The organism is Ruegeria sp. THAF33 (assembly GCF_009363615.1).
GTDB lineage: Bacteria > Pseudomonadota > Alphaproteobacteria > Rhodobacterales > Rhodobacteraceae > Ruegeria.
In genome coordinates, this window is record NZ_CP045385.1 from 518,031 (window position 1) to 633,373 (window position 115,343).

The 115,343-nt window shown below is 58.8% G+C and carries 100 protein-coding genes and 1 riboswitch (2 of these 101 cut by a window edge); of the genes, 54 read left to right on the forward strand and 46 right to left on the reverse strand.

What is annotated here, in order from left to right; translation table 11 throughout:
- Nucleotides 1–150, forward strand: partial view of a hypothetical protein gene (locus FIU92_RS19560; RefSeq protein WP_152460390.1) — the 3' portion only. Its footprint begins 108 nt before the window's first position; the window shows 150 of its 258 coding nt (coding positions 109–258); its start codon lies beyond the left edge, outside the window; its stop codon occupies nt 148–150.
- Between the two features lie 69 nt (nt 151–219).
- Here FIU92_RS19560 and FIU92_RS19565 read toward each other — a convergent pair whose 3' ends face one another.
- On the reverse strand, nt 220–1,002 hold the full coding sequence (locus tag FIU92_RS19565; protein WP_152460391.1) for a DeoR/GlpR family DNA-binding transcription regulator: 783 nt from the start codon (nt 1,000–1,002) through the stop codon (nt 220–222).
- Between the two features lie 150 nt (nt 1,003–1,152).
- Between FIU92_RS19565 and FIU92_RS19570 the strand changes: the two genes are divergently transcribed.
- The 7 genes from FIU92_RS19570 to FIU92_RS19600 all read left to right on the forward strand — a co-directional run bounded on the left by FIU92_RS19570 (nt 1,153) and on the right by FIU92_RS19600 (nt 13,222).
- The gene (locus tag FIU92_RS19570) at nt 1,153–3,576 is read left to right on the forward strand and encodes an FAD-dependent oxidoreductase (RefSeq protein WP_152460392.1); all 2,424 of its coding nucleotides are present in this window, start codon (nt 1,153–1,155) and stop codon (nt 3,574–3,576) included.
- A gap of 11 nt (nt 3,577–3,587) precedes the next feature.
- Nucleotides 3,588–4,520 (forward strand): choline/ethanolamine kinase family protein, encoded by a 933-nt coding sequence (locus tag FIU92_RS19575; RefSeq protein ID WP_152460393.1) that lies wholly within the window; start codon nt 3,588–3,590, stop codon nt 4,518–4,520.
- A 537-nt stretch (nt 4,521–5,057) separates the two neighbouring features.
- A complete protein-coding gene (locus FIU92_RS19580; protein ID WP_152460394.1) occupies nt 5,058–8,258 on the forward strand; it encodes an adenylate/guanylate cyclase domain-containing protein in 3,201 nt (1,066 codons plus the stop codon).
- Between the two features lie 52 nt (nt 8,259–8,310).
- Nucleotides 8,311–9,192: an encapsulin gene (locus tag FIU92_RS19585; RefSeq protein WP_152460395.1), complete on the forward strand. Its 882-nt coding sequence runs from the start codon at nt 8,311–8,313 to the stop codon at nt 9,190–9,192.
- 14 nt (nt 9,193–9,206) lie between these two features.
- Nucleotides 9,207–10,031: a DUF3237 domain-containing protein gene (locus FIU92_RS19590; protein ID WP_172978543.1), complete on the forward strand. Its 825-nt coding sequence runs from the start codon at nt 9,207–9,209 to the stop codon at nt 10,029–10,031.
- Nucleotides 10,024–12,147: an FAD-dependent oxidoreductase gene (locus tag FIU92_RS19595; protein WP_152460397.1), complete on the forward strand. Its 2,124-nt coding sequence runs from the start codon at nt 10,024–10,026 to the stop codon at nt 12,145–12,147. The genes FIU92_RS19590 and FIU92_RS19595 overlap by 8 nt, the downstream gene beginning before the upstream one ends.
- Before the next feature lie 4 nt (nt 12,148–12,151).
- Nucleotides 12,152–13,222, forward strand: a complete 1,071-nt coding sequence (locus FIU92_RS19600) for a polyprenyl synthetase family protein (RefSeq protein ID WP_216601173.1) — start codon at nt 12,152–12,154, stop codon at nt 13,220–13,222.
- On the opposite strand, the gene FIU92_RS19605 is transcribed toward FIU92_RS19600, so the two are convergent.
- From FIU92_RS19605 to FIU92_RS19620, 4 genes are all read right to left on the reverse strand, one after another.
- A complete protein-coding gene (locus tag FIU92_RS19605) occupies nt 13,213–13,683 on the reverse strand; it encodes a hypothetical protein (RefSeq protein WP_152460398.1) in 471 nt (156 codons plus the stop codon). The two genes, FIU92_RS19600 and FIU92_RS19605, sit on opposite strands and share 10 nt — an antisense overlap.
- A gap of 72 nt (nt 13,684–13,755) precedes the next feature.
- Nucleotides 13,756–14,535 (reverse strand): carnitinyl-CoA dehydratase, encoded by a 780-nt coding sequence (locus tag FIU92_RS19610; protein WP_152460399.1) that lies wholly within the window; start codon nt 14,533–14,535, stop codon nt 13,756–13,758.
- 3 nt (nt 14,536–14,538) lie between these two features.
- Nucleotides 14,539–16,554 carry an acetate--CoA ligase family protein gene (locus tag FIU92_RS19615; RefSeq protein ID WP_152460400.1) on the reverse strand — a complete coding sequence of 672 codons (2,016 nt, stop codon included), beginning with the start codon at nt 16,552–16,554 and terminating at the stop codon, nt 14,539–14,541.
- 2 nt (nt 16,555–16,556) lie between these two features.
- A complete protein-coding gene (locus tag FIU92_RS19620; protein ID WP_152460401.1) occupies nt 16,557–17,717 on the reverse strand; it encodes an acyl-CoA dehydrogenase family protein in 1,161 nt (386 codons plus the stop codon).
- A 158-nt stretch (nt 17,718–17,875) separates the two neighbouring features.
- On the opposite strand from FIU92_RS19620, the gene FIU92_RS19625 reads away from it, so the two are divergent.
- A complete protein-coding gene (locus tag FIU92_RS19625; RefSeq protein ID WP_371419766.1) occupies nt 17,876–18,745 on the forward strand; it encodes a GlxA family transcriptional regulator in 870 nt (289 codons plus the stop codon).
- 54 nt (nt 18,746–18,799) lie between these two features.
- On the opposite strand, the gene FIU92_RS19630 is transcribed toward FIU92_RS19625, so the two are convergent.
- Nucleotides 18,800–19,402: a helix-turn-helix domain-containing protein gene (locus tag FIU92_RS19630; protein WP_152460402.1), complete on the reverse strand. Its 603-nt coding sequence runs from the start codon at nt 19,400–19,402 to the stop codon at nt 18,800–18,802.
- 147 nt (nt 19,403–19,549) lie between these two features.
- Between FIU92_RS19630 and glyA (FIU92_RS19635) the strand changes: the two genes are divergently transcribed.
- The 9 genes from glyA (FIU92_RS19635) to FIU92_RS19675 all read left to right on the forward strand — a co-directional run bounded on the left by glyA (FIU92_RS19635) (nt 19,550) and on the right by FIU92_RS19675 (nt 30,691).
- On the forward strand, nt 19,550–20,803 hold the full coding sequence (gene glyA / locus FIU92_RS19635; protein ID WP_152460403.1) for a serine hydroxymethyltransferase: 1,254 nt from the start codon (nt 19,550–19,552) through the stop codon (nt 20,801–20,803).
- Between the two features lie 11 nt (nt 20,804–20,814).
- Nucleotides 20,815–22,197 carry a dihydrolipoyl dehydrogenase gene (lpdA, locus tag FIU92_RS19640; protein ID WP_152460404.1) on the forward strand — a complete coding sequence of 461 codons (1,383 nt, stop codon included), beginning with the start codon at nt 20,815–20,817 and terminating at the stop codon, nt 22,195–22,197.
- A 14-nt stretch (nt 22,198–22,211) separates the two neighbouring features.
- On the forward strand, nt 22,212–23,156 hold the full coding sequence (gene lipA / locus FIU92_RS19645) for a lipoyl synthase (RefSeq protein ID WP_152460405.1): 945 nt from the start codon (nt 22,212–22,214) through the stop codon (nt 23,154–23,156).
- A 25-nt stretch (nt 23,157–23,181) separates the two neighbouring features.
- Nucleotides 23,182–24,555, forward strand: coding sequence for a sodium:alanine symporter family protein (locus tag FIU92_RS19650; protein WP_152460406.1), 1,374 nt, complete (start codon nt 23,182–23,184; stop codon nt 24,553–24,555).
- A 78-nt stretch (nt 24,556–24,633) separates the two neighbouring features.
- Nucleotides 24,634–25,056 (forward strand): universal stress protein, encoded by a 423-nt coding sequence (locus tag FIU92_RS19655; protein ID WP_152460407.1) that lies wholly within the window; start codon nt 24,634–24,636, stop codon nt 25,054–25,056.
- Nucleotides 25,057–25,072: 16 nt separating this feature from the next.
- A complete protein-coding gene (gene gcvT, locus FIU92_RS19660) occupies nt 25,073–26,167 on the forward strand; it encodes a glycine cleavage system aminomethyltransferase GcvT (protein ID WP_152460408.1) in 1,095 nt (364 codons plus the stop codon).
- A gap of 17 nt (nt 26,168–26,184) precedes the next feature.
- Nucleotides 26,185–26,550: a glycine cleavage system protein GcvH gene (gcvH, locus tag FIU92_RS19665; RefSeq protein WP_152459336.1), complete on the forward strand. Its 366-nt coding sequence runs from the start codon at nt 26,185–26,187 to the stop codon at nt 26,548–26,550.
- A 179-nt stretch (nt 26,551–26,729) separates the two neighbouring features.
- Nucleotides 26,730–29,585 (forward strand): aminomethyl-transferring glycine dehydrogenase, encoded by a 2,856-nt coding sequence (gcvP, locus tag FIU92_RS19670; protein WP_152459335.1) that lies wholly within the window; start codon nt 26,730–26,732, stop codon nt 29,583–29,585.
- Nucleotides 29,586–29,689: 104 nt separating this feature from the next.
- A complete protein-coding gene (locus tag FIU92_RS19675) occupies nt 29,690–30,691 on the forward strand; it encodes a helix-turn-helix domain-containing protein (RefSeq protein WP_152460409.1) in 1,002 nt (333 codons plus the stop codon).
- 69 nt (nt 30,692–30,760) lie between these two features.
- Here the strand turns inward: FIU92_RS19675 and FIU92_RS19680 are convergent, their stop codons facing one another.
- From FIU92_RS19680 to FIU92_RS19705, 6 genes are all read right to left on the reverse strand, one after another.
- Nucleotides 30,761–31,738 carry a CoA ester lyase gene (locus FIU92_RS19680; RefSeq protein WP_152460410.1) on the reverse strand — a complete coding sequence of 326 codons (978 nt, stop codon included), beginning with the start codon at nt 31,736–31,738 and terminating at the stop codon, nt 30,761–30,763.
- Nucleotides 31,739–31,756: 18 nt separating this feature from the next.
- A complete protein-coding gene (glyA, locus tag FIU92_RS19685; protein WP_152460411.1) occupies nt 31,757–33,052 on the reverse strand; it encodes a serine hydroxymethyltransferase in 1,296 nt (431 codons plus the stop codon).
- Between the two features lie 78 nt (nt 33,053–33,130).
- The gene (locus tag FIU92_RS19690) at nt 33,131–34,102 is read right to left on the reverse strand and encodes a D-glycerate dehydrogenase (protein WP_152460412.1); all 972 of its coding nucleotides are present in this window, start codon (nt 34,100–34,102) and stop codon (nt 33,131–33,133) included.
- Nucleotides 34,102–34,989 carry a succinate--CoA ligase subunit alpha gene (gene sucD / locus FIU92_RS19695; protein WP_152460413.1) on the reverse strand — a complete coding sequence of 296 codons (888 nt, stop codon included), beginning with the start codon at nt 34,987–34,989 and terminating at the stop codon, nt 34,102–34,104. The genes FIU92_RS19690 and sucD overlap by 1 nt, the downstream gene beginning before the upstream one ends.
- Nucleotides 34,989–36,185, reverse strand: coding sequence for a malate--CoA ligase subunit beta (locus FIU92_RS19700; RefSeq protein ID WP_152460414.1), 1,197 nt, complete (start codon nt 36,183–36,185; stop codon nt 34,989–34,991). Before FIU92_RS19700 ends, sucD begins: the two co-directional genes overlap by 1 nt.
- A gap of 15 nt (nt 36,186–36,200) precedes the next feature.
- Nucleotides 36,201–37,442, reverse strand: coding sequence for an aminotransferase class V-fold PLP-dependent enzyme (locus tag FIU92_RS19705; RefSeq protein ID WP_152460415.1), 1,242 nt, complete (start codon nt 37,440–37,442; stop codon nt 36,201–36,203).
- 220 nt (nt 37,443–37,662) lie between these two features.
- Here FIU92_RS19705 and FIU92_RS19710 point away from each other — a divergent pair, with 220 nt between their 5' ends.
- The 5 genes from FIU92_RS19710 to FIU92_RS19730 all read left to right on the forward strand — a co-directional run bounded on the left by FIU92_RS19710 (nt 37,663) and on the right by FIU92_RS19730 (nt 44,330).
- Nucleotides 37,663–38,292, forward strand: a complete 630-nt coding sequence (locus FIU92_RS19710) for a response regulator transcription factor (protein ID WP_224859546.1) — start codon at nt 37,663–37,665, stop codon at nt 38,290–38,292.
- Nucleotides 38,293–38,314: 22 nt separating this feature from the next.
- Nucleotides 38,315–39,160 (forward strand): Rossmann-like and DUF2520 domain-containing protein, encoded by an 846-nt coding sequence (locus FIU92_RS19715; protein ID WP_152460416.1) that lies wholly within the window; start codon nt 38,315–38,317, stop codon nt 39,158–39,160.
- Between the two features lie 176 nt (nt 39,161–39,336).
- The gene (locus tag FIU92_RS19720) at nt 39,337–43,050 is read left to right on the forward strand and encodes a hypothetical protein (RefSeq protein WP_152460417.1); all 3,714 of its coding nucleotides are present in this window, start codon (nt 39,337–39,339) and stop codon (nt 43,048–43,050) included.
- Nucleotides 43,043–44,041 (forward strand): hypothetical protein, encoded by a 999-nt coding sequence (locus FIU92_RS19725; protein ID WP_152460418.1) that lies wholly within the window; start codon nt 43,043–43,045, stop codon nt 44,039–44,041. Before FIU92_RS19720 ends, FIU92_RS19725 begins: the two co-directional genes overlap by 8 nt.
- A 76-nt stretch (nt 44,042–44,117) precedes the next feature.
- Entirely contained in the window at nt 44,118–44,330 is a 213-nt protein-coding gene (locus tag FIU92_RS19730) for a hypothetical protein (protein WP_152460419.1), read from the forward strand.
- A gap of 104 nt (nt 44,331–44,434) precedes the next feature.
- Here FIU92_RS19730 and FIU92_RS19735 read toward each other — a convergent pair whose 3' ends face one another.
- The 6 genes from FIU92_RS19735 to FIU92_RS19760 all read right to left on the reverse strand — a co-directional run bounded on the left by FIU92_RS19735 (nt 44,435) and on the right by FIU92_RS19760 (nt 49,413).
- Nucleotides 44,435–45,085, reverse strand: a complete 651-nt coding sequence (locus FIU92_RS19735) for an energy-coupling factor ABC transporter ATP-binding protein (RefSeq protein ID WP_152460420.1) — start codon at nt 45,083–45,085, stop codon at nt 44,435–44,437.
- Nucleotides 45,082–45,861, reverse strand: a complete 780-nt coding sequence (cbiQ, locus tag FIU92_RS19740) for a cobalt ECF transporter T component CbiQ (RefSeq protein WP_152460421.1) — start codon at nt 45,859–45,861, stop codon at nt 45,082–45,084. The genes FIU92_RS19735 and cbiQ overlap by 4 nt, the downstream gene beginning before the upstream one ends.
- Nucleotides 45,861–46,436: a cobalt ABC transporter permease gene (locus FIU92_RS19745; protein WP_152460422.1), complete on the reverse strand. Its 576-nt coding sequence runs from the start codon at nt 46,434–46,436 to the stop codon at nt 45,861–45,863. Before FIU92_RS19745 ends, cbiQ begins: the two co-directional genes overlap by 1 nt.
- The gene (gene cbiM / locus FIU92_RS19750) at nt 46,433–47,044 is read right to left on the reverse strand and encodes a cobalt transporter CbiM (protein WP_152460423.1); all 612 of its coding nucleotides are present in this window, start codon (nt 47,042–47,044) and stop codon (nt 46,433–46,435) included. The genes FIU92_RS19745 and cbiM overlap by 4 nt, the downstream gene beginning before the upstream one ends.
- A 6-nt stretch (nt 47,045–47,050) precedes the next feature.
- On the reverse strand, nt 47,051–47,836 hold the full coding sequence (locus FIU92_RS19755) for a DUF4198 domain-containing protein (RefSeq protein ID WP_152460424.1): 786 nt from the start codon (nt 47,834–47,836) through the stop codon (nt 47,051–47,053).
- Between the two features lie 131 nt (nt 47,837–47,967).
- Nucleotides 47,968–48,167, reverse strand: a riboswitch (cobalamin riboswitch).
- A 121-nt stretch (nt 48,168–48,288) separates the two neighbouring features.
- Nucleotides 48,289–49,413, reverse strand: a complete 1,125-nt coding sequence (locus tag FIU92_RS19760) for an ROK family transcriptional regulator (protein ID WP_152460641.1) — start codon at nt 49,411–49,413, stop codon at nt 48,289–48,291.
- A gap of 301 nt (nt 49,414–49,714) precedes the next feature.
- On the opposite strand from FIU92_RS19760, the gene FIU92_RS19765 reads away from it, so the two are divergent.
- From FIU92_RS19765 to FIU92_RS19780, 4 genes are all read left to right on the forward strand, one after another.
- A complete protein-coding gene (locus FIU92_RS19765; protein WP_254705414.1) occupies nt 49,715–50,686 on the forward strand; it encodes a sugar ABC transporter substrate-binding protein in 972 nt (323 codons plus the stop codon).
- Nucleotides 50,687–50,794: 108 nt separating this feature from the next.
- Nucleotides 50,795–51,868, forward strand: coding sequence for an ABC transporter permease (locus tag FIU92_RS19770; protein ID WP_152460426.1), 1,074 nt, complete (start codon nt 50,795–50,797; stop codon nt 51,866–51,868).
- Nucleotides 51,868–52,644 (forward strand): ATP-binding cassette domain-containing protein, encoded by a 777-nt coding sequence (locus tag FIU92_RS19775; RefSeq protein ID WP_152460427.1) that lies wholly within the window; start codon nt 51,868–51,870, stop codon nt 52,642–52,644. Before FIU92_RS19770 ends, FIU92_RS19775 begins: the two co-directional genes overlap by 1 nt.
- Complete coding sequence (locus tag FIU92_RS19780) at nt 52,641–53,279, forward strand: hypothetical protein (protein ID WP_254705386.1); 639 nt, start codon at nt 52,641–52,643, stop codon at nt 53,277–53,279. The genes FIU92_RS19775 and FIU92_RS19780 overlap by 4 nt, the downstream gene beginning before the upstream one ends.
- 46 nt (nt 53,280–53,325) lie before the next feature.
- On the opposite strand, the gene FIU92_RS19785 is transcribed toward FIU92_RS19780, so the two are convergent.
- Nucleotides 53,326–54,042, reverse strand: a complete 717-nt coding sequence (locus tag FIU92_RS19785) for an aspartate/glutamate racemase family protein (RefSeq protein WP_152460428.1) — start codon at nt 54,040–54,042, stop codon at nt 53,326–53,328.
- Entirely contained in the window at nt 54,039–54,743 is a 705-nt protein-coding gene (locus tag FIU92_RS19790; protein ID WP_152460429.1) for a GntR family transcriptional regulator, read from the reverse strand. The genes FIU92_RS19785 and FIU92_RS19790 overlap by 4 nt, the downstream gene beginning before the upstream one ends.
- Before the next feature lie 112 nt (nt 54,744–54,855).
- On the opposite strand from FIU92_RS19790, the gene FIU92_RS19795 reads away from it, so the two are divergent.
- Nucleotides 54,856–56,550, forward strand: coding sequence for a thiamine pyrophosphate-binding protein (locus FIU92_RS19795; RefSeq protein WP_152460430.1), 1,695 nt, complete (start codon nt 54,856–54,858; stop codon nt 56,548–56,550).
- Here the strand turns inward: FIU92_RS19795 and FIU92_RS19800 are convergent.
- Nucleotides 56,511–57,431, reverse strand: coding sequence for a LysR family transcriptional regulator (locus FIU92_RS19800; RefSeq protein ID WP_152460431.1), 921 nt, complete (start codon nt 57,429–57,431; stop codon nt 56,511–56,513). The two genes, FIU92_RS19795 and FIU92_RS19800, sit on opposite strands and share 40 nt — an antisense overlap.
- Nucleotides 57,432–57,529: 98 nt before the next feature.
- On the opposite strand from FIU92_RS19800, the gene FIU92_RS19805 reads away from it, so the two are divergent.
- From FIU92_RS19805 to FIU92_RS19855, 11 genes are all read left to right on the forward strand, one after another.
- Nucleotides 57,530–58,663 carry an enolase C-terminal domain-like protein gene (locus FIU92_RS19805; RefSeq protein ID WP_152460432.1) on the forward strand — a complete coding sequence of 378 codons (1,134 nt, stop codon included), beginning with the start codon at nt 57,530–57,532 and terminating at the stop codon, nt 58,661–58,663.
- Nucleotides 58,660–59,910: an FAD-binding oxidoreductase gene (locus FIU92_RS19810; RefSeq protein ID WP_152460433.1), complete on the forward strand. Its 1,251-nt coding sequence runs from the start codon at nt 58,660–58,662 to the stop codon at nt 59,908–59,910. The genes FIU92_RS19805 and FIU92_RS19810 overlap by 4 nt, the downstream gene beginning before the upstream one ends.
- 52 nt (nt 59,911–59,962) lie before the next feature.
- A complete protein-coding gene (locus tag FIU92_RS19815; RefSeq protein WP_152460434.1) occupies nt 59,963–60,940 on the forward strand; it encodes a TRAP transporter substrate-binding protein in 978 nt (325 codons plus the stop codon).
- A 69-nt stretch (nt 60,941–61,009) separates the two neighbouring features.
- Nucleotides 61,010–61,543: a TRAP transporter small permease gene (locus FIU92_RS19820; RefSeq protein WP_152460435.1), complete on the forward strand. Its 534-nt coding sequence runs from the start codon at nt 61,010–61,012 to the stop codon at nt 61,541–61,543.
- A 4-nt stretch (nt 61,544–61,547) separates the two neighbouring features.
- Complete coding sequence (locus FIU92_RS19825; protein WP_152460436.1) at nt 61,548–62,861, forward strand: TRAP transporter large permease; 1,314 nt, start codon at nt 61,548–61,550, stop codon at nt 62,859–62,861.
- A 7-nt stretch (nt 62,862–62,868) separates the two neighbouring features.
- Entirely contained in the window at nt 62,869–63,801 is a 933-nt protein-coding gene (locus FIU92_RS19830) for a hypothetical protein (RefSeq protein ID WP_152460437.1), read from the forward strand.
- Between the two features lie 186 nt (nt 63,802–63,987).
- Nucleotides 63,988–64,419 (forward strand): DUF2141 domain-containing protein, encoded by a 432-nt coding sequence (locus tag FIU92_RS19835; RefSeq protein ID WP_152460438.1) that lies wholly within the window; start codon nt 63,988–63,990, stop codon nt 64,417–64,419.
- A 1-nt stretch (nt 64,420) separates the two neighbouring features.
- The gene (locus FIU92_RS19840; protein WP_152460439.1) at nt 64,421–65,014 is read left to right on the forward strand and encodes a TetR/AcrR family transcriptional regulator; all 594 of its coding nucleotides are present in this window, start codon (nt 64,421–64,423) and stop codon (nt 65,012–65,014) included.
- Nucleotides 65,011–65,262 (forward strand): hypothetical protein, encoded by a 252-nt coding sequence (locus tag FIU92_RS19845; protein ID WP_152460440.1) that lies wholly within the window; start codon nt 65,011–65,013, stop codon nt 65,260–65,262. The genes FIU92_RS19840 and FIU92_RS19845 overlap by 4 nt, the downstream gene beginning before the upstream one ends.
- Nucleotides 65,263–65,294: 32 nt before the next feature.
- The gene (locus FIU92_RS19850; protein WP_254705387.1) at nt 65,295–66,440 is read left to right on the forward strand and encodes an aromatic ring-hydroxylating dioxygenase subunit alpha; all 1,146 of its coding nucleotides are present in this window, start codon (nt 65,295–65,297) and stop codon (nt 66,438–66,440) included.
- Nucleotides 66,437–67,513: a 2Fe-2S iron-sulfur cluster-binding protein gene (locus tag FIU92_RS19855; protein WP_216646598.1), complete on the forward strand. Its 1,077-nt coding sequence runs from the start codon at nt 66,437–66,439 to the stop codon at nt 67,511–67,513. The genes FIU92_RS19850 and FIU92_RS19855 overlap by 4 nt, the downstream gene beginning before the upstream one ends.
- Before the next feature lie 63 nt (nt 67,514–67,576).
- On the opposite strand, the gene FIU92_RS19860 is transcribed toward FIU92_RS19855, so the two are convergent.
- The 9 genes from FIU92_RS19860 to FIU92_RS19900 form a co-directional block, all read right to left on the reverse strand.
- The gene (locus tag FIU92_RS19860; RefSeq protein WP_152460443.1) at nt 67,577–67,948 is read right to left on the reverse strand and encodes a cupin domain-containing protein; all 372 of its coding nucleotides are present in this window, start codon (nt 67,946–67,948) and stop codon (nt 67,577–67,579) included.
- Nucleotides 67,949–68,038: 90 nt separating this feature from the next.
- Nucleotides 68,039–69,076 (reverse strand): YeiH family protein, encoded by a 1,038-nt coding sequence (locus FIU92_RS19865; RefSeq protein ID WP_152460444.1) that lies wholly within the window; start codon nt 69,074–69,076, stop codon nt 68,039–68,041.
- A gap of 89 nt (nt 69,077–69,165) precedes the next feature.
- Complete coding sequence (gene xsc / locus FIU92_RS19870; RefSeq protein WP_152460445.1) at nt 69,166–70,944, reverse strand: sulfoacetaldehyde acetyltransferase; 1,779 nt, start codon at nt 70,942–70,944, stop codon at nt 69,166–69,168.
- A 44-nt stretch (nt 70,945–70,988) separates the two neighbouring features.
- Nucleotides 70,989–72,392, reverse strand: a complete 1,404-nt coding sequence (locus tag FIU92_RS19875) for an FAD-binding oxidoreductase (RefSeq protein WP_152460446.1) — start codon at nt 72,390–72,392, stop codon at nt 70,989–70,991.
- A 37-nt stretch (nt 72,393–72,429) separates the two neighbouring features.
- On the reverse strand, nt 72,430–72,816 hold the full coding sequence (locus FIU92_RS19880; protein ID WP_152460447.1) for a nuclear transport factor 2 family protein: 387 nt from the start codon (nt 72,814–72,816) through the stop codon (nt 72,430–72,432).
- Between the two features lie 26 nt (nt 72,817–72,842).
- Nucleotides 72,843–73,337, reverse strand: coding sequence for a universal stress protein (locus FIU92_RS19885; protein ID WP_152460448.1), 495 nt, complete (start codon nt 73,335–73,337; stop codon nt 72,843–72,845).
- 17 nt (nt 73,338–73,354) lie between these two features.
- Entirely contained in the window at nt 73,355–74,695 is a 1,341-nt protein-coding gene (locus FIU92_RS19890; protein ID WP_152460449.1) for a TRAP transporter large permease, read from the reverse strand.
- A 17-nt stretch (nt 74,696–74,712) separates the two neighbouring features.
- Nucleotides 74,713–75,249, reverse strand: a complete 537-nt coding sequence (locus tag FIU92_RS19895; protein WP_152460450.1) for a TRAP transporter small permease — start codon at nt 75,247–75,249, stop codon at nt 74,713–74,715.
- 67 nt (nt 75,250–75,316) lie between these two features.
- Nucleotides 75,317–76,333, reverse strand: a complete 1,017-nt coding sequence (locus FIU92_RS19900; RefSeq protein WP_152460451.1) for a TRAP transporter substrate-binding protein — start codon at nt 76,331–76,333, stop codon at nt 75,317–75,319.
- A 157-nt stretch (nt 76,334–76,490) separates the two neighbouring features.
- Between FIU92_RS19900 and FIU92_RS19905 the strand changes: the two genes are divergently transcribed.
- Entirely contained in the window at nt 76,491–77,417 is a 927-nt protein-coding gene (locus FIU92_RS19905; protein ID WP_152460452.1) for a LysR family transcriptional regulator, read from the forward strand.
- An 80-nt stretch (nt 77,418–77,497) separates the two neighbouring features.
- On the opposite strand, the gene FIU92_RS19910 is transcribed toward FIU92_RS19905, so the two are convergent.
- Nucleotides 77,498–77,842: a RidA family protein gene (locus FIU92_RS19910; RefSeq protein WP_152460453.1), complete on the reverse strand. Its 345-nt coding sequence runs from the start codon at nt 77,840–77,842 to the stop codon at nt 77,498–77,500.
- A 425-nt stretch (nt 77,843–78,267) separates the two neighbouring features.
- Between FIU92_RS19910 and FIU92_RS19915 the strand changes: the two genes are divergently transcribed.
- Entirely contained in the window at nt 78,268–78,480 is a 213-nt protein-coding gene (locus FIU92_RS19915; protein WP_152460454.1) for a hypothetical protein, read from the forward strand.
- Nucleotides 78,481–78,611: 131 nt separating this feature from the next.
- Here the strand turns inward: FIU92_RS19915 and FIU92_RS19920 are convergent, their stop codons facing one another.
- Nucleotides 78,612–79,073, reverse strand: a complete 462-nt coding sequence (locus FIU92_RS19920; RefSeq protein ID WP_152460455.1) for an Lrp/AsnC family transcriptional regulator — start codon at nt 79,071–79,073, stop codon at nt 78,612–78,614.
- 109 nt (nt 79,074–79,182) lie between these two features.
- Here FIU92_RS19920 and FIU92_RS19925 point away from each other — a divergent pair, with 109 nt between their 5' ends.
- From FIU92_RS19925 to FIU92_RS19935, 3 genes are all read left to right on the forward strand, one after another.
- Nucleotides 79,183–80,325, forward strand: a complete 1,143-nt coding sequence (locus FIU92_RS19925; protein ID WP_152460456.1) for an amidohydrolase — start codon at nt 79,183–79,185, stop codon at nt 80,323–80,325.
- Between the two features lie 14 nt (nt 80,326–80,339).
- Nucleotides 80,340–81,512, forward strand: coding sequence for a diaminopropionate ammonia-lyase (locus FIU92_RS19930; RefSeq protein WP_152460457.1), 1,173 nt, complete (start codon nt 80,340–80,342; stop codon nt 81,510–81,512).
- A gap of 178 nt (nt 81,513–81,690) precedes the next feature.
- Nucleotides 81,691–82,959: an MFS transporter gene (locus tag FIU92_RS19935; RefSeq protein WP_152460458.1), complete on the forward strand. Its 1,269-nt coding sequence runs from the start codon at nt 81,691–81,693 to the stop codon at nt 82,957–82,959.
- A 6-nt stretch (nt 82,960–82,965) separates the two neighbouring features.
- Here FIU92_RS19935 and FIU92_RS19940 read toward each other — a convergent pair whose 3' ends face one another.
- From FIU92_RS19940 to FIU92_RS19950, 3 genes are read right to left on the reverse strand one after another with little or no spacing between them, the layout of a single operon-like run.
- A complete protein-coding gene (locus tag FIU92_RS19940; protein WP_152460459.1) occupies nt 82,966–83,925 on the reverse strand; it encodes a U32 family peptidase in 960 nt (319 codons plus the stop codon).
- Between the two features lie 4 nt (nt 83,926–83,929).
- Entirely contained in the window at nt 83,930–84,907 is a 978-nt protein-coding gene (locus tag FIU92_RS19945; protein ID WP_152460643.1) for a peptidase U32 family protein, read from the reverse strand.
- Nucleotides 84,907–85,449, reverse strand: coding sequence for an SCP2 domain-containing protein (locus FIU92_RS19950; RefSeq protein ID WP_254705388.1), 543 nt, complete (start codon nt 85,447–85,449; stop codon nt 84,907–84,909). The genes FIU92_RS19945 and FIU92_RS19950 overlap by 1 nt, the downstream gene beginning before the upstream one ends.
- A 137-nt stretch (nt 85,450–85,586) precedes the next feature.
- On the opposite strand from FIU92_RS19950, the gene FIU92_RS19955 reads away from it, so the two are divergent.
- Both FIU92_RS19955 and FIU92_RS19960 read left to right on the forward strand, forming a co-directional pair.
- Nucleotides 85,587–87,095 carry a UbiD family decarboxylase gene (locus FIU92_RS19955; RefSeq protein ID WP_152460461.1) on the forward strand — a complete coding sequence of 503 codons (1,509 nt, stop codon included), beginning with the start codon at nt 85,587–85,589 and terminating at the stop codon, nt 87,093–87,095.
- Nucleotides 87,092–87,709: a UbiX family flavin prenyltransferase gene (locus tag FIU92_RS19960; RefSeq protein WP_152460462.1), complete on the forward strand. Its 618-nt coding sequence runs from the start codon at nt 87,092–87,094 to the stop codon at nt 87,707–87,709. Before FIU92_RS19955 ends, FIU92_RS19960 begins: the two co-directional genes overlap by 4 nt.
- A 61-nt stretch (nt 87,710–87,770) precedes the next feature.
- On the opposite strand, the gene FIU92_RS19965 is transcribed toward FIU92_RS19960, so the two are convergent.
- From FIU92_RS19965 to FIU92_RS19975, 3 genes are all read right to left on the reverse strand, one after another.
- Entirely contained in the window at nt 87,771–90,188 is a 2,418-nt protein-coding gene (locus FIU92_RS19965) for an FAD-dependent oxidoreductase (RefSeq protein ID WP_152460463.1), read from the reverse strand.
- A 28-nt stretch (nt 90,189–90,216) separates the two neighbouring features.
- Nucleotides 90,217–91,467, reverse strand: a complete 1,251-nt coding sequence (locus FIU92_RS19970; RefSeq protein ID WP_152460464.1) for an aminotransferase class V-fold PLP-dependent enzyme — start codon at nt 91,465–91,467, stop codon at nt 90,217–90,219.
- A 240-nt stretch (nt 91,468–91,707) separates the two neighbouring features.
- Entirely contained in the window at nt 91,708–94,182 is a 2,475-nt protein-coding gene (locus FIU92_RS19975) for a CoA transferase (RefSeq protein WP_152460465.1), read from the reverse strand.
- A gap of 640 nt (nt 94,183–94,822) precedes the next feature.
- On the opposite strand from FIU92_RS19975, the gene FIU92_RS19980 reads away from it, so the two are divergent.
- The 6 genes from FIU92_RS19980 to FIU92_RS20005 all read left to right on the forward strand — a co-directional run bounded on the left by FIU92_RS19980 (nt 94,823) and on the right by FIU92_RS20005 (nt 103,445).
- Entirely contained in the window at nt 94,823–95,929 is a 1,107-nt protein-coding gene (locus FIU92_RS19980) for a saccharopine dehydrogenase family protein (RefSeq protein WP_152460466.1), read from the forward strand.
- Between the two features lie 3 nt (nt 95,930–95,932).
- Nucleotides 95,933–97,444 (forward strand): aldehyde dehydrogenase family protein, encoded by a 1,512-nt coding sequence (locus FIU92_RS19985; RefSeq protein ID WP_254705389.1) that lies wholly within the window; start codon nt 95,933–95,935, stop codon nt 97,442–97,444.
- 274 nt (nt 97,445–97,718) lie between these two features.
- Nucleotides 97,719–97,976 (forward strand): hypothetical protein, encoded by a 258-nt coding sequence (locus FIU92_RS19990; protein ID WP_152460468.1) that lies wholly within the window; start codon nt 97,719–97,721, stop codon nt 97,974–97,976.
- A 7-nt stretch (nt 97,977–97,983) separates the two neighbouring features.
- Nucleotides 97,984–98,877 (forward strand): cyanophycinase, encoded by an 894-nt coding sequence (locus FIU92_RS19995; RefSeq protein ID WP_152460469.1) that lies wholly within the window; start codon nt 97,984–97,986, stop codon nt 98,875–98,877.
- A 15-nt stretch (nt 98,878–98,892) separates the two neighbouring features.
- Nucleotides 98,893–101,694, forward strand: coding sequence for a cyanophycin synthetase (gene cphA / locus FIU92_RS20000; RefSeq protein WP_152460470.1), 2,802 nt, complete (start codon nt 98,893–98,895; stop codon nt 101,692–101,694).
- Nucleotides 101,695–101,708: 14 nt separating this feature from the next.
- On the forward strand, nt 101,709–103,445 hold the full coding sequence (locus FIU92_RS20005) for a Mur ligase family protein (RefSeq protein WP_152460471.1): 1,737 nt from the start codon (nt 101,709–101,711) through the stop codon (nt 103,443–103,445).
- 305 nt (nt 103,446–103,750) lie between these two features.
- On the opposite strand, the gene FIU92_RS20010 is transcribed toward FIU92_RS20005, so the two are convergent.
- The 4 genes from FIU92_RS20010 to FIU92_RS20025 form a co-directional block, all read right to left on the reverse strand.
- Nucleotides 103,751–104,530 carry an IclR family transcriptional regulator gene (locus tag FIU92_RS20010; RefSeq protein WP_152460472.1) on the reverse strand — a complete coding sequence of 260 codons (780 nt, stop codon included), beginning with the start codon at nt 104,528–104,530 and terminating at the stop codon, nt 103,751–103,753.
- An 11-nt stretch (nt 104,531–104,541) separates the two neighbouring features.
- Nucleotides 104,542–105,900, reverse strand: coding sequence for a TRAP transporter large permease (locus FIU92_RS20015; protein WP_152460473.1), 1,359 nt, complete (start codon nt 105,898–105,900; stop codon nt 104,542–104,544).
- On the reverse strand, nt 105,900–106,565 hold the full coding sequence (locus FIU92_RS20020; protein ID WP_152460474.1) for a TRAP transporter small permease: 666 nt from the start codon (nt 106,563–106,565) through the stop codon (nt 105,900–105,902). The genes FIU92_RS20015 and FIU92_RS20020 overlap by 1 nt, the downstream gene beginning before the upstream one ends.
- Nucleotides 106,566–106,629: 64 nt before the next feature.
- Nucleotides 106,630–107,868 carry a TRAP transporter substrate-binding protein gene (locus FIU92_RS20025; RefSeq protein ID WP_152460475.1) on the reverse strand — a complete coding sequence of 413 codons (1,239 nt, stop codon included), beginning with the start codon at nt 107,866–107,868 and terminating at the stop codon, nt 106,630–106,632.
- Between the two features lie 109 nt (nt 107,869–107,977).
- Between FIU92_RS20025 and FIU92_RS20030 the strand changes: the two genes are divergently transcribed.
- Nucleotides 107,978–109,573: a GMC family oxidoreductase gene (locus FIU92_RS20030; RefSeq protein ID WP_152460476.1), complete on the forward strand. Its 1,596-nt coding sequence runs from the start codon at nt 107,978–107,980 to the stop codon at nt 109,571–109,573.
- 92 nt (nt 109,574–109,665) lie between these two features.
- On the opposite strand, the gene FIU92_RS20035 is transcribed toward FIU92_RS20030, so the two are convergent.
- The gene (locus FIU92_RS20035; protein WP_152460477.1) at nt 109,666–110,907 is read right to left on the reverse strand and encodes an acyl-CoA dehydrogenase family protein; all 1,242 of its coding nucleotides are present in this window, start codon (nt 110,905–110,907) and stop codon (nt 109,666–109,668) included.
- Between the two features lie 11 nt (nt 110,908–110,918).
- Complete coding sequence (locus FIU92_RS20040; RefSeq protein ID WP_152460478.1) at nt 110,919–111,953, reverse strand: phosphotransferase family protein; 1,035 nt, start codon at nt 111,951–111,953, stop codon at nt 110,919–110,921.
- A 73-nt stretch (nt 111,954–112,026) separates the two neighbouring features.
- Between FIU92_RS20040 and FIU92_RS20045 the strand changes: the two genes are divergently transcribed.
- Complete coding sequence (locus tag FIU92_RS20045; RefSeq protein WP_172978546.1) at nt 112,027–112,992, forward strand: LysR family transcriptional regulator; 966 nt, start codon at nt 112,027–112,029, stop codon at nt 112,990–112,992.
- Between the two features lie 81 nt (nt 112,993–113,073).
- On the opposite strand, the gene FIU92_RS20050 is transcribed toward FIU92_RS20045, so the two are convergent.
- Complete coding sequence (locus FIU92_RS20050; RefSeq protein ID WP_254705390.1) at nt 113,074–114,369, reverse strand: glycoside hydrolase family 99-like domain-containing protein; 1,296 nt, start codon at nt 114,367–114,369, stop codon at nt 113,074–113,076.
- Between the two features lie 129 nt (nt 114,370–114,498).
- Nucleotides 114,499–115,343, reverse strand: partial view of a glycoside hydrolase family 99-like domain-containing protein gene (locus tag FIU92_RS20055; protein WP_152460481.1) — the 3' portion only. The gene runs 421 nt beyond the window's last position; 845 of the gene's 1,266 nt are visible here — the last part of the coding sequence; its start codon lies off the right edge, out of view; the stop codon is at nt 114,499–114,501.

The following is a 115,343-nucleotide window of genomic DNA, read 5'->3' on the forward strand; positions in this document are numbered from 1 at the left end:
GGCGGCGCAGTCGGTGTATTCGAGACGTTGGTTTTCGCAGGCTTCCGGTTTGCGCATGTAGAGCCACTGGAACTGATCATCGCTATTGTGGTCGGCGTCTGTGCAGGCAGCCTCGGCACTGCCATTCGCATCAAGGGCGCAACAGCCTGAAACACGGCCGGTTTCACCGTTTCGGTGGAACCGGCTAGTTACGTCGGACCGAGCAGTGTCGTCACCAAGTCAATGACTGTTTTCATGTGATTTCACGCCCGCGATCACCAATTCCGCATCTCCGGGCAAGGATCGAAAGGCTGCGGGCAATTTGCGATCGGTGATGAGCACGTCTTTTTCGGTCAACCCGGGCAGGCGCAACGCCGGGCTGGTCTGGGCCTCGTTGAATTTTGTGGAATCAACCGCCATGAAGGTCTGGTCAGCAATATCAGACATCGCCCGGGCCATATCAGCTTCGCATTGATCATAGACCATGAAGCCCTTGCTGGGATGCACCAGTGACGCCGACAATATGGCCGTCCGAGCCGAGAACCCTGCAATGACGTCATAGGCGGCCCGGTCGAAAGCGGCGCCGTCGTGGTTGCGCAACTGCGTCCCCGCCATGAAGACCCTGTTGCCCTCTTCCATCGACAACGTGGCGGCGATGAAGGCCGAGTTTGTCACCACCGTGAGGTTTTTGCGCGTGCGAAGTGCCTGAGCAATGAAGCCCGAGGTCGAACCCGTGTCGATGGCTATGGCCGAACCGTCCGGTATCCGCGCCGCAACGGCGTCGGCTATCGCGACTTTGGCGGCTCGGTTCTGCGCCATGCGGGCCAGAAACGGAGGATCCAGCACATTTTGAGTGCTGACCAATGCACCATGCACCTTGGACAGGCTGCCCTTGGCGACCATCGGCTTCACGATTCGCCTTACGGTCTGGTCCGACACGTTGAGAATGCGCGCCAGCTCAATGACCGAAATTCGCCCATGCAGGTTTACCGTGCTGAGAATGTCTTGCTCGTATTTCGACATGAAGCGCCGTGATATTTGTTGATTTCATCAGGTTACTTGCAAGGTTGACGCTGTTCAAGCGACTTTTTTCAACACGTTTCAAACATTTTTGTTGCTTTTTGTTGCTTTGCGACTTTTGATGACGACATGTTATTTGAAATGGGTGGACGCATGACAACGCATTCGGTCAGACATCTCGTCATCGGCGGGGGCATCATAGGATGCTCCATTGCGTATCACCTCGCACGGTCCGGTGAGACGGATGTTGTTCTTCTGGAAAGGGCGTCCCTGACCGAGGGGGCCACCTGGCATGCGGCGGGGCTTGTCGGGCAGTTGCGCTCATCGCGCAACACGACGCGGATGCTGAAACGGTCCGTGGCGCTGTATGATCGTCTGGCCGAAGAAACCGGGATGAAATTCGACTGGAAGAAAGTCGGAAGCCTGCGCCTGGCGGCAAGCAAAGAGCGGCTTCTGGAAGCAAAGCGCCTGGCGACAATGGCCCGCAGCTTTGATCTGGAGATGGAAATAATCTCGGCCGCCGAAGCCAAGGCGCTTTTCCCCTATGTCGACGCGAAAGGGTTAGAGGGCGCGGCTTTTATCCCGTCGGACGGTCATGTCGATCCCGCAGGCTTGTGTCAGGCAATCGCATCCGGCGCCCGGATGCACGGTGCCCGGATCCGCCAATCCGTAGAGGTCACCGATTTTGAGATCCATAACGATCGCATCACCAAAGTGATGACATCGGAAGGGGATTATGAAGCGGACACCGTCGTTCTGGCCGCCGGAATGTGGAGCCGCGAACTGGCCGCGAAACTCGGGGTCGTTGTCCCAGCCTGCGCTGTCGAGCATCAATACATCGTAACTGAACCCCTGCCCGACCCCGATCTTGTAAAACGCTTGCCAACCCTGCGGGATCCCGAGCGGCTGGTGTATTACAAACCGGATGCAGGCGGGAGGCTTGTGATCGGCGGGTACGAGGACAACACGCTGCCATTCGGCGACAGGGGTATTCCGGGCGCGTTTGTCCGGCAGCTTTTGCCGGACAACCTGGAGCGGTTTGCCCCCCTTGCCGAACTGGCAGGTCAGGTTACGCCGGTCGTCAACACGGTTGGAATCCGGCAGGTGATCAACGGCCCCATCCCGTATTCCGCGGATGGCGATTTTGTCATGGGATGGGCGCCCGAGCTGCGAAACCTGATGCTGGCGACCGGATTTCTGTACGGCATCGCGGCAGGTGGTGGCGCAGGAGAGATGATCGCCGAGTGGATTGTCGAAGGCCGCCCGAGCCTTGATCTGTGGCCTCTGGACGTGCGCCGGTTCAGTCCGCATCACGCCACGCGCGCCTTCATGTATCCTCGCGCGGTCGAGCATTACGCGCATCACTACAAGATGCGATATCCGGGGCAGGAGGCGGAAACGGCCAGAAACCTGCGCCTGTCGCCCCTGCATGAGCGGCTGAAACAACATGGCGCGGTGTTCGGGTCAAAAAATGGCTGGGAGCGACCGCTCTGGTTCGCTCCGGCCGGTGTAGAGCCGGTGGATCAGTTGGATTTCCTGTCTCCGGGTTGGAAAACCTATGCCGAACAGGAACATAAGGCCGCGCGCGACGGGGTCGTTCTGATCGATCAAACCAGTTTCTCAAAGTTCGAACTGATCGGCCCCGGCGCACTGGAAGCCCTTCAAAACCTTGCCGTTTCAAATATGGACAAACCGGATGGCACGGTGATCTACACCCAATTGTGCAATGATCGCGGGGGCGTTGAAGCCGATATCACCGTCACCCGATTGGGGCGGGACCATTTTTACATCGTCACCGGGTCCGGATTCGGCGTGCATGACGCGGATTGGATCCGACGTCACCTGCCCCGCGATGGGCGCGCGCAGCTGATCGAAATGACGTCGGCACGCGCCGTCATCAACATTTGCGGCCCCAAGGCACGGGATGTGATGCAGGCCATCGCGGAAGAAGACGTCTCGAACCATGCGTTTCCCTTTGCAACGGCCCGAGAGATCACCTTGGGAACGGCAAAGGTTCGCGCGATCCGCATAGGTTACATCGGAGAGCTGGGATGGGAGTTACATATCCCGACCGAGTTCGCCCTGCATGTCTATGACTTGCTTTGGCAGGCCGGTCAGAGCCATGGCATCCGCGACATCGGCTACCGCACGATCGAGTCCTTGCGGCTGGAAAAAGGCTATCTTTACTGGAGCGCCGACATCACCCCCGACTATTCGCCAATCGAAGCGGGCCTTGGCGCGCGGGTCCATCTGAAATCCAAACAGGGCTTCATCGGGCGACCGGTGCTGGAGGCGCAGAAAGCGACCGGCCCCGAGCGGCAGCTCTGCACGTTCATCACCGATGAGCGGCTGCCGATCACCGGAGGGGAGACCATATTGCATTCCGGCAAAACAGTCTCGCTGGCGTGCAGTGGTGGCTATGGGTTTACCGTCGGCAAGACCATCCTCTACGGTTATCTGCCTGCGGGATTGGCTGGTGGATCAGAATTCGAAGTGGAGGTGTTCGGAGAGCGTCACCCTATCCAGCGTGTGGACGGGCCGCTTTACGACCCGGCAAACAGCCGTTTGAAAGCCTGAGGGAGAGAGCGATGCAGAATGAACCAACAAATGAGATTATTCAGGCCCTTCGCAACGTGGCGGGGTTCGAAACCCTTGCTGAGGCGGACATTCACACCCAGCGGCTGGGCGGGTTGACCAATCTGGTTTACCGCGTCGAAGGTGGGCCAAGGACGGTGATCGTGCGCATCCCCGGCGAGGGCACCGAAGCCTATATCGACCGCGTGGTTGAAATCCACAACGCGCAGGTGGCGGCAAAAGCCGGGGTCGGCCCCGAAGTTCTGTGGGCAGACGCGTCATCCGGCGTGATGATCAGTGATTGCGTTCCCGACATCGTCACGATGACACCTGAGATGTTTGCGACGCGCCCCGGGTCTGCCGCCCGAGCGGGAAAGGCGCTGAGGCAGCTTCACGATGCCCCCGAGCCGTTCAAGTTTCGATTCGAGCTGTTTTCGATGATCAACGACTACATGAAGGTACTTGCAGACAAAAACGCGACCCTGCCGGACGGATACGCGGACGTCGTGGCCGAGGCGGCCCCGATCCGAGAGGTGCTGCGGGACAAACCCGGAGCATTGGTCCCGAGCCATTGCGACCCTCTGTGCGAGAATTTTCTGGATGACGGCCAGCGCATGTGGCTCGTGGACTACGAGTATTCAGGCATGAACGATGCCCTTTGGGATCTGGGTGATCTGTCGGTCGAAGCCGGGCTGACCGACGAACAGGAGCTGGAAATGTTGACCGCCTATTTCGACGGCCCGCCGAGCGAGGCTCAGATCGGGCGCATGGTGATCTATAAAGCCATGTGCGACCTGCTGTGGACGCTGTGGGGATTGATCCAGCATGCGGATGAAAACCCCGCCGAAGATTTCTGGGCCTATGCCACGAACCGGTTCGAGCGGTGCAAGTCCCTGATGCTGGCCCCGTCCTTTGCGGCCCATGTAAAAGCCGTGGCCGAGGAATAGGGTTTCATCCACAGCCAGATCCGCCCTGGATACCGGATGATTCCTGACTTTTCTCAGATCTTTGAGCCGCTTTTCCTGATACCTGTATCCCAATGAAGAACGGGCGGGCAAAACACGGGATGCGCCTGGAGCTTAGATGTTTCCATTCGAAGCACGTTCGGGCGTCGGCTTCTTGCTGGTGCTCGGGTTGAGTCTGCCTTTCTGCCCGGTATCTCATGTCGGCCACGGCACTTTTGCACGTCTGTCAGCCTTGACGTGACGTCAGCGGCAGACCGGCATATTCGGTCGTTCTGTCGCCCTAAAGCCTTGCCAATTAAGTCAACTTGAGACTTGAACCTTATGATTTTTCAGGAAAAGCGCGTGACGTCGTGGTAATTTAGACGTATATCGACCAATCAATGTAACAAGTTAACAGTGCTGCCAGTTCCTGCTATGGATTCAGTATGAATTCCTCTCTAATTTTGGATTATACATATTCATTATGTATATGTATTAAGGGGAAAACAGGGGGACAGTTATGGAAGGAGTCGCAAGACAATGACGCGAGTCCTTGAGGCATCACCGCGCATTTCAAAAGTCCTTCATCTGGCAGATCTGAATGACTATGCCACTCTGTTTCAGAGAGAGGGCGTTGACGATGACATTCTGGACGAATTGACTGATCCGGAACTGCGTGATCTCGGGTTGACGGTTGGTGAAAGGAAGCGCTTTCGAAAGGCGCAGGCCAGGCTGAAATCGCAGGAAGCGTCGAAGCGGCCCGAAGTCCAGTCCAAGGCCGAGCGTCGGCAACTGACTTTGGTTTTCTGCGATCTTGTGGGGTCGACACGGCTGGCTCAGCGATATGATCCGGAAGACCTGATGCAGATCATGAACCTGTATCTGGATGCGGCGATAGGTACCTTGAAACAACACGGCTGCCATCTGGCCTATCGGCAGGGCGATGGCATCATGGTGTATTTCGGATACCCGAAGGCCATGGAAGATGATGCCGAACGGGCCGTACGAGCCGTATTGGAGACCATCGAGGCCGTTCAGAACCTTGAAAACGAGTTTGGAGAAAAGCTCGACCTGCGCGCAGGCATTGCGACCGGAATGGTTGTCGTGGGCGTTGTTTCTTCGAAAAGCCTGGGGTCCCAGGACTTTCTGGTGGGTGAAACGGCGAATCTTGCATCCCGCCTGCAGGGGCTGGCCGAACCGGGTGAAGTGATCATTTCTTCAGAGACCTGGAGGCTGACCCAGGGTGCCTTTGAATTCGAACCACGTGGCAGCCACGAGCTGAAAGGCTTTGACAATCAGCGCAAAGTGTATCGCGTGGTGTCGGAAATCATGTCCACCAGCCGGTTCGACGCGCGGGTGGGTCAATCTGCGGTCGATCTTGTCGCCCGGCATGATGATCTTTCCACCCTGACCCGGCTTTGGAACGAAGCGCAGGAAGGCTCGGGCCGGCTGGCGCTTGTCGGGGGGGCTGCGGGAATCGGCAAGTCGAGGCTGATCAAGTCACTGTCTGAAACAATCGGGGTCAAACCCTTTACATTGCAGTGCATCCCGCACCTGACCAGTCTTCCGCTGCACCCGATTGTCGGAGAATTGAGGCGCGTTTCGGGCGACAAATCAAATGAAAGTATCCGGGCGGCGATTTCGGACTTCGTGCAATCGGCCTCTCGGCTGAGTGACGCGGACTTGCCCGTTCTTCTGGATCTGGCGGGTATCGAGACCGGCGCCCCGTCAGAATCCGACCCGTTGAAGAAGGCGCGCAAATCCCTTGACGTGATGCTGCGCAGTCTGGGCAGCCTGTGTGACAGGCGCGGCACGTTGTTGTTGGTGGTCGAAGACGTTCATTGGGCCGATGCGACCACGTTGGATGTACTGGATGCTCTTGCATCCGCCTTGAGCAACTTTCCGGTACTGGTGGTTCTGTCCCACCGACCTGAATACGAACCTCCGGAACATTTGGAAAGCCGAGCCGCGCGCATTGATCTGTCTCCGCTTGGCACTACCGAGGCATCCGAACTGGTCCGGCGCGTGGCCGAGCCGTACAGCCTGCCTGTTATCCTGATCAGGCAGATCATCGAGAAGGCGGATGGCGTGCCGCTGTATATCGAAGAAATGACCAAGGCGGTTCTGGACCAGCTGCCCCAGGATGCCCCGATCAACGCCGAGGTTCTGGATGCGCTGAGCGTCCCGGCCACCCTTCAGGACTCGCTGATGTCGCGTCTTGACCGGATGGAACATGCCAAACCAGTCGCCCAGCTCGGATCGGTCATCGGGCGCAGTTTCACCGCTCAGATGATCCACGCGGTGGCGCATGAAGACATGGATGTGGAAAGCGCCCTCATGCAGCTTATGGCGGCTGGCGTCGTGCTGATCACCAGCGATTCAGGGTCGGCCACATACACGTTCAACCACGCGCTGGTTCAGGATACGGCCTATAATTCCTTGCTGCGGGAAGACCGGCAGAAGGTTCATCTGAAAATCGCCCAAGCACTGCTGGACGGTCACAATGCATTCGGAACCCCGGCCCCCGATACCGTCGCGCATCACTGCGATCTTGGCGGATTGAAGGATGAAGCCGTCGCCAATTGGGTCACGGCAGGTGAAGTGGCGTTGTCCCGACTGGCGAACCTGCCCGCGATCTCCGCTTTCCGGGCCGCCCTGCGCAACATCGGAACCATGAAGGCCAACGCGGATCGCGACGGTTTCGAGCTTCGGGTTCAGATGAACATTCTGCCCGCCTATATGGCGATCTACGGGTGGTCGTCCGATCAGGTCGGCGAAACTGCCGCCCGGGCGATGGAACTGGCCCAGTCTTTGGGCGACGGCGAGACGCTTTTTGCCGCAACCTTCTGCCGTTGGACCCATTTCTTTGTTGCCGGTCAGATGAACCGAGCGATGGAAATGGGACAGGCGCTGGACATGATGGCCGGCATGTCCGAAGACCCCGTCGCCAATGTGCTGGCGGCACGGGCGCTGAGCTTTACTCATTACTTCCGCGGGGAATTTGCGGAATGCGAACAACAGCTGGAGCGCGCATTCGCCCTGATCACACCCGAGCTGGATATGGCCATGATGCCCATGACCCAGTCTTCCACGGCCGCGTCATTGCTGGCCATTCAGGGATGCCTGCTGTGGCAGCAAGGAAAGTTCGAAAAAGCCGAGGCCGCGCGTCTGGAATCCATCGAGGTCAGCAGGGCGCTGAACCACGCACCCAACCTTGTCTACGTGATGGGCGCTTGCAGCATGTTCCTGCCCTATGCGGGGGAATGGGACCGGCTTGATGTAACGATGAAAGAAGCCAGAAAAGTCGCGGATGAGGAAGGGTTTCTTTACCTTCACGCGATGCAGGACATCTATATGGGCCTCGCGCAGGCCGGAAAGGGCGACATCGCAGGTGTTCCGGAACGCATCGAGACATGCATGAACCTGATTTCCAAATCTGGTGGAAACTTTACTTTTCCTCAGAATCAGATTGTTCTGTCTGAGTTGATGATTGATCACGGAGATGTTGACCAGGCTTTGGACCGGCTCGAAACCGTTTGCATTCCCGGCTGGGAGCGCGGCGAGACGTTGAACAAACCTGAATATCACCGTGTGCGGGCAAAGGCTTTTGCCGCAAAGGGGGACCTGGACGCTGCAATCAGCGAGGCGGAAAAAGCGCTTTCGCTTGCGCGGGATTGCCGTGGAGTTGTTCAGGAGCAGCGGGCCCGCGATCTGCTGGGCAGATTGAAAGAAGAAAAATGAACAAGATTGACTGCCCCGCCAAATTGGGCAGCAGCACCGAGAGGGATTTGCAATGACCGATGCATTGGGTTGGAATGAAGATCAGTGGAGCGCCGTGAGAAAGGCCGTCCATGATGAGGCGCTTCGCGCCCGGGTGGCCGCCAGTTTCCTGCCCCTGTACGGACCGCTGCCCGCTGACACGCAATCCGTCCCGCTGAACAAGCTGGATCTGGTTGACAACTCATCCGGTGCATCCAAGCAACGTCTTGACGTGAACGATTATGATACGCTGCGCCTTACCACCGTATCGGTGAACGTGTACCTGAAAGGTGCACAGGTGGCTGATCCGGAACTGACGGCGGCTCAGATCATGTTCCGCCGAGCGGCCGCCGTTGTGGCACGGGTAGAGGACGACATCATTTTCAATGGTCAACCCGGCACCGGACAGGCCCCCAAACACGCAGGCGGCGCGCCCGACTCATTGCCGCAGATCTATACGATCAGCGGCGGTGGCAAATATCCGGGATTGCTTGAAGCGGGCGAAGACAAACCCAAATCTGCGTCCAAAAAGAACTATAGCGGAACCGATGTTTTCGAGGCCGTCGTCGAGGGCATCAGCGCGCTGGAAACGCATGGCTATCTGGGCCCCTATGCCTGTGTGATGGGCAACGGTCTGTTCCGGGCGGTCACGACCCCGCTGCCGAATTCGATGGTGCTGCCACGTGACAGCATTCTCCCGTTCCTGGACGGGCCGTTGCTGCGTTCCAGTACCCTGCCCCCGGACAAGGCAGTGCTTGTGTCCCTGCTGGGTGCACCGATTGAAATCGTCGTGCCCTCGGATATCGCCGTGAAGTATCTGCAAACCTCTGCCGAGGGCGAGCACGTCTTCCGCGTGCAGCAGAAGTTCCATCTCAGGATCAAGGAAGCTAAGGCCGTCCGCACCATAACCTGTTGACCGGAGATCGGGTCGTGCGCGAGTTTTCAGATCGGGGCGTGACGCTGCGTTGGTCCGAGGTGATCAACGCAGACGGTCTCAGTCGAGTGTTGGTGGAAGCCGGTCCATCCGTGTCGTCGCATGACACGCTACGTCTGATCTGTTCGGAAGATGGCGGCCCCGAGCGTGCCATTCGCGGGTGGCCCTTGTTGCGGGACCCACAAACCGGGTTTCAACAATTCGCAGCCGTTCTGCCGTCAGTCAAACAGGAAAAAACCTTGTCCTGGCGCCCGGTGCTGACGTCGGGAGGGCGCGAGTTTGACCCCGGGCCCGAAAAAGCAGTTCAACCTGCCGCACCGGAGCCGGCAAAAACCGCAGTGGCGCCGCCGGTACTGGAACATGTCGCCAAATTTGTAGTGCCGTTCGAAAGCAGCTTTCACCCCTCGGGCGAGACACCGGACGGGATTTGGCTGCATTTCGCCATCAAAGAAGGGGGCACCGTCGAAGGCCCGCATCTGAAAGGGGTGATCGAACCGATCGGAGGAGACTGGATGCGCGTGCGGCCCGATGGTGTGGGGCTGCTTCATGCAAAGGCACTTATAAGACCGTCCATCGGACAAGCTCCGATCCTGTTCGAAGATACGGGTGTGTGTGACTTCGGCCCGGACGGATATGCGGCATTGTCCAAAGGCAATCTGCCCGCTTCGGCTCCGGTACGGCTTGCACCGCGTTACCTGACCTCGAATCCGCATTACAGGTGGATGAATCGGGTGCAGGGCTTTGGCATTGGCGAAGCCAGCCTGTCAGACATAACACTGCGCTTTGACGTCTATTCCGCGAAAGGAATTTCCGATGCCTGACAAGGTTGTCATTCTTGGGGGAGGCGTGGCTGGCATGAGCGCCGCGCACGAACTGATTGAACGCGGGTTCGAGGTAGAAGTCCACGAACGCCAGCTGATCCCCGGCGGCAAGGCCCGCAGCATTCCCGTGATGAAGGGTGAAGGGGATCATGGCTCGAAAGCGAAACACATCAAGGCGCTGGAAAAATGGGCCGAGATGGATGGGGCCAATTATCCGCCCGGCGTGAAACGCCCCTGGCTGCCCGGTGAACATGGGTTCAGGTTCTTTCCGAACTTTTATCGGCATATCACCGACACGATGGCCCGAACGCCGTATTACGACAAGGGCACATGCTTTGAAAATCTTGTCCCGACCACGCAAGTTCTGGTCAGCCAGTTTGACAAGCCCGGCATCATTGTCCCGGAACGGTTCCCCCGCACGCTCAAGGATGTTGCGGATGCCTTCAAGACCATTGCCTTCGCGCTTTCGCCGAGGGACCAGATCGCGTATGAGGATGTCGAACATTTTGTCGCCTGCATGTGGCGGATCGCGACGTCCTGCAAGGAACGCCGGTTTGACGAATATGAACGGATCGGTTGGTGGGATTTCATCGGCGCGCAGGACCGTTCGGAAGCCTATCAGAAGTTCCTTGCCATCGGCCTGACCCGTTCGTTGGTGGCCGCCAAGGCCACGACGGCAAGCACGAAGACAGTGGGGGACATTGCGGTTCAGCTTCAGCTGGGTATCGCCACGCCCGAACCCCACTGCAACAGGCTGCTGAACGGGCCCACCAATCTTGTCTGGATTCAACCGTGGCTGGATTATCTGACAAGCAAGGGGGTCGTGTACAATTTTGACTCCAAAGTCACCGGAATCGAGTGCCGGAACGGCAAGATCGTCGGCGCAACAGTCGAACAGGATGGCGAAGAAAAGCAGGTCACGGGGGATTGGTTCATCAGCGCCATGCCGATTGAACGCATGGCACCGCTTGTGACCCCGGAAATGATGGCGGTTGACCCCGCACTTGCCAAATTGCCTTTGCTGGCCGATGACGTGCAATGGATGAACGGCATTCAGTTCTATCTGACCAAGGATGTCGCGCTGACCCATGGCCACGTCATTTTCATCGACAGCCCATGGGCTTTGACGGCTGTGTCGCAAAAACAGTTCTGGCCGGGGATCAACTTCGAAAACTGGGCCGAAGGAAAGACCAAAGGCCTGCTGTCAATCGATATCTCCGAATGGGACAAGCCGGGGCTGAACGGAAAAACCGCGCGCGATTGCAGCCGGGAAGAGATCGCAAAAGAGGTTTGGGAACAGCTCAAGCGCAGCATCAACGTGGATGGCCAAACCATTCTGCGGGACGAGGATATGCATTACTGGTTCCTCGATCCTGATATCGTTCAAGACCCGAACGACCCCAAGCGTCAAAGCAATGTCGAACCCTTGTTGGTCAACCGTATCAACAGCTGGCGCTTGCGCCCGGATGCGGCCACGCTCATCCCGAATTTCTTCCTGGCATCGGATTACGTCCGCACTTTTACCGACCTTGCCACGATGGAAGGGGCGAACGAGGCCGCGCGTCGGGCCGTCAACGCCATTCTTCAACGCAGTGGATCGGATGCCGAGCCCTGCCAGATCTGGGACCTGCATGAACCCGACATCCTGAAACCGCTGCGCGCCTATGATTACGCCCGCTATCAGGCTGGCCTTCCGTGGGACAATCGGTTCGCGGTTGCGGTCGAAGCCGCGCTGAAAATGGGTCAGGACACGGCAGGAGTTGATCGTGGCGGTGATGGCCCTCTTGCCGCCATAGGGAAACCGGCGGCGGAATACTCAAAACCCGGCGGCATCACCGAGGAGCCAGCCATTGCTGAAGCGCTTCGAATGATCTGCCCCCCGAAAGAGCTGTTCGACCTCATCGCGAATTACGAGCCAACCGCGGATCTGCCGATCCCGGGGGATGAGCTGGCGGAAGATGTCGCGTATGATCTGGGTCGGGACAGTGGTCAATCAGGTGCCTTGTCCAGGGCGTTGCCAATTTCTGACGAACCGCTTTCTGCGTTTGGCGGCGGTCCGGAACGATCCGGCGCGCGGGAAGACAAAAGTCGCGTGATCATCACCCAGAAGGGCTGAGCCTGTGAAATCCGGAACCGCGCATTTGGATCCTGCGGCGAAACAGGATTTTCTAAAAACCCTGACCTTCTACGGGGATCAGGCGCGCGAAACGCTTTTGGGCCTGTTGCCGACGGGTGAGCCTCAGGCCTATCTGTATGGTCCGATGCGCGATTACATCGAAACCTCGGGCAAGGGCCTGAGGCCCGCCCTGCTGTTGGCGACATGCGAAGCCTTCGGCGGAAACAGCGAGAATGCAAGGGTCTCGGCCGCGGTTCTAGAGCTGCTGCACAACGCTTTTCTGATCCACGACGACATCGAAGATCAAAGCGATTTCCGGCGCGGGCGCGAATGTATGCACAAGCGGCTTGGGGTACCCCTGGCGATCAATACCGGCGACGGGATGCAATCGCTTGCCCTGCGTCTGCTGCGTCAGAACCTGGGTCCGTTGGGCCCGGAAACCGGTATGCGCGTGGTGGATGAGTTCGACCATCTGTTGCAGCAATCCATCGAAGGTCAGGCGCTGGAGCTTGGCTGGATCCGCGACAACCGTTTGAACGTCGATGCATCAGATTATCTGAGGATGTGTCTGAAAAAGACCTGCTGGTACAGTTTCATTCACCCGATGCGCATCGGGGCCCTGATTGCGCGGCCACATGATGTCGCGTCCGGCGCGCTGAATCTGGATGATTTCAACGCCTTCGGCTTTTTCCTAGGTGCAGCGTTTCAGATTCAGGACGACGTCTTGAATCTCGTCGGCTCACAGGACAGTTACGGCAAGGAAATCGGCGGCGACATCTATGAAGGCAAACGCACGCTGATGCTGGGCCAGCTTGGCCTGAAGGCGGAAGAGCCTGAACAGGCACGGTTGGCCGAGATGTTGTCAAACCCGCGCGATGCCCGGTCAACGCAAGATGTCGCCTGGGTGCTGGAGCGCATGAGCCATTACGGCAGCATCCGCTATGCGCAGGACGCGGCAAATGATCTGCTGGCCGCGGCCCGGAATGAGTTCGCGCGGGTGTTCGCGGGCACAGAAGACGGGCCGCGCGCGTTTCTGGGACAGTTCATGGACTATCTGGTGACCCGTCAGGTCTGAGCGCCCGCCACCTCGAAAATCACCACAACCGAGGTCTGGTCCGTTCCGGTACAGGCGATCCGACCGTGATATTCACCGGGTTCGGAGAGGTCGGGTATAGTCACCGCAACAGCAACATCCGTTGCTTCCCCCGGTTCAAGCTGGATTTGTGGCGGGATCACACTGATGCGGTTGGCCGGCAGAATGTCGCCGTTCGGATTGGTCAGATCGCCCGGTTCGAACTGCATCTGAACAGGGGCCGCGCCTTCCGGTGCTTCAAAGGACAGCAGAATGGTGGCGGTGCTGCCGGGATGGCAGGATTTGCGACACCTGAACGGACCGTCCAGATGTTGCCGCGGGCCCCGCTCTGTTTCGAGCACGCGGCGCGCAATATCGGAAATCGGTTGATCGTCGAGCTGCGGCGCAATCGGGCTGACCGCCCGAGATGCACTAACATATGGTTTTCGTTCGAAATACGGCATGCCTAACTGTGCACGTGCCGTGCGGATCAGTAAATGGTAAATTCACGCTCTGCGATCACGGGAAACGTCTGCCTATTTCCCTTTCCAGACCGGGTCTCTTTTCTCGGCAAAGGCGCGCGCGCCTTCCAGCTGATCTTCGCTGGCATAGAGAACGTCCACGGTTCTGAGCTGACGCTTGGTGATGCGGTTCATGGCATCCTGAAACTTGGCATCTTCGGCATCGCGTACGATTTCCTTGATCGCGGCATAAACCAGGGGCGGTCCCGAGGCCAACAACCGGGCCAGTTCCCAGGCGCGGTCCATCAGTTGATCCGAGGTGACGATCTCGTTCACCAACCCCCAGCGATTGGCTTCCTCGGCGTCGAACCAACGGCCCGTAAGCAGCAACTCCATCGCGATGTGGTAAGGGATGCGCTTGGGCAGTTTGACGCTGGCCGCATCCGCGACAGTCCCCGAGCGGATTTCCGGCAGGGCGAACGTGGCGTGATCGGCGGCAAGGATCATGTCGGCTGACAGGGCCAACTCCAGCCCGCCGCCACAGGCGATGCCGTTGATGGCCGCGATCACGGGCTTGTTCAGGTCGCGCAGCTCTTGCAAGCCGCCGAACCCTCCGACGCCATAATCCCCGTCTACCGCATCCCCGTCGGCCGCTGCTTTCAGGTCCCAGCCCGGGCAAAAGAACTTCTCTCCGCCGCCCGTCAGAATGGCCACGCGCAGCTCTGGATCGTCACGAAACGCGGCGAACACCTCACCCATCCTGCGGCTGGTGACAAGATCGATGGCGTTGGCCTTGGGCCGGTCCAGCGTCACCTCAAGGATCGCTCCGTCGCGGCGGGTTTTGATCGGGTCCATATCTCAGGCCTTTCTTATCAGAGCATCCACGGCAACGGCCTTGTCCGGCGTGCACAGGAGCGGGTTAATCTCGACCTCGCCAAGCGTGTCGGCATTTTGCATGACATAGGCCTGAACGGCCTCGACTGCGGCGATGATTGCATCCATATCAGCCGCCCGTTGGCCGCGAAAGCCTGCCAAAAGCGGGGCAATTTTCAATTTGCCAAGCGCGGCACGGATGTCCTCGGGCGTGCTTGGCACCAGCACTGACGCCGTGTCGCGCAGGATTTCGGTCAGCACGCCCCCCGCCCCCAATGTCAGGACAAACCCATGCGCCGGGTCACGGACGACACCGACCAGCAATTCAGCAACGGTTCCGGTGATCATCTCTTCGATCAGGATGCTATCTGTGCCAATTTCGGCTGCGACATCGGCTACATCCTCGGCCTTGATGCCCAGCCGAACTGCGCCGAGTTCGGATTTATGCGCAAGCCCAACACCTTTCACGGCAAAGGGGGCTTCCATGTCCTGCGCGGCCGAATGGGCCTCTGCCGGGCCGCAAACCGTGTGGCTTTTCGGAACTTGCAGGCCGCATTCGGCCAGCGCCCGTTTCGATTCGCCTTCGGTCAGGGTTTGGGTCGCCTCAGCCGTTCCAGGCAACCAGACAGGATGCGCGGACGGGGGCGAAATCTGACCCGCGGCGCGCGTGGCCGCCAGTGCTTCGCGCAATCCCATGAATGGAACGACACCACCGGCCATCAGCTCTTGCGCGACGTCTTCAGGCAGAAGTTCAGGCAGCGTCGCAACAATCGCAAACCGGGCGCCGGTTTCAGCACGCACTTTCAACGCAGCTCGGGTCGCGCAACTCCAGTCGGTCGGATCCGTCGTCGGATAGTCGACGATCGAGAACGTCAGGTCGATGTCGTCACCCGTCATGCCTGACCAGGCCTGTGCCATCGCCTCTTCGTCGCGCCAGATATACGTGTGATAATCCAGCGGGTTGTTCAACGCGACCATAGGGCCAAGCGCGTCACGCAAGCGCGCCCTTTTGTCATCGCTCAACTGCGGAAAACTCAGGCCCGTACCAACCGCCATATCCGCGATCAGGCTCGCCTCACCCCCTGAACAACTGATCGAAGCGATGCGGCCACCCGGCAGCGGCCCATAGCAATGCAACAGTTTCAGCGTCTCAAGAAAATCGGGCAACGCGGACAGACGCGGAATGCCCAGCCGGTCCAGAAGGGCCTGCGCGCCCGCATCGCTGCCCGCAAGCGACGCAGTGTGCGAGACCGTCGCGGCCTGTGCCTGCTCCGACGCACCCACTTTCAGGGCGACCAGCGGGATGCCCTTTGAATAGGCCTTGGCGGCCAGCGCTTCCCATTCCCGGATGTCCTTGAACCCTTCGATATGCAGACCCACGGCGGTGACGCGCGGATCATCGATCAAGGCCGAGGCGATTTCGGCCTGGCTGGTCTGGGCCATGTTTCCGCAGGCCATCATGTAGGCAATAGGCAACCCACGTTTCTGCATGGTCAGGTTGATCGAGATGTTCGAGCTTTGCGTCAGGATCGCCACGCCCTTGTCCACAGGGGTGGCCCCGTGCTGGTCCGGCCACAACAGCGCCCCATCCAGCGCGTTGATGAAGCCATAGCAGTTCGGGCCAAGAATGGGCGTGTCACCGGCTGCGGCAATCAGTTGATCCTGCAAGTCCCCGCCGGTTTCATCTTCGGCAACGGCCTCGGAAAAGCCCGATGCAAAGCACACCGCCCCACCTGCGCCCATACTGGACAGGACACGAACGGCCTCGATGGTGGCGTGGCGGTTGATACCGATGAAAACCGCATCCGGGGCTGCGGGCAGGTCCTCGATGTGGCCGAAAACCCTGTGACCCGCAATTTCCGACGCTTTGGGATGCACCGGCCAGATTTGACCGGCATAGCCCATGCGTTCGGATTGCAGAACAACCTGCTGACACCACGCGCCGCCGCCGATGACGGCGATGGTTTTCGGGCGCAGCAGCCGGGTCAGGTTTTTGTTCATGGTCAGGCGCCCAAGGGACGTAGAAGATCGCGGCTGATGATGTGGCGCTGAATTTCGCTGGTGCCGTCCCAGATGCGCTCGACCCGGGCATCACGCCAGAACCGTTCGATCGGGAAATCGTCCATCAAACCCATACCCCCGAAGATCTGAAGTGTGGTATCCGTCACCCGCGCCAGCGTTTCCGAGGCATAGAGCTTGGCCGAGGCAATCTCGCGGTTCGATGGCAGGTTTTGATCCAGACGCCACGCGGCCGCGAGTGTCAGCCAATCGGCGGCGTCGATCTCGGTGATCATGTCGGCGATCTGGAAACCGACGCCCTGAAACTTGCCGATGGGCTGGCCGAACTGTTTGCGCTCGGCCGCATAGTTCAGCGCATAGTCAAAGCAGCGCCGCGCGCGACCGACCGAGAACGCCGCAACCGTCAGGCGGGTTGCGTAAAGCCATTCGTTCATCACGGCAAAACCGCCATCAACCTCGCCCAGGACCTGTGCGTCAGGCAGACGGCAGTTGTCGAAATACAGGATATAGTTCTTGTAGCCCTTGTGGCTGACCGAGTTGTAGCCCTCGCGCACTTCAAAGCCCGGAGTACCGCGATCCACCAGAAAAGTGGTGATGCGTTTCTTCGGGCCCTTGGGGGTTTCGTCCACGCCGGTCGCGATGAAGACGATGAAGAAATCCGCATGTTCCGCGCCCGAGATGAAATGTTTCGATCCGTTGACAACCCAGTCGCCGCCATCGCGCACCGCCTGGCATTTCATACCACGCACATCCGAACCCGCATCCGGTTCGGTCATCGCCAGAGCGTCCATCTTGTCGCCACGTACGGCAGGCAGAAGATACCGTTCGCGCTGCTCGTCGTTGCAGGCCATCAGGATGTTCTGCGGGCGCCCAAAGAAATGCGTCAGCGCCATTGACCCGCGGCCAAGCTCGCGCTCGACCAAGGTGAAATCCAGATGAGACAGACCTGCACCGCCGACTTCCTCGGGGAAGTTGCAGGCATAAAAGCCCAGATCGATACATTTCTGCTTGATCTGCTCACCCAGCTCAGGAGGCACGGTTCCCGAGCGCTCGACCGCGTCTTCATGCGGGTAGATTTCGTTTTCAACAAAGCTGCGGACCGTCGAGACGATCATGTCCTGTTCTTCTGTCAGACCAAACTGCATGGCGCGTGTTCCCTGGATCAGTGGTTGACCAACCAAACGCCATCGCCCATGGTCTCGGCATGCAGAGTTGATATCAAATCATGCCAATTTCGAAAATTTTGACGCGACACTACAACATCCTGCTCTTCAACGGGTTTTCGAACCATTGCCTTGCAAATATGGTCGAACCGCTCAGGGCTGCGAACAACCTGTCGAGGCAGATTTTGTATTCATGGCGTTTCTGTTCCATTGACGGAGACCCCGTGCAAAGTTCCAGCGGCCTTGTCGTTACACCGAATGGTCCAATCTCTGACCAGCAAGGCGACGTTCTGGTGGTCATGCCGTCTTATGGATATCGCAAGCTGGACACGCGATCGACCACACGCATCGTGCTGGCTGCGGCCCGAAAACACCGGCAAGTGGCAGGGTTGGATACCGGCAGCTGGCTGCTGGCCCGGGCCGGTTTGCTGGATGAGCACCGGGCAACCATTCACTGGGACGAACTTTCCCGGTTCGAAGAAAGCTTTCCGGCCGTGGATGCGGTGCAGGAACGTTTTGTCATCGATGGCAACAGGCTGACCTGTTCCGGGGCGATGGCCGCGTTCGATCTGGCCTCGGCCATTATCCGCAGGGATCACGGCCCTCTTCTGTCCATGGAAGTCGGGCATCTTCTGATGAGCCGAAATGGGCAGGATCATTACCCTTTGCCTCTCAAGTCCGAAGACACTTTGGTCAATCGCGCTCTGGCTGTCATGCAGGCGAACATTGAAACACCGCTTTCGATCAGGGAACTGGCCCGCAAGATCGGGTGTTCGCAAAAGCGGATCGAAATGCGCGTTCAGGCGGAGCTCAAGACCACGCCGCAGGCGCTTTACCGCCGAATGAGACTGAACCTTGCACGCAATCTGGCAGAAGATACCGAGCAGTCCATCGCCGAAATCGCCGGTCGATGCGGATATGAAAACGCCAGCGCCATGACGCGGGCATTCAAGGCAGAATTCGGCCAGACACCCACTGCGTTTCGCCACCGTAGCCTGCCAGACGGCTGAAAGGGGTACGCATGGCGATGCCCGCTTTCCTGGAAAACCAAAGAACCCTGGGTGCTATTCCAGCGAAACCCACAGCACCTTGGCGTCTTCTTCGCTGGTCGAAATACACCCATGCCCCATTCCGCTATCATAATAAAGCGAGTCACCGGCCTTCATTGGCAAAGGGCGGTAATGTTCAGAAACGAAGATGAGTTCACCGCTGAGCACATACATGAATTCTTCTCCGGAATGTCGGATCCACGTCTCGAACTCCGACAGGTCCCGCGCCTTGATTGTCGCGATATAGGGCAGCATTCGCTTGCTGGTCAGTTCGGGGCAAAGCAGTTCATGCAGGTAAGTGGGCGTATCCTTGAATTCTCCCTCGCCCTTCGGAGTGAAATCACGGCGGCCTGAAATGCCGGATTGACCCGACTGAAGAAACAACTGCGGGGTGCTCATATCCAGGGCCTGTGTCAGACGCCGTACAATGTCAAAGCTTGGCTTCGTCTGGTTGTTTTCGATCTTGGACAGCGTCGAGCGCCCGATACCCGCAGCGCGGCCGGCTTCTTCCAGAGTCCACCCTTTCGCGCGCCGCGCATCGCGGATGGAGCGGCCCAGAGCCTCTCCTTCATCCTGAAATTCCTGTCCGGAAACATCATTTCGGCTTTCGTCGCCCATTGAATTCCCCCTGTTTTATCAAAGGTTACATGCCTCCCAATATATACGCAACTTCTTGAATAAGAGATTTTTGTTGCCTAAGGCGCATTATTTCCCTTATAGGAAACAAAGTTTCGCACTGAGGATTCGGGGCAAAAGGAGGAGACTATGTTCAAAACGTCGCTGATTGAGGCAGATCCCGTCATTGCTGCGTCCATCTCACGCGAGCGTGAACGCCAGGCGGAACAGATCGAGTTGATCGCCTCGGAGAACATTGTCTCGAAGGCCGTGATCGAAGCGCAGGGTTCGGTCTTGACCAACAAATATGCCGAAGGCTATCCGGGCCGCCGCTATTATGGCGGCTGCGAATATGTCGATGAGGTCGAAGTCGAGGCGATCGAACGCCTCAAGAAGCTGTTTGGCTGTGAATATGCCAACGTTCAGCCCCATTCCGGCGCACAGGCCAACGGGGCCGTCAAGCTGGCGTTGCTGAACCCGGGCGATACCATTCTTGGCATGTCGCTGGACGCAGGTGGCCATCTGACCCACGGTGCGAAACCGGCGCAGTCCGGCAAATGGTTCCGGCCCGTGCAGTACGGCCTGACCGATGCAGGGCTGATCGATTATGATCAGGTCGCCGAATTGGCGCGGGCGGAAAAGCCCAGGCTGATCATCGCAGGTGCGTCTGCCTACTCACAAAAGATCGACTTTGCCAGATTCCGTGAAATCGCGGAAGAGGTTGGCGCATGGCTGCTGGCCGATATGGCTCATATTGCCGGATTGGTGGCGACCGGCCTGCACCCCTCGCCTGTAGGACACGCACATGTCGTGACCTCGACCACGCACAAGACGCTGCGCGGCCCTCGTGGCGGCATCATCCTGACCAATGACGAGGCGCTGGCGAAAAAGATCAACTCGGCCGTATTCCCAGGCCTGCAGGGTGGCCCGCTGATGCACGTCATCGCAGGCAAGGCGGTGGCCTTTGGCGAGGCACTGAAACCCGAATTCAAGGAATACATGCAGTGCGTCGTTGACAGCGCATCGACCTTGGCCAGCGTCATGATGGCGCGCGGATGTGACATCGTTTCCGGCGGCACCCAGAACCACCTGATGCTGGTCGATCTGCGCCCGATCGGCGTAACCGGCAAGGACGCCGAGGCGGCGCTCGAACGGGCCGGCTTTACCTGCAACAAGAACAGCGTTCCCGGAGATCCGGAAAAACCCACCATCACCAGCGGCATCCGTCTGGGCACCGCCGCCGGGTGCAGCCGTGGCTTTGGCCCGGAAGAGTTCAGGCAGATCGGCCATCTGATCGGTGATGTTCTGGAGGCGCTCGCGAAGTCTCCTGACGGTGACGAAACCGTCGAAAAGGAAACCCGCAAACAGGTTCGCGCTCTTTGCGCAAGCTACCCGATCTACTGAGAGTGCGCGAAATGAATACCTATGACCTCATCGTTATCGGGGGCGGACCGGGCGGCTATGTTGCCGCGATCCGCGCGGCTCAGCTGGGGCTGAATGTGGCCTGTGTCGAAGGGCGCGGCGCACTGGGCGGCACCTGTCTGAACGTGGGGTGCATCCCCTCCAAAGCGTTGCTGACCTCCTCGGCCAAATATGCCGAGCTTGCACATCTCTCCTCCCATGGCATTGCGGTCGAGGGGGCCAGCATCGACGTCAGTGCGATGATGGGGCGCAAGGACAAGATCGTCGGTGATCTGACCAAGGGCATCGCGTTCCTGTTCAAGAAGAACGGCGTCGATCTGATCGAAGGCTGGGCCAACATCCCGGCCACTGGTCAGGTCAAGGTCGGCGACAGCGTATACGAAGCAAAGAACATCCTGATCGCGACCGGATCCGAGCCGACCTCACTGCCGGGGATCGAGATTGATGAGCAGGATGTGCTCAGTTCGACCGGCGCAATCGCGTTGCAGAGCGTGCCGGACCATCTGGTGGTGATCGGTGCCGGTGTCATCGGTCTGGAACTTGGGCAGGTCTGGGCGCGTCTGGGTGCCAAGGTCACCGTGGTCGAATATCTGGATCGCGTATTGCCCGGCATCGACGGCGAGATCGCCAAGCTGGCGCAGCGGGCGCTGTCCAAACGCGGCTTGAAGTTCCAACTGGGTCGCGCCCTCAAATCGGTTGAGAAATCCGCGGCTAGTCTGACCCTGACCGTAGACCGCGTCGGCAAGGACAAGCAAGAAGTGGTCGAAGCCGACAAGGTTCTGATTGCTGTGGGCCGCCGCCCGGTGACGCGCGGGCTTGGGCTGGAAGAGCTGGGCGTGGCCGTAAACCCGCGTGGCTTCATCGAAGTCGACAGCTCGTTCCAGACGTCGGTGCCCGGGATCTATGCCATTGGTGACTGTGTTCCCGGCCCGATGCTGGCACACAAGGCCGAAGAGGACGGCGTTGCCTGTGTCGAGATGCTGGCCGGCGAAGCCGGTCATGTCGATTACAACACCGTGCCGGGTGTGGTCTACACCGATCCCGAAGTGGCCTCGGTTGGTCAGACCGAAGAGGCCCTGAAAGACGCGGGCGTCGAATATGTTGTCGGCAAGTTTGCCTTCATGGCCAATTCGCGGGCGCGTTCGACGGGTGAAACAGATGGCGCGGTCAAGGTTCTGGCCGGTTCTGATGGCAAGATCCTCGGAGCCCATATCTGCGGTGCCCATGGCGGCGATCTGATCGCCGAGCTGGTACTGGCCATGACCAAAAGCGCGACCGTCGCCGAGGTTGCAGCAACCTGTCATGCGCACCCGGCGATGGGCGAGGCGGTCAAGGAAGCCTGCCTCGATGCCATGGGCCGCGCAATCCACGCGTAAGTGAGGACAGCCAGATGACCATCCAGCTTCGACCACGTCACCCGGAAAAGGCCAAGAAGGCCGACAGTGTCATCCCGCGCAAACCGAAATGGATTCGCAAGAAGAAGATCGAAAACGCCGCGTATTACGAAACCCGGCGTCTGATGCGGGATCACGATCTGGCAACGGTCTGCGAAGAAGCGGCCTGCCCCAATATCGGCGAATGTTGGTCCAAGCGGCACGCAACCATGATGATCATGGGCGAGATCTGCACGCGGGGCTGTTCGTTCTGCAATGTGGCCACCGGCCGTCCCGATGCGCTGGACGCGTTCGAACCCGGCCGGGTTGCGGCGGCGGTCAAGAAACTGGGCCTGCGCCATGTGGTCATCACCTCGGTGGATCGCGATGATCTGGCCGATGGCGGGGCCGAGCATATCGCCCGGACCATCCGCGCCGTACGCCATCAGAACCCCGGCACAACGGTCGAGGTCCTGACCCCCGACTTCCTGGGCAAGGGCGACGCCGCAAAAATCGTCTTTGACGCAGCACCGGACGTGTTCAACCACAACCTGGAAACCGTTCCGCACCTGTATCCGACGGTTCGCCCCGGCGCGCGCTATTATGCCTCGCTGCGGCTGCTGGACGATGCCAAGCGCGCCAACCCCGAGATTTTCACCAAGTCGGGTCTGATGGTCGGGCTGGGTGAAACTCTGAACGACGTGCGTCAGGTGATGGACGACCTGCGCGCGGCCAATGTCGATTTTCTGACGGTCGGGCAGTATCTGCAACCGACACCGAAACATCATCCGATTGACCGGTTCTGGTCACCCGAGGAGTTCGCCCAACTGGAGCAGATCGCGCGCTCCAAGGGCTTTTTGCACGTGTCAGCCACGCCGCTGACCCGTTCGTCGTTCCATGCCGACGAAGATTTCACTGCCCTCAAGCAGGCCCGCCAGCGGGCCATCGCGACCGGGGCATAAACCAAACGCAAATGGGAGGGAAACCATGGAAGCGTTAAATTCAATCGTAGGGGCCATCAATGGCGTCGTGTGGGGGCCGATGATGCTGGTCCTCATCCTCGGCGTTGGCTTCTTCCTGCAGGTCGGGCTGAAATTCATGCCGATCCTGCGCATCGGCACGGGCTTCAGCCTGTTGTTCAAAGGCCGTGAAGGTCAGGGCGAAGGGCAGATCAGCCCGTTCAACGCGCTGATGACCTCGCTGTCGGCGACCATCGGTACAGGTAACATCGCCGGTGTGGCCACTGCTGTCTTCCTGGGCGGTCCAGGCGCCTTGTTCTGGATGTGGATGACCGCCCTGGTGGGCATGGCCACCAAATATGCCGAAGCCGTCTGCGCAGTGAAATATCGCGAAAAAGACGAGCTGGGTAACTATGTCGGCGGCCCGATGTACTACATCAAGAACGGTCTTGGTGCGAAATGGGCCTGGCTGGGCGTGGCTTTTGCCCTGTTCGGCGCGGTTGCTGCCTTCGGCATCGGCAACGGTGTGCAAGCCAACGGTGTTGCTCAGGTGCTGGAAGCCAATTTTGGCCTGAACACCTCGGTCACTGGCGTTGTTCTGATGGTTCTGACCGCAGCCGTTATCCTGGGTGGTATCACCCGCATCGGTGCGGTTGCTGGTAAGCTGGTCCCCTTCATGGCCGTTGCCTATATCATCGCGGGCCTGCTGGTTCTTCTCATCAACATCGGCAACATCGGACATGCGCTGTCGCTGGTCTTTACCTATGCGTTTACCCCGTCCGCCGCCGAAGGTGGTTTCGCAGGTGCAGCCGTCTGGGCCGCCATCCGCTTCGGTGTGGCACGTGGTGTGTTCTCGAACGAGGCCGGTCTGGGTTCGGCCCCGATCGCGCACGCCGCTGCCGAGACCAAAGGTCCCGTCAACCAGGGTCTGATCGCGATGCTGGGTACGTTCATCGATACCATCATCGTCTGCTCGATCACCGGTCTGGCCATCATCGCTTCGGGGGCATGGACATCGGGTGAATCCGGTGCGGCGCTGACCAGCCACGCGTTCGAATTGTCGCTGCCGGGTATCGGCGGGTATCTGATCGCCATCGCTCTGTCGATCTTTGCCTTCACCACCATCCTCGGCTGGTCGTTCTACGGCGAGAAATGTGTCGAGTTCCTGCTGGGTGTGAAATCCCTGATGCCCTACCGCGTTCTGTGGATCGTGATGATCTATTTCGGCGCAACCGCGGATCTGGGCTTCATCTGGCTGTTGGCCGATACGCTGAACGCCATGATGGCCATCCCGAACCTGATCGCCCTGGCGCTGCTGAGCCCGATCGTCTTCAAACTGACGAAAGAGTTCTTCGCCTCGGGCGGCAAGTCCGAAGAGCCGGGCGGCACACCTGCCAAATAAGCTCGGCCCGACCAAAACGGGGGGCCATCCCGGCCCCCCGCCTTTGAAACCGAATTCAATATCTCGAGGAGAGACGTGATGGCCACGAAAATCCTGCTGCCCATTGATCACACCGACGACCGCTCGTGGAAGCTGGCCCTGCCGACCGCCTTGGAACAGGCAAAATTCTACGGTGCCGAACTGCATGCGGTTGCCGTCATCCCCGAGATCATCCAGCTGCCAAACCTGCCCGCCAACTATGGTGCCGGCGCAAAGGACCACGTGCGGGGTGCGGTTCAGGCGATTCTGGATCATGCCAAGGCTTCCGACGTGCCGGTCCATGTCGAAGAAGGCAGTGTTTACCGCGAAATCCTGAAGCTTGCCTACAAGGAAGGCTTTGATCTGATCGTCATGGCATCGACCAAGGGCGATTTCCCGAACTATGAGATTGGCCCGAACCTGGCCCGTGTCGTGCGCAATGCGCATTGCACCGTCATGGTCGTCCGCGACCAGTCCCGCTGATTGAAAGGTTGAAGAAATGACCACACCGAAGCGCACGCCGTTGTATGACCTTCACGTCGAGCTTGGCGGCAAGATGGTTGATTTTGCGGGTTGGGAGATGCCTGTTCAGTATCCTTTGGGGATCATGGGGGAGCATAAGCAGTGCCGGGAGAAGGCGGCGGTGTTTGATGTGTCTCACATGGGTCAGGTGATCCTGCGCGGTGAGAATGTGGGTGAGAAGCTGGAAGCTTTGTGCCCGCAGGCCTATGCGACGCTGAAGGAAGGCAAGGCGCGTTACGGGTTCTTCACCAATGCCGAAGGCGGGATCATGGATGATCTGATCGTGTCGAATGCGGGGGATCACTATTTTGTGGTGGTGAACGCGGCGCTGCGCCATCAGGACATTCCGCATATGAAAGCGAACCTTGACGGCGTCGACGTGACCGAGATCTTCGACCGTGCGCTGGTTGCGGTCCAAGGTCCTGCGGCGGAAAACGTGGTGGGGGAACTCTGCCCTGCCGCCCGCGACCTGAAGTTCATGGAAACCACCGTGGCCGATATCAACGGTGTCGAGTGCCGCATCTCGCGGCTGGGCTATACCGGCGAGGACGGGTACGAGATCTCGATCCCCGAGGACAAGGCGATCGAGATCACACAGGCCTTCCTGGCGCATGAGGATTGCGAGGCCGCCGGTCTGGGCGCGCGCGACAGCCTGCGGCTTGAGGCGGGGCTGTGCCTTTATGGCAATGACATCGACCAGAGCACCTCGCCGATTGAGGCCTCGTTGGCCTGGGCGATCCAGAAGCGCCGCAAGGAAGAAGGTGGTTTTCCGGGTGCGGAGCGTATCCAGCGCGAACTGGCCGAGGGCGCATCGCGCAAGCTGGTGGGCATCAAGCCCGACGGCCGCGCGCCGGCGCGTCAGGGCGTGGAAGTGCAATGCCTTGAGGGCAACAGCATCGGTCAGATCACCTCGGGCAGCTTTGGCCCGACGGTGGGTGGCCCGATCGCGATGGGCTATGTGTCCGCGGGCCATGGCGCGCCGGGCGAGAAGGTGAACCTGATCATCCGGGGCAAGGCGCAACCGGCGCAGATCGTGGCGCTGCCCTTCGTCAAACAGAATTACAAGCGTTGAAGTCAGGAGAGAGAGACATGGCAACCTATTATTCCGAAGAGCATGAATGGCTGAGCGTCGAAGGCGACACCGCCACGCTGGGCATCACCAAACACGCGGCTGAACAGCTGGGTGAGGTGGTCTTCGTCGAGCAGCAGGAAGCGGGCGACGAGTTCGAGAAAGACGGCGAGATCGGTGTGATCGAATCCGTCAAGGCGGCCTCGGAACTCTATGCACCGGTCGATGGTGAGATCGTCGAGGTGAACGAGGCGCTGGCCGACAATCCCGGCGCGCTGAACGAAGACCCCGAGGGCGAGGCCTGGATCTACAAGATCAAGATCAGTGACGCGTCGCAGCTCGAGGATCTGATGGACGAAGCCGGATACAAGGCCTTCATCGGGTAAACCCGGCGGCGGGTCCTTGCGCGGATCCACCTCTTCATCTTTCACTCGGAGCCGCTGATTTGGGGCTCCGCCCGTTCGGGCCTGAAACTGTCCCCCGGACAGTTTCCAAGACGGCCCTTACCCCCGCCGGAGGCTCCCGCAGCCTCCGCCGGCCCTGACCTATCCATGGGAGCGCTGCAATGGCCTTCAAACTGACCGACTACGAAGCCTATGATTTTGCCAACCGCCGCCATATCGGTCCCAGCCCGACCGAGATGCGCGACATGCTCAAGGTGATCGGCTTCAAGACGCTGGACGAGCTGATCGACGCCACCGTCCCACCGGCGATCCGGCAGAAACAGCCGCTGGACTGGGGTCCGGCGATGACGGAACGCGATGCGCTTTTCCACATGAAACAGGTGGCGGGGAAGAACAAGGTTCTGACCTCGCTGATCGGTCAGGGCTATTACGGCACCACCACGCCTGCGCCGATCCTGCGCAACATCCTGGAAAACCCGGCCTGGTACACCGCCTACACGCCGTACCAGCCCGAGATCAGCCAGGGCCGGCTTGAGGCGCTGTTGAACTTCCAGACCATGGTCAGCGACCTGACCGGGCTCGATGTGGCCAACGCCTCGCTGCTGGACGAGGCGACCGCGGCGGCCGAGGCGATGGCGATGGCCAAGCGCGGCGGCCGGTCCAAGGCCAACAACGCGGCCTTCTTCGTCGACAAGAACTGCCACCCGCAGACCATCGCGGTGATCAAGACCCGGGCCGAGCCTCTGGGCATCGACGTGCAGGTCGCCGACCCGGATCAGCTGGACGCGGGCGCGGTATTCGGCGCGATCTTCCAGTATCCGGGCACCTATGGCCATGTGCGCGACTTCACCGCCGAGATCGCGGCGCTGCATGAACACAAGGCCATCGCCATCGTCGCCGCCGACATCCTGTCGCTGGCGCTGCTGAAGTCACCGGGCGAGATGGGCGCGGACATTGCCATCGGCTCGACCCAGCGCTTTGGCGTGCCGATGGGCTATGGCGGCCCGCACGCCGCCTACATGGCCACCACCGACAAGCTGAAGCGATCCATGCCGGGCCGGATCATCGGTGTGTCCATCGACAGCCGCGGCAACAAGGCCTACCGCCTGTCGTTGCAGACCCGCGAGCAGCACATCCGCCGCGAGAAGGCGAACTCGAACGTCTGCACCGCGCAGGCGCTGCTGGCGGTGATTGCCTCGATGTATGCGGTCTATCACGGCCCCGACGGCATCAAGGCGATCGCGCAATCGGTGCACCGCAAGACCTCGCGTCTGGCTGCCGGTCTGGAAGAGGCGGGCTTCTCGGTCGAACCCGAGGTGTTCTTCGACACCATCACGGTCGAGGTCGGCCACCTGCAGAAGACGGTGATGGAGGCCGCCGTGGCGCGCGGCGTCAACCTGCGCAAGGTGGGCGAGACCCGCGTCGGCATCAGCCTGGACGAACAGACCCGCCCCGAGACGATCGAGGCGGTCTGGGGCGCCTTCGGCATCGACCGCAAGGATGACAGCTCGAACAAGCAATACCGCCTGCCGGATTATGCGCTGCGTGAAAGCGCCTATCTGACCCACCCGATCTTCCACCAGAACCGGGCCGAGGCCGAGATCACCCGCTATATGCGTCGTCTGGCCGACCGCGACCTGGCGCTGGACCGGGCGATGATCCCGCTGGGATCGTGCACCATGAAGCTGAACGCCACGATCGAGATGATCCCGGTCACCTGGCCCGAGTTCAGCAACCTGCACCCGTTTGTTCCGCAGGATCAGGCGCAGGGCTATCACGAGATGATCGCCGATCTGAACGACAAGCTGTGCCAGATCACCGGCTATGACGCGATCAGCCAACAGCCCAACTCGGGCGCGCAGGGCGAATATGCGGGCCTCTTGACCATCCGCAACTATCACTTTGCGCGCGGCGAAGGGCACCGCAATGTCTGCCTGATCCCGACCTCGGCCCATGGCACCAACCCGGCCTCGGCGCAGATGGTGGGCTGGCAGGTCGTGCCGGTGCAGGCGGATGAGAACGGCAATATCGATGTCGCCGACTTCCGCGCCAAAGCGGAAAAGCACTCCGATCATCTGGCCGCCTGCATGATCACCTACCCGTCGACCCATGGCGTGTTCGAGACCACCGTGCAGGAGGTCTGCCAGATCACCCATGATCACGGCGGTCAGGTCTATATCGACGGCGCCAACATGAACGCCATGGTGGGCCTGTCGCGCCCCGGCGATATCGGCGGCGATGTCAGCCACCTGAACCTGCACAAGACCTTCTGCATCCCGCATGGCGGCGGTGGTCCCGGCATGGGTCCGATCGGCGTCAAGGCGCATCTGGCCGAGCACCTGCCCGGGCACCCGGAATACGGCACCGCCGTGGGTCCGGTCTCGGCGGCGCCCTTCGGCTCGCCCTCGATCCTGCCCGTGTCCTGGGCCTATGTGCTGCTGATGGGCGGCGCGGGTCTGACCCAGGCGACCAAGGTGGCGATCCTGAACGCCAACTACATCGCGGCGCGGCTCAAGGATGCCTATCCGATCCTCTACACCTCGGAAACGGGGCGTGTGGCGCATGAATGCATCCTCGACACCCGGCCGCTGGACGCCGAGGCGCATGTCACCGTCGATGACGTGGCCAAGCGCCTGATCGATTCAGGCTTCCACGCGCCGACGATGAGCTGGCCGGTGGCCGGAACCCTGATGGTGGAGCCGACCGAGTCCGAGCCCATGGCCGAGCTGGATCGTTTCTGCGATGCCATGCTGTCGATCCGGGCGGAAGCACAGGACATCATCGATGGCAAGATCGACGCGGAAAACAACCCGCTGAAAAACGCCCCCCACACGGTGCGCGATCTGGTCGGCGACTGGGACCGCCCCTACACCCGCGAACAAGCCTGCTTCCCGCCGGGTTCCATGGGCGTCGACAAATACTGGTCCCCCGTCAACCGCGTCGACAACGCATATGGCGACAGAAACCTCGTCTGCACATGCCCCCCAATGGACGCATACGAAGACGCCGCGGAATAGGGAACCGGGCGTAGCAATCCGCGGTTTGCTCTGGCGGATTGAAATCCGAAAATGAGGGCAGCGTCCAGCGAGGCGCTGCCTCTCGTCAATTCGATGGAGGAACAATGAAACACTATGTCCTCGCAAATGATCGCGCCGACCTGGCAAAGACCGGGCCGGAGGTGCCCGAAAGAATAAAATACATCGATGTTATCCTCAGCGACACGCGGGCGCTGGCATCGGCTGAGATCGTCGTCGAGTTCTATCACGCTCTGAACAGCCTGGTCGAAAACTGCTCTTACGTCGTCAATCTCCGGGTGTCCGGAAATGACTCGGTCGGCGGACCTCTTTATTGGGCAGGTCGGACGGCAATATTCTGGGGCGATCTGGAGAACAACTGGGACGTCTCTGGTTCGCGCAGAAGCTGGATTTCGCAAGTTCTCAACCTGTCTTCAAGGACCGTTCTGGTAGGGGGAGCTGTCCTGTTGCTGGTGCAACTGGGCAGAGCAGGCCGAAACATCGTTGCGGTTCACCCGAACTTTGCCGCGGCCGCGCTGGAAAGCGGATTGGAAAGCTGCGGTGCGGCAACCCATCTGGCCGCCGACGGGCACCCCCACAGCGCGACCAGCAGACTGAGCGCGTTGCGGTTGTTGTCCGAATTCGTGTCCATGGATCACGGAGAGCATATAGCGGACGCATTGCGCAGCTATATCGGCCTGACCGAACCTACGCAAAAACACGAAAGCAGGTTGGCCGCCCGGTTGGTACACAGGGCAAAAGGCGATCTTCTGGTGGTGCGCACTTTGGATGCGATGCAGGAGAACATCGAAGATCCTCTCACGATCTCGGACCTTTCCCGTTTGCTCAAAACCTCGACGCGTCAACTGCAACGACGGTTCCTGGGCAAAACCGGAGCAAAGCTTCTTTCCACGTACAAGGAGCTTCGTCTGGAACGGGCGCAGAACCTGTTGCAGTTCACGAACATGTCGCAGATCGAAATCTCGGCAGCCACCGGTTTTTCATCGCCCGTCGCTTTGAAACGTGCGTTTCAACGCTGCTACAAAACCAGCCCGGATGATGTGCGGGACCGTCGGTTCATGGGGTCAATGGCGCCGGAAGGATCCTAACACTTCTTCGGCGTCCGCAACGGGCGATGACATCGCGTGGGCAGTTTGCCCACGCAACTTTGGTTTGGTTCACGCCGCAGCAATCTGGCTGGCCTTTTCCACCAGCACTTCGGCCTGACGGATTGAGGCGTAATCTATCAGCCGGCCGTCCAGTGAAACGGCGCCTTTTCCGTCTGCCTCGGCCTCGGCCATGGCAACAAGAATGCGCTGCGCCTTGTTGACCTCGGCGTCGGACGGCGACATCACCTCGTTCGCCAGCGCGATCTGGCTTGGATGAATGGCCCATTTGCCCTCGCAACCCAGAACGGCGGCACGTTTTGCGGCGGCCTTGTAACCGTCCGGGTCCTGAAAATCGCCAAAAGGCCCATCAATCGGACGCAGCCCGTTGGCGCGCGCCGCAACCACCATGCGGGCCAGAGCATAATGCCACATGTCACCCCAATGGGACTGGCGACCGCCCTCGGGGTCCGCATCGGTCAAAACAGAGTAGTCCGGGTTCACACCACCGATGATCGTGGTGCGCGCACGGGTCGAGGCCGCATAGTCGGCCACGCCGAAGTGCAGGCTTTCATTGCGCTTTGATGCTGCCGCAATCTCACTGACATTCTGCATGCCAAGCGCGGTTTCGATGATGTGCTCGAACCCGATCCGTTTTTTGCAACCCTTGGCGTCTTCGATCTGGGTCACCAGCATATCGACGGCATAGACATCCGCAGCAGTTCCGACCTTGGGGATCATGATCAGGTCCAGCCGCTCACCCGCTTGTTCGACCACATCGACGACGTCGCGGTACATGTAATGCGTGTCCAGACCGTTGATCCGAACCGACATGGTCTTGTTGCCCCAATCGATATCGTTCAGCGCCTGAATGATGTTCCTGCGGGCCTGTTCCTTTTCATCCGGTGCAACCGCGTCTTCCAGATCAAGGAAAATGACGTCTACATCGGATTTGGCTGCCTTTTCGAACATTCCGGGTTGGCTGCCGGGCACGGCCAATTCACTTCGGTTCAGTCGGGCTGGGGCTTGGTCAATGGAATGAAAGCTCATGGGTTCGGGTCCTTCGTCTTACAGGTTCGGATAGATCGGGAAGCGTGCACAGAGGTCTGCGACTTCGGCCTTGACCTTGGCCTCGACGGCGCCGTTGCCGTCTTCGCCATTGGCGGCCAGGCCGTCGACCACTTCGATGATCCAGTCTGCGATCTGGCGGAATTCGACCTCGCCGAAGCCGCGGGTGGTGCCGGCGGGCGACCCCAGACGGATGCCCGACGTGATGGTCGGCTTTTCGGGGTCAAACGGCACGCCGTTCTTGTTGCAGGTGATATGCGCGCGACCCAAGGCTTTCTCGGTGGCGTTGCCCTTGACGCCTTTGGGGCGCAGGTCGACCAGCACCACATGGGTGTCGGTGCCGTGGGTCACCGTGTCCAGACCGCCCTTGATCAGCTGATCCGACAGTGCCTGGGCGTTGGTGATCACCTGCTTGACATAGTCCTTGAACTCGGGCCGCAGCGCCTCGCCGAAGGCCACGGCCTTGGCCGCGATCACATGCATCAGCGGGCCGCCTTGAATGCCGGGGAAGATGGCCGAGTTCACTTTCTTGGCGATATCTTCATCATTGGTCAGGATCATGCCGCCGCGCGGGCCGCGCAGGGTCTTGTGCGTGGTGGTGGTGGCCACATGCGCATGCGGGAACGGGCTGGGATGCTCGCCGGCCGCGACCAGACCGGCGAAATGCGCCATGTCCACGTGCAGATAGGCACCGACCATGTCGGCGATCTGACGCATGCGGGCAAAGTCGATCTGGCGCGGGATGGCCGAACCGCCGGCGATGATCAGCTTGGGCTGGTGTTCCTTCGCCAGCGCTTCGACCTGATCGTAATCCAGCATGTTGTCCTGCTGGCGCACGCCGTATTGCACCGCGTTGAACCACTTGCCCGACTGGTTCGGGCGCGCGCCGTGGGTCAGGTGACCGCCCGCATCCAGGCTCATGCCCAGAATGGTGTCTCCGGGCTCGATCAGCGCCTGGAACACACCCTGGTTGGCCTGAGAGCCCGAGTTCGGCTGCACGTTCGCAAAGCCGCAGCCAAACAGTTCTTTGGCCCGGTCGATGGCCAGGTTTTCGGCGATGTCGACGAACTGGCAGCCGCCATAGTAGCGGCGGCCGGGATAGCCTTCGGCGTATTTGTTGGTCATCACCGAGCCCTGCGCCTCCATCACGGCGGCAGAGACGATGTTCTCGGACGCGATCAGCTCGATCTCGTCGCGCTGACGACCCAGTTCCGACGTGATCGAGCCAAAAAGCTCGGGATCACGATCAGAAAGGGACTGGGTGAAAAATCCGTCTGAACGGTGCAGGGCATTCACTGGTCATATCTCCTAATTGAGGAACGCAACGCAGCCACGGCTGCGTTGGACGCCATTGCGTGATGTTTGAAGGTGGCCTCAGATCACGCGGTCCCGAGGTTCGCGGCCTTCGAAGAAATCGCTCAGGTTGTCGAGAACCCGAAACCCCATCGCCTCGCGCGCTTCGCGGGTTGCGCTGCCCAGATGCGGCAGCATGACGAGGTTGTCGCATTGCAACAGATCCGGGCTGATACGCGGTTCACCATCGAATACATCCAATGCAGCGCCGCCGATCATGTCGAACATCAATGCCTGGATCAGCGCCCATTCATCGATCACTTCGCCTCGTGCGGTGTTGATCAGAAATGCGTCAGGCTTCATCAGGCCAAGTCTGCGCGAATTGATCAGATGGCGGTTGGCTGCGCCGCCCGGACAGTGCAGTGAAACGAAGTCACATTGCGGCAGCAGGTCATCAATGGTGTCCACCTGTCTTGCGTTGCATCCGGCGAGAACATCGGGCGATACGGCGCTACGGTTGTAAACCAGCACGTCCATGCCGAACCCGTGATGCGCACGGCGGGCCATCTCCTGTCCGATGCGGCCATATCCGATGATGCCCAGTGTCTTGCCGCTGACCTTGGTTCCGACCAGATGCGTGGGCCGCCATCCTGTCCACTGACCTGCACGCAACTCGCGTTCGCCCTCACCCGCCCGACGCGCCACCATCAACAGCAGCGTCATGGCGATATCGGCGGTGCATTCGGACAGAACGTCGGGCGTGTTGGTCACGGTCATACCCAACTCGCGTGCCAAGGGCTCGCAGATATGGCTGTAGCCGACGCCGTAATTGGCAAGGATTTTCGTCTGCACACCCGGCACATCCAGTGCCTCGGCGCTCAGCGTGTCCGTTACGGTGGGCAGCACGGCGTCATAGGATTTCAACGCTTGCCGGATTTCAGCCGGGGACATGGGTTTGTCGCCGGTGTTCAATACGGTGTTGTAGTTCTCGGCCAGCTGCGCCTCGACGGCAGCAGGCCAGCGACGGGTAACCAGAACCGAAGGTTTGACCATCACGCAGCCTCCATCACGCTGGCGATCGTCTCACCGATCACGGCAGGGTTTTCGGCCACGGTGACACCTGCGGCGGACAGGATCTCGACCTTTTCGCTGGCGCTTTCGCCGAAGGCCGAGATGATCGCACCCGCGTGCCCCATGGTACGGCCTTTCGGAGCGGTCAGACCGGCGACATAGGCGATCACGGGTTTGGAGATGTGGTCGCGGATATATTCGGCGGCTTCCGCTTCCTGCGGGCCTCCGATTTCGCCGATCATGGCGATGACATGCGTGTCTTCGTCGTCTTCAAACCGTTGAAGGATGTCCTTGAAGGACGATCCGTTGATCGGGTCGCCCCCGATTCCGACACTGGTCGAAACGCCGATCCCGCGCTCTTTCAACTGGGCCGCCGCCTCATATCCCAATGTCCCCGAACGGCCGATGATCCCTACATGTCCGGGAAGATAGATATGCCCCGGCATGATGCCCAACAACGCCTTTCCGGGCGAGATGGTGCCGGCGCAATTCGGACCGGTCAGAACCATGCGTTTCTCTTTCGGATAGCGATACATGTACCGTTTCACCCGGATCATGTCCTGTGCCGGAATGCCGTCGGTGATGCAGACGCAATAGCGGATGCCCGCATCGGCGGCCTCCATGATGGAATCCGCCGCAAACGGGGGCGGCACGAAGACCAGGCTGGCATCGGCGCCGGTGGCTTCGACGGCCTGTTTGACGGTGTCAAAAACCGGAACGCCTTCGACGGTTTCGCCCCCCTTGCCCGGCACGACGCCACCCACCACGTTCGTGCCATAGTTCAACATGTCCTTGGTGTGGAACCGCGCCATGCGCCCGGTGATGCCCTGCACGATGACACGCGTGTCACGATCGAGAAGAATGCTCATTACACAACCCTCATTTTGGTGCCCTGAGTAAGGTCGTTTTTCCACGCGCCCACAGCGCGTTCTGCCGCCTCCATCAGCGTCGTGGCGCGAATGATCGGCAGTCCGGATTTGGCCAGGATCTTCTGGCCTTCTTCGACATTCGTTCCGGCCAGCCGCACAACGACGGGAATATCGAGGTCAAGTTCCTTCAACGCCTGAACGACACCTTCAGCCACCCAGTCGCAGCGGTTGATACCGGCGAAGATGTTGACCAGAATGGCCTGAACATTGTCATCCGACAGGACCAGCCGGAACGCCTTGGCCACCCGTTCAGGCGACGCGCCACCGCCGATGTCGAGGAAATTTGCAGGCTCACCGCCTGCCAGCTTGATCGTGTCCATGGTGGCCATCGCCAGACCGGCCCCGTTGACGATGCAACCGATGTTGCCGTCAAGCCCGACATAAGACAGCCCGCGATCCGCAGCGCGGCTTTCGCGCGGGTCTTCCTGGCTTTTGTCGCGCAGTTCGGCAATCTGCGGGTGGCGGAACAGGGCGTTGTCGTCAAAGCTCATCTTGGCATCCAGCGCCAGCACCCGATCATCACCGGTGATGACCAGCGGGTTGATTTCAACCATCGTGGCGTCGAGATTGCTGAAGGCGGCATAACAGCCCTGCAACGTCCGCACCATTTGCTGGATCAGTTTGGCTTCAACCCCAAGATTGAAGGCGATTTCACGTGCCTGAAACTCCTGAAGCCCGACGGCCGGTTCCACGATGGACCTGACAATGCTGTCGGGGCGGTCGGCCGAGATATCTTCGATCTCCATCCCGCCTTCGGACGAGGCGACGATCATCACCCGCTGGCTGGAGCGATCCAGAACAAAGCCAAGGTAGATTTCCCGGTCAATCGGCACTGCGGCTTCGACGTAGACACGATAGATGCCTTTGCCTTCAGGACCTGTCTGATGCGTCACCAGTTTGCGACCGAACAGATCATCGCAAGCCTTGTAGATTTCGTTTTCGCTGGTGCAGAGCTTGACCCCTCCGGCCTTGCCGCGCCCGCCTGCATGGACCTGCGCCTTGACAATCCATTTGTCGCCACCCAGTTCGCGCGCCCGGTAGGCCGCCTGTTCAGGACTGTAGGCAAGCGCGCCCGCAGGCACGTCGACACCGAATTTCGAAAGGACTTCTTTCGCCTGGTATTCGTGGATATCCATCTGATGCGCTCCTGTTTAAGCAGCTATTGAAGTGCCGTAACGGCTTTCCAGCAGAGCTTCGATCGCGTCTTGATCGACCTCTCCGCCCAGCTCACGAATGGCTTCGGCGAATAGGCGCACGATCCGGCTGACGGCCTCGCGATTCAATTGATTGAGGATGCCGATGCGAACCTGCACCGGTTCGCTCAAGGTGGGCCAGATGCCAAACCCGCGGGCGCGGCAGTTCTGCACCAGTTCCATCTCGCGGCCAGAAAGCGCGGAAGGCAGGTTGAGCACGATCAGGCTGGGCATGTCCGAGGTGACCTCGCACCCCATCTCGGTCACCGCGTCCCGAAGAACCTTTTCATGCGTCCGGTAAGACATCGACCGCTTGGCCAGACCTTCCTGCAAGGTCAGGCGCAATGACTCGTGGAATGCCGCAACCGCATATCCGGAATGGGTCCGGTGATAGGTGCCCTTTTCCACGTCCTGCCCCTCGACGATGCCCCAGTGGCGTGCCTCGAAGATCGGATTGTGCACGTAGGTATAGGCACCTGTGGATTTCAGACCCTCGATATAGGCATCGGCAAAGCTGACAGGGGCATAGGTCAGCGGCAGGCAGCACAGGCCTTTCTGCGGACAGGATGCCCAGCCTGCCACACCCGGATAGTCATCGATCGCAAAGTCTTCGACACCCAGTGACGAGACCGCATCGATCAGCCCCATGGCGCCATGACGTTCACACGCCTCCGAGAAACCGCGTAGATCGTTCACCCTGCCCGATCCGGTTTCCCAATGCGCCATGAAGGCCCATTTCGGCTTGTGCTCGGCCAGAGTCGCTTCAACCAGTTCAGCCGTCACCGGCTGGCCATGAGGAACGTCGACCACCGTGACACTCGCCGCCTGTGGGTCAAGCGGGCTGACCGCGTGCTCGGCGGGCGTTGCCGCCTTGATCCGCAGCGTCAACGCGTCGATCCCCGAAAATGTGCCGTTGGTGAAGGCCACAACCTTGTCACCGGGCATGACGGCCGAGAACATGGTGTCCAGAGCGCTCCATCCGGTACCCGCGACAGCGAAAGTGTAAGCGTTCCGTGTGCCCCAGATTTTCCGCAGCATGTGCTTGCATTCGATCATGCCCCTGAGGACATCGCCTTGCATGTGATCGGCGACACCTGCGCCGGCGAAGGCTTTCAGGACACGCACATCCGTGTTCCCCGGCCCCGGCCCTGCGGCAAGGGTCTCGGGAATTTCGAGCGGAGGGAAAATCTGAAAGGTCATGGTCTGACATCCTCGGCTGTTGGCCGGGCATTACGGCCTGATGGTTCAAGATACCGATCAGAAAACGCGAGCTTGCCGGATGGCGCAACGTAACTTACTACTGCTTTTGGATGGCTAATAGTGTGGGTAATTACCTACCCGTTTTGGCAAAAATACGACGGTATACCGAAATCTACCCCACCCTTTTGGGTAGTTTTTTGTAAAATATGGGCAAAATCATATGGTTGAGACATCGGACAAACCCATCGACATCATGCTTGCGGACAGCAACCCGCTGGTGCTTTCGGCCATGTCGGAAATTTTCGAACGTGATCCCCGATTCTCTCTGGTCGCCACGTCGGCGACGGCGGAAGGGTTTCTGGGAACGGTGATGCGGATACCCGTACAGGTCGGCGTCGTGGACTGGACGCTTCCGGCCCTGGGTGCCGCCAAACTGATCGAGGTGCTGCGCGATCAGGCCGATGCACCGCGCTTTGTCATCTATGGCGATGCCTCTGGGGATGTCCCGCGATTGGCGATGCAGGCGGGCGCCGCTGGATTTGCTGCCCGCTCGGGCGAGGTCGAAGGCCTTCTTGAGACCTGCGCCGAAGTGGCAGCAGGCAAGATGGTGTTTCCGTTCATCGACGTCCGGAAGATGAAACAGGATCCGATTCAAAGCCTGTCGCGCAAGGAACGCGCCATTTTGGAGGCCCTGGCACAGGGGATGTCGAACCGGGAACTGTCCAAGGAACTTCAGATATCCACCAACACGGTCAAGTTTCACCTGTCCAATATCTATGAGAAGCTGAACGTCAAAAACAGAACTCAAGCGATTGCGTTTTTCTATTCGTCCCACCGTGGGGCGGACTAGACGACAAGAACAGAGAGCCCAGATGACTGAAATCAAAATTAACGTTGTCGGTGCCGGGCGGGTCGGCAAAACGCTGATCAGCCTTCTGGATGGCACTGATGGCTGCCGGATCCAGGATATTCTGAGTACATCCTTTCAGTCGGCAAATGAAGCCGCCCAGTTGTCCAAAACCGGGCGCGTTGCAGCAAGCTATGCCGATTTGCGGCCAGCTGATCTGTGGATCCTCTCGGTGCCCGACACGCAAATTTCTGCGGTGGCCCACGAATTGAAAGAGGCGTTCGAAAACCAAGAAAAAAAAGGGAAGCCTTCAGTGGCGTTCCATTGCAGCGGCTATTTTCCTGCCGAGCAACTGGCGCCGTTGCGAAGCCTCTCATGGTCTCTGGCCAGTGTTCATCCCGTCCTGTCTTTCGTCGATCCACAGGCCGCTGCCGCGCAATTCAAAGAGGCGCTGTGCGGGTTGGAAGGCGACGAAGACGCCATAGCGTTCATTCAGCCGCTTCTGGAGGGATTGGGAGCCACCTGTTTTCCCATCCGGTCTGAAAGCAAAAGCCTGTATCATGCAGCCGCTGTGATATCGAACAACTTCGCCGTTGTCTTGCAGGCCATCGCCCGCGAAGCGTGGGCCGAGGCGGGCGTGCCGGACGAAACTGCCCGCAAGCTCAACGCTGGTTTGTTGAGCAGCACAGTCGAAAACGTCGACCTACTTGGCCCGCAATCTGCCCTGACCGGTCCGGCGGCAAGAGGGGACGCAGAGGTCGTTGCTCAGCAGGGCGCGGATGTAGCGGCGTGGCACGGCGATGCAGGTGAAATTTACAAGCAAATGAGCCTGCTGGCACAGAAGCTGAAGGCAACCGGTTTCACGAAGTAATCGCCAGATCCATTGCTGAAAGGCATTTTGGATCCTGCGTTCGAAACGCGTCGCGGAAAAGGGGGCCCGGGCGTTTCTTTTGCGAATCCCTGAAACATGTTACGTTGGGTCAACTTTCGAGATTTGAATTTTCCCGGCACTCAGTTTCTTGCAGCGCTTTCCTACGAGGTGACTTCATGTCCGACTCCAGCAGTGAGCCCCCGCGCATTACGCTGTCCCTTCCGACCTCTCGACCCAATCCCACGATCTCGGCGGAACTCTCGGGATCGGCCGGTTTTACGGCTGACAGCCTTGACGATCTCAGGCGCGTCGAAGCCGAGAAACTCAAGGCGCTGCGCCGTGGTGTCGGCATTGACCTGTCTGCCGAGGTGATCAACGATCTGATTGATCAGCGCGTGCAGACCACTGGTGCAGTCTTTCGTCAGCTTGAAACCATACGCAAGGATCTGGCCGACGGGTTTCTGGGCGCTGTCGTCCCAACCCTTGCCCCGAAACTGCGCGGTGAACTGATCAATCCCGACGGCACCCCTGCCGAGCGGGTAATAGTTGAAGCGCTGCGCCCAACCTTTACCGCCAGTGAAGGCATCGACAGCGCGGATTTTTCCTGGGCTGTAAAAGCCGCCGTAACGGATGCGCGGGGCCTGTTTTCGCTGGATCTGCCCAATCTGCGCCTGCCGCAAAATGGCCTCAGATTGCGGATCCGGGGGCAGAACACCACTCTGACCGAGGCAGTGCCGCGCATTGATGCATTGGATGGCGAATTGGGTCTCGTGGTGCTGGATCGCACCGTCCTCCCTTTGCAGCGCTCGATCCTGGGTGAGCTTGCCGATATTCTGCCGGTGGATCCCGAGGATGCGGAAGAGAACATATCCGACTTCACCGGCACGCAGGCGCCCATCGTGCTGGGCGAAGGTGATTGCGCTTCGGAATACCGAACCGAAGGAGGCACGGTTTCGCGGCGGCGTTATTCGGTTCTTTATCGGCTGATCGACCCGCTTGTCGGGCCGAAAAACATCGTTCGCACCCGCCCCGTTGGCGGCAATCGCTTTGTCACGACAATTCCGGGCAGCACCTTTGCGCAGGCCAATCTTTCTGCCGAAACACTGTTGAGCGCATTCAACAATGACGGCGGAGACTGGGATTTCCGCGATCGGATACCGATTGACGAACCCATTGATATTGAGGATTTTTTCGAAGACTTGGAACAGCGCCCGCAGGATGTGCCAAAAGCTTCCAGCCTGGCGCTTGGCTATATCGCCAAGATGCGTTCAACCGCCGTCCACGCCGGAATGTCATTGGGGCGTCTGGTCTATTCCCTGCCGCTTGCCCCGGGCGAGGAACAACGGATCGTCGTGTCGGAACAGCGCGAAACCCTGACCGTGCGCGAACGCGAAAGCCTGACCTTCGAGGAACAACAGGAATTCGAAGAGGCGCGCGATACCTCTTTCGACAGTACATTCGAAACCGCATTGGACGAAGTGATCCGTGGAACATCCTCTTTCTCGACCAAGGCGTTCACAAAAAGCTTCGGAGGGGCCGGTGGCATTGGTGGCGGTCTGTTCGGCGGCATCGGGGCCATAGTGGGCGGGGTCGGTTTCAGCGGCGCCCGTTCCAGCTCCAACTCGTCAGGCAGTTCGTCCAACACGCAGAACACGTCCCGCGATTTTCTGTCAGACACGCACGAGACATTTTCGGCCGCGCTGGAACGGGCCGCTTCGGTCAAGCGAAGTTCAGCCCGAACCAGCGTTCGCACAGCCACCGCAAGTGATCGGCGAACGGCGACGACGAAATTCGTGGCCAACCGCAACCACTGTCATGCAATGACGATGCAATGGTTCGAAGTTCTGCGCGACTTTTCCCTGGAAACGCGGATCGAAGGCGTGCAATTGGTGGTCTTCGTTCCCATGCAGCTCATCCGCTTTCGCCGTTTGGGGCAAGGCGATCAGCTGCCGGGCAATGTCAGCCGGTCCGGATTGCTGAGCCGGTACAAGGTGATCCTGCGCCACGCAGACGTGTTCCGCCGCGTATTTCGAAACCGCCGAAGGTTCCGCACCGCCCTCAAACTGCTGGAAGAGTTTTATGCGGACAAGGACGCGACACCGCAGAATGCTCCGGGTGTTGCGCAGGACATCGTCAGCTTCGAGGCTCAGGGCACTTTCATGCCCAATGATGACATATCCGCGGTGATCTTCACGCAGGATGGCGACCGCGTTGGGCCAGTGCCCCTGACCGGATCGCCGATCGACATCGACAACCTGCATGACTTGCCTGCCGAGACACGCGAAAACCTGCTGGTTCGGCTGGCTGACGCGCGCCGTGATCCAACCAACCGGCGGACTTATACCGGATCCGTGGCTTTGCCCCGCTCGGTCGAACGTTCCGACATCGCCCGCGTCGAGTTGCGCAGGCGGACGGGCTCTTTTGCCTATTCATTCTATACCGGCCCGGACCCGATCAACATCTTCAACATTTGGGAACATATCTCGAACCTGGAAGATGCGGATGATCTGGATCGCGCCACGCGCAACATCAACCGGAGCCTTCACACGACGATTTCAGGCTCGGATTTCGACGATCTGGTCGGCGCGCCGATGATCAGCGAGTTCGAAGCGCGCATGAATGAAGACGCGCAGACCATCGTTGACGACAATACATTCCAGGCTTTGCCTGCGACCCTGCCTTATTCCGTACAGGAAGTGCCGGATGTGCTGTCACGCCGTGATCTGCGGCGGATCGAAGAAATGTATCAGCATATCGTTGCCGACACCGTTCGTTATTCCCGCGTGATCTGGGCCAGTATGACGGATGAGGAACGGGCCATCCTGCTGGAACGCTTCACCATCGGCGTGCCAGATGGCGGGTTGGATGACGCCTCAAGCGAGATATCGCTGCTCAGCACGGTCCAGAACAAGGTGTTGGGCTTCTACGGCAATGCGATGATCATGCCCTTCTCGATCCCGCCCGATCTGGCCGACCGAATGGAGATGCGGACCGGCGACATTCAGGACAGCCTGCTGGCCTTCCATCGCGAAGACTTCCGACCACCGCGCCGAACGATCTCGCTGCCGACCAGGGGCCTCTTGGGCGAGGCCGTTCTGGGCCGCTGCAATTCCTGCGAGATGATCGACCATCGCCGCTTCTGGAACTGGCAGGACAGCCCGACGCCACCCCCGGTTGGCGACACGCCGGTCCTGCCCGCAGACAGCGATGCGATCTTTGGCACCCGTGCGCCATCAGACCTGCCGGCCAATCAACCTTCGAACACGCTCACCATCGCAGGTGGCGACATTGGCACGGGCCAGGCCGTGCCCAGTTCGCAACTGGCCGAGATCCTCAAAGCCGCGCCTGATCTTGCACGGGCGGGAACCGATCTGACAGGTCTGAAAGAGTTGCAGGCGCAACTGGCCCTTGAAACGCAATCGGTCGCCGCCGGTCGGGACAAGGCCATAGACACGGCGACGGATCTGACCAAAGAGCTTGTCGGCAAGGCCACTGAACTGGCGGGCAAGGGGCAAGAGATCGCCGCGGCCCGCAAAGAGGAAGAAGCCAAAAAACAAGCTGCCGAAAAGAAAAAGTCAGCTGCCGACAATGCCGCAAAGCTCAAGGGGTTTGAGGACATCGCCAAGAACGCTTCGGGAGTTTCTGCGCTGATTGGCGGGCAACCGGATGGCAACCGGGCCGGTTTCGTTCAAAACCTGTTCAAGGATTTCCCCGGTGGCGCTGCGGCTCTGGCCAATCCTTCCAACACGTTGCTTCTGGCCAAGCTTTTCGGGGCCTTTACCAAAGCCAATACGGATGCAGATGACGGCAGCGCAACCAAGGCCGGCAGCCAATCCGTTCTGGATTTCCTCAATGGCCTGAGCGCCCCTGCGGAGGACGACGATGAGTGACACCAGCACAAATGCAACCCCCGAACCGGGCATTGATGAAAGCCTTGCCGAGGCCATCATCAATATTCTTGAAACCACCAATTCTCCGGCGATACAGCGCGCCCGAGAGGTTATAGCCCACAGGCTGGCCATCGCTGGCGACATTGCCCCATCCCGCATCCCTGCCCCGCGCAATATCACCGAGATCGGCGGCTACATAAATCTGCTCAGCGAGTATGGAGAGGCCGAACAGCGCGCGCGCATGATCGCGGCCGCACTGGGCATAGCAGGGCCGCAGATTTCGCTGCCACAGCCCGGTGCCGTTCCACCGTTGTCCTTTGTCACACGTGACGGCGCCCGACCTGCGGGGCCACAACAACCCAGCTTCCCGTTGACCTATACGATCCGCAGCGACTTTGTTCCGGCATTTGACAATGCGGTGCAGGAAATCACGATCCGCGGTGGCGCGGTTCCGATTTTGACACCTGTCAGGATCCTGCCTGCTGCGGGGTCTGCACCCGCAACAGACGGCTCTGCGCAGCTGGCTCTGATCGGTCGTACACTCAGCCTGGCGCCAACAGCGGCTTTGCACGCCGTGGCAACCGACCCTTTGTCGCTCAGCCGTCCGACGGCTGGTGGCGGGTTCGAGGTTATGGTTCGGGTCATCGACGCCGCCGCTCCGATCGCAGGAACCATCGCGGCGGCGAACTGGACAAGTTGGGAATGCGATGCCTCTGCCTGTACCGAAGTCGACAGCAATGATGCGCGCTTTGCGCTCACACCACTGCTGAACGCCGCCGGGTGGCACCAGCCCGCTGATCCCGGCAATCCGACCAGTCTGTCAAATCCCGGAACCTGGGCGGAATGGCGCAACATCACCGGGCTTGTGCCGGGCGTCACGCGGTTTGCGGATGAGCTGCAACTGCTATATTCCGCTGAAATGCTCATTACTTCACCGGTCTTCAATCAACTGGACAATGTCTGGACAGGAAGCGAGTTCGCCGCGCCATAGCGCGGCTGCCTGAAACGCAGGAAAGTGATTTGGAAATGCGCCCTTCATGAGGTTCAATGCATTCAGGAAGTCAGCAATGCAAAACCCCGAGCGTTTCGAGAAATTCTATTTCGCCAAAGTCGGCATGGGCGAAGCCTGTGGCTGTGCCGAGCGGATAATCGACGTGTTCGAATTCAACCGCAAAGGCGGTGCGCAATCCAGGCAACCTGTGAAACAGGACAGGCGCAGACGCGGGTCCTTTCGGGCATGGGCGGTCAAATATGGGCTGATGAGCCGCAGACGCACATAGCCAAGGCCTGACGACGCGCAAGGTTCGCTTTCCGTTTCATGGCGTGGCTCAGGCGGTATGATTGCATTTCTGAAACCACCATGTCCGGTTGCCACGAGAACAGGTCAGACCGGCACCAGCTTCCCGTCGCGAAGATCCAGTTCATCGGGCGCCAGTTCCAAGCGGAACGCCGGCGAATGACTGACAAGCAAAATCGCCTGTGGCAACGCGCGCAGGATTTCCAGCAGGCGCGCTTCGTTTTTCGTATCCAACGCATTCGTCGGTTCGTCCAGCAACAGCACTTCGGGCTCCATCGCCAGAACCGTCGCCAGGGTCACTAGCCGTTTTTCACCGCCTGACAATTTATGGGTAATGCGGTTCTTCAGGTGCATCAGGTCCAGATCGCCCAGAACTTTGTCGACGATGGCAAGTGCTTCGTCGCGGGTCTTGCCCAGATTGAGCGGACCAAAAGCAACGTCTTCGGCGACGGTCGGGCAGAACAGCTGATCGTCCGCATCCTGAAATACAAGCCCCACCCGGCGGCGGACCTCATGGAAATCAGCCTCTTCCACGCGTTGCTGACCAAAAACGGTGACGGTGCCTGAACACGGGCGCTGCAACCCAAGCAAAATCCGCAGGAGCGTCGATTTCCCCGCTCCGTTCGGGCCTGTCAGGGACAGGCGCTGCCCCGCGCTCAGGCTCAGGTTTGCCCCGTCCAGAACGGGTGGTTGGCCGGGGTAGGAAAAACAGATGTCTTCAAGCGCAATCAGTGTCATGCGAATTCCAGAATGATCAGACCCAGGCAGAGACCGCTGAAACCTGCCGCAAACACAATGTCCGCACGGGTCAGGGCAAATTCCTGAAGCAACGGCATACGCCCGGAAAACCCCCGGCACTTCATAGCCGCCAGGATGCGTTCCGATCTTTCGATCGCGCGCACAAGCATCATACCCACAAGGTAGCCAAAGCTGCGATATGTGTGCCAGTTTGTTGCTGGCCGAAATCCACGCACCTTCATCGCAGCGCGCAGCCGCAGGTATTCTTCGCGCAAGACCTCGATATACCGGATCGTGAACATCAGCAGGTAAACCAGCTTTTCGGGGCACCGCAGACGATGCAGGGCGTGGCCCAGTGTAACCGGCTCCATCGTCCCGACCAAAACCATCAGGGACAGGATCACGGCATTGGCGGTCAAGGCAATCTCGACCGCTTTCCAAAAACCCTGCCAGCTTGCGGAGAATCCCCAAAGCGTGAACATCGGATCCCCGGGCATGGAAAAGGGCAACAGGACCAGCATGAACAGGATGAACCCATCCATCATGGCCATTCGCTTCAACGTCTTTCGCCGCGGCAGACGTGAAACTATCAGAAGCGAAAGCGACACTGTCAGCGCCGCGCAAAGCGCGCCGAGGGATGACAGCGCCACGGTCACGACTGCAAAAACAACTGCCATGACGATCCGCATCCGGGGATCCAGCAGGCTGATCAGACCTTCTGGCCCGTCACCGGCTTCGGACAGCGTTTTTTCCTTGTGCCCCAGAACGTGTGCCATCAGGACGCCAGCTTGCGGCGGGCCGCCATGTAAAAGCCCAGACCGAACAGACCAACGATGTACCCGATCCCGCCAAGGATGGTTTGCAGGTCGTTCTGTTCGCGATAAGCCGCAATCTCGCGCCTGAGCGGGCGCAATTCGTCACGTACGGCTTTGGCGATAACCTGCTGTTCTTCGGCGCTGAGAGACGCCGCCGAACCGCTGGCCTGCGCCAGAGCAGCCGAAGACGAGTCTCCGTTTTCCGCCACGGCAACGCCCATGATCCGCGCGACATCTTCGGCAGACATTGTGACTTCGGCCACATGCCCGGCGCCAAGGTCGGCAAAGAAGGTGTGCGCCACGGCCGAGGTCGGCGTGTAGACAAAGAAACCGTCCGCATCAGTGACCGATCGACCCAGCTCAGCCCCATCCGGGCCGGTGACAATGACCTCGGTGCCGCTTGCCATGTCGCCGTTGGAAAAGCCGATTTCGCCCTCGATGACGTCTCCCGACTCGAAAACGCCGGCTATGACCTTGTGCGCCAGGGCAGGCACAGGTGCGCAGCACACGGCCAATATGACAACCAGATGCTTCATGTGGCTGCTCCTCTGAAAAACAGCTCGGGCTTGACCTTGCGTGCCAACAACACGGCGAACCCGGTCAAAATCGCCTCGATGGCCATGACAGGAATATGGGCGAAGAAAACGAGCTTGGCGGCAGGCAGAAATTCATCCCCCGACAGCGCCAGGGAAAACGCGACCATGCCGGTTGTCGCTGCAATCGCAAATGCGCCGCCGACGCCCCCCCAAATCGCTCCTTGCAAAGGCGTTCCACGCGCGATCAGACGACCGAACAACATTCCGGCCACCACCGCGGGAAAGGCGATATTGACGGTGTTGATCCCCAACACCGTCAACCCGCCAAAGCCGAAAAAGACCGCCTGTAGCAAAAGCCCGACGAACAAAGCCGGGAATGCGGCCCAACCAAGCAGCAGCCCGGCCATGCCGTTGAGGATCAGATGGACCGACGACGGACCAATGGGCACGTGGATCAACGATGCCACGAAGAAACTGGCTGACAGCACGCCCGCAGTGGGGATGCGATCAAGATCCAGAGACCTGAGACCCATGGCGATCCCGCCCGCGGCGGCTATGGCGCCGCCAATTACAACCGGGTTGGAAAGGGCTCCGTCGACGATGTGCATTTGGGGTTACTCCAGATCCCAGGCACGAATCCAGATGACCGCATCCTGGCTGAGTTCTTTGCCCTCATGTTCGGTTGCCGGACCGGAACCAAGGGCGGCGAAACCCCAGTAACCGGCTTTGGGAACGCCGAACGAAAAATACCCGTTGTCGTCAGATATTGCGACCACCGCACCACCCGGCATTGGTGACACTTTCGGTGCAGAAGCGGCCGAGCTTTCCATGTCGGGTTCGGCGGCCATGTACTCGATCTCGATCTCGGCCCCCGCAACCGGCTGACCATCAGCCAGCACACGGCCCGTGAAAGTCGAACCCGCGATGATGTTGGTCGGCTTGTTCAGCGGGATAATCTCGGTCGCCAGACCCACGGGATTCATCCAGTCGGTCGGCAATTCGTTACGGTTCAGGAAGGCTTTGGTGAGCTGTTGGATATAGATGTCTTCGGATTCCTCATAATAAGGCTGAGGAACCGTCACCAGCACATAGTCGCCCGAACGTTTGACCGGGACACTGCCCTTGAACGCCGCGCCCTCGTTTTCCCCGCCGGTGAACCGGATAGGTTCCAGCGTGTCCAGCAAATCGGTCTTTTCACCGTTGTGGATCACATAGAATTCCTGCGGCTTTTCAAGATCCATGACATGGCCATTCTCGAACGGATGCCAGAAAATCAGTTTGACCGGCACATCGCCCGGTTTCTCGATCATGGTGTCGGTGGTGTATTCCAAAAGGAAATGCGCATTTGCGATGGCAGGAAGAGCCACCGCGGCAGCGGCTGCGCTGAGCAGCGTTTTCATGAACAGTCGTCCTTGTCCCGTCGCGCCAATCCCGGCGCGAAATTCGTTTTGACCACGGGACATTCAACGCCAAATTACCCTTTCAGGCATCCTGGTCCGACGCACATCCCGTCGCCGATTAGGAGTGCCCCTTATGAGGGCACATGTCCGGCAGGTATCCTGACTTGCGGGTCAAAGCGTTGGACCGGCCTTCCCGGGCAAACCCCAGTGGCGTTTCAGCCCTGCTCGCCGCTTACAGTTGCGGGTGCAGTTGCGGAATTGGGCCTGAGCCCGCACCGCATTCCCTTTTGATTCCAGAGCAAGCTCCGGAACCGGACATGCCGAGCGGCTTGCCAGACAACTCAGCCTTCCGTCAACGAAAATGTGTTACGGCCATCGAAAATAATGAGCTCGGCAGTATGCGAGAGTGAACCAGTTTGTGAAATATCCAAGGCAACAGAGTGATTTCACATCTAAGCTTCTGAAAGATACCTTTCCGACAACGGCAGGCTCGCCGCACCCAGTGAGCGTGCTTCCGGGCCCACGGTCCCTGCCAGCACGGCAGGGCGCTCGAGACCGGTCAGGTTAAGCTCAGACAGTTTGTCTTCGACCATTTCAACCAAACGCGCCTTGATGTCCTGCGGCATCCAGCCGTCAATCTTCACGCATTCGAAATCTATCAGGCTACAGGATGAGACAATCGCATAGGCAATCCCGCTCGCCGTCTGCTTCAACCAGTTTTCCAGTTGAACTTTTGGCACATCCCAACGCTGGGTCGTTTCCCAAATGGAATGCGACGTGACACCTGCCGTGGTGATTGCACGCTCGAGCACGTACAGGCTGGCCACATCGATAAGCGGCCTGACACCACCGACATCATCCGGCACAGGCAAGGGGCCGATTGCGCCCGAGTTTCCACGCCCTGAAAAGATTGCGCCATTGAGGACCACACCGCCGCCAATGAAGAAACCAATATAGAAGTACAGGAAATCCCTTGGCCCATCGGCTGGACCGAATACCAATTCCGCCCCACAAGCCGCAGTGGCGTCATTTTGCAGGAATACCGGAATATCGAGGCGCCGCGCCAGGTCAGCCTTCAGGTCTGATACGCGCCACGGGTCCATTTCTTCCTGAGGAACCTGAAGGGTCTGGGCCCAGTCCCATAGGTAGAACGGCATGGCAATCCCAAGTCCCGCAATCCTGCCTTTGGCCTCAGGCGGCATGGATGATATCATTTTGCCCAGACTCTCAGTGGAAAACTCCAATGTGGCTTTCGGCGTTGGATAGTCATAGGTTCGCCGCTCGCGCTGCCGCACATTTCCGACAAAGTCAGTCAAAACCAGCTCGGTACTGCGGCGCCCGACCTTGAGCCCAAAGAAAAACGCACCATCCGGGTTGAGGCGCATGGGAACGGAAGGTTGCCCGACCTTCCCGCGGACCGGCTCACCGCGCAACAGCAAACCATCCTTCTCCAACAGCCGCATGATGACGGAAACGGTTTGTGCCGACAGTCCGGTCATGCGCGCGATCTCGGACTTCGCAAGGGCCTGATGACGCCGGACAAGCGACAACACCAGCCGTTCGTTCCGGGCCCGCATCCCGCTTTGGTTGGTACCGCGCACCTCTGACCCGTGCAGGCCAATCGAATTTTTCCGAGATGAATTTTCAGGCACGACCACCCCTTTCCTGTTGAAGAATGAGAAAGCCCGCCCGCCCTGTCAATAATAAATAAGAGTGATTTATTTATTGACTCAAAATTCGAATCTTGTGATTGTTTCTTATGGGGTCAGGATTTTTTGCCTGATCGCCCTCGTGCCCTACTCGGCATAGAAAAAACTGGGAGGATAATCGATGAAACTCGCAAAACTTGCGGGTGCTGCTGCGCTCGGGGTTACTGCCATGGCTGGCAGTGCAATGGCGGAAGGCGAAACTGTTTGCCTGATCACCAAGACGGACACCAACCCGTTCTTTGTCAAAATGAAAGAAGGTGCGACTGCAAAAGCGGAAGAGCTGGGAATGACGCTCAAAGCCTTTGCGGGCAAAGTTGACGGTGACCATGAAACGCAGGTGCAAGCCATTGAGACCTGCATTCTGGACGGCGCCAAAGGCATTCTGCTGACGGCCTCGGACACATCATCCATCGTTCCGGCCGTGAAGCAGGCGCGGGATGCAGGTGTTCTGGTTATCGCTCTGGATACGCCGCTGGAACCCATTGACTCGGCTGACGCGACCTTTGCCACGGACAATTTCCTGGCCGGGCTGCTGATTGGACAATGGGCCAAAGCCACGCTGGGCGACGCGGCCAACGACGCGAAAATTGCGACATTGGACCTTGCCGTCAGCCAGCCGACAGTGGACGTGCTGCGCAATCAGGGCTTCCTGCAAGGCTTTGGTGTCGATCTGGCGGACCCGAACGTAATCGGTGATGAAGATGACCCCCGTCTTGTCGGAAGTGATGTCACTGCCGGCAACGAAGAAGGTGGTCGCCGCGCGATGGAAAACCTTCTGGCCAAGGATCCGACGATCAACGTTGTTCACACCATCAACGAGCCTGCCGCGGCAGGCGCCTACGAGGCGCTGAAAGCCATCGGGCGCGAAAATGACGTGCTCATCGTTTCCGTGGACGGAGGCTGCCCGGGTGTCCAAAACGTTGCCGATGGTGTTATCGGCGCGACGTCGCAGCAATACCCGCTGTTGATGGCATCGCTGGGTGTTGAGGCCGTCAAGAAATGGGCGGACGAAGGCGTGAAGCCTGAAAACACGCCTGGCAAGGATTTCTTTGACACCGGCGTAGCGCTTGTAACGGACAAGCCTGCCGAAGGCGTCGAGTCGATCTCGGTCAAAGAAGGCATGGACCTCTGCTGGGGTTAACCTGACCACCCGGAGGGCCGCAGAGGGCGGCCTTCCGCATTTCAAACCACCCATTCGCCCGAAAACTTGCTAAAGTCGTCAGTAACCTGACGCTTTGGGGGAACCTTTATGTCCGATACTTCACGACGATCAGACGACTTCGAAGCCGCTGCAAAAGGCAGCCAGGAACAGATTGCCGAATTTGACGATCACCACCGCGGGTTTGTCGGAACGGTTCAGCATTTTCTGCATGTGAACCCCTCTTTGGTGCCGCTGATCGTTCTTGTGGCTGCCATCGTCATTTTCGGGGCTTTGCTGGGCTCCAAGTTCTTCTCGCCATTCGCGCTGACCCTGATCCTGCAACAGGTTCAGATCGTCGGGATCGTGGCGGCGGCGCAAAGCCTCGTCATCCTGACCGCCGGTATCGATCTGAGCGTCGGAGCAATCATGGTGATGTCGTCGGTTGTCATGGGACAGTTCACCTTCCGATATGGGCTGCCGCCAACGGTCGCGATTGTTTGCGGCCTTTTCGTTGGCACCGCAATCGGTGCGGTGAACGGGTATCTGGTCAGCCGCATCAAACTGCCGCCGTTCATCGTGACGCTTGGCATGTGGCAAATCGTTCTTGCGGCGAACTTCCTGTATTCTCAGAACGAAACAATCCGGTCGCAGGAGATCGAAGAAAACGCCGCAATTCTGCAACTTTTCGGGGCCAAGTTCAACGTGGGCGGGGCGGTATTCACCGTCGGCGTGATCTTCATGCTGGTGCTGATCCTCGGGCTTTCCTACGCCCTTCGTCACACCGCATGGGGAAGGCATGTCTATGCGGTCGGTGATGATCCGGAAGCCGCTGAGCTGTCTGGCGTCAATGTGCATCGCACGCTGATGTCGGTTTACATGCTGTCCGGGCTGATCTGCGCCTTCGCGGGCTGGGCTCTGATTGGTCGGATCGGGTCCGTGTCTCCAACGTCTGGCCAGTTGGCCAATATTGAAAGCATAACAGCGGTCGTGATCGGGGGCATATCCCTGTTCGGTGGCCGCGGGTCCATTCTCGGATCATTGTTCGGAGCGTTGATCGTCGGGGTCTTCACGCTTGGGCTTCGGTTGCTGGGCGCTGATGCGCAATGGACGTTCCTGTTGATCGGCATCCTTATCATCGCAGCGGTCGCGGTCGACCAGTGGATCAGAAAGGTGGCAGCCTGATGGAACCTATTCTCAAAGGACGGAACCTTGTGAAGCGCTATGGCAAGGTGACTGCACTGGACCATTGCGATTTCGATCTGATGCCGGGTGAAATTCTGGCGGTGATCGGCGACAACGGGGCAGGCAAATCAACGCTGATCAAGGCGGTGTCCGGCGCGGTGATGCCGGATGAGGGCGAAGTCTGGCTGGAAGGTCAGAAGGTGAATTTCCACTCGCCGATTGACGCGCGCGAAGCCGGTATTGAAACGGTTTACCAGACCCTTGCGATGTCCCCTGCCCTGTCGATCGCGGACAACATGTTCATGGGGCGCGAGATTCGGCGCAAAGGGCCGTTGGGATCATGGTTCCGAATGCTCGACCGTCCGGCGATGGAGAAATTCGCCCGCGACAAGCTGAGCGAACTGGGCCTGATGACGATCCAGAACATCAATCAAGCCGTCGAAACTCTGTCCGGGGGTCAGCGTCAGGGTGTTGCGGTGGCACGTGCCGCGGCATTCGGATCAAAAGTCATCATCCTGGACGAACCAACCGCCGCATTGGGCGTGAAGGAAAGCCGGCGCGTTCTTGAACTGATCCTGGACGTGAAGTCTCGCGGCATTCCGATCATCCTGATCAGCCACAATATGCCACATGTTTTCGAGGTCGCCGATCGAATTCACGTGCATCGGCTGGGCAAACGCCTCTGCGTCGTTGATCCCAAGGATTACACGATGTCCGACGCAGTGGCGTTCATGACCGGTGCCAAGGAACCGCCCGCCGAGGACGAAGCCGCGTGACGGGTAAACTTGCCACCCCCGAGGCGCTTGCAAGAAAAATCGCGGATGCCGTCCAGGCCTTGCCGCCGCTGCAAGGCCGGCATCTCGTCGCGATTGCCGGGCCGCCGGGTTCGGGAAAAACGACTGCGGCGGGCCTTGCAACCAAAGAGCTTTATCTGCGCGGCGTCGCAACCGGATTGGTTTTCATGGACGGCTTCCACTATGACAACGTGATCTTGAAGGATCGCGGCCTGCTGAACCGCAAAGGATCTCCTGAAACCTTTGATCTTGCCGGCTTTCATGCGTTGCTTGATCGATTGCGCGCGGAAGAAGAAGTCGCAATACCCGCGTTTGACCGGGAACTGGATCTGGCCATTGCCGCGCGGTCCATGATCACAGCGGATCAGCGCGTTGTTCTCGTTGAGGGCAATTACCTTCTCTTGAACGAGCCGGGTTGGTCGGACCTTCACCAACTGTGGACATTCAAGGTATTTTTGGACACCGATTTGAAAACACTCCAAACCCGCCTGACCAACAGATGGATCGGCCATGGTCTGGACGCCAATGCCGCCAAGGACCGCGCGCAGTCGAACGATCTGCCGAATGCACAGCGCGTGATCCGAAATTCGATACCCGGTGATCTGACACTGGCTTGAGTTTTGCCTGCGGCCAACACAACCCGTCTTGATGAAAGGCCAGAGGTCAGTTCCGGTACACCGGCGGAACAAGACCGGCCTGGAACCAAGTCACGAAGGACACGATCGAAAACACCGGCAGCCCGGTCGCCTGCTGAATATCCGGTGCATAGGGGCACATATTCGTGCACTCCAGAACGATTGCACCAAGATCGGGGTGGTCCGAGGCCAACGCGATCGCGGCCTCAACATTGTCCTCCCGGGCCTTCTCAACATTCAGACGCGACTCATTGCCCAGAATTGCGCGGGTGAATTCCCGCCCACCCTCGGTTGTGCCGATTGGCGTGTCCAAGGGGACATTGGCAGCCTGAAGATGGTCATTGGTCAAGGTGGAGGCCGAAATGGTCAGAATGCCCGCGCGCTTTCCCCTGGGAAGGATGCGATTCACCATTTCGACCTGCATCAAGGACGAGGTGACGACGGGAACCGGAACGGCCTCGGCCAGCTCCTTCTGGAACAGGGACAGGAACCCGCAATTGGTTGTTATTCCGTCCGCGCCGTCCTTGACCAGCTCTTGCGCGGCGTCGATGAAGACCTCGAGCATACCTTCGGCCCGATGCCGGACCACCCGATCGGGCGAGGCATCCCGGACGATGCGGTACAGCACCGGAAACGGCCATGTCCGTGCATTGCCCATGTCACCGGGAATTCTTGGGAATTGCGCGTCCAGCATAAGGATTCCCACCGATGCACCATAAATGGATTTGCCGCCCTGCGCGATCATCCCTGTGCCTCCTCGATAATGCGAGTCGAGATGTCTTCGGCCCCTTCCATGTAGATGCTGGTAATCCCGTGACGCACGGCGTCCTGAACCTGATCCATTCGTTTTGTGATATGAGCCGCCAGAACCCGGGCCGCCTCGTCCGCGTCCCGATCCAGCAGGGCCTGCATGACGTGTTTATGTTCGTCCTTGGACTTCTGCACCCGGTCCATGCTCATGGAAATCCAGCGGATATAGCGGATACGCTCGTTGATGCGCGTCAGAGTTTGCAACAACTCCATGTTCCCTGACAGCTTTGCGATCCCCAGATGGAACGCTTCGTCCCGGGCCACTGCCTCTTCGATCGTCAGGCCGGTGATGTCGATGCCCGTTTCGTAAAGTTCATCACGCAGCTTTTGCAGGTCTTCATCCGTCGCCCTGGCGCAGGCGGATCGGGCCGCCGCGGATTCGATAATCTGGCGCAGCTCGAAAAGGTCGAACACGCTTTGCGCATCCAAGGAACGGCAAAAGAACCCTTGCCCCGGGCGGAAATCGAACAGCCGTTCGGCAACCAGACGGTTCAACGCTTCTCGCAACGGCGTGCGGCTGACGCCCAGATCCCTGGACAGCGCGACCTCGTTCAGGCGGTCACCCGGGCGCAGGCGGAAGGACACCGCCATCGCTTTGACCTGATCATAGATATCATCGACGCGTGGACCCGCCATAAACAATGCCCTTCTTCCGTTGGTCCACAGGTGCCACACTCAATTCTTGAAATCAATATGCAAACCTGTATACAGCTATGTGTACAATTTCAGCGCAATGGAATCGCGAACCATGACAGGGACGAATTACCTGACCGGAGCCGAGGCGATGGTGCGTATGCTCGAGGCGCATGGCGTCACCCATATGTTCGGCCTGTGCGGCGATACCACCTTGCCGTTCTATGACGCACTCGCCCGAATGGATCACGGCATTCAGCACATTCTGACCCGCGACGAACGGCACGCCGCCTACATGGCGGATGGCTATGCACGCGTGACAGGCAGGCCCGGCGTTTGCGAAGGCCCTTCCGGCGGTGGCGCGACCTACATTCTGCCGGGTGTGGTCGAGGCCAATGAAAGTTCGGTTCCAATCCTGGCGATCACCTCTGATGTGGCGACGACCAGCCGCGGGAAATACCCTTTGACAGAACTGGATCAGCCAGCGTTGTTCCGCCCGCTGACGAAGTGGAACGCGTCTCTGGATGATGCCGCCCGGCTTCCGGCCATGGTTCGTGCGGCGTTCAGGGCGATGACAACGGGAACACCCGGCGCGACCCATCTGGCACTGCCGTTTGATACGCAGAAGGCACAGGTGGACGAGGCGGAAATCTGGGCCGATGACCGGCATCGCAGCTTTCCCGCCGAACGGGCTGCCCCCGATCCGGATGCCATCGAAGCAGCCGCAGCCATTCTTGCCCGGGCCACATCCGCCGTCGCGGTCTGTGGCGGCGGCCCGGTTCTGTCCGGCGCGACCGATGCGTTGCGCCGTGTCGCTGGTCTGTTGGACATGGCCGTCGCCACAACCGTTTCAGGCCAAGGGTCCATCGCCGAAACCGATCCTTTGGCCCTGGGTGTCGTCGGATCGAACGGCGGGATCCCCGCGACCCGTGCCGTGGTGGATCAGGCTGATGTCGTCCTGTTCATCGGGTGCCGCGCCGGTTCGGTCACGACCGAACGGTGGAGAAGCCCCGGACGCAACGCCACGATCATTCACATCGACAGCGACCCCATGGTGATCGGCGCAAACTATCAGACCGAAGTGGCGATCTGCGCTGACGCCCGCCTCGCGCTTGAGGCATTGGCCCGAGCGCTGGAGGACCGGCAAGACCTGAACGGACAAGACGGAGCAACCAAGGCCCGCGCCGCGTGGGAGGCCAAGGCGGCGGCGTTTGCCCCCTTGGCTGCAAGTCGGGAAATGCCGATCCGGCCAGAGGCTGTCATGGCGTCCCTGATGGACATTCTGGACGACGATGCGATTGTGGTCGCTGACCCCGGCACCCCCTGCCCCTATTTCAGCGCGCATTACCGTTGGCGGCAACCCGGGCGGCATTTCATCACAAATCGCGCACATGGAGCACTGGGCTATTCTCTGGGGGCGGCCATGGGTGCACATGTTGGCCGGCCCTCGGTCAAGACCCTGGCCGTCATGGGCGATGGTTCGTTTGGGTTCACCTGCGGTGAATTTGAAACGATGGTGCGGCACAAAATGCCGATAACCTCGATCGTTTTCTCGAACTCGGTCTTCGGATGGATCAAGGCGGGTCAGGATGCTGGGTTTGATCAACGCTATTACAACGTTGATTTCAACCGGACCGACCACGCCGCCGTCGCAGCCGCCTTCGGAGTGAAATCATGGACGGTCAAAGACCCTGAGGACTTGCCGAAGGTGCTGAAACAGGCCCTCGAACATGATGGCCCCACATTGGTCGACATCCATTCGCAGCAGCTTCACGAGGCCGCTGCACCTGTGTCGGAATGGGTTGCGTAAGAGGCAATCGACGGGGTCAGCTGGGCCAGGAATTCTTGCGCAATCGTGGACAGGGGGCGCCCCTTTGCGGTGATGATTGCAAGATCCAGCATGACGGATGGCCTGAACGGGCGGGTCTTGTACCCGCTCTCACCATCGAACGTCACGGTAAAGGGATCGATCATCGCAACCCCCATGCCCTGTTTCACAAAACTCAGCAGGTTCTCGGACAGGTGCGTGTGAATCTGTGTCCGCCACGTGCGCCCGGATGCCTGAAAGATGTCTCGGGTTCGACGGTGGGTTTGATGTTCCGGGCCCATCACGATGAAGGGCTCGTTTTCCAGTAATTCCGGTGTCAGAACGTCATAATCCGCCAAGTGGCTATTTTCTGGAAAAGTCGCAAGCGTTTCGAATTGAAACACCTGATAATTCAGAGTGTCGTGCAGGATCGGCATCTCGACGATGCCGATTTCAAACAGGCCTGAAATCACCCATTCCTGAATCTTGGATGAATACTGCGACTGGAAACTGACGGACAGGTTGGGGCGGCTTTTGGCAAAACGAGCGATCTCGCGCGGCATGAAACCAAATGACAGAAGATGCGGTGCCGCAACCTGCAATTGACCGGGATGTTTGTTCTGCAAATCTGTCACGGCCTGCGCCACGTGATCCAGCCCGCGCACGACCGTGTCGACTTCGCGGAACAGCAGCTCGGCTTCCGGGGTGGGCAGCAAACGGCCCTTGTTGCGCTCGAACAGAGGCAGTCGTGCTTCGCGTTCCAACTGAGCCAACAGATTGCTGATACCAGGCTGGGATATCCCAAGTACCGACGCCGCACCGGTTACGGTTCCGGTTTCCATGATGGCGTGAAACGCTTGAAGCTGGCGAAAGCGCAGGGACATGGATTACCGCATCATTTTTTCTGATGAACTGTCGAAGATATAGTATTTGAAATGATATGCCCGTCAAGGCAGGCTTCCGCTCAACCACAGGGGGCGGAATGAACGATCTGTCACAAAACATCATCGGTTACGACCTTTGGCACCTGAAGCTTCCGGTCACGTCCCGCCGGGATCACGGTATAGGATCCATCGAAGGCGCCTGCGAAGTCGTCATACTGCGACTGACATCCGAGGATGGCACACAGGGATTTGGCGAAGCGTCACCCTGGTCGGTGTTCACCGGCACCCCGGAAGCGACATTTGCGGCACTGGATCGATATCTACGCCCCCTTGTTCTTGGCGCCCGCGTGGGCGACCGGTCAGCCATCATGGCGCGCGCGACCTGTGCCGTGGCGCATTGCACCGAGGCCAAGGCCGCGCTGGAAACCGCGCTGCTGGATCTGGCCGGCCGTATCAGCGACATCCCTGTCTGGTCATTGCTGGGCGGTCGTTGCCGCAGCACCATTCCGCTCAGCTGTTCCATCGCCAACCCGGACTTTTCTCAGGACATAGACCTGTTGGCGCGGTTGCGAGAGGACGGCGTGCGGATTGTCAAACTCAAGACCGGGTTCAAGGATCACGCCTTTGACATCATGCGGTTGGAGTACCTTGCGCAGAACTGCCCTGAATTCTCGGTCCGCGTGGACTATAATCAGGGGCTGAGCATCGAGGAGGCTCCGACGCGGGTGCGGGACGTGGCCCGGTTCAATCCTGATTTCATCGAACAGCCGGTTCGCGCCCACCATTTCGGCATGATGGCGAAGCTACGGCATATGACCGATGTTCCCCTTCTCGCCGATGAAAGCGTCTTTGGTCCCGAAGATATGGAACGCGCCGCGCGTGAAAGCACTTGCGATGGTGTCTCGGTGAAAATAATGAAGTCTGGCGGACTGACCCGCGGGCAAACGGTCGCCCGCATCGCGGCGGCGCACGGCCTGACGGCGTATGGCGGGGACATGTTCGAGGCCGGCCTGGCCCATCTTGCGGGCACCCATCTGATTGCCGCGACACCCGAGATCACATTGGGCTGCGAGTTTTATCAGGCGTCCTATTTTCTGAAAGAGGACATTCTGGAAGAACCCTTCCGGATCCGGAACGGTCAGGTCTGCGTGCCCGAAACCCCCGGGCTTGGCGGCAGGCCCGAGGTGGCCAAACTGAACCATTACGCAGTGGCCAGGGCGGCTTCAGAATGAGCGACAAGAAAACCATAGCCATCATCGGCGCCGGTATCGTCGGCGTGTCGGCCGCGGTCTGGCTGCAACGGGACGGGCACGACGTGATCCTGTTCGACAAGGCCGGACCGGGTGAAGGCACGTCTCATGGCAATGGCGGTGTGCTGGCATCCTGTTCCATCATACCTGTGACGGTTCCCGGACTGCTTGGCAAAGCGCCCAAAATGTTGCTGAGCTCGTCGCAGCCGCTGTTTTTGAAATGGGGGTATCTGCCGAAGCTGCTCCCATGGCTCCGGCAATATCTGAGCCACGCGAACGTGGCAGACGTTGAACGGATCGCGGCGGCGCTGACGCCGATCGTCGGCGACAGCCTGAATGATCACAAGGCTTTGGCGGCGGGCACGCGTGCTGAAAAGTGGATCGTGCCCAGCGACTATCTGTTTCTCTACGAGAACCGGGCCCATTTTGAACAAGATGCGTTGGGCTGGGGAATAAGACGGAAGAACGGCTTTGACTGGCAAGAACTGGAGGGCAAGGCGTTTCACGACTATGACCCCGTGTTCAGCCCGGATATCGGTTTCGCCGCCAAGCTGTCAAACCACGGTCATATCACCGATCCCGGGCGGTACGTGAAAGATCTGGCCGCCCATGTCGAGGCCGGCGGCGGCCGGATCATCCGCGCCAATGTCGAAGATGTCACCCGCGAGAGCGGCCGTGTTACCGGTGTGCGCGCGGATGGTGAGACCATCGCTTGCGACACCGCCATTGTCACGGCTGGCGTCTGGTCGGGGCCGCTGGCAAAGCGACTGGGGGTTTCTGTTCCTCTTGAAAGCGAGCGCGGTTATCATCTTGAATTGGTGGCACCTTCTGCCATGCCCCGCAGCCCGGTCATGGTTGCTTCGGGCAAGTTTGTTGCCACGCCCATGGATGGGCGCATACGCTTGGCGGGTATCGTGGAGTTCGGTGGGCTGGACGCACCGCCCTCGCGCGCGCCGTTTGAACTGATGCGAAAGAATGCCCGGGCCGCGTTTCCGGGCATAACATGGAAGGAGGAAGTGGAATGGATGGGGCACAGGCCGGCCCCGGCTGACTCGATCCCGATCATAGGCGACGCGCCCGGACTCAAGGGGGCCTATATGGGCTTTGGGCATCATCACATCGGCCTGACAGGTGGGCCAAAGACCGGGCGGCTTTTGGCGCAGATGATTGCGGGCAGAACCCCGAACACCGACGTAAGCGTTTATGCGCCGTCGCGCTTCGCACCATAAGAACAGACCGACGAAAAACATCGGTATTTCAAGACTCGATAGGGAGAAAACGATGAAAACAATGACAAACCTTCTGGCGGCAACCGCTTTGACTGCTGCCGCGGCAGCACCGGCCATGGCCGAAAAATGGGACATGCCGATGGCCTATTCGGCGTCGAACTTCCATTCGGCCACCGGTGCGGAATTCGCCAAATGTGTAACGACCGGAACCGGCGGTGAGATCGAAATCGTTACGCATCCATCCGGCTCGCTGTTCAAAGGTGCCGATATCAAACGCGCAATCCAGACCGGGCAAGCCCCGATCGGCGAACGCCTTCTGTCCGGCCACCAGAATGAGAACGCGTTGTTCGGTTTCGATTCGATCCCGTTCCTTGCGACCTCGTTCGACGACAGCGCCAAGCTTTGGGAGGCTGCCAAGCCATCTATCGAAAAAGTATTGGCAGAGCAGAACCTGACGCTGCTTTATGCTGTACCGTGGCCACCGCAGGGGCTGTATTTCAAGAATGAGGTGAACTCGGTCGCCGACATGAAGGGCATCAAGTTCCGTTCGTACAACAACGCGACTTCGCGACTGGCCGAGCTGACGGGCATGTTGCCGGTAACGATCGAAGCGGCAGAAATCAGTCAGGCTTTTGCGACGGGTGTCGCCGAGTCGATGGTGTCTTCGGGATCGACCGGGTATGACCGCAAGGTCTGGGAAAGCCTGAACTATTTCTACGAAGTCGATGCCTGGTTGCCGCGCAACTACGTGATGGTGAATTCTGATGTCTGGTCGGGCGTGTCCGACGCCAACAAGAACGTCATCAAGGCCTGCGCAGGGCTGGCGGAATACGCGGGCAACTGGCGCGCCAAGGAATATACCGGCTTTACTCTGCAAGGTCTGCGTGATGGTGGCATGACCGTCGGTCCGGCATCCGAGCAGATGACGAATGAGCTGAAAGAGATTGGTGTGACCATGACCAATGAATGGCTGGAAGCCGCCGGAGACGAAGGCAAAGCCATCGTCGACGCGTTCAACGCCTCTCAGTAACCGTTCGAGGCAGGCGGCGTTGCATTGCGTCGCCTGTTTTCCATCCAATCATAACAAAGCGGGGACGCCATGGCGGTATTGCGGGGGCTTCGGTCCGTTCTGGACTTTATCTATCTTGCAGCGGGGGTAATGGCGGCGGTCAGCCTGATTGCCATTCTTTTGCTGATCGTCGTGCAGATGCTGGCCCGCTGGACCGGTGAGGTCTTTCCCGGAGCGCCCGACTATGCCGGCTATGCAATGGCGGCGGCATCTTTTCTCGCCTTTGCCAATGCGTTGAACCGGGGCAGCCACATTCGGGTTTCGATCCTTCTGAACGCGGTACCGGACAGCGTGCGGCGTGTTCTTGAAATCTGGTGTTTCACCATCGGCACAGCCGTCATGTGGTATTTCTGCTGGTATGCCTATCGCTTCGTCTATTGGAGCTGGAAGTTCAACGACATCAGCCAGGGTCAGGACAGAACCGCGCTGTGGATTCCGCAATCCGCGATGCTGATCGGAGCCGTGATCCTGGCCGTCGCGCTGACGGATCACCTGATCCACGTCCTGTTCAAAGGTGACCATCGCATTGTCCGCGATCTGGCCGACCAGAGCCACGGAGAATAGACGCATGGAAAACCTGTCTGTCATCATCCTTTTCCTTTTTGTTCTGTTCACCCTTCTCGGGACCGGTGTCTGGGTCGGCCTAGCCCTCATGGGGGTCGCTTGGGTCGGGATGGAGCTGTTCACCACCCGCCCCGTGGGCGACGTGATGATCACGACGATCTGGTCCGCGTCGTCATCGTGGACCCTGACCGCCTTGCCCATGTTCATCTGGATGGGCGAAATCCTGTACCGCACGCGATTGTCCGAAGACATGTTCAAAGGGCTGTCCCCTTGGATGGCCCCCCTGCCCGGCGGTTTGGTGCATACCAATATCGTGGGCTGTACCGTTTTCGCGGCAGTCTCAGGTTCGTCGGCCGCAACGCTGACCACCGTCGGAAAGATGTCGATCCCCGAACTGCGCAAGCGCAACTACCCCGAACGGATGATCATCGGTACTCTGACCGGCGCGGCCACTCTGGGGCTGATGATCCCGCCGTCCCTAACCCTGATCGTCTACGGGGTGACGATCAATGAATCGATCACCAAGCTGTTCTTTGCCGGCATCCTTCCCGGTTTGGTGCTGGCAGCGATGTTCATGGGGTATGTCGCGATCTATTCCAAGTTGGGCAAAGATTGGACCCCGGATGTCGAGGGCAAGCTGAGCTTTTCCGAGAAAGTCAGAAACTCCCGCTTTTTGTTGCCTGTGATCCTTCTGATCACGGTCGTCATCGGCTCAATGTATCTGGGCTATGCCACTGCGACCGAAGCTGCGGCTTTCGGGGTGATCGGCGGCCTGCTGCTGGCGGCAGGCCAGGGGTCGTTGAACTGGAAGACATTCACTGAAAGCTTGATGGGCGCCACACGAACCAGCGCGATGATCGCCCTGATCCTTGCCGGCGCTGCGTTTCTGTCGCTGTCCATGGGCTTCACCGGCCTGCCGCGCGGGCTGGCCGATCTGATTGCAGGTTGGGAACTGACCCGTTTCGAACTGCTTATGGTCCTGCTGGTGTTCTACATCATTCTGGGCTGTTTTCTTGACGGGATTTCTTCCGTCGTTTTGACCATGGCCGTGGTGGAACCAATGATCCGCGACGCTGGCATTGACCTGATCTGGTTCGGCATCTTCATCGTGGTCGTCGTTGAAATGGCGCAGATCACACCACCGATCGGATTCAACCTGTTCGTGATGCAGGGCATGACCAACCATGAGATGAGCTATATCGCACGCGCAGCGATACCGATGTTCCTGATCATGGTGCTGATGGTCTTCATCCTCATCTGGTTCCCGGACCTCGCCACCTGGCTGCCCGAGAATTTGCGTCAGAGCCCGGGCGGGTAAAACGGCCTTGAACCTGCTCCATCTGGCGGCCCGTCACGGGCCCCGTGTTCTGGTCGCCGGATTGGCGGCGGGTCTTCTATTGCCGGGTTTGGCCGAGCCCATGCGAGGCCTGCTGCCGCCCCTGGTCGTGTTGTTGCTGTTCGTCACCGTCCTGAGAATAGACCCCGAAACCATTCTTGGATCGTTGAGCGATCTGCACAAGGTCGCGTTCACCGTCATCGGGTTTCAATTCGTGATGCCGCTGATCATTCTGGCCATTGGATTTGTCGGGGGATGGACCGGAACGCCGGTGCTTCTGTCCCTGCTCATCATGGCGGCTGCGCCCTCGATTTCCGGCAGTCCCAACATGTGTTTGATGATGGGCTACCCACCTGAACACGCGATGCGAATGATGGTGGTTGGGACCGCCCTGCTGCCATTGACAGCGTTTCCGGTGTTCCTGCTCATGCCTGAGCTGGGCGGCATTCACTCTGTTCTGCTGGCCGGGTTGCAACTGCTGTTGACGATACTCTGCACAACCGGCGCCGCCATTGTTGTCCGGTGCGTCTGGTTGCGTTCACCATCACGCTCCACATTGGTGAATCTGGAAGGGTTGGGCACAATCACCTTGGCCGTTTTTGTCATCGGCCTGATGCCTTCTGTCAGCACCACAGCGCTGAAAAGCCCGGCCGTCGCGGCCTTCTGGATCGCGCTCGCCTGTCTGGCCAATTTCGGAGCACAATTCATTTCGTTCCGGATGACCCGAGGACGTCTGCCGGCAGCCAGAGCAACCGCTGTCTCTTTGATCGCGGGAAACAGAAACATCGCGATATTCTTCGTTGCTTTGCCGCCCGAGGTCACCGCACCCATCATGGCCTTCATCGGGGCGTATCAAATTCCGATGTACCTGACGCCAATGGTCATGCGTCATCTCTACATGAGGCAAGTCTTGCCCGAGTAGCTTTGGAAAGCCGCCTTAGGATATTTTTATCCCTTTTCTCCGATCCTTGTCGGCGTTGGGCCGATACGTCGTGCTTGGTTCAATGCAAAAAAACACGCTCAGGGAAATCGGGTGAATAATTGTCACTATTGACAGTTAATTGCACTCTTCCTATTTACTGTCAATGTTGACAGTAAAGGAAATATCATGCCGATTAGCAAACTGGTCGTCGCATCTGTGATGACACTAGCTTCAACCCTCGGGGCAACAGCACAAACTCTCACTGCAACGGTGCAGGACGTGCGCAATGCAGATGGTGATTTGATCATTGCCGTGTTCGATGACTCAAAATCTTTTAAGGCCATGGACGTGGCAAACGCGGCGGCCTTGGCTTCCATTCCTGCTGTCAAAGGCCAGGCCTCGGTCACCTTTCACAATCTCCCGCTTGGCACCTATACGATTGCCGCGATTCACGACGAGAACAGCAACAGCAACCTGGATACCGAGAAGGATGTCCCAACCGAAGGGTACGCCTTTGGCGGCATGGATCGGAGCGGTCTACCGCCGGAATTCGCGGATGCCGCTGTCGCCGTCGGCACCGGTGCAACCGCAGACCTGAAGCTGAAATACTGGAAATAACATGATCGGGCGCCCCTCAAATCGTGATGAACGTTATGAACAGATTATGCAGGCCCTGGTCAGATGTGTTGCGAGATATGGCCTTGATGGCGCATCGCTTTCGCAAATAGCCAAGGAGGCGGGCCTGACACGGCCTCTGATCCGGCATCACCTGGGCAATCGGGATGAATTGATTACGACCCTGCAAGACTATGTTCTGAAAAGTTTTTCGGAACAGTCTGACGCACTCGTTGCAGGCTTGCCGGCGTCGAGAAAATCAAGACATCTGATCGATCTTCTGTTCTCGGACATGAACCAGACGTCACCGGATATGGTTCTTGCCTTCGCAGCACTCACCGCGCGGGCGGTCGAGGATGCTTCGCTTCGCCTGGCTTGTCGAGAGGCTCTGCTTGCCTTTGAAACTACGATTGCTGCGATACTGCGCGCGGATTTCCCGAATGTGGATGCCGCAAAGGTCAATACCGCCGCTCATGGCATTGTGGCGCTTTATTTCAACGCGACGTCTTTGGCCCCTCTGGATATGCCGAATGTCTGGAAAACTCAGGCCGAACAGGCCGCGCGTGCGCTGTTCAATGGCCTGGAGCAAGAACCATGACACGCAAGCGACAGCTGAACTACATCACCTTCGCGGCGCTGATGGTGACGACGGTACTTGGCTATCAGACGTTGTGGGGGCTTCTTTTCATGTTCTGGACAATCCCGAATTTCTATTCCGGTCACGCTTTGCTTTTGACCGACGTAACCCGGGATGAGGACCCCATCCTGTTTTGGCTGATCCAACTCGCCTGGGTCGCATTAGGCCTGTCGATGATCGCCATCGACTTTCTCCCCCAAACGTTTTGAAAATTCCTTCACAAGAGGCTCAAATGAAACCCATGCTGCACCTTTTGCCGGTCGAAGCTTACACGAGCCAGGATTGGTTCGACCGGGAAATGCGCGAGATCTTCTCCAAAACCTGGCGCTACGCCGGTTTTATGGAGGATGTCAGTGAACCCGGCCAGTTCATCGCCGTGCAGGCCGGACTCAACAACATATTCGTGATCATGGGGCGCGATCGTCGCCTGCGCGCCTTCCATAACATCTGCCGCCATCGCGGTACCCAATTGATCCGCGCGGTTGGCAAAACGCAAAAAGCATTGACCTGTCCTTATCACGATTGGACCTACGATCTTGAAGGCAATCTGATTTCGGTGCCGGATGAGCACGAGGAATTTGGCAAGGTCGACAAGTCCTGTCTTGGCCTGAAACCCGCCAAGGTCGACATCTGGAAATCGATGATTTTCGTCCATCCAGACCCCGACGCGCCTTCCATCGCCGAATGGTTCGGCCCCGTCGAACCCCATATCGGCCCGCACGTCCCGGAAGAGCTGATCGAGTACGAAGACCTGAACACCAGCTATGAGATAAAGGCCAACTGGAAGGTTGTCGTCGAAAATTACATCGACGTTTACCACCTGAGCCATCTGCATTCGAATACGCTGCAGATGTATGACCACAAATCCGCCGAATTCCACTGGGAAGGACCTCATTACATGTTTTGGGAGCCGCCCGTGGCGGAGTTTCTTGAAGATCAGGACAGCAAACTGACCGCCCCGCGCGTCATCCCCAAAGACATGAACGGCGCCTGGGTGCCGATGCTGTTCCCGGGGATTGGTCTGGCCGCTTCGGAAGACGGCTGGAATATCTTCATTGTCGAACCCCTTGGCCCGGAACTGACACGAGTTCACAACCGCGGGCGGGTGTCCAACAGCTCGGAATGGGAATTCACCAAACAGTCGATGAAGTCGTCCTCTTTCTGGTCCAAGTTTGGAATAGCTGGGAAATACGAAGCCAATGACGCGATGGGCGAAGATGACCCGATGGTTGCCGGTGACTTTACCGGCGAAGACATCTATGCGTGCGAGCAACAGCAGAAATCCCTGCATTCTCCGTATTTTGAAGCAGGTCCGGCGGCAAACGGTGAAAGTCCCGTCATCGAGCACCAGAAAGTTGTTCTGCAATGGTTGGGGGAAGGGAAATGAACTCGCGTGATTTTTTCCCATTGCGCGTTTGCGGGACCAGAGTCGAGCCGGATGGCGTGGCAAAGACCGTTATGTTCGATGTCCCTGACCACCTGATGGACATATTCGCCTGGAGGCCGGGCCAACACGTGTCCGTTCGTTTCAATATTGATGGCGAAGAGCACCGTCGAAGCTATTCGATCTCCAGTTCGCCTTACTCCGGGGACCCGCTTCGCATCACCGTCAAACGGGTCAAGGGTGGCCGTGTCAGCAACTTCATCAACGACACTGTTCAGGAAGGGCAAACCATTGACGTCATGCCGCCATTTGGCAGTTTCTGCCTGGACCCCGACGAAACGGCGCGGCGCACCCATTACTTTTTTGGCGCGGGCTCTGGCATTACTCCGCTCTTTGCAATGCTGAACTCGGTTTTGACAGCCGAGCTCCATTCAGTCGCGCATCTGGTGTACGGCAACACAAACGCCAAGAGCATCCTGTTGCAGCACGAACTGAGCGTGCTTCAGCAAGCGCATCCCGAACGTTTTACAATCAACCATGTCTTTTCGAAACCCGGCTGGTGGTCCAGCGCCGAGTACTGGCGGCAAGGTACAATCGACAAGGCCGCCATCGAAGCGTTGATCGCCGAGTATCCACCTTACGCCCAGGACGCGCGGTACTATGTCTGTGGTCCGGGCGATATGAACCAGGCCGTCAAATCGGCCTTGATGTCCATTGATGTTCCCCAGAACCGCATCCACATGGAAAGCTATGGTGCTGCGCCGGATCTGGACACAGGGATTGACGGGGAAGACGCAACCGCTGAACTGACGCTGGAAGGCACCCGACACCTCATTTCGGTCTCCAAGGGACAGACCATTCTTCACGCAGCGCAGTCAGCGGGGCTCAAGCCACCCTATTCCTGCCAATCCGGAGTTTGCGGCGCGTGCCGGGCCAAACTGACCAACGGCACAGTTCATATGCGGGCGCGCATGGCGCTGGAAGACAAAGACATCAAAGCCGGAGAAATCCTGACCTGCCAGTCAATACCCACGGCGGAAAAACTGACGATCAGCTTTGACCAGACCCGTCGCTGAAAAGCCAATGACACGCCTGAGGTATACCGGTTCACGCCGCCTCAGGTTCATTCACGGATCGGATCATGCGTCCGGCGCGCAATCTCGGATCACGAAGTGCTTGGTCGTTTCTTCCACGACTTCCCAATAGCCGCGAAAGCCATTGGGGATCAAAAAGCTCGCCCCGGTGCGAAAATCCTGACGGGTCCCGTCTTCGTGGATCAGGGCGCAATGGCCTTTGACGATATAGCAATATTCGTCCTTGTCCGTGAACGCGTGCCATTTGCCCGGCGTAGACGTCCAGGTCCCGGCAGACAATTGCCCATCCGGGCTGGTGAAGTGCATTCCAATCTTGTGATGCGGATCACCCTCGACAACGCGATCGGGAAGATCGGCCAAACGCCTTTCGCTGCGCGTTTCGGGCTCATCGAAAAGATTGATTACCTGTGTCGTCATGAGGTCATACCCTCCTGCTGGTCATGTAGTGCGAGATGACGTGACCGGCCAATGGTCGGTCACGTGCTGGTCTTGGATTTCCGCCATCCTCTAATGAAACAGGTAGACACCCGCCAAAACCAGAGCAGCGATGAAGATCGTCTCGGCCACGATCAGGACGATGGCCTGCCCGCCCACATCCAGAATCCGCTTGAGCGACGTTTTCATGCCCACTGCCGCAATCGACACCAGCAGCGCCCACCGGCTGAGATCGGCCATGGCCGACGAGACCACTTCGGGGATCAGGCCCATTGAATTCAGGACGGCAAACATCAGAAAGCCAACGACAAACATCGGCAAAATGGGTGGGCGCTTGCCGTCTTCCTCGCTGAACTCCGCGTGGCGCCGGACTAGAAACGAGATGACCAGCACCACCGGGGCCAGCATTGCGACACGGATCAGCTTGACCAAAGTCGCCACCTCACCGGTTTGGTCCGAAACCGAGAACCCGGCCCCGACAACCTGCGCGACATCATGGATCGTTCCGCCCAGGAAGACCCCTGAAACCTCGTCGTTGAAATCGAAAGCTTCGGTGAGGATCGGGTAGGCGATCATCGCGATTGTCGACAGAACAGTAACCGACAGTACCGTGAAAACCAGGTTCCGCTCCGAATGCTCGTTTTTGGGCAGAATGGCCGACAAGGCCATCGCGGCCGATGCACCGCAGATCGCAACCGATCCCCCCGTCAGCACCCCAAAGCGCCAACCACGGCCCAAAAGACGCGCGCCAAGAAGCCCGAACAGGATCGTGAGGATCACACCGGCAATCACAACGGCAATCAGATCAGCGCCAAGGCTCATCATCAATTCAACGGAAATACGCGCCCCAAGCAGCGCAACGCCAAAACGCAGAACCGTTCGTGCGGTAAATTCGATTCCGGCCTTGCAGTCACCGGCATCGTCTTCGGCCAGGAAATGGAACGCGATGCCCAGCAATAGGGCCATCAGCATCGCCGGGGCACCATAATGTTCGGACAAGAACTTCGCTGCGACGGCAACAACCACGGAAACAAGGAAACCGTGCCCGTTCAAACGAACGAAAGACCGTGCCCGAAGCCACGGCGAGTTGGATGCACTCAACGCCTGCATCTTACTTCCTTTGCAATATTTGAGCTGCCTTTTGGGCAAAGCCTGCCCCCACCCGCACCGTATTCGGCCCGGGTGGAGGCAGGATCAGATTACAGTTCGGCCTGAGCTTTCATGTCGTCTGCCGAGATTCCTGCGACGGCGACGGGTTTTTTCATTGCGTCGCGGCGGAAGGGTTCGCCGAGTTCCTGGTTGATCAGGGCCTCGATCAGCGTGGTGATGCCGTTCTTCTGGTCCTCGATCGCCTGGTTCAGGGCTGCGGTCAGCTCGTCCTGGGTGCGGGCCACGACGCCCTTCAGACCACAGGCCTGCGCGATACCGGCGTAAGACACTTTGGTATCCAGTTCGGTGCCGACGAAGTTGTCATCGAACCACAGGGTCGAGTTGCGCTTTTCCGCGCCCCACTGATAGTTGCGGAAGACGATCTGGGTCACGGCAGGCCATTCCTCGCGGCCGATCGCGGTCAGTTCGTTCACCGCGATGCCGAAGGCGCCGTCACCGGCAAAGCCCACGACCGGCACGTCCGGGCAGCCGATCTTGGCGCCGACGATGGCCGGCAGGCCATAGCCACAGGGCCCGAACAGGCCCGGCGCCAGGTATTTGCGGCCCGCCTCGAAGGACGGATAGGCGTTGCCGATGGCGCAGTTGTTGCCGATGTCCGAGCTGATGATCGCCTCTTTCGGCAGCGCCGCCTGAATGGCGCGCCAGGCCATGCGGGGGCTCATCCAGTCGGGCTTGGCCGCGCGGGCGCGCTGGTTCCAGGTGGTGCCCGGATCATCATCCTCGTGGTCCATGCTGCTCAGCTGCTGGGCCCAGCGGGACTTCTTCTCGGCGATCTTCGCCTTGCGCGCGTCGCGGCCCTCGTCGCCCGCGGTATCGCTCAGCTGGTTCAGGATGCCGGTCGCCACTTTGGCCGCGTCACCCACGATGCCCACGGTGACCTTCTTGGTCAGGCCGATCCGGTCGGGGTTGATGTCGACCTGAATGATCTTGGCTTCGGCCGGCCAGTATTCCATGCCATAGCCCGGCAGGGTCGAGAACGGGTTCAGACGGGTACCGAGGCACAGAACAACATCGGCTTCGCTGATCAGTTCCATACCGGCTTTCGAGCCGTTGTAGCCCAGCGGGCCGGCAAACAGAGGGTGGCTGCCGGGGAAGGCATCGTTGTGCTGGTAGCCGACGCAGACCGGCGCATCCAGACGCTCGGCCAGCGCCTTCGAGGCCTCGATCCCGCCCTTGGACAGAACCACGCCCGCACCGTTCAGGATCACCGGGTTTTTGGCGGTCGACAGCAGCTCGGCCGCCTGCGCTACGGCGGTTTCGCCGCCCGCAGGGCGTTCGAAATCGACGATGGCGGGCAGATCAACATCAACCACCTGGGTCCACATGTCACGCGGGATGTTGATCTGGGCCGGGGCGCTGGCGCGCTTGGCTTTCATGATCACGCGGTTCAGAACCTCGGTGACGCGGGTCGGGTCGCGGACCTCTTCCTGATAGGCGACCATGTCCTCGAACAGCTTCATCTGCTCGACTTCCTGGAAACCGCCCTGACCGATGGTCTTGTTCGCCGCCTGCGGCGTGACCAGCAGCAGCGGCGTGTGGTTCCAATAGGCAGTTTTTACGGCGGTCACGAAATTGGTGATGCCGGGGCCGTTCTGCGCGATCATCATCGACATCTTGCCGGTCGCGCGGGTGTAGCCATCCGCCATCATCCCGGCGCTGCCTTCATGCGCACAGTCCCAGAACATGATCCCGGCCTTCGGGAACAAGTCCGAGATCGGCATCATCGCGGATCCAATGATCCCGAACGCATGCTCAATCCCGTGCATCTGCAAAACCTTAACAAACGCCTCTTCCGTCGTCATCTTCATCTGAGTGCTTCCTTGTCTTTTCAGGGCGCCGAAGCCCCTGTGAGTTACAGTATTTCGTCTTTGAGGTAGTAGCCGACATACGCCATACGCTGTCCCAGTCGGCGGAAAGGCGTCAGGATGCCATGGCTCGGCAATGGGGAGGTGAAGATCGGCAGTTCAAACGCCTTGTCCTTCTGGCCGGCAACCAACTGCGCCATGCGTCGTCCGGCCTGGGCCGAGTACATGACGCCATTGCCGCCGTAGCCCATGGCATAGAACACGTTCTGATCTGGATCGGGCCGAAAAATGCGCGGCATCATGTCGTGGCTGACATCAACCCAGCCCCACCAGGAGTAGTCGAGGTTGATATCCTCGAGCGCCGGGAACTTGCGGGCAAGTCCCTTTTTCAGCAAGTCCAGATGTTTGCCGTTCTCGGCATCACGCCCTGTTACGGCGCTGCGGCTGCCGATCTGCATCCGATTGTCCGGCAACAGGCGGTAATAGTGGCGCAGCGTGCGCGTGTCGGTCAGGGGGGATCTGGTCTGAATACCGCATTCGTCCAACTCGGCCCGGGTCAGAGGCCGTGTCACCATCGAATTTGACAGGATCGGCATCAAGCGGTGCCTGGTGCGGTTGTTGAGCCCCGGGGGTGTATAACCGGCCGTTGCCAAGGCCACCGATTTCGCGCGCACAATACCGCCCGGCGTACGCAGATGATGCACTCTGTCCTTGGTTTGCCACCCCATGACCGGGCTGCCGGTATGGATTTTCACACCCAGCCTGCGCGCCATGTTGACATAGCCAAAAGCCAGCTTGCCGGCGTGGATACACGTTCCGTCCGGCTCCCACATCGCGCCTACGGCTTCCATGTCGCGCACGTGGTTTTCACGCAGTTCGTCCCGGGAAATGATACGCGAGCCGTAGCCGAACACGTCGTTCAGCAGCTTGCACTCTTTCTTGAGCGACGGCATGACCTTTTCACGATGCGCGATATAGTAATGGCCACCCGGCTGCGGTTCGCAGTCGATGTCATCCGAGGCGATGAGATCGTTGAACAACTCGAAAGCTTCAGTGACTTCGGCATGCATGCCCTTGGCCACATCCGTGCCCCAGCGCTGAATCCATTGCGACCGTTTCAGCCGCCCGGATGAGATCTGGGCCTGCCCGCCATTGCGCGTCGAGCATCCCCAGGCCACGGTATTCGCTTCAAGAACAACCGCCTGGATTCCGTGTTCCTTGGCAAGGTGAATGGCGGTGGACAGGCCGGTATAACCCGACCCGATCACCACCACATCGGCATCCATATCGCTGGACACCGGACCATCATCGGCCGGGGGCGTACCGGCCGTTCCGATCCAGTATGTGGGCGCGTGGTCGCGATTGTGACCAGGACCCGCATCGATGATGGGGTCATATTTCGGGTCATAGCTGGCCTTGGGCCAATGACGCGGGATGCTTTTGTCCACCATTCTTGTTTTTCTCCGAAGCTGCGCGCAGTGCGGCGGATCAGGCCTTGAACATGGGGCGCGTTTTGCGAAGCGCCTGTTTTACGACGATTTTCCCGTCACGCAGAGTGAACAGATCCGCACCTTCCGCTTCGATCCGCATGCCGTCTGCATCGGTTCCCGAAAACGTCCATTCCGATACGGCGCGATCACCGTGGACAAAGTGGCCGTGGTGATCCCAATGGGCGTCCTTCATGCCTGCCCAGACGCCTGAAAACGCGGCGGCGATAGCCTCTGCTCCTTCAATCTTGTTGCCGTATTTCTCGTCACCGGCCACGGTGTAGAACACGCAGTCGTCGGCGAAGTGGGTCATCACGCCGTCGATGTCGTGGCGGTTGAACGCGTCGAACGTGTCCGCCAGGTCCTGCGCGGTCAGGGTTTTGCTCATTTTGTACGTCCTTGTCAGTAGGGTTGTTACGTTTCGTCCGGGTTCGGGACAATCAGTGTCGGGATCTTGGAGCGCCGCAAAACACGCTTTGCGACGGTGCCCAGAAACGTATGCGAAAAGCCGTGATCATGCGCGCCCAGCACGATCAGATCACAGCCCAGTTCGACCGAGCGGCGCAGGATCACTTCGGCCGGGTGGCCATCTGTGACCTCGACCGAAGTGACCTGATCGCGAATTCTCTCATCGTCACCATCGAACTGAGCCCAGAACTTGGCTTGCCGTTCGGCCAGAACCTTGCGCACCATCTCGTGACGGCGCGCAGCGGCGGTTTTGCGAGTCTCTTCATTCAGGATGAAGATCTCCATCGTGATCTTGGCATCGTCCGACAGCGGTTCATTCACATGCAGCACGTGAATTTCAGCCCCCGTGGCCTGCGCGATGCTGGCGGCATGGCGCATGGCATGACCCGAGTTTTCGGACAGATCAGTGGCAAAGAGGATGTTGGTGACCAGTTGTTTCATGTCGTCATCCTTTCAGGTCAGTAGCCAAACAGCCGCGGCAACCACAGCGACAGTTCAGGGAAGAAGGCGATGATGAAGATCGCGATCGTGTTGGCGGCCGCAAAGGGCAGCGCACGCAATGAGATCTGTTCGATCGTGATGTTCGAGATACCTGACGCGATGAACAGGTTTTCGCCCAGCGGCGGCGTCTGGAAACCGATACCCAGCGTGCAGACCATCACCACGCCAAAATGGATCGGGTCGATACCCACCGAATAGGCCACCGGCAGCATCACCGGAACCAGGATCAGGATGGTGGCCAGCGTCTCCATGAACATGCCGACGAACAGCAGGAAGAAGATGATCAGCGTCCAGATGACATAGAGGTTGTCCGTGAAGCTGAGCATCGAATCCGCGATGATCGCCGGGATCTGGTTTTCCACCAGCAGTCGGCCAAACACCGTCGCGGTGAACAGGATCAGCAGAACACGCCCAGTCAGCCAGGTGGTGGCCTCGAGCGACTGGAACAGCGACTGCCAGGTCAGTTCGCGGTAGATAACCACGCCCACGAACAGGGTGTAGAAGATTGCCACGATTGCCGCCTCGGTCGGGGTGAAGAAGCCGGTGTAGATACCGCCCAGGATCACCAGCGGCGCCATCAGCGACCAGAACCCACGATACATTTCGCAGCCCACGTGACGGATCGACCAACCTTCGGAAACGCCCTTGTAGCCGCGCTTTTTCGACATGAAGAAGTTCAGGATCAGCAGGCTGGTGGCGATCAGGAAGGCAGGGACGAATCCGGCGATGAACAGTTTCGAGATCGAAACCGACTGGAAGGAACCGAACTTTTCCACCGCTTCCGGCGGCGGCGCCATACCGAGCGCGGCAATGCCGAAGATCACCATCGGGATAGAGGGAGGAATGATAATCCCAAGGCCGCCAGAGGACGCAGTGATCGCCGAGGCATAGCCGCGCTCATAGCCGCGGTCGATCATCGCAGGGATCATCAGCATCCCAACGGCCGCGGTTGTTGCCGGGCCCGAGCCCGAAATGGCGCCGAAGAACAGACATGCCATGACCGTCGCAGCCGAAATACCGCCGGTGAAAGGACCGGCCAGGCTTTCAGCAACATTGATCAGACGTTTCGAGATACCGGCGGCCTCCATCAGGGCCCCGGCAAGAATGAAGGCAGGCAACGCCATCAGGGGGAAAGCACCCACCGAGGTAAAGGCGATCTGCACGAATTTGATCGGGTTCTCGTCCAGGTAAAGGAATGAGACCAGCGACGCCACACCCAGCGCCACCGTGATCGGCGCGCCAATGAGTAGCAGAAACAGGAAAGACCCAAACAGGATTGTGACGATTTCGGATTCCATGGTTTATCCCCCTGCCCTTAGGATTTCTTTGCTGCTTCAGTCGCAGCTTTGATTTCGTCGAGGTCGATCTGATCAGGATCGTGAATATCCTCGCCCTTGATAAGGCGGCGGTAATTCACCTGAATGATGCGGACGGTCATCAGCGCAAACGCGATGGGCAGCACCATGTAGATGTACTTCATCTCGATACCCAGGGTCTGGGACTTCCAGAACTTGTTCATCTTGTTGAAGACAAAATCCGTCGCCAGATACAGGAAGTAGACATTGAAGAAGAGCCAGAAGAGATCGGCGAAGGCTTCGATGTATTTGATCGAGCCATCGGGCAGGAACTTGAACTGGAATGTCACGCGGTTATGCGCACCTTTCAGAGCGGCGTAACTTGCGCCGAAATAGACGAACCAGACGAACATGTAGACCGAAAGCTCCTCGATCCAGCTGATCGAAAAGCCGAAGACTTCGCGCGCGATGATCTGCACGAACAAAAGGCAGACGAAGCCGGATAAGAGGATCCGGCAGATGACACTTTCTATGTTGTCCAGAAATTTCCAGAACATGTGGTTTCACTCCTCCCTGAAATGAGAAGAGCGCCGCAGCGCTCTTCCCGGTATCGCCGTGCGACGATTATTGCTGGACCGGCTCGCGGCCGATGGCTTCGAGAACTGCATTCAGTTTCTCGACACCACCAATGGACTCGTAGAATTGCGGCCATACAGCTTCGGTCGCCAGTTGAATGAACTCGGCTTCGTCGTTCTCGGGGTCGATAATTTCCATCCCCTTGGCCGTCAGCTCTTCCTTGATGGCTGCTTCCGAGTCCCGCAGGAACTGGGCCGAGACCTGAGTGGCTTCCTGCCCTGCTTCCAGGATCATTTGCTGTTCCTCTTCGGACAGGTCCTGGAACACGGCTTCCGAGATGATCAGCGGTTCGATCGAGAAGATGTAACGCAGGTTGGTGACGTGGTCCTGAACCTCGTAGAACTTCATCGCATTGATCGTCAGGTAAGGGTTGTCCTGACCGTCAACCACTTTGGTCTGCAGGCCGGTGAAGGTTTCCGACCAGGCCATCGGGGTCGGGTTGATGCCCCATGCCTTGTAGGTTTCGATCATGATTTCGTTTTTGGGAACGCGAATGATCAGGTCCTGCAAATCCGCAACCGATTTGACCGGCTTCTTCGAGTTCGTCAGACGGCGGAAACCGGTATACGTCCAGCCGATGATGCGGACGCCGGCATCACGGATGGTGTTTTCTATCAGTTCCTGACCGATTGGACCCTGGGTCAATTTTTCGGCATCTTCCAAGCTGAGAATGACATAGGGCAGAGTGAAAACGCCGACCGACGGCGAGAATGGCGTGATGTTGTTGATTGCCAGCAGTGACATGTCCAGCGTGCCGATGGCGGCCTCGTTCACGGTGTCCTGCTCGGAACCGAGCTGACCGTTCAGGAACAGCGTCGCGGTGTGCTCACCGCCTGATTTTTCTTCAAGCGCTTTTACGAAAGCGAGCCCCAGCGCCTCTTGAGCGCTGCCCGCGCTGTCGCCGACAGCGATCTTGAAATTCTTCGCCTCGGCCGTGCCTGCAACCATCAGTGCGGCAACGGAAACGGCTGCGCTGAAAGTGCCAAGCTTTTTGATAAATGACATGGATTTCCTCCCATTTGTCGTGTTTCGAGGTGCGCGCTGACCTGGGGAGAAATAGGCCAGTCCGATTCTACCTCGGCGACACGAAGCTAACTTGCCAAAATGGTTTCGTCGTTGTTAATATTTGCGCGAAAGGTTTCATTAATCTCAAACATACGATATGAGTCAGAACAAACTTGATACCCGGATCGGCGACACGGACATCCGTCTGCTGCGCGTGTTCAAAACCGTCGCGGAAAGTGGTGGTATCACGGCCGCCGAGATCGAGCTGAACATCGGAAAATCGACGATCTCGAAACACTTGTCTGATCTGGAACTGAGGCTTGGCCTGAAGCTGTGCAACCGGGGGCCGTCAGGGTTTTCACTGACGGAAGACGGCGAGAAGGTGCTGGCGGCGGCAGAAGACCTGCTTATTTCCGTGGCGCAGTTCAGAACCGAGGTCAACGAAGTCAAACAACAACTGGCCGGCAGTATTCGCGTGGCTTTGTTCGATCAATGTACAACCAACCCCGAAGCCCAACTTGCCCGCACCATTCACAAGTTCAATGAGGCCGCACCGGCGGTTCACATCGAGCTGTCGCTGGAACCCCCAAACGTGATTGAGACAATGGTCATCACCGGGCATCTGGATGTTGGCATCATCGCTTTGCACCGACCATCGGCAAGCCTGGATTACACACCGCTCTATGGGGAAAACATGTTCTTGTACTGTGGGCAGGAACACCCCCTGTTTGACCGGTCGGATCCAGAATTGAAACTGAGTGTTCTTCGCAAGTTCAACTATGCCGGCCTGAATGTGAACTCACCAAATCTCATCGTTGGTCAACAACTGGGGTTTCGACGTGCGGCCAAAGTGCAGAACGAACAAGCCCTTGTCATTCTAATACTGTCAGGTCGCTACCTTGGGTTTCTTCCCGATCATCTGGCGCAGGAATTCGTCGAACAGGGGCTTATGAAACAGGTCCTGCCCAAAGAGATCAAATACAGAACCCGTTTCGCGGCCGTGGCCAGAAAACAACCTGCGCCAACACGCGTGGCCAAGCTGTTTCTGGAAACTCTGGTAAAGGTGCATTCTCAGGTACAGTAGGAACGCGGACAGGGCGTCTTGTTTCCCAGGCCCAAACCCGCCCGTACCTGAAATTAGCACACGGCGCGAGGCCGCGCGGATCAATCGCAGGCTGCGGTAACGATCATTTCGACCTTCAGAACATCACGAGCCAGTTTCGCCTCGCCACAGGCACGGGCCGGGGCGTGGCCCTCTGGCACCCAGGCATCCCAGACCGCGTTCATTTCGGCAAAGTCGGCCATGTCCGACAGCCAGATCACACATTGTAGGATGCGCGTCTTGTCGCTGCCGGCCTTGGCCAGAAGGTCCTCGATCTTGGCAAGGATGTCACGGGTTTGATCCGCAACGGTTGCAGCATCGGAAACCTGACCGCACAGATAGGCGCTTCCGTTATGTTTGACGATGCGGCTCATGCGTTTGCCGGTCTCGATCCGAGTAATGGTCACAACTGCTGTCTCCTGTTTCGATGGGTATGTTCCGGTTAGGCGATAGAGCGAAACGACACCAACCGCCAGCCCGGACCTTCAATCATCGAATAATTGCCAGCCTGCTGCGCGGGGTTTTTCAACCCGACAGCACGCTTATGTCCGGTGCGCGGCGATGTGACAATCCGTTGCCAGCGCCGTGCGGACAGGACGTTTTCACCGTTGCTTTTTCTTTCTTGTCTTAGGCGCCTCGGCCAACACATTTGGTGAAACATCGCGGCCCTGGTTCACAAGGCGTTTTACGGAGATTTCCCAGTCTGCTTTCAATCGGCCAAGAGCTCCTCCGCTCGCCCCTATATCGGAGCGCCATATGCCACCCTGCACTGCCGAAACGCTGCTTTTTTGCATGCCCGATGCAGGACAGCGAAGTTGGTCGACTGACGTAAATGGTTTCAAAAAACCACGGGTGCTCATGCGATGTACTGCTGCAACCCAATCAGCTGAAACATCTGACGCTGAAAAACAGGATCTGGACCTATTCCGAACAACGGGCAACGGCCACCGAGTTTCATTTGATCTCGCGCCTGAAGGCTTGGTCGGGAGACGAGCTGATCTTTGAGGAAGAGAAAGCGCATGTCATTCCGCGCAATGGAATGTAGTTGAAAACACGTTGGAACAGCGGCGCTGAGACCCGTGGCGGGACTTGCCTTTGCAGTCCTGTCAACCCAACCGAATGGTCCAGACCTGCGCGGACATGTCTGGACGGGTCCGTCGTTGCACCATGTGCCGGTCAGAACCCCAAAGCGCTGCCGGATTTGATGGTATCCATGGAAACGAAGGTTCTGAACTTTCGAATGTTTCCGTTTTCAAAGAACATCCTGCGGGTGAAATCTTCGTAAACCGCCATGCTTTCGACGACCACGACAACCATGAAATCAACCTCTCCGGTCACGTAAAAGCATTGCTGGACTTCCGGAGCATTCAGCAGGGTTTTCTTGACGGCATCAATCTCGTCCGGGGTTTCGCTGACCAGTTCAAGTTCAACGAAGATGGTAAGCTGAAGACCCACGGCCGCCGGGTCAACGACGGCCACATTGGCTCGTATCACGCCCTCGGCCTCCATCCGGCGGATACGGCGCTGCACCGAGGGCGCGGACAGATTTACGGCCTCGCCAATCTTGTGCTGCGTGGTTTTGTTGTCTTGTTGCAAAATCCGCAGGATCGCGCGGTCAAAGTCATCCAATTGCGTCATGTGAAAGAAACTTGCATCGCTGGCCACCAACTAGAGCCCTTGTTTCAGGTCACTTGCAATAAACTTGTTTCACTCATGTGAAGCAACACGTCGAAGGGGAAGTTTTGCCGTGACAGCATTGACAGAACGCCTGCGTGCGTTGCGCCACGAGTTTCATCGCAACCCCGAGCTTGGATTTCAGGAAGTTCGGACCAAGGCCCGGATTGCCGAGCATCTGCGCAACCTGGGCATCGAGGTGTTTGAAGGGGTCGGTGTCGTGGGCGTCTTGAAGGCGGGCAATGGCAATCGCGCCATCGGGCTGCGCGCGGATTTCGACGCGCTGCCGATCACCGAGGTCAACACGTTTGCGTACAAGTCGCAGAACGCAGGTGTCATGCATGCCTGTGGCCATGATGGCCACACGGTGATGCTGCTTGGGGCCGCCGAATTGCTGGCCAAGGATCCGGCGTTTGACGGCACGGTTGTCTTTCTGTTCCAGCCCAACGAAGAGCATGGGCTTGGGGCAAGGGCGATGATCGATGAAGGGGTCTTGCGGACCTTCCCGATTGATGAGGTTTACGGCGCGCACAATCTTCCGGGAGAGCCTGTCGGGCGGGTTTCCACCCGCGCCGGTGTCATCTGTTGCAGTGAAAGCCTGTTTGAAATCACGCTTTCCGGTCAGGGCGGTCATGCCTCGATGCCGCATGTCGGGCGCGAAACGATCACGCCTGCGGCGGAACTGGTATTGGCCCTGCAAACCATCGTTTCACGCAAGCTTGCACCTTCATCCGGCGCCGTGGTGTCGGTGACCGAGTTCATCACCGACGGGCAGCGCAATGTGCTTCCGGGGCGCACTGTTCTGAAAGGTGACGCGCGGGCCGTGTCACCGGAAGACCGCAGGCTGATCGAGCGCACCATGCGCCAGATCTCAGCCGGTGTGGCCGAAAGCCATGGCGTCGAGGTGAGTGTGGATTTCCGCACCGCATTCATCGAGGCAAACAACGATGCCGATGCCGCATCGCATGTCGTTTCAGCGGCGGCGGCCATGGGTCTTGAGGTGGACGGAGACCGCTCTGCCATGTCTTTCTCGGAAGATTTTGCCGAATTTGCCGCCGTTGTGCCCGGATGTTTCCTGCTTATCGGCAACGGGACCGAAGGATCAGTGGGCCGTCCGCTGCACTCGGCTGATTACGATTTCAACGACGAACTGCTTCCGCTGGGTGCAGAACTCTGGGCAGAGCTGGTGCGGCAGCGCCTGCCGCTGACCCCCTGACAGGATACACGACCATGACAGAAATCATCGCCCATCAGGCAGGCAGGCCGAGCTTCGGCCCCGCTGCCGAAACCGTTTTGACACAACAGGATTTCGATCGCGCAGCAAGGGAAATCACCCAATGGGAGGGGTATGCGCCAACGCCTCTGCATTCTTTGCCCGCGTTAGCAGCCGAGATCGGCGTCGCGGAGGTTCACTACAAAGATGAAGGTCCCCGGTTTGGGCTTGGCAGTTTCAAGGCCTTGGGGGGGGCCTTTGCCGCCTTGCGCGTTCTGCAACGTGAAATATCGCGACGGACCGGTCAGGACGTGTCGTTGGAAGATATCCGTACTGGCCGCTGCGCCGACATGGTTGCCAGTATCACGCTTGTTTCGGCGACCGATGGCAACCACGGTCGGTCCCTCGCGTGGGGGTGCAAGCGGTTCGGCGCGCCTTGCCGGATCTACATTCACGCCGAGGTCAGTGAAGGCCGCGCGCAAGCCATGCGCGATCTGGGGGCCGACGTCGTGCGCATCGATGGAGACTATGACGCTTCGGTGGATCAGTGTCGGCGGGAAGCCGACGAGAACGGCTGGTTCGTGGTTTCGGACACATCCTGGCCAGGCTACACCGACCCGCCGCGCGACGTGATGTCGGGCTATGGCGTCATGGTCAAGGAAGTCGTGAATGCAATGGACGCGGCACCGACGCATGTCTTTCTGCAAGGTGGAGTTGGAGGGCTTGCCGCGGCGGTTGCGGCAGCTTTGCGTCAGGCCTGGGGTGATGCCGCGCCGCGCGTCGTGGTCGTGGAACCGCATCTGGCGGCGTGTTTGTTCGAAAGCGCAAGGCAGGGGCAAGCCGCGTCCGTAGATATCGATGAGGAAACCATCATGGCGGGTTTGTCCTGCGGGGTGCCGTCACCGATGGCGTGGGAGGTTTTGCACAGCGAAGCCTCGGACTTTCTGACAATCGACGATCAGCTGATACCGCCCACCGTCCGTCGTCTGGCGCGTCCGCATGGCAGTGATCCGGCGATCGAAGCCGGTGAGAGCGGCGTCGCCGGATTGGCTGCATTGATCGAAGCAGCCAACAACCCCGAGCTTTTCCAGAAGCTTGGATTGACGCCGCAGTCTCGGGTTTTGACGATCGGTTCCGAAGGCGTGACGGATCCCGATATCTATGCCCGGATCATGCAAGGCAACGTGTAGCTCAGCTGCAATTCCTGAGGGCACAGAGGCCAATCAGCTCAGCCCAAAGCCCAGTTGCAATGGGCCCTGGGACGGTTGAATCCGACATGGTGGCCTGCAACGGAGAAGTTCCATCAAACGACATCCCGATGTCGTAGGAGTTGTATACAGGCCAGACCCGCATCAGTAGCGGTTGGCCATGATACGCGCGTTAAACGAAAACTGGGCACTGTTCCTGGGGATGTTCATGCTGATGGTTGCCAACGGTCTGTTGGCGACGCTGCTGACGATCCGGGGGGCCAGTCTGGGCTTTAGTGACTTCACGATTTCCGTCATGCAGGCAAGCTATCCTTTAGGCGCGCTTGCGGGGACGGCACTTGCCCCGAGGCTGGTCGAAAATGTCGGGCATATTCGGGCATTTTCGGCCCTCGCCTCGCTGGTTTCGATTGCGGCCATCGTGCATCTGTTGACCAGCGACGCGATCAGCTGGAGCGTGATGCGTCTGTTGGGCGGGTTTTGTTACCCGGGGCTTTACGTCATCACCGAAAGCTGGCTGAACGCGAAATCCGAGAACAACATGCGCGCTCAGGTTCTGTCGCTATACTTCATTATACAGCTTGCCGGCCCGGCGCTTGGCACCGCCATAGTAGGCTTTCCCGACCCTACCGGGAACCTGCTGTTCGGGCTTGTTTCCATCCTGATTTCGCTTTCGATCGTGCCGCTTCTTCTGTCGGGCAACAAGGCGCCGGAATATGCCGCGCCGGAACGCATGTCGGTTCCGGTGCTGTACAAGGTTTCGCCCATCGCAGTCATCGGAATCGTTCTGGTCAGCATCGGTGTCGCGGCGTCCTATATCTCGTTGCCGCTTTATGCGTTGCAAAACGGCTTTACGACGGCGCAGGCGTCAGGGGCGCTGGTGGCGGCGCTGATCGCCGGTGCGGTGGTGCAATACCCCGTCGGCTGGCTGTCTGATCACACAGACAGACGCTATGTGGTCATCGGGCTGGGTGTCGTTACGACCCTGTCCAGTCTTTGGATGGCCATCGATACGTCGCCGTCTCATATCGTCTATGGTTTTGTCCTGATCGCAATCGGGCTGTATCCCGCGTATTCGATTCTGACGGCGCATGCCAATGATCAGCTCAACCTGTCTCAGATCGTTCCCGCCAGTGGCACGATGGTGCTGCTGCTGAATGTCGGCCTGCTGGTGGGAACCATGCTGGGGCCGAACTCTATCTCATTGTTCGGCGGGCGCGGTCTTCAGTTTCTTCTGGCGGCTATCGGTATTGCGGTCGCCCTTTTCGCATTGATCCGGCGCGTTCAGGTGGCCGCGCCCACCGACACCGGCGATGTGCAGGTCGTGGGGATTATCGGCACCGGGCAACCCGGGGTCTTGCAGGCCGAAACCTGGGTTCAAGAGGAAGAATCCCGGACAGACCCGGACTCATCCCAAGGGTTCAAAGCATAGGCTGTTTCATTCGCGCCCGGCGCGACGGACGTCGTGCCGATGCGGCGGTAAAACCGAGATCGAAGCCGCCTTTGAAGCACCGGACCATTCTGCACCGCAGGACCCCGTCAGAAATCCGTCGCTCAACCGAATACCAGGATCAGCGCCACGCAGGGCGCGCTCCACTTCTCCTTGGGGAAGATCACCGTCGATACGTTTTCGATACAGTGTGCACAGCTGACGAAAACCGCCAGATTGCGGCGACAGACGCAACGCCGAGATGCCAGCCTGTTTCAGCAGGTCGATCTGATGGTCCGCACAGGCATGGCTGTCTGACAGGGTCTGCACACCGTTCATGGCCATAAAAGGCTTGCCGTCGCCGGTCAGAACGTCCAACCCGTCCGGATCGTCTTCGCAGGCAAACTGGCAATTGTCCTTGCTGCGCCCATGCAATCGCGCATGGTAACAGCGCCCGGAAATGGCCAGCGGCAACCTGCCATGCCCCCATATTTCTATCGCGACGCCCAAGTCCGAGGCAGCTTGCGCCAGCGTTTTGACCGAAGCGATGGGCAATTCCGGCGGAAGACAAACCCGGCGCGCACCCCGAGCGGCCAACCATCTCAAAGTGCCTTCGTTGTAGACATTTACCAACGGGCCAACGGCAAACGTGCAGGTGCCGGGCAAATGTGCCAGCGCGGTCAGATCGTTGATCTCGACCATGACGCCCATTTCTGCAAGCTCAGCGGTGAGTTTGCGCTCGCGTTTCAGGGTCACAAGGGCCAGGCTTGTCAGCGCAACCTCTTTGCCCGCCTCCACCAGCCGGGAAATCGCCGTGGGGATACGATCCTGATAAAACGGCAAGCGCTTGGAACAGACCAGTTCCCCAAGCACGACGCGGTCGACGGGCGATCGGGCCAAATCATCGTAGAATGCAGCCCAGGTTTCGGCGGGCCAGAAGAACTGGTTCGGACCTACTGTCAGTTCCATCGGATCACCTCCACGTCTTTTTGTAAGCGCCGGTCGTCATGGCCTGCCCTTCGGACAATCGCGCAAGCATACCTTCGGGCATCGGCTGGCCTGACTCCAGCGCATCGACAGCGGCGCGAAAATTTCGAACGACCTGTGCGACATAGGATTTGGACCGCTGGCGCCCTTCGATCTTCAAGGCCGTCACACCTGCCTTTTGCAGTTGCGGGATCAGCCGTTCTGCGTTCAGACTGACGGGATCCTCGAACAGGTGCCCGGTTTTTTCACCTGCGGAAAAACACCCTTTGCACAAAGTCGGATACGGTGCGGGTTCATCCCGCTCGACCCGGTGGATCAGGTACCCGCCAAGGCGCGCGTTCAACGCGCCCTGTTCTTCTTGATACTGCACATGGCTGGCAGGAGAGCAGACACCGTTCATGTTTGGAGACAACCCGGTGGCATAAGACGACAGCGAGCATCGCCCCTCGGCCATGACGCAAAGACCGCCGAACACGAAGACTTCGGTTTCGACATCGGTTTCAGAGTTGATCGCGGCAATTTCCGGCACGGACAAAACCCGCGGCAAGACCACCCGCTTCACACCGAAAGTTTCGGCATAGAAATTGATCACGTCAGCATTGGCCGCCGCGGCCTGCACGGACAGATGTCGGCGCAGCCCGGGATGATGTCGCGCGGCGTAGTCCAGCAAACCCAGATCGGCGAGAATGACAGCATCTGCACCGCAGGTTTCGGCATCCGCCACCGCTTGTTTCCAGATCCCTTCGTTGCCTGCCTGCGGGAAGGTATTGATTGCAATCAACACCTTCGATCCGTGACCATGGGCAAAGGAAATTCCGGCCCGCATTTCAGCGCGGTCAAAGTTGAGCCCCGGAAAGTTCCGCGCATTGGTTTCGTCATTGAAGCCACAATAGACCGTGTGAGCCCCGGCCTTGACGGCTGCACGCAGGGCCGCGGGCGTTCCCGCCGGGCAAACGATTTCCATTACCATAGGATCGCGTCCTCGGGTCGGGTCAGGCACAGACCGGTCCGACGCTCTGCAAAGGCGATGATCTGCTTCAGCGGGCGTGCAAGCGGGCCGGAAAGGGCTGCGGCCTCGTGCGCGAGGTCCAGCTCTGCGTCGTCAATTGCGTTGCGCAGCGCCAGTGCTGCGGCTGTGTCGCCCTCGATCACCAGATCGCGCGAAAAGAACAGGGCGTCACCGTCAAACGCACCATGCACCAGCCCCAACAGCGCGGCCAGTGGGCCGGAAATTCGCGCGGCCCCTTCCACGCGCCCTCGGCTCAGTCTTATTCTCGGTGCGCCGTCATTCGGTTCAAGCAGAAGGACAACGGGCAGATCCGTGGGATCAAGCACAAAGGCTGCCCGGCTGTATTCACCGAGCCGGTTGAGCAAGTCGGGGTGTTTCTTGGTTATTTTGCGGGAAAACGCCGTCAGTGACAGCGACAAAGGTGCAAGCGGAACAAACCGCAGGGCCGCGGCCAAAGCGGTAGGGCATCGCGGTATCGGGTTTCGGGGATCGGACAAACAGACCTCCTGCTGTCTCAACAAAGTGAACCGGTGCGGCCTTCCTAAAGCCGCCCCGGCGCCCGGGACTTGACGGTTGTCAATTCGACCGGTCTCTTTCGCTGCTAGAGGGTGGGCACCACCGCCGGAGCAAACCCATTCGCACTCTGCCGCCATATCCCAGCCTTCGACATTTTCTGAAATGGTGTGAAGAAACAGGGCAGTTCAGGCGCATCGCCGAACCGGTTTCCGTGCGCCATCAAATGACCGCTGTCCACCGCGCCGTGTTGGAGGCCAATGGGCCCGTGTTGCAATTCGACACACCGACGGGCGCGCCCTCGGGGCAGTGCGACATACCGGTTGTGGTCAACCTGTTTGGCACGTCGGAACGCGTCGCCGCCGGACTGGGCGTTTCTTCCGAAGGGCTGGATGATCTGGGCGCGCTTCTGGCCGCGCTTCGGGCCCCGACGCCGCCGGGCGGGTTGCGGGATGCACTGTCCCGGTGGCCGATGCTGAAGGCCGCATTGTCCACACGACCGAAGCAGGTCAAAACCGCCGCTGTTCAGCAGGTTTGCAACTGCGAAGCCGATGTTGATCTTTCAGCGCTGCCGATCCAGACACACTGGCCCCGGGACGCGGGGCCTCTGATCACCTGGCCTGTGGTCATCACCCGGCCCCGTAGCAGCGAACCCGACGCGGCACAGACCTACAACGCCGGCGTCTATCGCGTTCAGGTGCTGGACCGGAACCGTCTGATCATGCGCTGGTTGCCACATCGCGGCGGGGCCGCTCATCATCGCAGTTGGGCGCAGCACGGCGAAAAGACGCCGGTCGCAATCGTTCTGGGCGCAAACCCCGCGACCTTGTTGTCGGCGGCTCTGCCACTGCCCGAAATGGTGTCTGAACTGACATTTGCCGGGGCCCTGAACCAGAACCGGCCACGATTGGTTCCGGCCAAATCCGTCCCTCTGCTCGTACCGGCAGATGCCGAGATTGTCCTGGAAGGCTGGGTGTCGCCAAGCGAGACAGCACCCGAAGGCCCGTTCGGGGATCACACCGGGTACTACAACCCCGCCGAACCGTTTCCGGTGATGCATGTCACGGCCGTGACCCATCGCGAGGCGCCGCTGTATCTGTCGACCTATACCGGTCGCCCGCCTGACGAACCTGCGATCATTGGCGAAGTGTTCAATCGCCTTGCCTTGCCGACCATTCGCGCTCAGATCCCCGAAATACACGACCTTTGGCTGCCGCCTGCCGCCTGTTCCTATCGCATCGCCATCGTCGCCATCGACAAGCGGTATCCGGGTCAGGCCCGACGTGTGATGATGGCGCTTTGGGGGATGCTGCCGCAATTCAGCTATACGAAGATGATCGTTGCGGTAGATGCCGATATCGACCCCCGAAACTGGGACGATATCGCCTGGGCGATTGCCACGCGAATGGACCCGGGCCGTGATGTGATGATCCTGGACAGGACACCCATGGATTATCTGGATTTCGCCTCACCCGAACCCGGTCTGGCCGGAAAGCTGGGCATCGACGCCACGACGAAAACAGGCAGTGAAACACGGCGAGAATGGGGGACGGTCATGCGCACCGCGAATGTCGATCAAACATTCGCGGAAGACCTGATAAACAGATTGATGCCAGAGCTGAGAACATGACGAAAACCCGTGTAGTCTTAGGCGTGTCAGGCGCTTCTGGTGCGGTTTTGAGCCTTGCGGTGGCACGACATCTGACATCAGCGGATATCGAAATCGACCTGGTCGTCAGCCCCGCCGCCCGTCTGACGCTTGCGCAGGAATGCGGCCCGGATGCCCTGAAGGAACTGCGGCAGTCGGCAAGCCGTCATCACGCGCCCGCCGATATCGGGGCCAGTATAGCATCCGGTTCGGTACCGGTATCCGGGATGATCGTCGCGCCCTGTTCCATGCGCTCACTGGGTGCGATTGCGCATGGCCTGGACGACAACCTGCTGACACGCGCGGCGGGCGTGCAGCTCAAGGAACGACGCCCACTGGTACTGCTGACACGAGAAGCGCCGCTGACACTTGCTCATTTGCGCAATATGACGGCCGCAGCAGAAATGGGAGCCATCATCCTGCCCCCTGTGCCAGCCTTCTATTTGAACCCCCTCAACATAACCGAAATCGCGGATCAGATCGCAGCGCGCGCGGTTGATTGTCTGAAGGTTTGCGAACCGGCCGCGAAACAGTGGCATCCCGAAACCAAGGCGAACCCTGTCGAACGATTCGAAAGCAAATTGCACATCCCATAGCCACAGATCGCGGATGAGATCTGTGGCCACGGGATGAGCTTGATCGGGCGGGCCGGTTGTTTCAGCCGCGCAGCCTGCCTCCCAGAGGATCGAACGGCGCCTCTGCCAGCACCCGAGCCTTATGCGGTTTGCCAATCACCTGGATCACCACTTCATCCCCCGGCTGCGCCACCTCGGGGTTGCGGAAACCCAATGCCAGAGATTTCCCGACTGAATACCCGTACGCCCCCGATGTGACACGGCCGACAGGCACACCATCAGGTGTAAAGATCGGCTCACTGCCGGTGGCGTCGGCATCCTCGGTCACGTCCAGTTCAAAGATGGACAGGACCTCGCGCGGAGCTTTGTCCTTGATGGACAGATAGGCGTCTTTGTGCAGGAAATCCTTGTCCAGCTTGATCAGACCCGTCAGCCCGACCTCTTGCGGCCAGTATTCCTGGGAATATTCCCGCCCCCAGGATCCATAACCCTTTTCGATGCGCAGCGACCCAAGCGCTCGCCCGCCCACGGGGCCGCCACCGCAGTCTTTGGCGGCTTCAAGCAACGCAGAGTAAAGCGCGACCTGATCGGTTTCGGCGCAGTGCAGTTCCCAACCCAGATCGCCGGTAAAGCTGACCCGGATGGCCACGCAATCAACACCTGCAACGGTGATCTTCCGGGACCGCATGAAGCGGAATCCTTCGTTGGAAAGGTCAGCATTGGTCAGGCGCGCCAGAGCCTCGCGAGATTTCGGGCCGGCGAAGTTGAACCCCGCAACGCGGTCCGTTGCGACTTCAAAAGCTGTGCCCTCGGGCAATTCCACCATTTGAAAGAAGCGCTGATGATAGCGTTCGGCCATGCCGGAGCCGATCATCATGTATTCGTCTTCGGCCAGCTTGGTGATGGTAAAGTCACCCGCCACGCCGCCGCGCACCGAGATCAGCGGCGTCAGGCAGCTGCGCCCAATTTCGGTCGGCACGCGATTGGCCACCAGTCGGTCCAACCAGTCATAGGCACCAGGCCCCTTGATCACGTAATTGGCGAAGTTCGAGATATCGATCACGCCCACGCTGTCGCGCAGCATCTGAACCTCGCGCCCGACCGGATCAAACCAGTTCTGGCGGGTGAAGCCAGTGGTCTCTTCGGTGCCGGGTTCATCGGCAAACCAAAGCGGGTGTTCCCAACCACAGTTGAGACCAAAGACACAGCCCATCTGTTTCTGCATCTCGAAGGCAGGGCGCACACGGGCCGGGCGGCCTGCACTGCGTTCTTCATTCGGGAAGTGGATTTTGAACCGATGCGTATATGCGTCTTCGACCCGGGCCTTGGTGAACTTTTTGTCGGCCCAGTCGCCAAAGCGGGCGAGATCCCAGGCGAACATGTCATATTGCGGCTCACCCTCGATCATCCATTGCGCCGCCAGCAGCCCCAGCCCGCCGGATTGCGAGAAACCGGGGATCAGGCCGCCGCAGAGGAAATAGTTCTTCAGCTCGGGCACCGGCCCCCACAGCATGTTGGCATCGGGCGACCAGATCATCGGGCCGTTGATCACCCGTTTTACTCCGGCTGTGGCGGCAACCGGCACACGTTCGGTGGCGCGGATCACGTTTTCCATGATCCGGTCCAGATCGTCGGGGAACAGATCATGCGCGAAGTCGAGCGGCGTGCCGTCTTCGGCCCAGAACTTCATGTCTTTCTCGTAGGCCCCGATCAGCAGGCCGTTGCCCTCTTGTCGGAAGTAATATTCGCCGTCCCGGTCGGCGATTGACGGCAGACGGCGGCCCAGACTGGCCACTTCGTCGATGCTTTCGGTCACGAAATACTGATGTTCGGTCGGTTGCAGCGGCAGGGTCAAGCCTGCCAGCGCCGCCACCTCGCGCCCCCAGAGGCCCGCGGCGTTGACCACCCATTGGGCGTGAATGTCACCCTTGGGCGTACGAACGATCCAACTGCCATCAGGTTGCTGTTCCGTTGCGATCACCGGGCAGAACCGTTCGATGGTGGCCCCCATGGCACGCGCACCGGCGGCGTAAGCATGCGGCACGCCGGACGGGTCCACATTGCCGCCATCAGGTTCGTACATGATGCAGCGGATGTCATCGAACTGCGCCAGCGGGTGCAGCTCTTTGGCCTCTTCCCGGCTGACCTCGTGAAAATTCAGCCCATAAAACCGGGCCTTCGCCTCTTGCAGGCGCAACTGTTGCTCGCGCTCTTCGGTCTGGGCCAGATAGAGCGATCCGGGCTGGAACACCCCGCAGCTTTGGCCGGTTTCCTTCTCCAGCTCTTTGTACAGGTTCATCGTATAGTGCTGGATGCGGGTGATGTTGTTGTTGTCATGCAGACCGTGGATGTTGGCCGCCGCGTGCCAGGTCGATCCGCTGGTCAACTCGTCGCGTTCCAGCAGGATGGAATCCGTCCAGCCGAGTTTGGCAAGGTGATACAGTATCGACGTACCGGCAAGGCCGCCGCCGATGACAACAGCTTGTGCATGGGTTTTCATGAGGGAATGTCCTTGGATATGGCGCGGCTCAGGCGGCGATTTCTTTCATGACGGCAAGGAATTTGGCGACTTCGCCGATCGAGTTGTAGTGACACATCGAGACCCGCACACAGGCATCATAGCCAAGCGGTGTCAGGATATTGCCGGAATAGTGGTCCGCCTTGCGCAGATGCGTGCGGATACCGTGTTCGTTCAGCCGTTTGACGACCTCGGACGAGGCCACGCCTTCGACACGCAGCGATACCAGACCTTCTCGTGCCGGGTTGTCGGCCCCGCCCAGAATGGTGACTTTTTCCATCTCGGCCAGGCCGCTCAGGTTGCCGGTGCCGTGGATCATCGCGTCGGTCAGCGCCTTTTCCTGCGCATGGATCGCATCACCCGCCGCCAGAAACTTGCCGCGCCGGTCTTCGGCATCGCTGACCTGACTGCCCAGCCATTCGAAATAGGATGCGACGTCGGACATCGTGGCATAAGCTCCGGTGTCGCGCGTTCCCATTTCCCAATTGTCCGCGGGGCCATCCAGCAAGGCGTTGTGCTCCAGCGCGGTCAAGCGATCAGAGATCCAGGCCACGCCGTAGCCATGACGCGAAAACACCTTGTAGGGCGAAATCACATAACCATCGACGTCATAGGCGGTCAGATCGATCCGGCCATGCGCTGCGTGCTGAATGCCATCGACGATGATGAAACAATCCGGAGCCACGGCGCGGATGGCCTGAGAAACGGCAGCGACGTCAACTCCCATTCCCGTCACCGGCGAGGTATGCAGGATCGTCGCCACTTTGGTATCCGGTGTCACGGCCACGGCATAGGCTTCGGCCGAGACGGTACCGGTGGCGTCATCATGGGGCACCAAAACGTGGGTTTGCCCGGAAATGCGGGCCCAACGATCACAGGCCGAACGAGTCGCCGGGTGTTCCAATGTGGATCCCAGCACAACGCCCGGACCCGTTCCCAGACATGCGTTCATGATCAGCCGGAACAACAGCTCTGTACCGCTTTCACCCACAAAGAACTGCCCGCGGGGTGCGTTCATGAAATCCCGCATATCCGCCTTGGCCGCGTTGATCGTGGCGACCAGCGCATGGGATCCCGGATTGTCGCGCCCCTGGTTGTCCGGGATGGCGGCGTAACGAACCGAACTTTCCAACACTGAATTCAATGTCAGTGCGCCTCCGGCATTCTCGAAAAAGATCCGCTCACCCTGTTCGGGGCAATGATCGATCTGGGCAAAGCGGCTGCGGATTTGGTTCAGCAGGCTCTCTGATATTTGGCTCATGGTCAGTGGTTCTTGTTTCGTTGTGTGTGCAAAGCTGTGCTTTGCCGACCCTAGGACGGTTCTTGCCGCAAGACATGCAAAAAAAACTGTGGCAAAGCGGTAGAATATTCTGTGCAAGTCGCGCGGGTGCCAGCCCAAAGCCTGTCACGACGGATACCACCCGTCGCCAAGCCCGGGAACTCGTGCCTGCGGCGGCGGATGGCATATCTTCTTGATTTCCGACCGTTTGTGGCTGGTCGACTACTCGGGCAAATACTTTTCCGACCAGCTTTCGGCGGCCGATCCAGCAGAGATCATCGCGTCGATATCCTCATCTGCATAACCGACGTTTCGCAGAATGCTGCGTGTATCCGCGCCGTATTTCGGCATCGGTCCGGGAATGACGATCCGGGCGCGTTCGGGTCGCACGGCATTTGGGGCAACCAGATCGCACCACCGGCCCATAGGATGCATGTCATGCCGAATGACGCTGAACGTTCCCCGCATCAGGTCGATATTCCCGGCACTTTCCGGCTGCAACACGGCGTCGCGCGTGTCATGCAACGATCCCAGAGGCATGACGGTGCTGGAAGAACCGGAAAACGCCTTTTGCCAGTATTCAACAGGTTGCCTTGCAAAATGATCCGCAAGCGAATCCGCCAATTCCTTCTCCGGTGTATCGGCCACGCTGGCGAGGTCCGAGACACGGCGCAGGGCTTCGCGTTGTTCGGTGGGTGCGGCAAAGAACATCCACCCGTCAGCCGCGCGGTAACAATGGTAGAATGGTCCCCAGCCCATAGCTGCGCGCCCGGCTGGTTCGTCAAAGGGCGCGCGGCCTTCGAAATCATACATCAATTGCGCCTGAATGAGGTTGCCGGCCGCCGCCAACGCAGCCCGCGCAATCCCGCCTTTTCCGGTTTTCTGCAATCTCAGCAGGGCCGCACCAAGCGCAACACATGCGCAATAGCCGGTCAGAACGTCAATCGTACCGAAATGCGCATGCTCTTCGGGCGTGGCCATGCCACCGCCAAAACGCACCATGACCCCTGTCGCCGCCTGCGCCAGGTCGTCATACCCCAGATGGTCCGATTTGGGTCCGCGCGCAGGACCGCCAAAGGCATCGAGTTGCACCAGTATGAGGCGGGGGTTGATCGCCGCCAGCTCTTCCGCGCTCAACCCCAGGGCATCGCGCTGCTCATCCGTGCCGTTCACGGTGATGACATCCGAGGAGTCGATGAGCCGTCGCAACGCCTGCTTCCCGTCATCCGAGCTCAGGTTCAGCAAAACGCTTTGTTTTCCACGATGTGCGTGCAGACCGAAAACCACGGTGTTCCACGGGTCGACTGATGGCTCTGTCGGCTGAACGGAAGTCACCTGAGCGCCAAATCGCGCCAGCGTGGACCCGATCGTCGGACCGGCGATCACGTTGGTCAGGTCCAGCACCTTCAGCCCCTCCAGCCAGCCCTGGCCGCTCACGGCTGGCGGTCCGCTGCGCGGCGGTTCGGCAAGGATCGCTGAAACGGGTGCGTCATCGGGAACGGGGCCCGGTTTTTTGACCAGCGCAGCGCCATCATCCGCAAGCCACGCAACATTTCCCATCTGCTTCATCTTCCCATGACGCGGGTCCTCTACCTCCAACACCAGACCCGAGGCCAAAGCGTGCGGATCGGCCAGCCATTCCTTGCTGAACCGTTGCGCCGTTCCGGGCGCCTTGGCAGACCCGAAAAGGGCTTCCCACTCATGAGAGGGCCTTGTCAGAAAGGCCTTTTTCATCGCGTTGGACACACGCGCGCGATCCCTTGCTCCGACGGGGTAGTTGCGCAGCGACCATTCATCCGGCCAGTCTGCGGTATCGAGATAGGCGTCGAAGTCCGGCAATTGATCGGCAAGGTGTTTGAGGCCAAGCGTCTCCAACACCCGCCGGGGATGTGTTTTCACACTGCCCGCCACCACATAGAACCCACGCCCGTCGGCGCAGGTATAAGTTCGATAGAAAGGGTCCAGGAACTCTTCCAGTTCCGCAAAGCTCAGATCCGTTGGCAAGCCTTCGGCTGCGCGCCTGTCAAGTTCCACTTCGCGAGGGGACTTGTAGCGTTCGGGATAGTCCTCAATCTGCTCACAGTTATACACCAACCCTTCCAGCAAAGCCGACGCCAGAGGCACCTCGATGTGATCGCCCCCGTTTCGGTCACGTGCAGCCAAAGCGAACTGCACGGCCATCGCGCCGAATGAAGCGCCATAGGCGGATGCCAGCGTCAAAGGTGAAAAGGATGGGTTGATGCCCATCAGGCGCCGGTTCAGCCCCATATCCGTGAATTGCCCGGTACGGGCCGCGATCACGGCTTCCCACGCCGGAAGATCGGCCAGCGCGGGATCATTTGAGGCAAACCCCGGCAATGACAATGACACGATGCGCGGATTTATGTCGCGCAGAGCTTTCGGACCGAGGCCCAGCCTCTCCATCACGCCGGCCCGGAAGTTCTCGATCACCACGTCAGCCCGCGCCACAAATTCGCGCGCGACCTGCAAACCCCCTTCGGATTTGAGGTCGATCGTCACGGCGGTTTTGCCGCGTGACAGCATGTCTGTGGCCGGTTCTTTCAATCGCGGGCCACCGGGCGGGTCGATGCGGATCACCTCTGCCCCCAAATCAGCAAGCATCATGCCAACCAGTGGACCAGCCAGGTACTGGCCAAAATCGAGGACACGAATATGATCGAGCGGCTTTGCAGTCATTCGTTGTGACCCTCCCGGGGTGTTTGGTGTGTTTGTTGCGAAGCCGCTTGCTGGCAAGAGGTCACAACGCCCTTCTCGGAACAGGCGGAGTTTTCAGGCTTGGGACATAACGCGATCAATGCAACACCCGCCCTTGTTCAACACGCGACAAGGCGGCCACGACCAAGCTTCACAGCCTTCTCCGGCGACCGCTGGGCGTACCATGCAGCCGAGCTATGCCAAGAAGTTGTTCGATTTGACCAAGCCATGTCGCAAACGAGAAACATCGCTCAAAATTCCGCGTGTGACGCATACTTGGAAGCGCTCCGAGGCCCGGATGGAAGCGGATCAGTCGCCTTGCAAGATCACCGGACTGTTGCGCCCGGCAGTCAGAAAACAAGTTATTGGAATCGCTTAAGAACGTGGAGCTTCCCAAGTGTCGGGCGCCACAAGACAAAAGGTCACGGCGCAATCGGCCAAGGGCCACGTTGGCACGTGGCAGGACCTGTCGCGACACATGGCCGGTAATTGCGATTCCGATAAAATATCTCATTTTCCGGCAATATGACAACCATCTACATCAATTCGTCAAATTGGCACCTATGAATTGTCGAGGCCGCGCGTCACGCTTGGAACAGGATGGGAAACAGCGGAGATCTTTATGTCCTGGAATGTGTGCGTTGTCGGCGCTGGAAAGATCGGACAGATGATTGCAACCCTGTTGAAAGGGTCGCCGAATTACTCTGTGACGGTCGCTGATCACGATCTAAAAGCGCTTGGTGATATCTCGAAGATGGGCATTGGAACCAGACAGATCGATGCCAATGACGCGGACGGGCTGGCCCGGGAACTGACCGGTTTCGACGCAGTCATCTCGGCGGCGCCGTTCTTCTTGACCCCTTCGATCGCCAAAGCGTCCAAAGCGGCGGGCGCGCATTATTTCGACCTGACCGAAGATGTTGCGGCCACGAATGCGGTACGTGAACTGGCCGGGGGCAGCGCAACTGCGTTTATGCCGCAATGCGGTCTGGCGCCAGGTTTTGTCGGTATCGCCGGAGCTTCGCTGGCGGCGGAGTTTGACCAGATTGACAGCCTGCACATGCGGGTGGGGGCACTGCCGCTTTATCCGACCAACGCGCTGAAATACAACCTGACCTGGTCCACCGACGGGTTGATCAACGAATATTGCAACCCATGCGATGCCATCGTGAACGGCAGGCTGGTCAAGACCGCGCCGTTGGAGAACTACGAGATTCTGGGCCATGACGGCGTGGAATACGAATGCTTCAATACTTCGGGCGGTCTAGGCACGTTGCCTGAAACGCTGGAAGGCAAGGCGCGGGATGTGTCCTATCGCTCGATCCGCTATCCGGGTCATTGCGATATCCTGAAGCTGCTTTTGAACGATCTGGGGCTGGAACGCCGCCGCGACCTGCTGAAAGAGATATTCGAGGCCGCCCTGCCCCGCACCGATCAGGACGTGGTGCTGGTATATTGCACAGCAAAAGGCGTCATTGATGGCGTGCTGCGCGAAAAGTCCCTGATCAACAAATCCTTTGCCCGCACCATCAATGGACAGGTCTGGAGCGCCATTCAGGTCACGACCGCCGCAGGCGTGCTGGGGGTGGTCGATCTGATGCGGATCGGAGCGCTGCCCTCGAAAGGCTTTGTCCGGCAGGAACAGGTCAAGCTGGACGATTTCCTCAACACTGAGTTTGGCCAGCTGTATCGCGCTGGCGACGTCACCGAACAGAACAAGGCGGCCTGAGATATGAAAGACATCGTAATGACAGCCCAAACCACGCTTGCAAACCTGGATCTGACCGAGGCCCAACTCAAAGGCGGCACGCTCAAGGTCACGTCGCCGATTGACGGAAGCCTGCTGGCCGAAGTGCACGAGACGCCGATCTCGGACATGGACGCCATCTTTTCCCGTGCAAAGGCCGCGTTCAGGGAATGGCGCGTGGTCCCCGCCCCGCGCCGGGGTGAACTGATCCGCCTGTTGGGTGAAGAGCTGCGCGCGGCCAAGGATGACCTGGGTGCACTGGTCAGTTGGGAAGCGGGCAAGATCACCTCGGAAGGTCTGGGCGAAGTGCAGGAGATGATCGACATCTGTGACTTTGCCGTCGGCCTGTCGCGTCAGCTTTATGGTCTGACCATTGCGTCCGAACGTCCCGGCCACCGGATGATGGAAACCTGGCATCCTGCTGGCCCGGTTGGTGTGATTTCCGCGTTCAATTTCCCGGTCGCGGTTTGGTCGTGGAATGCTGCTCTGGCCATCGTATGCGGTGATCCGGTGATCTGGAAACCGTCCGAAAAAACCCCGCTGACGGCGCTGGCCTGTCAAAAGATTTTCGAACGCGCCCTGGCCCGATTTGGCGATGCGCCGGACGGTCTGCTGCAAACGCTTATCGGTGGCGCAGATCTGGGAGAAAGACTGGTGGCCAGTGAAGATGTTCCGGTGATCTCGGCCACGGGATCGACCCGCATGGGCCGTGCTGTCGCCCCCATCGTCGCACAGCGCTTTGGCAAGTGCATTCTGGAACTGGGTGGCAACAACGCAATGATCGTCGGCCCTTCGGCTGATTTGGAGATGGCTGTGCGCGCGATTGTCTTTTCGGCAGTTGGTACCGCCGGTCAACGCTGCACCACGCTGCGTCGCTTGATCGTGCACAACTCGATCCGCGAAGAACTGGTGAGCCGTCTGAAAAAAGCCTATTCGGGTCTGCCCATCGGCAATCCTCTGACAGACGGCACGTTGGTTGGGCCGCTTGTGGACGAAGCGGCGGGCGCGGCGATGACCGCTGCTTTGAAAGCGGCCGAAGCGGAAGGCGGTTCGGTGTTCGGCGGCAACCGCGTTACCGAAGGCGTTCCGACAGGCGTATACATGGAACCTGCGATTGTCGAAATGCCGGGTCAGACCGCGACCGTGAAAACCGAAACCTTTGCGCCGATCCTCTACGTCATGGGCTATGACGATTTCGACGACGCGGTAGAGCTTCAGAATGACGTACCGCAAGGCCTTTCATCCTGCGTGTTTACCCTGAACATGCGCGAGGCCGAGCAGTTCCTGTCCGCGGCTGGATCCGATTGCGGAATTGCCAACGTCAATATCGGGCCCTCAGGGGCAGAGATCGGTGGCGCCTTTGGCGGAGAGAAGGAAACCGGCGGCGGGCGCGAAAGCGGTTCGGACGCGTGGAAAGCCTATATGCGCCGACAGACCAACACCGTGAATTACTCGGCCGAACTTCCACTGGCCCAGGGCGTCAAATTCGACATCTGAGTGTCGCTGGATAGTCGTCGGACAAAAACTTGAAAGGCCAGCAAAAAACACCACCCGGGACGACCAGTCTCGGGTGTTTGTTTTTTCCTATATGTTGAAGCAGTGTTCAGGCTGCTGGTTTCGATGTAGACGCTGCGGCGGTCATTTCGATGCAGATGGGTTGTCGTGAATGTCGCCAGGGCGGCGGCAACGCGCGTATCGTTTCCATGATGGCCATCCGACGCGTTTCGGTAGGAGACCCTCCGAGGCTTTGCGCCACCTCATAGATCGGGGAATGACCCTGTTCGGTGCGCTGGGGCTGTTCATCTCGAACGTGGCCGATGTGCTAGAACCGTATCGCAATGGGCGCCTGAAGGCGGAAATGGACGGCGATCTGGTGGTTCTTGACGAAAACCTTGCTGTACGGCATGTGATGGCCGGGGGGGGGGAGCAGCATGTCCGCGAAGGCCAAATAGCCCGACGTGGCATGCATGAACAGTTCAAAGCGTCCGCGCGGTCCCCGGTGACTGCCCGCTTCAGCACCGGAAGGTAGTTAACACATGTGCCCTGCACCCATTGATGCAGAGACCCCACGCGGGTTCATTATCCCGATCGGGGGCGGCGAAGATCGCGTCAAGGAAATGCAGATCCATCGCAAGTTCGTTGAGCTTTCCGGCGGCAGCGATGCCGACATCGTCGTGATCCCGACAGCCTCGATGCTGGAAGAAACCGGGCCCGATTATAACCGTATCTTTTCCGAACTGGGTGCGGGCAAAGTAGAGTTCCTGCCTATCTCGCGCAGGGCGGATTGCGACAACCCCGAGTATGTCGAGATGCTTGATCGAGCGACCGGAGTTTTCATGACAGGTGGAAACCAGTTGCGCCTGTCAGCGATTCTTGGGGGAACTCTGGTCGCCCAAAAAATCCGCCGGCGGAATGCAGCCGGTGTTCCGGTTGCCGGAACTTCGGCGGGTGCTTCGATCATGTCTGAACACATGGTTGCAGGTGGCAGCAGCAACTCGGCTCCGGCGGAAGGCAACATTACACTTGCACCAGGTATGGGCCTGACCAATGCCGTCATCATCGATCAACATTTCACCCAGCGTAACCGTCTGGGTCGCCTGCTAACGGCTTCATCTTTCAACCCATTTTTGATTGGTTTGGGAATTGACGAAGATACGGCCGCCTTCATTGGGCCCGACAATGTCTTTGAAGTCATCGGCAGCGGCTCGGTTACTGTCGTGGATGCCAGCCAGTTGACTCATTCATCAATGTGGGATGCCCGGCGGGGCGAAGCGCTTAGCCTTCTGGGACTTCGGCTTGACGTTCTGGGTGAAGGGTGCCGTTATGACCTGACGGCTCGCCAGGCTTTTCCGCCGGATGAGCATTTGGCGTTCTGCACCTTGCCGGATTTGTCCGGGGAAGAGGCCGCAAACGGGGGGAATAAAAGCTAACCAACGGGGAGCCTCATGAAAATAATCTCGACCAATGTCTTTGTCGGCCCGAATGTCTGGGCAAGTTTCCCCGTTATTCGCCACGTCATCGACCTGGGTATTCTGGAAGAGTGGCCATCGGCAAAAATTGGTTCCGAGTTTATCGACGCGCTGATCGAAGCGCTTCCTGGCCTTGCGGAGCATGGCTGTTCCTACCGCGAACCCGGAGGTTTCATCCGCCGTCTGCGTGAAGACGAAGGCACGTGGCTTGGTCACGTTCTGGAACATTGTGCCATCGAGGTTCAGAACGTAGCGGGCACTGACGTGACCTTTGGCCGGACACGCGGCACAGGTGAGCCGGGCCAGTACAACATGGTGTATGAATACCGTCAGCGCGACGTTGGGCTGGACGCAGGGAAGCTGGCAATGCGGTTGCTGATGAATCTGTTGCCTCAATCCCTGAAAGATCTGGTGGATTACGATTTCGACCCGGACTTTAACTGGGACGACGAACTGCGCAGCTTTGTTCTGCGCGCGCAGCGCAAGGAATTCGGCCCGTCGACCGGGTCGCTGGTCAAGGCGGCGCAAGAACGCGACATTCCCTGGATCAGACTCAACTCTGGCTCGCTGGTGCAATTCGGGCACGGCAAATACCAGAAACGCATTCAGGCGACGATTACATCCGAGACCAAACATATCTCGGTCGAGATTTCCTGCGATAAGGAAGATACCCACAACCTGCTGAACGATCTTGGCCTGCCGGTTCCACAGCAGCGCATGGTCTATTCCGCCCGCGAAGCTGTGCGTGCTGCGGCGCGCATTGGCCATCCGGTGGTCGTCAAACCATTGAACGCCAATCATGGGCGGGGCGTTTCGATCAATTTGAACTCGGATGAAGAGGTCGAGGCTGGCTTCGCCGAAGCAAAGGAACATTCCCGCAGCCGCGCCATTCTGGTGGAGAGCTTTGTCACCGGGTTCGATCACCGGATGCTTGTGGTGGACAACAAGCTTGTTGCGGTGGCCAAACGGGTTCCAGGCCATGTGGTCGGTGATGGCACGCACACGATTGCCGAGTTGGTCGATATCGTGAACGAAGACCCGCGCCGAGGCATCGGGCATGAAAAAGTGCTGACCATGCTCGAGATCGATACTCAGGCCATGCGCCTTATGGATGCCGCAGGCGTAACCGAAGAGACCGTCTTGCCGGACGGTGAAATTTTCTATCTGCGTTCGACGGCAAACCTTTCGACCGGCGGCACTGCGATCGACCTGACAGATGTGGTCCATCCCGACAACCGCGACATGGCGGAACGAGCCATAATGGCGGTTGGGCTGGATGTTGGCGGCGTCGATTTCCTGATCGATGACATCACCAAATCCTACAAAGACATCGGTGGTGCCATTGTCGAAGTGAACGCAGCACCCGGTTTCCGCATGCATGTGGCGCCATCCGAAGGACAACCGCGCGATGTAGCCGGCAAAGTGATCGACATGCTGTTTCCAGCCAATGAGGAAACCCGCATTCCGATCGCTGCGATCACCGGCACCAACGGCAAGACGACGACGTCCCGAATGCTGGGCCATATTATGAAGACCAGCGGCAAAACCGTTGGCATGACCTCGACCGACGGGGTCTATGTCGATGGTAAGTTGAGCGTCAAGGGTGACATGACCGGGCCAAAATCCGCGCAGATCGTCTTGCGCGACCCGATGGTTGATTTTGCCGTGATGGAAACCGCGCGCGGCGGGCTTGTGCGGTCTGGTCTGGGATACCAGCGCTCGAACGTGGCGGCATGCCTTAACGTTTCGGCCGACCATCTTGGCCTTGGCGGCATAAACACAGTCGAGGAACTGGCCGTGGTGAAACGCGTGGTGGTGGAAAGCGCGACGGATACTGCGGTTCTGAATGCTGATGACATCAATTGTCTGAAAATGGCTGACTACGCCGGGGCGGATCAGATTTTCTACGTCACGACCAACCCCGGCCACAGCCTGGTCAAGGAACATATCAAGGCGGGCGGAAAGGCCATTGTTCTGGAAAAAGGCATGAATGGAGACATGCTGACGATCTATGACAACGGGCTTCACATTCCGGTCCTGTGGTCGCATCTGATCCCCGCCGCACTGGAAGGCAAAGCGATCTTCAACGTTCAAAACGCCATGTTTGCTGCCGCCATGGCCTACAGCTTCGGGGTCGATCTGGACAACATCCGGCATGGGTTACGCACCTTCGATACCAGCTATTTCCAGGCGCCGGGGCGCATGAACGTCTATGACGAACATCCGTTCAAGGTCATCCTGGATTACGGCCACAACCCCGCCGCTCTCAACGCGATGGCCGCGTTGGCGGATCAATTGGAGATCAAAGGTCGCCGATTGTGTGTCGTTGCCATGCCCGGCGACCGGCGCGATGAAGATATCATCGACGGAGCTGCCGCGCTGGCCGGGCATTTTGACCATTTCATCTGCAAGGCCGATGACCGCCGCAGAGGCCGAGGACATGATGAAGTACCGCGGATGATGCGTCAGGCACTGATCGACAATGGCGTTGACGACGCATCCATTACGGTTATCCCGGATGAGGTCGAGGCCGTAAATGCCGGGCTGCAACAAGCGGCACCGGGGGATCTGTTGGTAATCTTCGGCGACGACACTACGCGCTGCTGGAAACAGATCATCTATTTCAGCTCTGACGGTGCAACCCCAGATGCCGAGGCTGTACCAAAGACCACGGCCGTCGACACATCCTTCGAGGACATGTTCGAAAACGATCAGAATCTGATCAGAGACGAGCGCGGTGTGCGCCTGGCGCGTGAAAACAGCGAAGACGCGGACTGAGCGAGGGCACCGGAATGGACCGGATTGAAGAGCTTGAAACCGCGCTGACCATAATAAGCGCGACCGCTGATCATATTCAGGTCGGCGACGCCCGGCGTCTGACGGGCCCTGGCTTGTTATGGAACAAACCCGGCGCGGTGATGGATGTATTTTTCACCGGAATTGATCCATCCACGGTCTCGGCCCTGTGGGAAAAAAACGCCCGCCGAGTGCTGGACGCGCTGGGATGGACGGATCAGGATTTGACCCATCGCACATTCACTGGCGGTGTAAATCTGGCGATTTCCGCACCAATGGATCAGCTGTATTCGGCGATCTTCGCGGTGCAGACGGCGTGGCACATCTGTGCCGCCGAGTTGTTGGATGCAACTCTTGGTGACTTTGATCAAATGGTGGCCGATGTCAAAACTGTTATGGCCAAAGAAGCCAATCCGCGCCTGATCGACCTGATCGCAGCCGCCGAGGCGCATGGCGTGGATATTCTGTGCGACGACGATGAGGTTTCAATCGGGCACGGTACAGGTAGTCAGGTCTGGCCGGTTGATGCCCTGCCCGTCCCTGATGACGTGGACTGGTCCAGCCTTCACAACATTCCAGTTGCGTTCATCACCGGCACCAATGGCAAGACCACGACGACCCGGTTGCTTGAGGCGATCGCGCGGACTTCGGGCAAAGTTGCAGGGCTGACCTCGACCGAATTTGTGCGGGTCGGCAACGATATTCTTGACCGAGGTGATTACTCGGGCCCGGGTGGCGGCCGGATGCTGCTGCGCGACAAGCGCCTTGAGATCGCCTGCCTTGAAGTGGCCCGCGGGGGTATTCTGCGCCGTGGCCTGCCAACGCGTGCGGCCTCGGCGGCCGCGGTCACAAATGTTGCGAATGACCATTTGGGACAGTACGGCGTCAATACCGTGCCGGAACTGGCACAGGCGAAATTCGCCGTGCATCGCACACTTACCGATGGTGGTGTGCTGGTTCTGAACGCTGATGATGCGTATGTCCGTGCCGAGGCAAAAAACACGTCGGCAAATATCTGGTGGTTTTCCTTGGATGCACAAGCGGATCTGATCCGTGAGGCGCGCGATTCCAACAAATGCTGCGCCTATGTGCAGCAGGAAAATATCGTGTTTTTCGATGGCACTTCCGAAAAGACGGTGATTGCCGTGTCAAACGTGCCCGTGACCATGGGCGGGGCGGCGAAATACAACACCCTGAACGCCTTGGCCGCCATGTGCCTTGCTCTGGCGCTGGACCTACCCCTTCAGGCAGTGCGGGATGGATTGGCCGGTTTCAAACCCGATGCAAAGGACAATCCGGGGCGCTGCAACGAGTTCAACTATCATGACGCCCGTGTTTTTGTAGATTTCGCACATAACCCGCACTCGATCTCTGCCGTGTGCGAAGCGCTGTCAGGACTTCCGGCAAAACGTCGCTTTATCATGCTCAGCCATGCGGGCGACAGATCGGATCAGGACATTCGGGACGTTACCGCGACGGCTTTGAAATTCCAACCTGACGTAATCGTTGCAGCCGAACTGGAAGGCTATCTGAGAGGCCGGGAGTTAGGAGAAATCCCGGACCTGATCGAAGGGACGGCCTTGAAGCACGGATACAACGCTGATCAGATCCAAAGGGCCCCATCCCCTTCTCAGGCCGCGGCCAGGATTCTTAAACAACTTGAGCCGGGCGATCTTGCTTTGTTGCTTGTCCTGTCAGAACGCGACGCAGTTCTTGAGATGCTGAGCGCTTAGGTACGACACCTATTTGCGTACCCCGGCGATCTATTGGAAAACAAACAAACCCCGCATTGGATTTGCGGCATCCAAGAAATCACGGCCACGAATGACTGTTGGCCTCATCATGGGTTTTCTATATTTGTGAGGACGTAATCCACCGTTCAATCTCGCCTGGGGAAACTGAGCGAAACCAATCGCCCGAGTTGTCAGGTCACGGTGGATCTCAGCGGGCATTCGGCGATCACTAAGCTTCGGAACACAGTCCGGGCCTGACAACACAACCCTGATGTTGTTCGATTGCCGATTATCTGGTGCGCCACTTACTCGCCCAACAGCTGCGACAGTTTTTCTGCACCCCGGCGCAAGGTGTCGAGAAATGACTTCAGACTGCCGACATCATGCCGTTGCGTCGGGGCATGAACTGAAAGCGTGGCAACCAGCCTGCCCTGCGCGTCCTGCACCGGTACGGCAATCGCCACCATGCCCGCCATGAATTCTTCGTCGTCGGTGGAAAATCCCCGCTCGGCGGTGATCTTGATTTCACTCAGCAGGGCCTTCGGCTCTGTCAAAGAACGGGCAGTCTGCTCTTTTAGCTTCCCGGCTAACAGAAACCCGTTCAGAGTTTTGGGGCGCAAGGTGGAAAGGTACATCTTGCCACTGGCCGTGCAATGGAACGGCACCTGGGTTCCGATCGGCAATTGAATCCGCAACGGCCATTTTGTTTCCACTCGGTCAAGATAGATCATGCCTTCGCGATCCGGGATGGCCAGATTGCATGTTTCGCCCACTTCGTCGGCTACGCCGCGCAGGATGGCGAGACGCGCGGTCCGCAGATGCTCGGCGGACATGGTATTCACGGACAACAGCCGCAATCGTCTGCCCGGACCATAGGACCGTCCGTCAAGATCGCGTTGCAGGAACCCTTCTGCCTCTGCCGTTTGCAGCAAACGATGGATGGTGGGTTTGGCCAATCCCAATGCATCGATCAGATCCGAGGGTTTGACCGCAACGCCGCGCCGTGCCACCTCTTCAAGGATCAGCAACAGGCGCAGGTTGGTGGGAATCTGAGTTTCTCTGTCTTTAGTATCAGTCTCGGCCATCCTTCAACATTCTAGTTATTTGGCAGAAGGATCAAGGCCAGTTCGGGCACCAGCGACACCAATATCCAGACGGATATCAGGGCCACCAAGTAAGGCACCGTATAGCGCAGCAACCGGAAATACGGCACACCGGTCACGCCGGAAGCGACGTAAAGGTTAAGCCCGTATGGTGGTGTGATAAACCCGATGGACGCCCCGACCAGGAAGATGACCGAGAAATGGATTGGATCAATTCCAACCGAGGCTGCGATTGGCGCAAGGATCGGGGCCAGGATGATGGTGACCGGAAGGCTTTCCAGCACCATGCCCGAAAAGAAGACGATCACCATCGATGTGAACAGAACCGCATGGTACCCCCCCATGGAGGTCACGAAGTTTCCGATTGTTTCCTGTGCGCCAAGCAGGGACAGGATCTGCTGCATCACCACCGAAATTGCGATCAACGGGGCCAGGATACCCGTAATCTGGGCAGACCTGATGACGATTGAGGGGATCTCTGGGATCGTGAACCCTTCGACCACGAACATTTCAGCGAAGCTCTTTTCGGTTGGCGGTATATCGTTCCGGGCCCCCATGATGCGGTTGATCGGGTAGCTGACCAGCCCCGCGATGACACAAAAGCCCACGGTCACGCCGGCGGCCTCTGTCGGAGAGAACTTGCCGGTATAAATGCCCCAGAGCACAAGACCGATGGCGAAAAAGCCGAGCCAGGCACCAAAGGCGGTTTTCAGCACCCGGTTCAATTGCAGCGGGATCAGATAGCCCCACCCGTTCATGCGGCAGATGATCCAGCATGCCAGTTGCATCCCGATGACCATAAGCGCACCGGGCAGAATACCGGCCACGAACAATTCGGAAATCGGCAGGTTCATCAGAAAGCCATAGACGATGAAGATGATCGAAGGGGGGATGATGATACCGACAGTGCCGCCCGCAGCAGCGGTCGCGGCGCTGAACCGTTCGTCATAGCCGCCCTTTACCATCTCGGGATGCAGCATCGACCCGATGGTCGCCGTCGTGGCCGAGTTCGACCCGGAAATCGCCGCGAACAGCCCACAGGCACCCAGCGACGCCATTGCCAGCCCGCCGCGTATCCAGCCCAAACAGGCATAGGCAAAATCACTGAGCCTTCGCGCGATACCGGATTTGTTGATCAGATCTCCGGTCAGGATAAACAGCGGCATTGCCAACAGGGCGAAGCCCTTGTTGAAGACGTTCAGCAGTTCGGCCCCCATATTGTCCAGCGTCAAACCAAGGACAAAGGAACATCCAATGACCCAGTAACCGATGACCAGCAGCACCGGCACGCCCAGCATGAACAGAAAGGTGACCCCCAACGAGATCAGTGTAACAAGTGTTCCGTCTGTCATCAGTCTGCCCCGATCACGGCCTGCTTGATCAGCGGCTCGCCTGTTTTCCAGTTGTGCAAATCATCGGCGAGGTTCTGAAACACGCGACCGACCATCAAGAAGAATGACAATGGTGCAGCCAGCAGGAACCACCACTGCATGATATTGTCCGTGCCCAGAACGATCTGAAAGTTCGAGGCCGAAAGCGCCACCAGTCGCGAGGTGGTCACGATGACGATCACCGCAAAGATGAACCACAGTACCGCGTCAAGAAACAGGCAGGCCAATTGCCCGCCGCGGGGCATGGCGGTGCGGAATTCACTGAAACTCAGATGCGTGCGCAGGCGTACGTTGTAGGACGCTCCAAACCAGGCCATCACCATGAAAAGAAGCGGAGGAATGGTCGTGGACCAGGGTTCCTGATCATTGAAGACAAACCGGTCGATCACGCCCCAGAAAATGATCAGCGCGATGGCAAGATAAGAATACACCATGACCGACCGTTCCAGATGACGTTCGATCAACGGCACCTTGCGATAGATCAGCATGACCAGCAAACCCCCGATCGCGGCAACGACCGCACCGACGATCCAAGCGGCGTCGGATTCCAGAGCAAGTTGAATCTCGAAAGAATCCTGGCTGAGAAAAGCGCTGAATATTGCGCCAATGTCTGCCCAAAGTGACATGAAGCCCGTCCTCCCAGTGGGTATTGATTGAACCGGCCCGTTCGGGCCGGTTCTGGCAGTCTAATCAGGCCTCGCCCTTCCACCAGCGGCGCGGCTCGACATTTTCCGGCAGCGTGTCCGCGGGGATCTCTCGCGCGATGTCGTAAATCTCCTGGTATGTGTCGATGCCACCGGCCCATTTGTTCAGCCGCTCGCGCCACTGCGCCCACGGCTCGGGGTTGTAGTTCGGAGCACACATTTCTTCGGCCAGCTTGATCTGGTCCTCCGGCAGGAAGGCCGGGCGCACGCCGTTTTCCGCAAAAATGGTTTGCGGCAATTGCGGATCCGAGAATCCGACAGTGTTCAGCAGTGCCGCCTCGTTCGCGCCCTGAATCAGAGCCTGGGTGAAGTAGGACGACTCCATCACGGCATCCTGCAATTCACCGCCCAGGCCATCGAATACTTTGGCAGACATCGAAGTGTGTTCGGTACCGCAGAAGAACTTCAGGTTCACCGATTGCGAGACCACAGGCGCCATGTTCGCATATGCCACCGCCGAGGCCCAGGTTTCCGCACCATCGATCAGACCGGTCTTGAGCGCATCCAGCGTTTCTTCCCATGCCACCGGAACAGGGTTCAGGTTCAGCAGTTGCATGGCGATCCGACCCAGCTGCGTGCCCGTCACGCGGTTCTTGGTGCCGAACAACTCTTCCAGCTTGGTGACGGTCGGCTTGTCGGCAAAGGTCGAGCCCATTTGCAGTCCGCGCAGTTCACAATGGGTGAACAGGAATTTCAGCCCGTGACGCTTTTCAAGCGGGTCGCGCAGGATGCGTTGGCTGGCGGGGCTGTAGAAGAAATGATACTGCGCCGCCCGGCTGGGGAACATGTAGGCATAGTCCAGGACGTTCAGATAAGGCGCACCGCCGGCCGAATTCTGGGTCGAGGCTGCGTAGATATCGACGATTCCCTGCTGGGTTTTTTCAACACAGCTGAGTTGTCCGCAGATCTGGTTGTCGCCGATGAACTCGATCCGAATCTCGCCATCCGTGCGCTCTTCCAGATCGCGTGCAAACTCGATGGCGCCGGCGCGCTCGATCAGCAGGTTGCGGGTGTTGAAGCCCGACGCACCAAATTTCAACGTGTGCTTCGGTTCTTTCGAAAAGCGTTTTTCATACGTGGATTCTGCCGCTTGCGCCAGATTAGCCAAGCTCATTGCCCCGCCAAACCCTCCTGCTGCAAGCAGCGTCGAGCTCATACCATAGCGCCCTGCCACCCGGAAAAAATCCCGCCGCGAAATACCACTCAGTTTCCGACCAATCTCCATTGCTTACCTCCCTGTTCGCAATTATTGAGACGTTTTGTATCAAAAAAGGCTAGTATATTTCTTGCATCTTGCATAGAGTTTTTTTCAACGACGTTGGAAGGAGGCGGTCATGGAAGTGGATTATGCGGTAGTTGGCGCGGGGTCTTCGGGCTGTGTCATCGCCAATCGGCTCAGCGCCGACCCCAACACGACCGTCGCGTTGTTGGAGGCTGGCGGCCGCGACACCAACCCCTGGATCCACATCCCGGTTGGCTATTTCAAAACCATGCACAACCCTTCGGTGGACTGGTGTTACAGGACCGAGCCCGATCCGGGCCTGAACGGGCGCTCGATCGACTGGCCACGCGGCAAGGTGCTGGGCGGCTCATCCTCTCTGAACGGTCTGCTCTATGTGCGCGGCCAAAAGGAAGATTATGACCGCTGGCGCCAGATGGGGAATGTCGGCTGGGGCTGGGAAGACGTGCTGCCTCTGTTCAAACGCAGCGAAGATCAAGAGCGTGGCGAAGACCCGTATCACGGTGTCGGTGGGCCGCTGTCGGTGTCGAACATGCGCATTCAACGACCGATCTGCGACGCATGGGTCGCGGCAGCGCAAGCCGCCGGATACCCGTTCAATCCGGATTACAACGGCGCAGATCAGGAAGGCGTAGGGTATTTTCAGCTGACTACGCGCAATGGGCGCAGGTGCAGCTCGGCCGTGGCGTATCTGAAACCCATTCGAAACCGGCAAAACCTGAACATCATCACCAACGCATTGGTGACACGCATAACGCTGGATGGGAAACAGGCGACCGGACTTGTCTATCGGGATCGCGCAGGCAATGAGAAAACCCTGAAGGTACGACGCGAAATCATCCTGTCCGGTGGTGCAATCAACTCTCCTCAGATTCTGATGCTGTCGGGTATCGGCGACCCGGACCACCTGAAGAAAAACGGCATCGATCCGGTCCATGCCTTGCCCAATGTCGGCAAAAGACTACAGGATCACTTGCAGGCCCGTCTCGTTTTCAAATGCAATGAGCCCACATTGAATGACGAGGTGCGCAGCCTGATCAACCAGGCCCGTATCGCGCTCAAATACGCTTTGTTCCGCGCCGGTCCGATGACCATGGCGGCCAGCCTTGCGACCGGATTCATGAAAACGCGCCCGGACGTGGAAACACCCGACATTCAATTCCATGTACAGCCTTGGTCCGCCGACAGCCCCGGCGAAGGCGTGCACCCGTTTTCCGCCTTTACCATGTCCGTGTGCCAGCTGCGGCCGGAAAGCAGGGGTGAACTGCATCTGAACGGCCCGGACCCATCACAGCATGTAAAGATCATTCCGAACTATCTGTCGACGGAAACGGATTGCCGAACCATCGTTGACGGCGTGAACATCGCCCGCAGAATCGCACAGCACAATCCGCTGGCATCGAAGATTTCCGAAGAGTTCCGCCCGACGTCACAACTTTCGACCGACGATTACGAGGGCACGCTGGACTGGGTCAGGTCGAATTCCGTTTCGATTTATCACCCAACAGGGACCTGCGCGATGGGTACGAATGAAACCGCAGTCGTTGACCCCGCGCTAAAGGTGCGCGGCATCGGAAACCTGCGGGTCGCGGATTGTTCGATCATGCCGGAAATCGTCAGCGGCAACACAAACGCCCCCGCGATTATGATCGGAGAAAAGGCAAGTGACTTGCTTGCCGCAGGAACATAGCGCGGCAGGCCGCGTATCCGGATCCCAGGAAAACTGGGCAACTCGGCTTGCAGATCTCAGGGAAAGTCCGGTGATGCCATCCCTGCCCTGACCTAGCGCAGAGGCGGTGTCAGCCACTGCGCCGACATCCCATAATTGGAATTCTTCAACTCCTGTTTGGCGATAGCCTGAAGATGGACCTCATCCGGTCCATCCGCATAGCGCAACGCCCGGGCCCAAGTGTAACTGTCGGCCAATGGCGTGTCGGGTGTCATGCCCATTGCGCCAAAAACCTGCATTGCACGATCCGTAACCTTTGCATGTACCTGGGGCGCCACGACCTTGATCAGGGATATTTCACGGAAGGCCTTTTTCGCCCCCACCTGATCTATTTTCCAGGCCGCCTTCAGGGTCAACAGCCGCGCCTGTTCAATTTCCAACCGGGATTTGGCGATCCATTCACGGATCACGCCTTGTTCCGAGAGTTGCTTGCCAAAGGTCTTCCGTTCCTGAGCACGTTCCACCATCAGGTTCAGTGCCATTTCCGCCGCCCCGATCGAGCGCATGCAATGATGAATTCGCCCGGGCCCAAGCCGCGCCTGAGCCAGCGCAAAACCGCTGCCTTCTTCGCCCAGCAGATTGCCGACCGGGACGCGCACGTCCTTGAACACCAGTTCAGCATGGCCTTCGGGATCGTGCATGTTCAGGATCGTCGGATTGCGCACGATCTCCAAACCGGGCGTATTCTTTGGAACGATGATCATGCTTTGCTGTTTATGGCGATCGGCGTTCGGGTCGGTTTTACCCATGACGATGAACAGTCTGGTATTGGGGTGGCACGCATTGGTGATGAACCACTTGCGGCCATTGACGACGTATTCGTCACCCTCGCGCCGGATGGATGTCGTTATGTTGGTCGCGTCTGAACTGGCCACGTCGGGTTCGGTCATGGCAAAAGCCGAGCGGATCTTGCCGTTCAACAGCGGCACCAACCAGTCTTCGCGCTGTTCGGGCGTGGCGAACATGTGCAGCAATTCCATGTTCCCGGTATCCGGCGCGTTGCAGTTGAAGACTTCCGAAGACCAGCTCACCTGACCCATCAGCTCGGCCAGGGGCGCGTAATCAAGATTGCTGAGCCGCGTTCCGGGCTCATCATCCCGCAAGGAGGGCAGGAACATGTTCCAAAGCCCTTCGGCGCGGGCCAGCGACTTGAGGTCTTCCATGAACGAAACGGGGAAATTGCCGGCTTCTATTTCCTCTTTGTGGTCGCGAATGCGCGGATAGATATGCGCCTGCATGAAGGCTTTCAGCCGGTCGTGCATTTCCGTGGCGCGTGGCGATGGAGCAAAATCCATTGTGATCCTCTTCAGTGAGTTGCAGCAGCGATTTCGTCGAGCGCCATTTGCGCCAGAGGGGCCACCAGCCCCTTGAACGCCATTGCGTTCTCGTTCGATGCGTTTCCCGCCAGCGCACGGCTGTAAACACCCTGTGCAATCGCAGCCATCCGGAAAAAGGAAAACGCCAGATAGAAAGTCCAGTTTTCAATATCCGGCAGGTCACGCAGCGAACAATACCGCTCGATCATCTCAGCTTCGGAAGGGATGTTCAAAGCAGCGCGATCCAGCCCTTGTAGCCCCCGGATCAGACCGGTGGGCGGCAATCTGAGACACACACAGAAATAGCCCAGATCAGCCATCGGGTGGCCCAGCGTCGACAGTTCCCAATCCAGAACCGCGGTGATCTGCGGGGCATCCGAAGCGAAGATAAAATTGTCTATGCGAAAGTCACCGTGGATCAGACTGACCGAACCGTCACCATCGGGCAGGTTGCGGGACAGCCAGCCCATTAGCTGTTCCATCTCGGGAAGATTACTTGTTTCTGCGGCGCGATACTGTTTGGTCCAGCGGCTGTACTGGCGTTGGAAATAGTTTCCCGGCTTGCCGAAGTCCGACAGGCCGACGGCGCCTGTGTCAACCGAATGCAGCGCGGCCAGAACCCGGATCATTTCGTCGAACACCGGATGATGGTCGGCCACGTCCAACTCGGGCAGCGCCGGGTTCCAGAAGATACGGCCCTCCTGGAAGCTCATGACATAGAACATGGAACCGATGACTTCCGTGTCCTCACACAGCACGTAAGGTTTGGCGACCGGAACCGCAGTGCCATGAAGTGCCTTCAGAACACGATATTCCCGATCCACCGCATGGGCCGAAGGTAACAGGTCACCTGGCGGTTTGCGGCGCAGCACGTATTTCGAACCACCGGCCTTCAGCAGATAGGTTGGGTTCGACTGCCCGCCCGAAAACTTTTGATAGGACAATGGGCCGGCGAAGCCTTCGATATGGCGCCCCAAATATGTCGAAAGCCGCTCGGTATCGAGTTCGAGGCCGGATGAGGTCATGCATGAAACTCCGTATTCCGCCAGGATACGATTCAGCTTACCGCCCCCAATGACATTTGTGAAATTTACTTGCATGATCGCCGGTATAAATCTGGTGAATGACATGACGACCAAGCTCAACAAGATAGACCTGAACCTTTTTGTTATTTTTGACGCCATCTACACCGAACGAAATCTGACCCGCGTTGCCGAACGCCTGTCGATCACGCAACCGGCCGTCAGCAACGCCCTGACCCGGTTGCGCAAGACACTGAACGACCCGCTTTTCGTGAAGACCAGCACGGGGATGCAGCCCACGGCCCTGGCAGAGAGCATTTCGGACAGGATCTCAGCCGCTCTTCACCAGTTGCAAGCCGCATCGGCGCAGGGTGAACGGTTCGACCCGTTCACCAGCAAACGGCTGTTCCGGGTCAGTTTGGTCGATCTTCACAGCCTCATCATCCTGCCCGGGCTTTTGTCCGGGTTTCAGCGCACGGCACCCCAGGTCGAACTCAGCCTCGTGCGCATTCCCCGCCGGGATACGCGCAAGGCGTTACAGCAGGGCACGATCGATATCGCGTCGGACATTCCGATGCCGGACAGTTCGGATCTGATCAGCCGGACCATCATGAAGGACCGCTATGTCTGTGCCATGCGACCCGACCACCCGCTGGGTTCGGGCCCATTGACGCTGGAGCGCTATCTTCAGCTGACACATCTGCATGTTTCCTCACGGCCTCAGGGGGCGAGTCCGGTCGACATCGTCCTGCGCAAACTGGGCGCACGGCGCAAACTCGGGCTTCAGATGCAAAGTTATCTGAACATCCGGGATATTCTGCACAAGACAGATATGGTTGCCACGCTGACCGAATGCAGCGCGCGTGAAATGGGGCTGCGCATGTTGAGGCTGCCGGTTGAAGTGCCTCCGATCGAACTTCGCCTTTATCGGCATATCCGGTCCGACGGCGACGAAGCCGTACAATGGATGTTCGACCAAATCGCAGGTCGCACCGTCAGCGCGAACGATACGGAACAGCATCATAGGGTCGATCAGAATTGATACGGAACCCCGGGCAACATGTGTCGTCAGGATATCGGAGGCGCCAACCGTCAGGTCCGCGAAACCTCAAGGTCGAAAACATCACGTATTGATCTGACTTTCAGACTTCTTGGGTAACGCGTCATAGGTCGCCTGAAGATAGGCAAAGCCATATCTTCGGTCAGGCTCCAGATGCGTCCCCTCTGCCCACTCGTTCCACGCGTTTATGAAAACGATTTTTTCGTCGGCACTGTATTTTTCCTGCGCAAGAACCTGGCGGCACAAATGTTCCGTCCAGCGCTTGTAGGCATCAATCGTGAACCGCCCCATAATCCGGGGGGCATCCTGATTGCGCGCGGTATTGTCCCACGAGAGCGTAGAGGACCGAAACAGCTTGTACCGGGGTTCCGGCTTTTGAAGCTCTGCCTCGACCACGGCCTGGTAATCCAGAACGGCTCCTGTGAACTCTGGATTGTAGATCCCCATCTCATCCGTGATGTCGGTGCGCTTTACCTGATGCGGCGGGAACTCCATAGCAGCGTCAAAACCCAGTTTCTCGGGGTCGCCGATATCGAAAGTCTGGGCAGCTATGAGATACAGGTCCGGCTCGCCCCAGCTTTCTGCCTCTTTTCGCCAAGCTGCGGTTGTTTCCTCGATATTCGGTATGATGTTCGCTCGGTACACGATGAAAACCGGTTTCCCATCTATCCGAATATAACGCGGATCATCAAAATATTTGCGTACGTGACGCAGAAGGTTCAGGGAATCCTCGATCGAATGGTTCTGCGCGATAAGAACGTCGTGCGCCCGCCCGTCCCAGCGGCGCGTCCAGTTTTCGTTTGCCCATGTCAGGCAAAACGGCATGTCGACTTCCGGATTGCCTAACATTTGTTCGAGCGGGTGCTCCATCAGGGTCTTTCCGCCGAACCAGTAGTAGTAATAGGAGAACCCTCCTATCCCGTAAGACTTCGCGATCCGCGCCTGTTCGACCATGATTTCTGGCAACCGCAAGTCGTAGTAACCCAGATGAATCGGACAATGAGGTTGGTAATGGCCCGGATAATTCGGGACGGCCTTTCCGACATTGGACCATTCGGTAAAGCCTTTGCCCCACCATTCATCATTCTCTTTGAAGGGATGAAATTGCGGCAGGTAATGCGCAATCGCCCGCACTGCGGGTTCAGCTTTAGCAGGCGGGTCGAAGGGTTTGAATTCGTCGGCCCGACCGATGGCTTCAAAACCCTGCCTGTTGGATTGCCCCGGTTTGTCCCAACCCCTTTTGGGGTCTCTTTTCTTGGCTGAATTTCTGAACCGCCTTGCCGTACGTGGCGACAAAGGTGGGCTGAGTTTCGACGCTGCGGTCAGCAAATAGTAAAGCAGGGTATCTTTGATGGACATGCAGTTTCTCGTACTAAGGCGCGTCGTGCCGACTATGACAAAGAGAACCTGTTTCTCTACGCAATTCACGAGACAGAGTTGCATGAAAAGTACTTGGGACTTTCATGCAACCCAATCCAACGTGGTTTTCTATTTTGTACGGGCCGCGGACAGCCATTGCTTCAGCAAGCGACCGCTGACCGTATCACGCACAAGGCGGAAAGCTCGTTTGGTCAACGGCTTATTGGCACCATATGGGACAGGATGCGCATTGCCTTCCGTAGTTTCGCCACGGCGCGAAATTTCGGGGACACCCACATGCGTCCAGTCGGTCAGCTTTGAACCTTGGAGAGCGGCCTTGGTCGCATGCAAAAACGCATGCCCGTACTCGCGATCCGGTTCCAGATGGCATCCTTCAGCCCATTCATTCCATGCATTCACAAAAACGAAACGTTCTTGATCAGGGAAGTCCTGGGCGGTTTTGCGCAAGGTACGCGAAAGCCAATATTCATAGTTTTCCGGCGTTCCGTTCAAAACGATCATAGCATTTTCCTTCCGCCGGGCAGTGTTGTCCCAGGACGGAAAAACCGACCGATGAACGTTGTTCTCAGGCCCATAGCTGTGACCCAGATACTGTTCTGCGATGTCGGAAAAATCGACGCAGTGGCCTTGGAAATCGTCGAACAAGTCCACTTCTGGCGAGAGGTTGGGCACGTTGATGCTGTGGGGCGGGAACTCAACACCGGAATCAAACCCGTATGACGCGTAATCCCAGTTTCGGTGCGTCAGCGCACAGGCCAGATGTATTTTCGGAATTCCAACAGACGCGCAATAGTCACGCCAAACCTGCACGGTTTTGCGCGAGTTCTTCAGATGCTGCGGCCGATAAACAATTAGGAACGGAGCGCCATCTACCGTTATGTAGCGGGGATCCCGGAAAAACGGCTCGATCGACTTAATGAACTCCAGATCATCTTCTGGCTTGTATTTCTGTT

What these genes read in the sequence shown, in the direction of transcription:
- FIU92_RS19595 (WP_152460397.1), top strand. Translation starts at nt 10,024, where the DNA reads ATGCCTGACAAGGTTGTCATTCTTGGGGGAGGCGTGGCTGGCATGAGC.
- lipA (WP_152460405.1), top strand. Translation starts at nt 22,212, where the DNA reads ATGACCATCCAGCTTCGACCACGTCACCCGGAAAAGGCCAAGAAGGCC.
- glyA (WP_152460403.1), top strand. Translation starts at nt 19,550, where the DNA reads ATGTTCAAAACGTCGCTGATTGAGGCAGATCCCGTCATTGCTGCGTCC.
- FIU92_RS19725 (WP_152460418.1), top strand. Translation starts at nt 43,043, where the DNA reads ATGAGTGACACCAGCACAAATGCAACCCCCGAACCGGGCATTGATGAA.
- FIU92_RS19835 (WP_152460438.1), top strand. Translation starts at nt 63,988, where the DNA reads ATGCCGATTAGCAAACTGGTCGTCGCATCTGTGATGACACTAGCTTCA.
- FIU92_RS19630 (WP_152460402.1), bottom strand. Translation starts at nt 19,402, where the DNA reads ATGGGCGACGAAAGCCGAAATGATGTTTCCGGACAGGAATTTCAGGAT.
- FIU92_RS20030 (WP_152460476.1), top strand. Translation starts at nt 107,978, where the DNA reads ATGGAAGTGGATTATGCGGTAGTTGGCGCGGGGTCTTCGGGCTGTGTC.
- FIU92_RS19930 (WP_152460457.1), top strand. Translation starts at nt 80,340, where the DNA reads ATGACAGAAATCATCGCCCATCAGGCAGGCAGGCCGAGCTTCGGCCCC.
- FIU92_RS20040 (WP_152460478.1), bottom strand. Translation starts at nt 111,953, where the DNA reads ATGACCTCATCCGGCCTCGAACTCGATACCGAGCGGCTTTCGACATAT.
- FIU92_RS19790 (WP_152460429.1), bottom strand. Translation starts at nt 54,743, where the DNA reads ATGGCGGGTCCACGCGTCGATGATATCTATGATCAGGTCAAAGCGATG.
- FIU92_RS19840 (WP_152460439.1), top strand. Translation starts at nt 64,421, where the DNA reads ATGATCGGGCGCCCCTCAAATCGTGATGAACGTTATGAACAGATTATG.
- FIU92_RS19875 (WP_152460446.1), bottom strand. Translation starts at nt 72,392, where the DNA reads ATGGTGGACAAAAGCATCCCGCGTCATTGGCCCAAGGCCAGCTATGAC.
- FIU92_RS19850 (WP_254705387.1), top strand. Translation starts at nt 65,295, where the DNA reads ATGCTGCACCTTTTGCCGGTCGAAGCTTACACGAGCCAGGATTGGTTC.
- FIU92_RS20045 (WP_172978546.1), top strand. Translation starts at nt 112,027, where the DNA reads ATGATCGCCGGTATAAATCTGGTGAATGACATGACGACCAAGCTCAAC.
- FIU92_RS19980 (WP_152460466.1), top strand. Translation starts at nt 94,823, where the DNA reads ATGTCCTGGAATGTGTGCGTTGTCGGCGCTGGAAAGATCGGACAGATG.
- sucD (WP_152460413.1), bottom strand. Translation starts at nt 34,989, where the DNA reads ATGAGCATTCTTCTCGATCGTGACACGCGTGTCATCGTGCAGGGCATC.
- FIU92_RS19810 (WP_152460433.1), top strand. Translation starts at nt 58,660, where the DNA reads ATGAGCGACAAGAAAACCATAGCCATCATCGGCGCCGGTATCGTCGGC.
- FIU92_RS19620 (WP_152460401.1), bottom strand. Translation starts at nt 17,717, where the DNA reads ATGCAGTTTGGTCTGACAGAAGAACAGGACATGATCGTCTCGACGGTC.
- FIU92_RS19820 (WP_152460435.1), top strand. Translation starts at nt 61,010, where the DNA reads ATGGCGGTATTGCGGGGGCTTCGGTCCGTTCTGGACTTTATCTATCTT.
- gcvT (WP_152460408.1), top strand. Translation starts at nt 25,073, where the DNA reads ATGACCACACCGAAGCGCACGCCGTTGTATGACCTTCACGTCGAGCTT.
- FIU92_RS19615 (WP_152460400.1), bottom strand. Translation starts at nt 16,554, where the DNA reads ATGAACAAAAACCTGACCCGGCTGCTGCGCCCGAAAACCATCGCCGTC.
- FIU92_RS19985 (WP_254705389.1), top strand. Translation starts at nt 95,933, where the DNA reads ATGAAAGACATCGTAATGACAGCCCAAACCACGCTTGCAAACCTGGAT.
- FIU92_RS19625 (WP_371419766.1), top strand. Translation starts at nt 17,876, where the DNA reads ATGGTCGAACCGCTCAGGGCTGCGAACAACCTGTCGAGGCAGATTTTG.
- FIU92_RS19675 (WP_152460409.1), top strand. Translation starts at nt 29,690, where the DNA reads ATGAAACACTATGTCCTCGCAAATGATCGCGCCGACCTGGCAAAGACC.
- FIU92_RS19860 (WP_152460443.1), bottom strand. Translation starts at nt 67,948, where the DNA reads ATGACGACACAGGTAATCAATCTTTTCGATGAGCCCGAAACGCGCAGC.
- FIU92_RS19605 (WP_152460398.1), bottom strand. Translation starts at nt 13,683, where the DNA reads ATGCCGTATTTCGAACGAAAACCATATGTTAGTGCATCTCGGGCGGTC.
- FIU92_RS19825 (WP_152460436.1), top strand. Translation starts at nt 61,548, where the DNA reads ATGGAAAACCTGTCTGTCATCATCCTTTTCCTTTTTGTTCTGTTCACC.
- FIU92_RS19970 (WP_152460464.1), bottom strand. Translation starts at nt 91,467, where the DNA reads ATGAGCCAAATATCAGAGAGCCTGCTGAACCAAATCCGCAGCCGCTTT.
- FIU92_RS19995 (WP_152460469.1), top strand. Translation starts at nt 97,984, where the DNA reads ATGTGCCCTGCACCCATTGATGCAGAGACCCCACGCGGGTTCATTATC.
- cphA (WP_152460470.1), top strand. Translation starts at nt 98,893, where the DNA reads ATGAAAATAATCTCGACCAATGTCTTTGTCGGCCCGAATGTCTGGGCA.
- FIU92_RS20020 (WP_152460474.1), bottom strand. Translation starts at nt 106,565, where the DNA reads ATGTCACTTTGGGCAGACATTGGCGCAATATTCAGCGCTTTTCTCAGC.
- FIU92_RS20015 (WP_152460473.1), bottom strand. Translation starts at nt 105,900, where the DNA reads ATGACAGACGGAACACTTGTTACACTGATCTCGTTGGGGGTCACCTTT.
- FIU92_RS19920 (WP_152460455.1), bottom strand. Translation starts at nt 79,073, where the DNA reads ATGACGCAATTGGATGACTTTGACCGCGCGATCCTGCGGATTTTGCAA.
- FIU92_RS19795 (WP_152460430.1), top strand. Translation starts at nt 54,856, where the DNA reads ATGACAGGGACGAATTACCTGACCGGAGCCGAGGCGATGGTGCGTATG.
- FIU92_RS19705 (WP_152460415.1), bottom strand. Translation starts at nt 37,442, where the DNA reads ATGACCTTTCAGATTTTCCCTCCGCTCGAAATTCCCGAGACCCTTGCC.
- gcvH (WP_152459336.1), top strand. Translation starts at nt 26,185, where the DNA reads ATGGCAACCTATTATTCCGAAGAGCATGAATGGCTGAGCGTCGAAGGC.
- xsc (WP_152460445.1), bottom strand. Translation starts at nt 70,944, where the DNA reads ATGAAGATGACGACGGAAGAGGCGTTTGTTAAGGTTTTGCAGATGCAC.
- FIU92_RS19730 (WP_152460419.1), top strand. Translation starts at nt 44,118, where the DNA reads ATGCAAAACCCCGAGCGTTTCGAGAAATTCTATTTCGCCAAAGTCGGC.
- FIU92_RS19785 (WP_152460428.1), bottom strand. Translation starts at nt 54,042, where the DNA reads ATGATCGCGCAGGGCGGCAAATCCATTTATGGTGCATCGGTGGGAATC.
- FIU92_RS20050 (WP_254705390.1), bottom strand. Translation starts at nt 114,369, where the DNA reads ATGTCCATCAAAGATACCCTGCTTTACTATTTGCTGACCGCAGCGTCG.
- gcvP (WP_152459335.1), top strand. Translation starts at nt 26,730, where the DNA reads ATGGCCTTCAAACTGACCGACTACGAAGCCTATGATTTTGCCAACCGC.
- FIU92_RS19700 (WP_152460414.1), bottom strand. Translation starts at nt 36,185, where the DNA reads ATGGATATCCACGAATACCAGGCGAAAGAAGTCCTTTCGAAATTCGGT.
- FIU92_RS20005 (WP_152460471.1), top strand. Translation starts at nt 101,709, where the DNA reads ATGGACCGGATTGAAGAGCTTGAAACCGCGCTGACCATAATAAGCGCG.
- cbiM (WP_152460423.1), bottom strand. Translation starts at nt 47,044, where the DNA reads ATGCACATCGTCGACGGAGCCCTTTCCAACCCGGTTGTAATTGGCGGC.
- FIU92_RS19800 (WP_152460431.1), bottom strand. Translation starts at nt 57,431, where the DNA reads ATGTCCCTGCGCTTTCGCCAGCTTCAAGCGTTTCACGCCATCATGGAA.
- FIU92_RS19935 (WP_152460458.1), top strand. Translation starts at nt 81,691, where the DNA reads ATGATACGCGCGTTAAACGAAAACTGGGCACTGTTCCTGGGGATGTTC.
- FIU92_RS19770 (WP_152460426.1), top strand. Translation starts at nt 50,795, where the DNA reads ATGTCCGATACTTCACGACGATCAGACGACTTCGAAGCCGCTGCAAAA.
- FIU92_RS19755 (WP_152460424.1), bottom strand. Translation starts at nt 47,836, where the DNA reads ATGAAAACGCTGCTCAGCGCAGCCGCTGCCGCGGTGGCTCTTCCTGCC.
- FIU92_RS19895 (WP_152460450.1), bottom strand. Translation starts at nt 75,249, where the DNA reads ATGTTCTGGAAATTTCTGGACAACATAGAAAGTGTCATCTGCCGGATC.
- FIU92_RS19890 (WP_152460449.1), bottom strand. Translation starts at nt 74,695, where the DNA reads ATGGAATCCGAAATCGTCACAATCCTGTTTGGGTCTTTCCTGTTTCTG.
- FIU92_RS19905 (WP_152460452.1), top strand. Translation starts at nt 76,491, where the DNA reads ATGAGTCAGAACAAACTTGATACCCGGATCGGCGACACGGACATCCGT.
- FIU92_RS19745 (WP_152460422.1), bottom strand. Translation starts at nt 46,436, where the DNA reads ATGAAGCATCTGGTTGTCATATTGGCCGTGTGCTGCGCACCTGTGCCT.
- FIU92_RS19845 (WP_152460440.1), top strand. Translation starts at nt 65,011, where the DNA reads ATGACACGCAAGCGACAGCTGAACTACATCACCTTCGCGGCGCTGATG.
- FIU92_RS19940 (WP_152460459.1), bottom strand. Translation starts at nt 83,925, where the DNA reads ATGGAACTGACAGTAGGTCCGAACCAGTTCTTCTGGCCCGCCGAAACC.
- FIU92_RS19815 (WP_152460434.1), top strand. Translation starts at nt 59,963, where the DNA reads ATGAAAACAATGACAAACCTTCTGGCGGCAACCGCTTTGACTGCTGCC.
- FIU92_RS19885 (WP_152460448.1), bottom strand. Translation starts at nt 73,337, where the DNA reads ATGAAACAACTGGTCACCAACATCCTCTTTGCCACTGATCTGTCCGAA.
- FIU92_RS19975 (WP_152460465.1), bottom strand. Translation starts at nt 94,182, where the DNA reads ATGACTGCAAAGCCGCTCGATCATATTCGTGTCCTCGATTTTGGCCAG.
- FIU92_RS19855 (WP_216646598.1), top strand. Translation starts at nt 66,437, where the DNA reads ATGAACTCGCGTGATTTTTTCCCATTGCGCGTTTGCGGGACCAGAGTC.
- FIU92_RS19680 (WP_152460410.1), bottom strand. Translation starts at nt 31,738, where the DNA reads ATGAGCTTTCATTCCATTGACCAAGCCCCAGCCCGACTGAACCGAAGT.
- FIU92_RS19945 (WP_152460643.1), bottom strand. Translation starts at nt 84,907, where the DNA reads ATGGAAATCGTTTGCCCGGCGGGAACGCCCGCGGCCCTGCGTGCAGCC.
- FIU92_RS19650 (WP_152460406.1), top strand. Translation starts at nt 23,182, where the DNA reads ATGGAAGCGTTAAATTCAATCGTAGGGGCCATCAATGGCGTCGTGTGG.
- FIU92_RS19965 (WP_152460463.1), bottom strand. Translation starts at nt 90,188, where the DNA reads ATGAAAACCCATGCACAAGCTGTTGTCATCGGCGGCGGCCTTGCCGGT.
- FIU92_RS19775 (WP_152460427.1), top strand. Translation starts at nt 51,868, where the DNA reads ATGGAACCTATTCTCAAAGGACGGAACCTTGTGAAGCGCTATGGCAAG.
- FIU92_RS19710 (WP_224859546.1), top strand. Translation starts at nt 37,663, where the DNA reads ATGGTTGAGACATCGGACAAACCCATCGACATCATGCTTGCGGACAGC.
- FIU92_RS19690 (WP_152460412.1), bottom strand. Translation starts at nt 34,102, where the DNA reads ATGGTCAAACCTTCGGTTCTGGTTACCCGTCGCTGGCCTGCTGCCGTC.
- FIU92_RS19915 (WP_152460454.1), top strand. Translation starts at nt 78,268, where the DNA reads ATGGTTTCAAAAAACCACGGGTGCTCATGCGATGTACTGCTGCAACCC.
- FIU92_RS19585 (WP_152460395.1), top strand. Translation starts at nt 8,311, where the DNA reads ATGACCGATGCATTGGGTTGGAATGAAGATCAGTGGAGCGCCGTGAGA.
- FIU92_RS19655 (WP_152460407.1), top strand. Translation starts at nt 24,634, where the DNA reads ATGGCCACGAAAATCCTGCTGCCCATTGATCACACCGACGACCGCTCG.
- FIU92_RS19735 (WP_152460420.1), bottom strand. Translation starts at nt 45,085, where the DNA reads ATGACACTGATTGCGCTTGAAGACATCTGTTTTTCCTACCCCGGCCAA.
- FIU92_RS19765 (WP_254705414.1), top strand. Translation starts at nt 49,715, where the DNA reads ATGGCTGGCAGTGCAATGGCGGAAGGCGAAACTGTTTGCCTGATCACC.
- FIU92_RS19715 (WP_152460416.1), top strand. Translation starts at nt 38,315, where the DNA reads ATGACTGAAATCAAAATTAACGTTGTCGGTGCCGGGCGGGTCGGCAAA.
- FIU92_RS20010 (WP_152460472.1), bottom strand. Translation starts at nt 104,530, where the DNA reads ATGGCCGAGACTGATACTAAAGACAGAGAAACTCAGATTCCCACCAAC.
- FIU92_RS19610 (WP_152460399.1), bottom strand. Translation starts at nt 14,535, where the DNA reads ATGGACCCGATCAAAACCCGCCGCGACGGAGCGATCCTTGAGGTGACG.
- FIU92_RS19990 (WP_152460468.1), top strand. Translation starts at nt 97,719, where the DNA reads ATGACCCTGTTCGGTGCGCTGGGGCTGTTCATCTCGAACGTGGCCGAT.
- FIU92_RS19900 (WP_152460451.1), bottom strand. Translation starts at nt 76,333, where the DNA reads ATGTCATTTATCAAAAAGCTTGGCACTTTCAGCGCAGCCGTTTCCGTT.
- lpdA (WP_152460404.1), top strand. Translation starts at nt 20,815, where the DNA reads ATGAATACCTATGACCTCATCGTTATCGGGGGCGGACCGGGCGGCTAT.
- FIU92_RS20035 (WP_152460477.1), bottom strand. Translation starts at nt 110,907, where the DNA reads ATGGATTTTGCTCCATCGCCACGCGCCACGGAAATGCACGACCGGCTG.
- FIU92_RS19760 (WP_152460641.1), bottom strand. Translation starts at nt 49,413, where the DNA reads ATGCGGGCCCGGAACGAACGGCTGGTGTTGTCGCTTGTCCGGCGTCAT.
- FIU92_RS19960 (WP_152460462.1), top strand. Translation starts at nt 87,092, where the DNA reads ATGACGAAAACCCGTGTAGTCTTAGGCGTGTCAGGCGCTTCTGGTGCG.
- cbiQ (WP_152460421.1), bottom strand. Translation starts at nt 45,861, where the DNA reads ATGGCACACGTTCTGGGGCACAAGGAAAAAACGCTGTCCGAAGCCGGT.
- FIU92_RS20025 (WP_152460475.1), bottom strand. Translation starts at nt 107,868, where the DNA reads ATGGAGATTGGTCGGAAACTGAGTGGTATTTCGCGGCGGGATTTTTTC.
- FIU92_RS19570 (WP_152460392.1), top strand. Translation starts at nt 1,153, where the DNA reads ATGACAACGCATTCGGTCAGACATCTCGTCATCGGCGGGGGCATCATA.
- FIU92_RS19565 (WP_152460391.1), bottom strand. Translation starts at nt 1,002, where the DNA reads ATGTCGAAATACGAGCAAGACATTCTCAGCACGGTAAACCTGCATGGG.
- FIU92_RS19880 (WP_152460447.1), bottom strand. Translation starts at nt 72,816, where the DNA reads ATGAGCAAAACCCTGACCGCGCAGGACCTGGCGGACACGTTCGACGCG.
- FIU92_RS19580 (WP_152460394.1), top strand. Translation starts at nt 5,058, where the DNA reads ATGACGCGAGTCCTTGAGGCATCACCGCGCATTTCAAAAGTCCTTCAT.
- FIU92_RS19865 (WP_152460444.1), bottom strand. Translation starts at nt 69,076, where the DNA reads ATGCAGGCGTTGAGTGCATCCAACTCGCCGTGGCTTCGGGCACGGTCT.
- FIU92_RS19575 (WP_152460393.1), top strand. Translation starts at nt 3,588, where the DNA reads ATGCAGAATGAACCAACAAATGAGATTATTCAGGCCCTTCGCAACGTG.
- FIU92_RS19720 (WP_152460417.1), top strand. Translation starts at nt 39,337, where the DNA reads ATGTCCGACTCCAGCAGTGAGCCCCCGCGCATTACGCTGTCCCTTCCG.
- FIU92_RS19805 (WP_152460432.1), top strand. Translation starts at nt 57,530, where the DNA reads ATGAACGATCTGTCACAAAACATCATCGGTTACGACCTTTGGCACCTG.